Annotated in this window: 110 protein-coding genes and 1 pseudogene (2 of these 111 cut by a window edge); 105 read left to right on the top strand and 6 right to left on the bottom strand. The window is 36.6% G+C overall.

Translation table 11 applies throughout. The annotated features are described in order from the left end of the window. From E6X37_RS03975 to E6X37_RS03710, 54 genes are all read left to right on the top strand, one after another. Positions 1–1,268: the 3' portion of a heavy metal translocating P-type ATPase gene (locus E6X37_RS03975; protein ID WP_024061222.1), read on the top strand. 871 nt of this gene lie to the left of the window's left edge; 1,268 of the gene's 2,139 nt are visible here — the last part of the coding sequence; its start codon lies off the left edge, out of view; its stop codon occupies positions 1,266–1,268. A 116-nt stretch (positions 1,269–1,384) separates the two neighbouring features. After that, complete coding sequence (locus E6X37_RS03970) at positions 1,385–1,789, top strand: hypothetical protein (protein WP_008600576.1); 405 nt, start codon at positions 1,385–1,387, stop codon at positions 1,787–1,789. Further along, positions 1,782–2,624, top strand: coding sequence for a hypothetical protein (locus tag E6X37_RS03965; RefSeq protein ID WP_101928143.1), 843 nt, complete (start codon positions 1,782–1,784; stop codon positions 2,622–2,624). The genes E6X37_RS03970 and E6X37_RS03965 overlap by 8 nt, the downstream gene beginning before the upstream one ends. Positions 2,625–2,673: 49 nt before the next feature. After that, the gene (locus E6X37_RS03960; RefSeq protein WP_101928144.1) at positions 2,674–3,435 is read left to right on the top strand and encodes an ECF transporter S component; all 762 of its coding nucleotides are present in this window, start codon (positions 2,674–2,676) and stop codon (positions 3,433–3,435) included. Positions 3,436–3,535: 100 nt separating this feature from the next. Continuing rightward, the gene (scfA, locus tag E6X37_RS03955) at positions 3,536–3,679 is read left to right on the top strand and encodes a six-cysteine ranthipeptide SCIFF (RefSeq protein ID WP_004693318.1); all 144 of its coding nucleotides are present in this window, start codon (positions 3,536–3,538) and stop codon (positions 3,677–3,679) included. A gap of 166 nt (positions 3,680–3,845) precedes the next feature. Further along, positions 3,846–5,255, top strand: coding sequence for a thioether cross-link-forming SCIFF peptide maturase (gene scfB, locus E6X37_RS03950; RefSeq protein ID WP_004693319.1), 1,410 nt, complete (start codon positions 3,846–3,848; stop codon positions 5,253–5,255). Between the two features lie 35 nt (positions 5,256–5,290). Continuing rightward, entirely contained in the window at positions 5,291–7,570 is a 2,280-nt protein-coding gene (gene hypF, locus E6X37_RS03945; RefSeq protein ID WP_156697452.1) for a carbamoyltransferase HypF, read from the top strand. A 233-nt stretch (positions 7,571–7,803) separates the two neighbouring features. After that, positions 7,804–8,055, top strand: a complete 252-nt coding sequence (locus tag E6X37_RS03940) for a HypC/HybG/HupF family hydrogenase formation chaperone (RefSeq protein ID WP_156697453.1) — start codon at positions 7,804–7,806, stop codon at positions 8,053–8,055. Further along, positions 8,015–9,133 carry a hydrogenase formation protein HypD gene (gene hypD, locus E6X37_RS03935; RefSeq protein ID WP_156697454.1) on the top strand — a complete coding sequence of 373 codons (1,119 nt, stop codon included), beginning with the start codon at positions 8,015–8,017 and terminating at the stop codon, positions 9,131–9,133. Before E6X37_RS03940 ends, hypD begins: the two co-directional genes overlap by 41 nt. Before the next feature lies 1 nt (position 9,134). Continuing rightward, positions 9,135–10,142, top strand: coding sequence for a hydrogenase expression/formation protein HypE (gene hypE / locus E6X37_RS03930; RefSeq protein ID WP_156697455.1), 1,008 nt, complete (start codon positions 9,135–9,137; stop codon positions 10,140–10,142). Between the two features lie 261 nt (positions 10,143–10,403). Further along, positions 10,404–10,850, top strand: a complete 447-nt coding sequence (locus tag E6X37_RS03925) for a hypothetical protein (RefSeq protein ID WP_004697051.1) — start codon at positions 10,404–10,406, stop codon at positions 10,848–10,850. A 108-nt stretch (positions 10,851–10,958) separates the two neighbouring features. After that, positions 10,959–12,071 (top strand): hypothetical protein, encoded by a 1,113-nt coding sequence (locus tag E6X37_RS03920; protein ID WP_038125303.1) that lies wholly within the window; start codon positions 10,959–10,961, stop codon positions 12,069–12,071. Between the two features lie 37 nt (positions 12,072–12,108). Then, a complete protein-coding gene (locus E6X37_RS03915) occupies positions 12,109–13,662 on the top strand; it encodes an LPS-assembly protein LptD (protein WP_156697456.1) in 1,554 nt (517 codons plus the stop codon). Positions 13,663–13,675: 13 nt separating this feature from the next. Then, the gene (galU, locus tag E6X37_RS03910) at positions 13,676–14,539 is read left to right on the top strand and encodes a UTP--glucose-1-phosphate uridylyltransferase GalU (protein ID WP_004693334.1); all 864 of its coding nucleotides are present in this window, start codon (positions 13,676–13,678) and stop codon (positions 14,537–14,539) included. Between the two features lie 173 nt (positions 14,540–14,712). Beyond that, a complete protein-coding gene (locus E6X37_RS03905; protein ID WP_120054616.1) occupies positions 14,713–15,279 on the top strand; it encodes a hypothetical protein in 567 nt (188 codons plus the stop codon). Between the two features lie 8 nt (positions 15,280–15,287). Continuing rightward, complete coding sequence (locus E6X37_RS03900) at positions 15,288–15,800, top strand: biotin transporter BioY (protein WP_004693338.1); 513 nt, start codon at positions 15,288–15,290, stop codon at positions 15,798–15,800. 62 nt (positions 15,801–15,862) lie between these two features. Continuing rightward, positions 15,863–16,969, top strand: coding sequence for an acetyl-CoA C-acyltransferase (locus tag E6X37_RS03895; protein ID WP_120054617.1), 1,107 nt, complete (start codon positions 15,863–15,865; stop codon positions 16,967–16,969). A gap of 1 nt (position 16,970) precedes the next feature. Next, complete coding sequence (locus E6X37_RS03890) at positions 16,971–18,266, top strand: AMP-binding protein (RefSeq protein ID WP_174892331.1); 1,296 nt, start codon at positions 16,971–16,973, stop codon at positions 18,264–18,266. Between the two features lie 27 nt (positions 18,267–18,293). Further along, positions 18,294–19,292, top strand: coding sequence for a nucleoid-associated protein (locus E6X37_RS03885; protein WP_174892330.1), 999 nt, complete (start codon positions 18,294–18,296; stop codon positions 19,290–19,292). 81 nt (positions 19,293–19,373) lie between these two features. Further along, positions 19,374–19,865: a Cys-tRNA(Pro) deacylase gene (gene ybaK / locus E6X37_RS03880; protein ID WP_004693347.1), complete on the top strand. Its 492-nt coding sequence runs from the start codon at positions 19,374–19,376 to the stop codon at positions 19,863–19,865. A gap of 10 nt (positions 19,866–19,875) precedes the next feature. Next, a complete protein-coding gene (locus tag E6X37_RS03875) occupies positions 19,876–20,601 on the top strand; it encodes a ribonuclease H1 domain-containing protein (RefSeq protein ID WP_174892329.1) in 726 nt (241 codons plus the stop codon). Positions 20,602–20,623: 22 nt separating this feature from the next. Further along, positions 20,624–21,547, top strand: a complete 924-nt coding sequence (locus tag E6X37_RS03870; protein WP_004693351.1) for an NAD-dependent epimerase/dehydratase family protein — start codon at positions 20,624–20,626, stop codon at positions 21,545–21,547. A gap of 20 nt (positions 21,548–21,567) precedes the next feature. Continuing rightward, the gene (locus E6X37_RS03865; RefSeq protein WP_008600612.1) at positions 21,568–21,846 is read left to right on the top strand and encodes a DUF1294 domain-containing protein; all 279 of its coding nucleotides are present in this window, start codon (positions 21,568–21,570) and stop codon (positions 21,844–21,846) included. Between the two features lie 83 nt (positions 21,847–21,929). Further along, on the top strand, positions 21,930–23,366 hold the full coding sequence (locus E6X37_RS03860) for a glucose-6-phosphate isomerase (RefSeq protein WP_039964879.1): 1,437 nt from the start codon (positions 21,930–21,932) through the stop codon (positions 23,364–23,366). A 9-nt stretch (positions 23,367–23,375) separates the two neighbouring features. Next, complete coding sequence (gene galE, locus E6X37_RS03855; RefSeq protein WP_156697459.1) at positions 23,376–24,365, top strand: UDP-glucose 4-epimerase GalE; 990 nt, start codon at positions 23,376–23,378, stop codon at positions 24,363–24,365. Between the two features lie 125 nt (positions 24,366–24,490). Then, on the top strand, positions 24,491–25,339 hold the full coding sequence (locus E6X37_RS03850) for a hypothetical protein (RefSeq protein WP_156697460.1): 849 nt from the start codon (positions 24,491–24,493) through the stop codon (positions 25,337–25,339). Beyond that, positions 25,321–26,643: a type II secretion system protein GspD gene (locus E6X37_RS03845; RefSeq protein ID WP_156697461.1), complete on the top strand. Its 1,323-nt coding sequence runs from the start codon at positions 25,321–25,323 to the stop codon at positions 26,641–26,643. The genes E6X37_RS03850 and E6X37_RS03845 overlap by 19 nt, the downstream gene beginning before the upstream one ends. 28 nt (positions 26,644–26,671) lie before the next feature. Then, entirely contained in the window at positions 26,672–28,591 is a 1,920-nt protein-coding gene (gene abc-f / locus E6X37_RS03840; RefSeq protein ID WP_156697462.1) for a ribosomal protection-like ABC-F family protein, read from the top strand. Between the two features lie 121 nt (positions 28,592–28,712). Continuing rightward, on the top strand, positions 28,713–29,861 hold the full coding sequence (locus E6X37_RS03835) for an ABC transporter substrate-binding protein (RefSeq protein ID WP_120054626.1): 1,149 nt from the start codon (positions 28,713–28,715) through the stop codon (positions 29,859–29,861). Positions 29,862–29,875: 14 nt separating this feature from the next. Next, entirely contained in the window at positions 29,876–30,757 is an 882-nt protein-coding gene (locus E6X37_RS03830) for a branched-chain amino acid ABC transporter permease (protein WP_012864168.1), read from the top strand. Further along, positions 30,757–31,770: a branched-chain amino acid ABC transporter permease gene (locus E6X37_RS03825; RefSeq protein ID WP_156697463.1), complete on the top strand. Its 1,014-nt coding sequence runs from the start codon at positions 30,757–30,759 to the stop codon at positions 31,768–31,770. The genes E6X37_RS03830 and E6X37_RS03825 overlap by 1 nt, the downstream gene beginning before the upstream one ends. Before the next feature lie 11 nt (positions 31,771–31,781). Beyond that, positions 31,782–32,543 (top strand): ABC transporter ATP-binding protein, encoded by a 762-nt coding sequence (locus E6X37_RS03820; protein WP_156697464.1) that lies wholly within the window; start codon positions 31,782–31,784, stop codon positions 32,541–32,543. A 1-nt stretch (position 32,544) separates the two neighbouring features. After that, on the top strand, positions 32,545–33,255 hold the full coding sequence (locus E6X37_RS03815) for an ABC transporter ATP-binding protein (RefSeq protein ID WP_008600622.1): 711 nt from the start codon (positions 32,545–32,547) through the stop codon (positions 33,253–33,255). 410 nt (positions 33,256–33,665) lie between these two features. After that, positions 33,666–34,409 carry a polysaccharide biosynthesis/export family protein gene (locus tag E6X37_RS03810; protein WP_156697465.1) on the top strand — a complete coding sequence of 248 codons (744 nt, stop codon included), beginning with the start codon at positions 33,666–33,668 and terminating at the stop codon, positions 34,407–34,409. 37 nt (positions 34,410–34,446) lie between these two features. Next, positions 34,447–36,273 (top strand): polysaccharide biosynthesis protein, encoded by a 1,827-nt coding sequence (locus E6X37_RS03805; RefSeq protein ID WP_156697466.1) that lies wholly within the window; start codon positions 34,447–34,449, stop codon positions 36,271–36,273. Positions 36,274–36,433: 160 nt separating this feature from the next. After that, the gene (locus E6X37_RS03800) at positions 36,434–37,879 is read left to right on the top strand and encodes a GumC family protein (RefSeq protein ID WP_101928162.1); all 1,446 of its coding nucleotides are present in this window, start codon (positions 36,434–36,436) and stop codon (positions 37,877–37,879) included. A 1-nt stretch (position 37,880) separates the two neighbouring features. Further along, the gene (locus E6X37_RS03795) at positions 37,881–38,492 is read left to right on the top strand and encodes a CpsD/CapB family tyrosine-protein kinase (protein ID WP_101928163.1); all 612 of its coding nucleotides are present in this window, start codon (positions 37,881–37,883) and stop codon (positions 38,490–38,492) included. Between the two features lie 77 nt (positions 38,493–38,569). Continuing rightward, entirely contained in the window at positions 38,570–39,769 is a 1,200-nt protein-coding gene (locus E6X37_RS03790; protein ID WP_004697277.1) for a DegT/DnrJ/EryC1/StrS family aminotransferase, read from the top strand. Continuing rightward, positions 39,763–40,449 (top strand): sugar transferase, encoded by a 687-nt coding sequence (locus E6X37_RS03785; protein ID WP_004693385.1) that lies wholly within the window; start codon positions 39,763–39,765, stop codon positions 40,447–40,449. Before E6X37_RS03790 ends, E6X37_RS03785 begins: the two co-directional genes overlap by 7 nt. 11 nt (positions 40,450–40,460) lie before the next feature. Next, complete coding sequence (locus E6X37_RS03780) at positions 40,461–41,327, top strand: LicD family protein (protein WP_101928164.1); 867 nt, start codon at positions 40,461–40,463, stop codon at positions 41,325–41,327. A gap of 9 nt (positions 41,328–41,336) precedes the next feature. Then, positions 41,337–42,059: an IspD/TarI family cytidylyltransferase gene (locus tag E6X37_RS03775; RefSeq protein WP_101928165.1), complete on the top strand. Its 723-nt coding sequence runs from the start codon at positions 41,337–41,339 to the stop codon at positions 42,057–42,059. Continuing rightward, the gene (locus tag E6X37_RS03770; RefSeq protein WP_101928166.1) at positions 42,052–43,101 is read left to right on the top strand and encodes an NAD-dependent epimerase/dehydratase family protein; all 1,050 of its coding nucleotides are present in this window, start codon (positions 42,052–42,054) and stop codon (positions 43,099–43,101) included. Before E6X37_RS03775 ends, E6X37_RS03770 begins: the two co-directional genes overlap by 8 nt. Continuing rightward, a complete protein-coding gene (locus tag E6X37_RS03765; RefSeq protein WP_101928167.1) occupies positions 43,098–44,165 on the top strand; it encodes a glycosyltransferase in 1,068 nt (355 codons plus the stop codon). The genes E6X37_RS03770 and E6X37_RS03765 overlap by 4 nt, the downstream gene beginning before the upstream one ends. 19 nt (positions 44,166–44,184) lie before the next feature. Further along, positions 44,185–45,426 (top strand): O-antigen ligase family protein, encoded by a 1,242-nt coding sequence (locus tag E6X37_RS03760; protein ID WP_101928168.1) that lies wholly within the window; start codon positions 44,185–44,187, stop codon positions 45,424–45,426. Then, complete coding sequence (locus E6X37_RS03755) at positions 45,404–46,336, top strand: ATP-grasp fold amidoligase family protein (protein WP_101928169.1); 933 nt, start codon at positions 45,404–45,406, stop codon at positions 46,334–46,336. The genes E6X37_RS03760 and E6X37_RS03755 overlap by 23 nt, the downstream gene beginning before the upstream one ends. Beyond that, a complete protein-coding gene (locus tag E6X37_RS03750) occupies positions 46,320–47,453 on the top strand; it encodes a CapA family protein (RefSeq protein ID WP_232055016.1) in 1,134 nt (377 codons plus the stop codon). The genes E6X37_RS03755 and E6X37_RS03750 overlap by 17 nt, the downstream gene beginning before the upstream one ends. Further along, on the top strand, positions 47,453–48,907 hold the full coding sequence (locus E6X37_RS03745; RefSeq protein ID WP_101928171.1) for a lipopolysaccharide biosynthesis protein: 1,455 nt from the start codon (positions 47,453–47,455) through the stop codon (positions 48,905–48,907). The genes E6X37_RS03750 and E6X37_RS03745 overlap by 1 nt, the downstream gene beginning before the upstream one ends. A 22-nt stretch (positions 48,908–48,929) precedes the next feature. After that, positions 48,930–50,027: an NAD-dependent epimerase/dehydratase family protein gene (locus E6X37_RS03740; RefSeq protein ID WP_101928172.1), complete on the top strand. Its 1,098-nt coding sequence runs from the start codon at positions 48,930–48,932 to the stop codon at positions 50,025–50,027. Further along, a complete protein-coding gene (locus E6X37_RS03735) occupies positions 50,028–51,194 on the top strand; it encodes a nucleotide sugar dehydrogenase (protein WP_101928173.1) in 1,167 nt (388 codons plus the stop codon). It begins immediately after the preceding gene. 36 nt (positions 51,195–51,230) lie between these two features. Continuing rightward, positions 51,231–51,665 (top strand): VanZ family protein, encoded by a 435-nt coding sequence (locus tag E6X37_RS03730; protein WP_024061190.1) that lies wholly within the window; start codon positions 51,231–51,233, stop codon positions 51,663–51,665. Positions 51,666–51,953: 288 nt separating this feature from the next. Then, complete coding sequence (locus E6X37_RS03725) at positions 51,954–52,757, top strand: tyrosine-protein phosphatase (RefSeq protein ID WP_101928174.1); 804 nt, start codon at positions 51,954–51,956, stop codon at positions 52,755–52,757. A 244-nt stretch (positions 52,758–53,001) separates the two neighbouring features. Then, positions 53,002–55,152 (top strand): anaerobic ribonucleoside-triphosphate reductase, encoded by a 2,151-nt coding sequence (gene nrdD, locus E6X37_RS03720; protein WP_101928175.1) that lies wholly within the window; start codon positions 53,002–53,004, stop codon positions 55,150–55,152. A gap of 255 nt (positions 55,153–55,407) precedes the next feature. Beyond that, on the top strand, positions 55,408–55,905 hold the full coding sequence (nrdG, locus tag E6X37_RS03715; protein WP_004697282.1) for an anaerobic ribonucleoside-triphosphate reductase activating protein: 498 nt from the start codon (positions 55,408–55,410) through the stop codon (positions 55,903–55,905). Between the two features lie 2 nt (positions 55,906–55,907). Beyond that, positions 55,908–57,146, top strand: coding sequence for a chloride channel protein (locus E6X37_RS03710; RefSeq protein WP_058948442.1), 1,239 nt, complete (start codon positions 55,908–55,910; stop codon positions 57,144–57,146). Positions 57,147–57,238: 92 nt separating this feature from the next. Here E6X37_RS03710 and E6X37_RS03705 read toward each other — a convergent pair whose 3' ends face one another. Beyond that, positions 57,239–57,787: a gamma carbonic anhydrase family protein gene (locus tag E6X37_RS03705; RefSeq protein ID WP_004693416.1), complete on the bottom strand. Its 549-nt coding sequence runs from the start codon at positions 57,785–57,787 to the stop codon at positions 57,239–57,241. Between the two features lie 21 nt (positions 57,788–57,808). Continuing rightward, positions 57,809–58,762 carry a nitronate monooxygenase gene (locus E6X37_RS03700; RefSeq protein WP_004697213.1) on the bottom strand — a complete coding sequence of 318 codons (954 nt, stop codon included), beginning with the start codon at positions 58,760–58,762 and terminating at the stop codon, positions 57,809–57,811. Positions 58,763–59,310: 548 nt separating this feature from the next. On the opposite strand from E6X37_RS03700, the gene E6X37_RS03695 reads away from it, so the two are divergent. The 20 genes from E6X37_RS03695 to uvrC all read left to right on the top strand — a co-directional run bounded on the left by E6X37_RS03695 (position 59,311) and on the right by uvrC (position 82,526). After that, positions 59,311–59,445: a rubredoxin gene (locus tag E6X37_RS03695; RefSeq protein WP_004693422.1), complete on the top strand. Its 135-nt coding sequence runs from the start codon at positions 59,311–59,313 to the stop codon at positions 59,443–59,445. A gap of 100 nt (positions 59,446–59,545) precedes the next feature. Then, positions 59,546–60,058, top strand: a complete 513-nt coding sequence (locus E6X37_RS03690; protein WP_004693424.1) for a YceD family protein — start codon at positions 59,546–59,548, stop codon at positions 60,056–60,058. Positions 60,059–60,083: 25 nt separating this feature from the next. Further along, positions 60,084–60,260 carry a 50S ribosomal protein L32 gene (gene rpmF / locus E6X37_RS03685; RefSeq protein WP_004693428.1) on the top strand — a complete coding sequence of 59 codons (177 nt, stop codon included), beginning with the start codon at positions 60,084–60,086 and terminating at the stop codon, positions 60,258–60,260. Positions 60,261–60,565: 305 nt separating this feature from the next. Next, complete coding sequence (gene fapR / locus E6X37_RS03680; RefSeq protein WP_004693429.1) at positions 60,566–61,126, top strand: transcription factor FapR; 561 nt, start codon at positions 60,566–60,568, stop codon at positions 61,124–61,126. A gap of 3 nt (positions 61,127–61,129) precedes the next feature. Then, positions 61,130–62,158, top strand: a complete 1,029-nt coding sequence (gene plsX / locus E6X37_RS03675; protein WP_004693432.1) for a phosphate acyltransferase PlsX — start codon at positions 61,130–61,132, stop codon at positions 62,156–62,158. Further along, positions 62,142–63,137, top strand: a complete 996-nt coding sequence (locus tag E6X37_RS03670; protein WP_008713708.1) for a beta-ketoacyl-ACP synthase III — start codon at positions 62,142–62,144, stop codon at positions 63,135–63,137. Before plsX ends, E6X37_RS03670 begins: the two co-directional genes overlap by 17 nt. Before the next feature lie 15 nt (positions 63,138–63,152). Further along, a complete protein-coding gene (gene fabK / locus E6X37_RS03665) occupies positions 63,153–64,097 on the top strand; it encodes an enoyl-[acyl-carrier-protein] reductase FabK (RefSeq protein WP_008600662.1) in 945 nt (314 codons plus the stop codon). An 11-nt stretch (positions 64,098–64,108) separates the two neighbouring features. Continuing rightward, positions 64,109–65,050: an ACP S-malonyltransferase gene (gene fabD / locus E6X37_RS03660; RefSeq protein WP_316689527.1), complete on the top strand. Its 942-nt coding sequence runs from the start codon at positions 64,109–64,111 to the stop codon at positions 65,048–65,050. Between the two features lies 1 nt (position 65,051). Then, positions 65,052–65,795, top strand: coding sequence for a 3-oxoacyl-[acyl-carrier-protein] reductase (fabG, locus tag E6X37_RS03655; protein WP_004693439.1), 744 nt, complete (start codon positions 65,052–65,054; stop codon positions 65,793–65,795). A 51-nt stretch (positions 65,796–65,846) separates the two neighbouring features. Beyond that, on the top strand, positions 65,847–66,077 hold the full coding sequence (locus E6X37_RS03650; RefSeq protein ID WP_004693441.1) for an acyl carrier protein: 231 nt from the start codon (positions 65,847–65,849) through the stop codon (positions 66,075–66,077). Positions 66,078–66,154: 77 nt separating this feature from the next. Then, complete coding sequence (locus tag E6X37_RS03645) at positions 66,155–67,111, top strand: NAD(P)H-dependent flavin oxidoreductase (protein ID WP_008600668.1); 957 nt, start codon at positions 66,155–66,157, stop codon at positions 67,109–67,111. Between the two features lie 35 nt (positions 67,112–67,146). Further along, positions 67,147–68,391, top strand: coding sequence for a beta-ketoacyl-ACP synthase II (fabF, locus tag E6X37_RS03640; RefSeq protein ID WP_004693446.1), 1,245 nt, complete (start codon positions 67,147–67,149; stop codon positions 68,389–68,391). Beyond that, positions 68,391–69,131: a ribonuclease III gene (gene rnc, locus E6X37_RS03635; RefSeq protein ID WP_004693448.1), complete on the top strand. Its 741-nt coding sequence runs from the start codon at positions 68,391–68,393 to the stop codon at positions 69,129–69,131. Before fabF ends, rnc begins: the two co-directional genes overlap by 1 nt. A gap of 171 nt (positions 69,132–69,302) precedes the next feature. After that, positions 69,303–70,493, top strand: coding sequence for an elongator complex protein 3 (locus E6X37_RS03630; RefSeq protein ID WP_278604611.1), 1,191 nt, complete (start codon positions 69,303–69,305; stop codon positions 70,491–70,493). A gap of 45 nt (positions 70,494–70,538) precedes the next feature. Next, positions 70,539–74,093, top strand: a complete 3,555-nt coding sequence (gene smc / locus E6X37_RS03625; protein ID WP_316689524.1) for a chromosome segregation protein SMC — start codon at positions 70,539–70,541, stop codon at positions 74,091–74,093. Further along, positions 74,093–75,028: a signal recognition particle-docking protein FtsY gene (gene ftsY / locus E6X37_RS03620; RefSeq protein ID WP_004693455.1), complete on the top strand. Its 936-nt coding sequence runs from the start codon at positions 74,093–74,095 to the stop codon at positions 75,026–75,028. The genes smc and ftsY overlap by 1 nt, the downstream gene beginning before the upstream one ends. Next, complete coding sequence (locus tag E6X37_RS03615) at positions 75,018–75,401, top strand: hypothetical protein (RefSeq protein ID WP_004693457.1); 384 nt, start codon at positions 75,018–75,020, stop codon at positions 75,399–75,401. The genes ftsY and E6X37_RS03615 overlap by 11 nt, the downstream gene beginning before the upstream one ends. After that, complete coding sequence (gene uvrB, locus E6X37_RS03610; protein WP_279007684.1) at positions 75,401–77,578, top strand: excinuclease ABC subunit UvrB; 2,178 nt, start codon at positions 75,401–75,403, stop codon at positions 77,576–77,578. The genes E6X37_RS03615 and uvrB overlap by 1 nt, the downstream gene beginning before the upstream one ends. A gap of 134 nt (positions 77,579–77,712) precedes the next feature. Next, the gene (gene uvrA, locus E6X37_RS03605; protein WP_279007686.1) at positions 77,713–80,565 is read left to right on the top strand and encodes an excinuclease ABC subunit UvrA; all 2,853 of its coding nucleotides are present in this window, start codon (positions 77,713–77,715) and stop codon (positions 80,563–80,565) included. Between the two features lie 134 nt (positions 80,566–80,699). Beyond that, complete coding sequence (gene uvrC / locus E6X37_RS03600; protein ID WP_279007687.1) at positions 80,700–82,526, top strand: excinuclease ABC subunit UvrC; 1,827 nt, start codon at positions 80,700–80,702, stop codon at positions 82,524–82,526. A 52-nt stretch (positions 82,527–82,578) separates the two neighbouring features. Here the strand turns inward: uvrC and E6X37_RS03595 are convergent, their stop codons facing one another. Beyond that, entirely contained in the window at positions 82,579–83,937 is a 1,359-nt protein-coding gene (locus tag E6X37_RS03595; protein ID WP_156697473.1) for an MATE family efflux transporter, read from the bottom strand. Between the two features lie 271 nt (positions 83,938–84,208). On the opposite strand from E6X37_RS03595, the gene E6X37_RS03590 reads away from it, so the two are divergent. The 8 genes from E6X37_RS03590 to E6X37_RS03555 all read left to right on the top strand — a co-directional run bounded on the left by E6X37_RS03590 (position 84,209) and on the right by E6X37_RS03555 (position 90,652). Beyond that, positions 84,209–84,868 carry a TerC family protein gene (locus E6X37_RS03590; protein ID WP_039964892.1) on the top strand — a complete coding sequence of 220 codons (660 nt, stop codon included), beginning with the start codon at positions 84,209–84,211 and terminating at the stop codon, positions 84,866–84,868. A 201-nt stretch (positions 84,869–85,069) separates the two neighbouring features. After that, positions 85,070–85,738, top strand: coding sequence for a TerC family protein (locus E6X37_RS03585; protein WP_156697474.1), 669 nt, complete (start codon positions 85,070–85,072; stop codon positions 85,736–85,738). Further along, positions 85,738–87,255, top strand: a complete 1,518-nt coding sequence (gene rlmD, locus E6X37_RS03580) for a 23S rRNA (uracil(1939)-C(5))-methyltransferase RlmD (protein WP_004693470.1) — start codon at positions 85,738–85,740, stop codon at positions 87,253–87,255. Before E6X37_RS03585 ends, rlmD begins: the two co-directional genes overlap by 1 nt. 69 nt (positions 87,256–87,324) lie before the next feature. After that, the gene (locus tag E6X37_RS03575; protein ID WP_004693472.1) at positions 87,325–88,116 is read left to right on the top strand and encodes a hypothetical protein; all 792 of its coding nucleotides are present in this window, start codon (positions 87,325–87,327) and stop codon (positions 88,114–88,116) included. A gap of 82 nt (positions 88,117–88,198) precedes the next feature. Continuing rightward, positions 88,199–88,624 (top strand): hypothetical protein, encoded by a 426-nt coding sequence (locus E6X37_RS03570; RefSeq protein ID WP_004693473.1) that lies wholly within the window; start codon positions 88,199–88,201, stop codon positions 88,622–88,624. A gap of 135 nt (positions 88,625–88,759) precedes the next feature. Then, complete coding sequence (locus tag E6X37_RS03565) at positions 88,760–89,404, top strand: hypothetical protein (protein ID WP_004693475.1); 645 nt, start codon at positions 88,760–88,762, stop codon at positions 89,402–89,404. Between the two features lie 9 nt (positions 89,405–89,413). Next, positions 89,414–89,893, top strand: a complete 480-nt coding sequence (locus tag E6X37_RS03560; protein WP_156697475.1) for a pyridoxamine 5'-phosphate oxidase family protein — start codon at positions 89,414–89,416, stop codon at positions 89,891–89,893. 105 nt (positions 89,894–89,998) lie between these two features. Continuing rightward, positions 89,999–90,652: a DUF4304 domain-containing protein gene (locus E6X37_RS03555; protein ID WP_156697476.1), complete on the top strand. Its 654-nt coding sequence runs from the start codon at positions 89,999–90,001 to the stop codon at positions 90,650–90,652. Positions 90,653–90,758: 106 nt separating this feature from the next. On the opposite strand, the gene E6X37_RS03550 is transcribed toward E6X37_RS03555, so the two are convergent. After that, positions 90,759–93,044: a TonB-dependent receptor gene (locus tag E6X37_RS03550; RefSeq protein WP_316581245.1), complete on the bottom strand. Its 2,286-nt coding sequence runs from the start codon at positions 93,042–93,044 to the stop codon at positions 90,759–90,761. 201 nt (positions 93,045–93,245) lie between these two features. Between E6X37_RS03550 and E6X37_RS03545 the strand changes: the two genes are divergently transcribed. From E6X37_RS03545 to E6X37_RS03455, 19 genes and pseudogenes are all read left to right on the top strand, one after another. Next, positions 93,246–93,662 (top strand): polyketide cyclase, encoded by a 417-nt coding sequence (locus E6X37_RS03545; RefSeq protein ID WP_156697477.1) that lies wholly within the window; start codon positions 93,246–93,248, stop codon positions 93,660–93,662. 44 nt (positions 93,663–93,706) lie between these two features. Further along, entirely contained in the window at positions 93,707–94,342 is a 636-nt protein-coding gene (locus E6X37_RS03540) for a DUF6037 family protein (protein ID WP_232054977.1), read from the top strand. Positions 94,343–94,562: 220 nt separating this feature from the next. Further along, positions 94,563–95,624 (top strand): ankyrin repeat domain-containing protein, encoded by a 1,062-nt coding sequence (locus tag E6X37_RS03535; RefSeq protein ID WP_316689518.1) that lies wholly within the window; start codon positions 94,563–94,565, stop codon positions 95,622–95,624. Between the two features lie 43 nt (positions 95,625–95,667). Next, positions 95,668–96,087, top strand: a complete 420-nt coding sequence (locus E6X37_RS03530; protein ID WP_156697479.1) for a bacteriocin — start codon at positions 95,668–95,670, stop codon at positions 96,085–96,087. Further along, a complete protein-coding gene (locus E6X37_RS03525; RefSeq protein ID WP_316689549.1) occupies positions 96,080–96,439 on the top strand; it encodes a hypothetical protein in 360 nt (119 codons plus the stop codon). The genes E6X37_RS03530 and E6X37_RS03525 overlap by 8 nt, the downstream gene beginning before the upstream one ends. Before the next feature lie 47 nt (positions 96,440–96,486). Then, the gene (locus E6X37_RS03520; RefSeq protein WP_156697480.1) at positions 96,487–96,957 is read left to right on the top strand and encodes a glycosyl transferase family 4; all 471 of its coding nucleotides are present in this window, start codon (positions 96,487–96,489) and stop codon (positions 96,955–96,957) included. A 29-nt stretch (positions 96,958–96,986) separates the two neighbouring features. Beyond that, positions 96,987–98,515: pseudogene (locus E6X37_RS03515) on the top strand (SMI1/KNR4 family protein). A 56-nt stretch (positions 98,516–98,571) separates the two neighbouring features. Then, positions 98,572–99,594: a DMP19 family protein gene (locus E6X37_RS03510; RefSeq protein ID WP_156697481.1), complete on the top strand. Its 1,023-nt coding sequence runs from the start codon at positions 98,572–98,574 to the stop codon at positions 99,592–99,594. Between the two features lie 96 nt (positions 99,595–99,690). Then, positions 99,691–100,848 carry an MBL fold metallo-hydrolase gene (locus tag E6X37_RS03505; protein ID WP_156697482.1) on the top strand — a complete coding sequence of 386 codons (1,158 nt, stop codon included), beginning with the start codon at positions 99,691–99,693 and terminating at the stop codon, positions 100,846–100,848. A gap of 16 nt (positions 100,849–100,864) precedes the next feature. After that, positions 100,865–103,642, top strand: a complete 2,778-nt coding sequence (locus tag E6X37_RS03500; protein WP_156697483.1) for a serine protease — start codon at positions 100,865–100,867, stop codon at positions 103,640–103,642. 1 nt (position 103,643) lies between these two features. Next, the gene (locus E6X37_RS03495) at positions 103,644–104,054 is read left to right on the top strand and encodes a hypothetical protein (protein ID WP_156697484.1); all 411 of its coding nucleotides are present in this window, start codon (positions 103,644–103,646) and stop codon (positions 104,052–104,054) included. Continuing rightward, positions 104,044–104,457 (top strand): hypothetical protein, encoded by a 414-nt coding sequence (locus E6X37_RS03490; RefSeq protein ID WP_156697485.1) that lies wholly within the window; start codon positions 104,044–104,046, stop codon positions 104,455–104,457. Before E6X37_RS03495 ends, E6X37_RS03490 begins: the two co-directional genes overlap by 11 nt. Beyond that, positions 104,457–105,467, top strand: a complete 1,011-nt coding sequence (locus tag E6X37_RS03485; RefSeq protein WP_174892327.1) for a radical SAM/SPASM domain-containing protein — start codon at positions 104,457–104,459, stop codon at positions 105,465–105,467. The genes E6X37_RS03490 and E6X37_RS03485 overlap by 1 nt, the downstream gene beginning before the upstream one ends. A 16-nt stretch (positions 105,468–105,483) precedes the next feature. Further along, the gene (locus tag E6X37_RS03480; protein WP_156697487.1) at positions 105,484–106,392 is read left to right on the top strand and encodes a hypothetical protein; all 909 of its coding nucleotides are present in this window, start codon (positions 105,484–105,486) and stop codon (positions 106,390–106,392) included. A 40-nt stretch (positions 106,393–106,432) separates the two neighbouring features. Then, positions 106,433–106,921: a prolyl-tRNA synthetase associated domain-containing protein gene (locus E6X37_RS03475; protein WP_156697488.1), complete on the top strand. Its 489-nt coding sequence runs from the start codon at positions 106,433–106,435 to the stop codon at positions 106,919–106,921. Between the two features lie 35 nt (positions 106,922–106,956). After that, on the top strand, positions 106,957–107,724 hold the full coding sequence (locus tag E6X37_RS03470; RefSeq protein ID WP_156697489.1) for a putative quinol monooxygenase: 768 nt from the start codon (positions 106,957–106,959) through the stop codon (positions 107,722–107,724). A gap of 109 nt (positions 107,725–107,833) precedes the next feature. Further along, on the top strand, positions 107,834–108,613 hold the full coding sequence (locus E6X37_RS03465) for a protein-ADP-ribose hydrolase (protein ID WP_156697490.1): 780 nt from the start codon (positions 107,834–107,836) through the stop codon (positions 108,611–108,613). Next, positions 108,585–109,436: an SIR2 family NAD-dependent protein deacylase gene (locus E6X37_RS03460; RefSeq protein WP_156697491.1), complete on the top strand. Its 852-nt coding sequence runs from the start codon at positions 108,585–108,587 to the stop codon at positions 109,434–109,436. Before E6X37_RS03465 ends, E6X37_RS03460 begins: the two co-directional genes overlap by 29 nt. A 17-nt stretch (positions 109,437–109,453) precedes the next feature. Continuing rightward, entirely contained in the window at positions 109,454–109,951 is a 498-nt protein-coding gene (locus E6X37_RS03455; RefSeq protein WP_156697492.1) for a methylated-DNA--[protein]-cysteine S-methyltransferase, read from the top strand. A gap of 222 nt (positions 109,952–110,173) precedes the next feature. Here E6X37_RS03455 and E6X37_RS03450 read toward each other — a convergent pair whose 3' ends face one another. Beyond that, positions 110,174–110,836 (bottom strand): fumarylacetoacetate hydrolase family protein, encoded by a 663-nt coding sequence (locus tag E6X37_RS03450; RefSeq protein WP_156697493.1) that lies wholly within the window; start codon positions 110,834–110,836, stop codon positions 110,174–110,176. Between the two features lie 188 nt (positions 110,837–111,024). On the opposite strand from E6X37_RS03450, the gene E6X37_RS03445 reads away from it, so the two are divergent. Then, positions 111,025–112,047, top strand: coding sequence for a branched-chain amino acid aminotransferase (locus tag E6X37_RS03445; RefSeq protein ID WP_156697494.1), 1,023 nt, complete (start codon positions 111,025–111,027; stop codon positions 112,045–112,047). 117 nt (positions 112,048–112,164) lie between these two features. On the opposite strand, the gene E6X37_RS03440 is transcribed toward E6X37_RS03445, so the two are convergent. Then, positions 112,165–112,557: a thioesterase family protein gene (locus E6X37_RS03440; protein ID WP_156697495.1), complete on the bottom strand. Its 393-nt coding sequence runs from the start codon at positions 112,555–112,557 to the stop codon at positions 112,165–112,167. Between the two features lie 276 nt (positions 112,558–112,833). Between E6X37_RS03440 and E6X37_RS03435 the strand changes: the two genes are divergently transcribed. The 3 genes from E6X37_RS03435 to E6X37_RS03425 all read left to right on the top strand — a co-directional run. After that, a complete protein-coding gene (locus E6X37_RS03435; RefSeq protein WP_156697496.1) occupies positions 112,834–113,571 on the top strand; it encodes a TVP38/TMEM64 family protein in 738 nt (245 codons plus the stop codon). 143 nt (positions 113,572–113,714) lie between these two features. Further along, the gene (locus E6X37_RS03430; protein WP_156697497.1) at positions 113,715–114,908 is read left to right on the top strand and encodes an aminotransferase-like domain-containing protein; all 1,194 of its coding nucleotides are present in this window, start codon (positions 113,715–113,717) and stop codon (positions 114,906–114,908) included. 122 nt (positions 114,909–115,030) lie between these two features. After that, on the top strand, positions 115,031–115,343 hold the 5' portion of the coding sequence (locus E6X37_RS03425) for an Mrp/NBP35 family ATP-binding protein (protein WP_009350926.1). It continues 521 nt past the right edge of the window; the window shows 313 of its 834 coding nt (coding positions 1–313); the start codon lies at positions 115,031–115,033; the stop codon falls past the right edge of the window.

Here is a 115,343-nt window from a genome sequence, read left to right as displayed (position 1 = left end):
ACCTCATTGAAGAGTCTGAACAAATGAAATCCGGTATGGAACAACAAGCATACCGCATGGCTGATAAATTAGTTCCAATAAGCTTTATTGGTGCTGGTTTAACATACTTGTTGACTCGTAATGTGATGAAAGCATTGTCTTTCGTAATGGTTGACTTCTCTTGTGCTCTTAAATTATCCATTCCATTAGCAGTACTTTCCGCTATGCAAGAAGCATCTAAACGCGGTATCACTGTTAAAGGTGGTAAGTTCCTAGAACAAATTGCACAAGCAGATATGATTGTGTTCGATAAAACAGGCACTCTTACTAAAGCTGAACCTGAGTTTGAACAAATTATTCCATTTAACGGTCATGATGCAGATGAAATGTTGAAATTAGCTGCATGTATTGAGGAGCATTTCCCTCATTCCATGGCAAAAGCAATTGTACGTGCTGCTAAGGATCATGCATTACCTCATAAGGAAATGCACTCTGACGTAGAATACGTTGTGGCTCATGGTATTGCATCTAAGGTTGGTCGCTATCGTGTACGCATTGGTAGTGCTCATTATATCTTTGATGATGAAAAAACAAAGATTCCTGCTGATGAACAAGAAAAATTCAATAATTTACCAAATACATCTTCACATATTTACCTCGCTATTGGTGGTACATTAGCAGCGGTTATTTGCATTAAAGACCCTGTACGTGAAGAGGCAAAACAAGTTATAGCTGATTTGCATGCATTAGGCATTAAAAAGGTTGTCATGATGACTGGTGACTCTAAGCGTAATGCACAACGCGTAGCTGATGAACTTGGTATTGATGAAGTGCATGCAGAAGTATTGCCAGAAGATAAGGCAAGTTATGTAAAACAAGCCAAAGCTGAAGGCTATACTGTTATGATGGTAGGGGACGGTATCAATGACTCCCCAGCAATTTCTGAGGCTCATGTTGGTATCGCTATGAATGAAGGCGCTCCAATTGCTCAAAAGATTGCGAATGTTACTATTTCTTCCGATAATCTACAAGCTCTTGTAGATTTGCGCCGCATTTCTATTGCATTGATGAAACGTATCAAAGCAAATTACAATGGTATCGTTGGTTTCAATGGTGCTCTTGTTGGTGGCGGTGTACTTGGCTTTATGCCACCAAGTCAAACTGCTTGGTTGCATAATCTATTCACATTGGGGATCGGGCTTGAAAGCATGACACCATTGTTGAAAAAAGAAGAACCAAAGGAAACTGTTCCTACAATTGATGTAACAGCTGATTCTGTAGTAGCTTAATCAAAGGAACCTCCATATAGGTATTGATTTACCTATATGGAGGTTTTTCTTTTTTGATGACATTTATCTATGATTATTGTAAAATACAAGGAGATTACATATCGTAGGAGATTTATATGAACATTTTGATAGATATTTGCAGACGCTCCTTCTATTTGAATCTATTTATTGTGGTAATTCCCATTATTGCATATATGATTCATAATGGATCGAGTGCGACAGTAGCACTAGTATGGTATTTGTTGTTATCCTTGTGTATGCCTTGGGCCTATTTATCATTTAAAAGCAGTACCTTTGGTGAGGGTAAATCTATAAGTCGTATCGCTTATGTAGTGAGCTGGGTTGTCGTTCACGGTATCAGCTATAAAGGAATTTTCTTAGGTATTGATTTATCCATGTTGTGGGGATGGCCAACAGTAGGTCGTGATATAGCCTTTTTATTAGCTATGTATTTTAGTGTCACATTTAGCTTGATTATAGCTTATGGCTTAACTCGATTGGTGGGAGACCGTAATGAATAAAAGTTTTTGGTTATTTACGTTAATTTGTTCACTTTTTGTAAGTGCTATTACGACAGTACTTTCATTAAGTGGGGCACTATCAATACCCATTTTAGTGTTCCCCGTTTTGTCGCTAGTCATACCAATTATGGTGCGACGACTAAAGAATGCCAAGTTTAACGATGATTTACCGCTAAGCATGGGCTATCATGCTTATAGTTGGGCTTGGTGGACGGTATTTTCGTTTCTTCATACACCATTTAGCTTTAATGTAGATAATGGATTAGCAAAAGTACTACTTTTATTTGTAGTATATTTTATCGTTCAAGTTCTTATTGAGCTATGTGGTTTGTTAGCCACAAAGTATTTCAATCGTACTCATCGATGGGGAATGATTGATGAAGCGTTAGATATAATTGCCTATACTATACCGATTCCGTTCTTGTATATTGCTTCAATCTTATATATAGATTTACAAGATCCGATGGTATATTTTATGTATGCATCATCCATGAATGTAAATATATTATTTGCTGAACTTGTATTATTATTAGTTTCTTTATTGGTCTTTGTATTCTATTTGTATCCAAGAGATTTAGCATATAAGGGTGTACGTTTGTTGCGTATCATTATTACTGCAGGCATATGGCTTGCTATGAACGCCCATATCTTGTATGGTGGTTATATTCCAGAATTTATATTATCTTTAGTTCCCACCGTTTTTCCAACGTACCAAGGTAATCCACTAGTGTTTGTAACTCCAACTTTATTAGAAGCTGGTATGACAGGTGGAGCAGTGATTATAGGTGCATTGGTAGAGCGTGGTATTATTTCACGACGCCGTGAACGTATTTAATTTCTAGTTTCGACTTATATCCGTAAGGAATGAGAGCGAAGGAGGATCTATGAACAACATTGAACGTCCATTGGATGATAACTCAACTGTATCAATCCACGACAATGAAAAACTGAAGCAAGTTGAACGTAAAGAGGCCAAGAAAGAGAAAAAAAGTGGCATTACGATTCGAGAATTGACAATTATTGGTCTACTAGCAGGTATCACTATTGCATTAGGGCTTTCTGGTTATGGTATTATTCCATTAGGGCCGCTAAATGTAACAACTTTACATGTACCAACTCTAATTGGTGCTATTGTAGAAGGACCAAAAGTGGGGGCCTTTGTTGGCTTTATCTTTGGTTGCTATAGTTTGTGGCAAAATATTACAGCTCCTAATATTTTATCCCCACTATTTATTAATCCAATCATTTCCGTATTACCGCGTATACTTTTCCCAGTATTAGCATATTTGGTATATCTATTATTGTGGAAAGCACCGCAAGGTCCGCGTATTATTGTTTCTGCTTTTATGGGGACTGTATTTCATACGATCATGGTTATGGGATTAATCTTCTTACTCTATGCAGATATGTTTGCTCTTAAAATGAATCTTAGTCCAGATCAAGTATTAGGCTCTATTGTATTCTTGTCTGTTACACATGGTATTCCAGAAGCAGTTTTTGCTGCTGTAATTGTAACACCGGTGGCAATGGCTTTACGAAAAGTATTGCGTAAGGATGCTCCTAAGAAAACTAAAGGTGAAGCTATGCGAGACACAAAAGTTACAGACCATCAATTAGGAGAAACTGAAGTGGTAGAAACCAAATAAGCTGAAGTTGTAGACGAAAATATAACGAAATAGTATTTTACAGGCTTTTTATAAATATGATAAAATAAATATCATTCGATAAGTATTGAGGAGGATAATCATGGCTAAACGTATTCGTACTATCAACACTGAATCCTTACAAAAAACTGCTAAAACTGGCGGTTGTGGGGAATGTCAAACATCTTGCCAATCCGCTTGTAAAACAAGCTGCACAGTTGGTAACCAAGTTTGCAAACAAAAATAATGAAGAGGCTCGCTTAGCGGGCCTTTTTTATTTATGTTTTAAAGACATACATTGTATAGTATATCTTTATGACTCTTTTTATAACGTTTAGTGTGGAAATGTGGTACAATTATCTAGAAAGTTCTATATACTAGAGCTTTTACCATACAAATCAATTGGAGGTACCATGTTAGAATTAAAACCAATGATCCATAAGTTTCGGATGAAGGATAACTATTACTGCTTAGACGTAAATAGCGGTATTATCCATGTTATCGACGAACTCATCGATAGAGTTCTTGACATATATGATGGCACTAATCGCGATGCTGTACATGCTGCGTTAGATGCTAAAGAAGATGCAGTAGAACTAGATGAGATTATGGACGAGTTAGATGAGCTCATCAAAGCGGAGCAATTATTTGCACCGATGAGTAAAGAGTTTAAACTTGTAGTAGGTGAGAAACCTATTGTTAAGGCATTATGCTTAAATATTGCTCATGATTGTAATTTAGCATGCAAATATTGCTTTGCTAGTCAAGGTGATTACGGCGGTGTTAAACGAGAATTGATGAGCTTTGATGTAGCAAAACGAGCTGTGGACTTTCTTATTAAAATGAGTGGACCTCGCCAACATTGTGAAATTGACTTTTTCGGTGGTGAGCCATTGTTGAACTGGGATGTTGTTAAGCAAACGGTTGAATACATTGAATCCATTCAAGAAAAGCACAATAAGATATTTAAGCTTACATTGACTACGAATGGTATGCTTTTAACACAAGATAAAATCGACTATGTAAACAAACACAAGATGAGTTTAGTATTGTCGTTGGATGGTCGTGAATCCGTACATAATGCAATGCGTCCAGTAGCAGGTAGTGGTGCAGAGTCTTATAAATATATTGCTAAAAACCTTATCAATGCAGTAAAACAACGTCACGGTCTTGAATATTATGTACGTGGTACATATACTCATAAAAACTTAGACTTTACTAAAGACGTTATGGCAATGTCTGATCTTGGCTTTGAGCATTTGTCCATGGAGCCTGTTGTCGGTGAAGAAGGGGATTATGTGCTTCGTGAAGAAGATTGGCCAGCTCTAGAGAAAGAATATGAAAAATTAGCAGATATTTATTTACAACGCCAGTTAGAAGGCTGGGGTGAGAAGTTTAACTTCTTCCACTTCCGCATGGATTTATATCGTGGGCCATGTATGGCGAAACGCCTTCGCGGTTGTGGGGCAGGTCATGAATATATGGCAGTCGTACCTAATGGCGATATTTACCCATGTCACCAATTTGTAGGTAAAGATGGATACGTGCTTGGTAATGTGTATGATGGTTTACAAAATACAGAAATTCCTAAAGATTTCCGCAATACACATGTATTCTCCAAACCAACTTGTGCTGAATGTTGGGCGAAATTCTTCTGTTCTGGTGGTTGTCATGCTAACAACATTACATTGGGTGGCGATCTAGAAACACCTTATGAATTTGGTTGTCGTTTACAGAAGAAACGCATCGAATGTGCTATTATGATTCAAGCCGAATTAGAACAAGCTGGTATTGATGGAAGTATTCCTGTTGCATTAGGTTAATTACACTTGATTCTCCGAGTATAGTAGGAGTTTATATGAAACAAAATAGTAATCAAACTACAGAACGCTGGGGAATTCGCTATACCGGTATAGTTCAAGGGGTCGGATTCCGGCCCCTTGTTTCTATGTTGGCCCATTCCCTAGGATTAACAGGTTTTGTATATAATGATAGTCAAGGTGTGTATGTTGAAATTCAGGGTTTTCTAGGTGAATTGCAGTTATTCTTAGATGCTGTTCAAGAGGAGCAACCTCGTTTATGTCGCATTACTAGTCAAACTGTACAGCATCTTACACTTAATATGCATGAAAGTAATTTTGTTGTACAGCCATCTCCATTAGGTGAATCCGTGAGTACCTTTATTAGTGCCGATACAGCGCCTTGTAATGATTGCCTTAAAGAGTTACAACAAGATAAACGTAGAAAGGAATATCCTTTCATCAACTGTACAAATTGCGGACCAAGGTATACGATAATCAAATCTTTGCCCTATGATCGGGAGCGGACGACGATGAACGAGTTTCCCATGTGTGAAGATTGTAAGGCTGAATATGAAGATATAGAAGGGCGTCGCTATAGAGCAGAGCCAAACGCATGCTCTCGCTGCGGTCCCCAATATACATTGTATAAGCCAGATCGCAAGGCTGTGGATACAGTGAATATATGGAACACTACGCGGGAATTAATTAATGAAGGTAGTATTATCGCAATAAAAGGTGTAGGAGGATATCATCTTGTTTGCGATGCTAGAAATGACGCTGCTGTACAACGCTTACGTAAGCGGAAGAATAGGCCGCATAAACCATTAGCAATAATGGTGGGAACTCTAGATATGGCGATTGAGTTAGTACATATTAATGATGTAGAACTAGATATATTGACGGGGATGGAACGTCCTATTGTGTTATTAGAAAAAAATCATAATAGTTCTGTTCATTTAAGCTCTTATGTGGCTCCTGATAATCGCATGTTAGGGGTTATGTTGCCTTATTCACCAATGCATGAGGTGTTATTACCTTTTGATGCGGCATGGATAATGACCAGTGGTAACAAAAGCGGTGATTCCGTATTATATAACGACGATCAAGCGTTTAATGAACTAGGTGAGGTAGCAGATTATTTCCTCGTTCATAATCGTGAAATCTATGCGCCCCTTGACGATTCAGTGGTGGTGGTCATCAATAATAAACCTCGATTTATTCGTCGCAGTCGTGGTTATGTGCCTGAACCTATTCATTGTGATGGTTTAGAACAAACTTCGATATTAGCTATGGGCAGTGATTTGAAAAATGCGTTTGCTGTGAATAAAGGTAGTGAAGTTCTTGTAGGACCCCATATTGGAGATTTAGAGAATGCATCTACTCATGAAACACTAGAATGGACTATTAAACGATATAAGAGCTTATTTTCTGTGCAACCAGATAAAATTATCATAGATAGTCACCCCCAGTTTTTTTCTTCTCGGTTAGGTGAAAAAATAGGTGAAAGTTTCCATCTTTCTGTTGTACCTGTTCAGCATCATCATGCTCATATAGCGTCTGTTATGGCGGAACACAATTTAAGGGGGCTTGTACTAGGGATTGCTATGGATGGTACTGGCTATGGTCCAGATGGAACTATATGGGGGGGAGAATTTCTCCTTTGTAAAGGCAATCAATATCAGAGATTGGCACATATTCATGCAGCTCCATTACCTGGCGGAGAAAAGGCTGTTTCTGAACCTTGGCGACAAGCCTTATGGTATATTCGTAATTATTATGGCGATGATATCCCTTTTGTATATCAAGAATGGATGAAAGAACTTCCAAAGGGATGGGAAATTTTAGATAAAGCATTACAATCTACGATGCCCATGATTCAAGCTACAAGCTGTGGGCGACTATTTGATACTGTAGGTGCTTTATTAGGTCTTGGTATGGTCCATAGTTATGATGCACAAATTGCCATTGCTTTAGAAACTCTATGTGGTGATGAAAAAGGATCATTACTTACTTACCATTATGATGGACATATTCTTGATTTTACACCTACAGTTCAATCTATTATGGATGGTGTTGTTCGTGGTGAATGTCGAGCTCATTTAGCCGCTTCATTTCATAAAACAATTGCAATAGCACTATGTGAAACGGCGGCAGATTTGATGGAGCGATATAATATTAGTGATGCAGCCATGTCTGGTGGTGTATTTCAAAATCGTAAATTATTAGAATTCATATATAGGACGTGGCATATAGGTAATTTATATATGAATGAAGCAGTTCCTTCTAATGATGGTGGACTTGCTTTAGGACAATTGTGGTTAGGAAATCAATTATAAATTGTCATGCAACTCTTATTCTTAGACAAATTTATTTAGTAATGTTTTGAATATTGTTTAATCCATATGAGTTGTATAGCCAGTATAAGCTCTAGTTGTTTGTGGCCACTATCACTAAATAATGAGTGTAACTGTGATACAATAATATTAATTTTATTCATATATTTTGGAGATATTTTATTAAAGTAAATGTATATAAAACTTGTTATAAATGATATAGATAAGGAGATACTATGTGCTTAGCTGTACCAGCGCAATTGGTTGCTGTGAATGATGCTATTGGTACCGTTGAATTGACAGGTGCTACCCGTGACTGCAGTTTGCTCCTCGTACCAGATGCAAAGGTCGGGGATTGGTTGTTAGTTCATGCAGGTTTTGCTGTACAAATTGTTGATGAAGAAGAGGCTCAAAAAACATTAGAGGCCTTTAAGGAGTTAGAAGAACTTGAAGAAGCTTACTTTACAGGAAAAGCAGCACACAGCTGATGCTTTGTTAAGGCGCATCAATGCGCTTCATAAGCCCGGTGAAACTGTACGGCTTATGGAGGTCTGTGGTACGCATACAGTATCGATTTTCCGAGAAGGTCTTCGTCAATTATTGCCAAGTGGCATAGAACTTGTTAGTGGACCAGGATGTCCAGTATGTGTAACTGATCAAACCTATATGGATAAGGCTTTAGCCTATGCAGAACGTGAGGATGTTATTATTGCTACCTTTGGGGATATGTTGAAGGTCCCTGGGAGTTATAGTAGCCTCAGCGAAGCTCAAACAAAGGGAGCTCACATCCATGTTATCTATACGCCTTTAGAGGTGATAGAACTAAGTAAAAAATACCCAGAAAAAAAAATAGTATTTTTAGCTATTGGCTTTGAGACGACTATAGCCGTAATTTGTGCTACTGTAAAAGCCGTTCATGCTGCGGGATTAAAGAACGTATTCTTTCTTGTATCTCATAAGTTAGTACCACCAGCATTGCGTGCATTACTAGATAAACAAGAAGGCCATATCGATGGATTTATTCTACCTGGTCATGTTAGCGTTATTATTGGGGAAGAACCATACCGATTTTTGCCCAAAGAATACGGTATCCCATCTTGTATCGCTGGCTTTGATGGCTTAGAAATATTGTCTGCCATAGCTAATATTTTAGAGCAACGTAAGTCTAATAATATTGTGGTGGGCAATACGTATCATTCTGTAGTTATGCAGAAGGGAAACCCTGTAGCCCAAGCTATGATCGAGGAAGTGTATGAAGTATGCGATGATGTATGGCGTGGTATTGGTGTTATTCCTAACTCTGGCTTAGCATTAAAGGGTGAATATACAGCTTACGATGTAGAGCTTGTCCTACCTATTAACTTAGATAAACCATCCCTTGATCCTAAAGGCTGTCAATGTGGACGTGTTTTACAAGGCCTTATTAAACCTAGTGAATGTCCGTTATTTGGTAAAAGCTGTACCGCAGATCATCCAGTAGGTGCCTGTATGGTATCTGTAGAGGGTAGCTGTGCTGCATGGTATAAATATGGTTATTCTAGTGGTGGATCGACGTGGGAGGATTAATATGGAACGAGTTCGCTTAGTCCATGGTAATGGTGGACGATTTAGTCATGAGTTGACGGACCGTTTTATTTTGAAATATTTTACAAATGATTTATTGGCGCCCCTACACGATGGTGCCCAGTTTCCTGTTACAGCCGGGCGCATGGCTTTCTCTACGGATTCCTATGTGGTGCAACCTGCGTTCTTTCCTGGTGGTAATATTGGCAAGTTGGCTGTTTGTGGAACTGTGAATGATTTAGCCATGAATGGCGCGATACCTCAATATTTAAGTTGTGGTCTTATTTTAGAAGAAGGTTTGGCCTTTGAAGAGCTAGATGAAATTCTTCGCACTATGTCAGTAATGGCAAAAGCCGCAAATGTTCAAATTGTTACAGGTGATACAAAGGTCGTTAAAAAGGGCGAAGTAGATAAAATCTACATTAATACTGCTGGTATTGGCATGATTCCAGATGGAATAGATATTGGTCCACATCGTGTGAAAGCAGGGATGGATATCATTTTGTCAGGTGCTATTGGAGATCACTCCATTGCCGTTATGGGGCAACGGTTTGGTTTAGATTTATCTGACTCCTTAACAACTGACTGTGCACCACTAAATAAGATGGTTCAAGCAGTATTAGATAAAGTAGGAACTCAAGTTGCTTTGTTGAGAGATCCCACTCGTGGTGGCCTAGGTACCGTTTTAAAAGAGATCGCTGATCAGAGTCAAGTAGGCATTAAGGTTGAAGAAACGGCTATACCAATTCATGAAGAGGTACAGTCAGTATGTAATATATTAGGGTATGACCCTTTATATTTAGCGAATGAAGGGAAAGTGGTTCTTATTGTAGAGCCATCTATTACGAACGAAGTCCTTAAGATTCTTCATAGCTTTGAAGAGGGCAGTGAAGCTGTTTTAATTGGTAAGACTATAGATAAAAATATTGGTAAGGTTGGTCTACAAACGGCTATTGGAGGTGTTCGTCTGATTGATTTATTAGGCGAAGATCAGGTTCCACGAATTTGTTAAATTTATAATTAATAAAAGTAATTAAACTATATCATTTTGTTAATCTTTTTATTTCAATTTTTGAGCTTTCTAGATGTAGCTTGTATTAGATGTTGACACGATTTATCGTTGATGATAGCATTAAATTAAGTTGCGTAAAATTCATTAAGAATTCATCGAAAATCTATATTATGTTAGTATCTTTATGTGTAAGTTCTTATACTTTCACTAGAATCTATGTATAGAATTTGTTAAAATATAAGTATCTATAGGAGGCTTATTATGAAAAAGAAGATTATTACAGCTGTTCTAGGGATTTGTTTAACTACAACTGCATTTGGTGGTATCTTGACAACTCAAGCTGGTGGACTTAGCAGCATTCTTGGTGGTGCAGCTAAAATTGGTGGTATCGGCATTGTTGTTAACAAATTTGGTCCACAAATTGACTCTTTCCTAAATAAATTATTGAAACAAAATAACTTGAGTACTGAATATACAACTAAAGTAGTTCCTATTATCAGTATTGGTACAAAAGGTTATATCGGTGCGGCTCAAGTTACTGGGCCTGCTTCTAGCATTGAAGAAGTTAAAGCTGTTGCTCAAGTAGAAGGTAGCTTTAATGGTATGGTTCGTGTAAAAGGATTAGTTCCTGTTAATAGCACAAACCCAGTTGGTGCATCTCGTGTTCAAGGCGTAGGTGTATCTGCGATTATTGATTTGAAAATTTAATGGCCACTGAGCATATAAATTGATAGACTCAGGGAATAAGCACGGTCTTAGGCCCGTGCTTATTCTGTTGTATAACAGTTATACATTAGATACATTGTGGAGGAATTTATGAAGAAACAAGTACTTACACTTTTAATGGCATCCCTAATTTCAGGCACTGCATTTGCCGCTCCTGGCACAGTAACTGAAAAAACAAATGTTTTAGAAACTACTGTATATGGAGCCGTACAAGATGGTGCTGTTGTGGACCGCATTAATCAACTTGATGAAACCGTGTATGGTACTGGTTTCAATGGTAATTCCGCAACATTGAGTAAACGTGTTGACTCCCTCTACAATTCTGTAGAAGGCAGTGGTACTAATATTTCTTTGCGCGAAGAAATGGATGCATTGGAATATACATATCAAAATAGCATTAACGCAGGATCTCTTGTAGACCGTGTAGAAAAGATGGAACGTAGCGTTAATGGTCGCATTGGTAGCGGTTCCTTACAAAAACGTATTATCTCTTTGAAGACAAAGGTATATGGTAGCAATGTGGCTCTTACTAACCAAGTAGGTACATTGTCTGGTAATCAAGTGTTCAAAGTGACTCTAAATGAAGCGGTTTCTTCTAAAACTAGTCATGAAGGTGACACTATATCCTTTACTGTTGCAGAAAATGTAATGGATGGCAATGTCTTATTAGTACCTGCGGGCACTGTAGGTTCCGGAACAATTACTTCTTTGAAAAAGGCTCGTTCCTTTGGTCGTAATGGTGCGTTAGATATTACATTTGATACAATCCCAGCTATTGATGGTACAGAATTTACTGCTGTACAAGGTAAAGAGGCTAAGGATAAAACCCGTAGTGAAGTTAAAGCAGCAGGTGCATCTGTAGCGGGCGCAGTTCTACTCGGTCCTGTTGGGCTTGTAGGGGGCGCTTTCATCAAAGGTAAAAATATTGAGTACCCAGCTGGTGCTACTGTATATGTACAACCTCAAGATTCCGTAACAATTCAAGGTCTTGTTATTGGTGGTGATGGTTTAGCTCATAGTGATGATGAATTAGCTGATGCTGTAACTGTACCTAATACAACAGGTGAATCTGAAGAATATGTAGAAAATAATGATACTGATGAAAATGCAGCTGTAGCTGAAGATACTACAGCAGTTGAGGAGCCAGAAGAACCTGTAGAAAATGTTTCTCAACCTATCGTTGTTGTAAAGCGTAATCAATAATTAACAAATTCTTAAAGTAATAGGAGTTCTAGTAACCATGAGGAAACGTAAAGTACAATGGCTGGCAGCGGCATGTGTTGTTTGTTTAGCACAACCTGTATGGGCCGCCACTGAGTCAACTATTGTATATCAAGATACATTGGATAGCGTAGGTCAATCCTATGCAGGAGAAATTTCTAAAGCATCTACACCTGAATATAGTAATATCCGTGTTGTACGTCGTGGTGAAAAAGCGAAATCTGCTGCTCCTGCTGAACAGTTGCCTACACGTATCGATGCTAATAAAATGTCTTATACTGGCTCTACAGGTGATGTATATGCTCAAGGCGATGTTGTGGTGTCTCAAGGCAATCAAACTTTGATGGCTCCGCGTATTGAAGGTAATACTAAAACTACAGAATATCGTACTGTTGGGGGCTATCGCTATTTGGAAGATGGCGGTAAAACAAAAGATATTACAGGTCAAAATATGACATATCGCACTAGCGATCGTCACTTTGAGGCAGACCAAGCCATGGGATGGAGCGATCCCTATTATGTAAAGGGCAATAACGCCACTTTTGATGGACAAATAGGCCATATGGAAAAGGGCATGGTCACTACAAAACATGCAATGGCTTTTGTTCATACTCCAGATTATCGTGTGGAGGGTCAAGATATTCAGGTATATCCTGGTGATAAAGTCGTTATTAAAAAACCATCCTTTTATATTAAAAACTTTAAAGTATTATCCTTGCCATCTTATACGACTTCATTGCGTCATGACAAAGAAGGCAAATTTAGTATTTTTTCCTTAATACCAAAACCTACGTATAGTAACGATGATGGTATTGGCTTACATGGTAGTACAGAATATCCTATCGGTAAAAATGGTGAAGCTTATATTGACTATCGTTGGTATTCTAAATCTGGTTTTAAACCACAGGTGGGATATCGTCATTATTTACCTTGGGGGACTGCTTCTGTTGGTTATAGCAAGGAATCTAATGAATATAATGATGAAACAGTATGGGTAGAAAAAATAGGTGAAGCTCGTTTGGATACTCATACATATCATGTAGGAAATTCTCCAATTACTGTACGTGGTGGTGTTAATGTTGGTTATTGGAAAGAGGGTTCTGTAAAAGGTTCTCATAAGGAATATTATGCAGAGGTTTCTCATGATCCGATTAAGCTTGGTAAAAATGCTGATTTACGCTTCTTAGGTGGTTACCAACGTGACTACTATGGTTATGATGGTAGTATCCGTAGCATGCCTTATTGGGGTGCTAGATTCCAATCTAAAGTTGGTAATCGTGCTAATGTATGGGTTAGCTATAATCAACGAAATATAACCTACAATAATTCCCCTTATCGTTTTGACACGACAGAACTTCCAAAAGAGCTTATTTATGGCGGTACGTATAAATTGACTCGCCTAGATGATATTTCTGTAAGTGTTAAGAATAACATGATGAGTGGGGATATTGATTCTGTCTATTATACATGGCATCGTGATTTACACTCCTTCGATATGTACTTAACATATAAAGATGGACATAAAAATAAAAATGATCAATGGAAAATTAAATTTGTAGGTAAAGACTTTTAGTTAGGAGAATACTATGCAACGCATTAGAAAAGCTGTAATTCCAGCAGCTGGTTTTGGTACACGTTTCTTACCAGCTACCAAGGCACAACCAAAAGAAATGCTTCCTATTGTCGATACACCTGCTATCCAATACATTGTAAAAGAAGCTTTAGATTCTGGGATTGAAGAAATTCTAATTATTACAGGTCGTAATAAACGTGCTATTGAGGACCATTTTGATAGTAGTGTTGAATTAGAATTGTTATTACAAAGTCAAGGTAAAAATAAACCATTGGCTATGATCAAGGATTTGGCGGACATTAAAGTTCACTTTATTCGTCAAAAAGCACCTCGTGGACTTGGTGATGCTGTATTGTGTGCAAAAGCATTTATTGGTGATGAGCCATTTGCAGTGTTACTTGGTGATGATATTGTTTACAATCCAGAAAATCCATGCTTAAAACAGTTGATTGATTGCTATAATGAGCATCCTGGTATTATTTTAGGCGCTCAATTTGTACCGGAAGATAAAGTTAGTTCTTATGGTATTGTATCTGGTGAAGCATTGGCTGATAATTTATATCGCGTTGATAACTTGGTGGAAAAACCTAAGAAAGAGGATGCTCCATCTCGACTCGCTGTATTAGGTCGTTATATTTTAACACCAGATATTTTCAATATCTTAGAAGCTACTAAGCCTGGTGTAGGTAATGAAGTCCAATTAACTGATGCATTGGCAGCCTCTAAAACGGATACGTATGCATTAGCATATGAAGGTATTCGCTACGATACAGGGGATAAATTGGGCTATTTAAAAGCCACTGTTGAGTATGCATTGCGCAACGAAGAATTGGGTGAAAGCTTTAAAGCTTACCTAAAGGAATTGGATCTAAAATAGATAATCTATGAAACTTCCACGTGAGGGGCCTATGATATGTATCATAGGCTCTTTTTGTTTATAGTTTCAAACTCATTTGATATTTGTTAACATATGAACAATGCCTTTTGTTGACGAATGAAATAATGTTGATTATAATCAAGATATTGAATAAATAAAAGGACTGTGATTATATGAGAACATTATTTAAAGCATTATGTAATAATGATTTGAACCTACCGGGACATAGCGTTATTAAACATATGCATTATGATTCCTCAGGTAGTGATAGAACCGTATGTGAAATTGTATCGAAAGTAGCAAAAACCACCACAATTGGTATTATGGATACGTCTGGCTTCTTAATGGTCGATTTACGACCAGTGCCAAAACAATTTAATATTCGTTCTACTATAAATCAACAGGGAACAGATGGTGCTATATCTTTTTCTAAGGAAGAGGTTATACGATTTGTAAATGATATTAATGATACGAATTCCATCCATCGTGAGAATCCTTATGTTGTTCCTGGCTGCATGATTTTAGAAACGATGTGGGATTTTTGGAATATTAGTAAATCTGCTCTGCAAATGGCGATTTATTTTCATGCACCAGTTATTGCAGATGACAAGGTAACTTTGGTGGAATATCCTGAAGATGCTCATGTAGAAGGTTACATTGGTGATACATTGGCATTTTCGGCTACGTTTTTCGGTGAAAATGAAGATTCATCATCTTTGAAACAAAGATGTATTAGTTAGAGGTAATTATGGAAACAAGACGTTTAACAAAAATGGCTTTATTAACAGCCTTATTATGTATTTCAGCATATATTTCTTTCCCATTGCCATTTAGTCCCGCTATGGTAACGGCTTTGACTTTGGTAGCCACATTAATCGGCTTATTGTTACAGCCTAAGGATGCACTTATCGTATTTATCATTTATATTTTGCTTGGTGCAGTTGGGTTACCAGTATTTGTTGGCGGTACGGCTGGCCTTGGCAAATTGTTGGGACCAACAGGTGGCTTTATTTTTTCTTGGCCAGTTGCATATACATTACTAAGTATATTTAAAGGTTCTAAAAAAAGCTTTTTCTCTTATGCCTGGCGATCTCTTGTGATTACCATTCCTGTAGTGTACCTTTTTGGTGTAGCAGGTTTTATGATTGTTACAAAAACAGAACTTTGGGCGGCCTTGCCTGTAGTCATGTTTCCATTTATTCCTGGAGATATCGTAAAATGTCTGGTTGCTTCTTGGTTAGCAACTAAAGTTAAAATTTAGAATACAATTAAAGTGGCATTCTGCGGGATGCCTCTTTTTTACTTTTAATAGAAGGAGTATATATGTCAGTATATATTCATGGTGGGCTTAGAAGTCCTATCGGCGTTTTAAATGGACAATATAAACATATGAGACCCGAGATTTTAGGCTCTCAAGTAATTGATGAAATAATTAATCGTTATACTATTTCACATATAGATGGAATCTTCTGTGGTAATGCAGTTGGTACCGGTGGTAACCTTGGCCGTCTCATGGGTCTTATGTGTAATTTACCAAATTCTGTGCCTGCTATTACCGTTGATATGCAATGTGCCTCAGCTTTGATGAGTATTGAGATCGCCTATGCACATATTTTGTCTGGTATTATGGATTCCGCTATTGCAGGCGGTATTGAAAGTTCGTCGTTACAGCCAGAGCGAGTGTATGCATCAGGGGATGATCGAAAAGGAACCTATAAGGTAGCTCAATTTACGCCCCAAGATCAATCGCCTTTAGCCATGCTCGAAGGGGCTGAGCGGACTATCCATAAACACAATGTAACAAAGGAAGATTTATATCCACATATTATTGGCAGTCATCAAAGAGCATCAGCTGCTTTAGATAACCCATATTTACAGTCATATATTATACCTATTACTATAGATGGTAAAAGATGTATAGATGAATGTATTCGACCTACGATGAACGAGAAACTCTTGTCTAGGATGAAACCTTTGTTGGGAGCTGACTCTATTACAAATGCAGGCAATGCGTGTTTAACTCATGATGGAGCGGCCTTTGTATATTTATCTAATAAAAAAGGTCCTTTTAAAATTTATAGCGTTAAACCTTGGGCAGGAAATCCTCAGTTTAGTCCGGAGGGCGCTCTTGAAAGTACAGAAGGCATTTTAAAACGTACAGGTTTAACTATGGATGATATTGATGTGGTGGAATGGAATGAAGCTTTTGCCATCATTGATGTTCTTTTTAACAAGGCGTACCCTAATCACATTAAAAAATATAACATGCTTGGAGGTGCCTTAGCTTATGGACATCCCTATGGATGTTCTGGTGCCATATTAGTGCTTCACTGTATGGCTGCTTTAGAATCTTGTGGTGGTCGCTATGGTTTATGTGCTATTGCTGGTGCAGGGGGCACAGGTACGGCTTTAATTATGGAACGCATGTAATATGACAATTATTGAACGCTTACAACAGCATAAAGATTTAGAGCCCCATAAAATGGCTTTAATCGTAGATGACATACAATATACATATGGTGAACTATATGATGCTATTCTATCGGTCGGTATTAATAATACAAGTCGCATTGTAAATCTTACTCAGTCTAAAAAGACATTAAATACTAAGATTCTTTTAATTCAGGAACTGTCGTTTGTTGAACAACTTACACAGTGGCTTGGGGCATTACATAAAGGTAATATTCCTATGGTATGTCACAATGAGATGGATACGGCTTATGTAGATGAGCTAGCTCGTGTTATAGCCTATGAAGGTGTACCGCCATTAGCTGATTTTGGGGTACTTACATCGGGGACTACGGGACAACCAAAACCTTTGTGGAGACGAGAAATATCTTGGCGCGATTTTTTTGATATTCAAAATGATATTTTTCATACAAACAAAGATACTAAAATCTTTTTACAGGGAAGCTTTAGTTTCACAGGTGTTAGCAATATGGTCATTGCCTCTTTATGGGCTGGAGGGACTGTTGTTACAACGAGTTCCTTGCGTCCTAGTAGATGGATGCAGCTTATAGAGGAATACAATGTAGACCATATATATGCATTACCAACGAAACTACGATTATTGGTTCGACATTGTAAAAGTAAATTATCATCCATTAAATACATCATTGCAGGATCTCAAGTTCTGGATCGACAATTAATGGAACAGTTACAACATATATGCCCTGATATGGAGTTTATCTTGTACTATGGTGCATCAGAGCTTAACTATATAACGTATTGCACTGGTAAAGAATGGTTAGCGCGAGAAGGTACGGTAGGGAGACCATTTCCAACCGTGAAAATCGCAGAGAATGATAATGTCATTTATGTGACAACAAATTATCGTATTGAAGGGATTCCCAATACGTATACTGTAAATGATTGTGGATACATTGATAGTGACGGGTATCTTATGTTTAATGGGAGAGCAGGTGACGTAATCAATAAAGGGGGATATAAAATTTCTATCCCAGAGATGGAATTGTATTTACAATCCTTACAAGGGGTTTCCGAGGTTGCTATTATCGATATTGCTGATGAGATACGAGGGGAAGACTATGTAGTTTATATGGTGCTAGATGGTGAGGTTAGATTGAGTGAAGTTATAGAACTTATTCATAATAAAAGACCTCCTGTAGAGTGGCCAAAAGCTATAATAGAAGTTCCTATGTTACCCCTTACGGAATGCTCAAAAGTTGATAAACGAAAGTTAAAAGAGTGGTATAATAAAGGGTAAACATTTTTTGTACTACAAGGAGGCATCATGCAGATTAATAAGGCGGCGCTAGAGATTTTCGACTTTACGTCCTCGTTAGCTGTATATTCTGAACATGAATTAAAGGTTGGGGATCAAGCTATACAAGATTATATAGCAAATCATGTAGTTAAGGCTTTCAAAGATCCAGGGGCTAGAACCGGAACCTTACATGATGCGAGTCCTGTAGGTAAACAATTAGTAGACTATAAAAATGGAGTGCTTAAGTTTATTGATTTATCTAAGAATGTAGGTGAAAGCTTGTTTACATACATGAAACAAGCTACGGATTCCGTTGTTATTGATACGATTATTTGTGAAGCCGTTACGGATACGTCCTATGTTTGTATTCTTCTGTGCCAAGCTCATGATGCTTTTACCCATCAACTATTCAGTGAAGATGATGGTACATTGGCTACGGAGCTCGTTTCTCATAAGGCAGTATTACCTATGCCGTCACAAAAATTACGGGCCTTTGCATCTATTAATCTCAATGATTTTAGTGTTCGTGTTTTTGAACCTAAAGGTGAATTTGATGGTGAGGTATCTTATATCTTAGCAGATAAGGTCTTGCAATTAGGGACTAATCAATCCTCGCGAGATACGGTGAGAAAGGTAAAAGCTATCGTAGATAAGGTGGCTCAAGCTCATGAGTCTGATGGCGTTGTTGAGTTGACAACCGCTAAATCTATGATTGCTAAAAATGCAGAAGTATCAGATACCGTTGATCCTGTTCGTATTGTAGAAGAGGTATTTAAAGCGAATCCCATTCAACAAGAGGCGGCAAAAAAAGAATTAGCTGATGCGGATATGCTGCGTCCTTTGCCAGTCAATCGTGAGTTTGCCACGAAGGTTGGAGAGCATCATAAGATTAAAACAGATACAGGTATTGAGATTTCATTTCCTGTAGAATATATGAAAAATCGTGAGTTTATTGAGATAAAAACTAATGATGATGGTACTTTGCGTATTGAATTAAAAAATATTAATAAAATCGTAAATAAATAGTAATGAAAAATTATATTTGTCTATAGAAATATATTATGTAATGATTAAATTTATTTGCTATGCTAGTATATGGAGGTTATGATGAGTAAAGAGAAACATAAAAAAACAAACGCATTACGTATTTTAGATACTCATAAGATACCTTATAGTATTAGCGAATATGAGTGGTCTGAAGAGCGTGCTGCTGGCCTTCATGTAGTAGAAGCATTAAAACTCGATGAGAAACAAGTCTTTAAAACATTAGTTGGCAAAGGTGACAAAATTGGATATGTAGTATTCTGTATTCCTGTGGCTGAAGAGTTAGATATGAAACAGGCAGCACGTGTTAGTCATAATAAGTCTGTAGAGCTTGTTCATGTTAAGGATTTGTTAGGTATTACAGGTTATTTGCGCGGTGGATGTTCTCCAGTAGGCATGAAAAAAGCATTCCCTACCTATTTTGATGCTACTATGGAACCCCAAAAGTTTGTATATGTAAGCGCAGGTTTACGCGGTATGCAAATGAAGGTAAATCCAAAGGATTTGGCATCTGTTGTAAATGCTGAATTTGTTGAACTGACAATGGACCATTAAGGGGGGGCGTATGGCAAAAAAGTTTTATGCTGTTCGTCAGGGTCGTGTACCAGGAGTTTATACTACATGGTCTGACTGTGAGAAACAAGTAAAGGGCTATGGTGGTGCTATCTACAAATCATTTTCGACAGAAGTAGAAGCACGTGCTTTTGTAGAGAATTCAGGTTTGTCTTTAAGTGATTTTATGAGCGCTAAAAAGAGTGAACTTAAATTGCCACAAGAAGTGAAGTTTAAATCTAAAAATTCTAGGCCTATAGTTTCTAGTTCTAGTATTCAAAGTAAAGTATCAGCAAATGTTGTGAAACCAGATTTTACTACTCCAAACTATATGGTTGCGTATATCGATGGTAGTTATAATAAAGAGACCAATACTGTTGGGGCAGGTGGGGTTATCTTTTTGAATGGCAAGAGGAAAACTTTTTCTTTTTCCTCTACTGATAAACGATATACATCGTTTTGGAATGTAGCTGGCGAGTTGTTGGCTGCTATGCATGTTATGAAATACGCCGTTGATAATGGGATTTCTGAATGTTCACTTTACTATGATTATATGGGCATAGAAATGTGGGCTACTAAGGGATGGAAACGTAATAATGAGCTAACCCAAGAGTACTCAGCATTTTATGATTCTATAAAAAATCGTGTGCGAGTTTACTTTCACAAGGTGGCTGCTCATACGGGCGATACATATAATGAAATGGCTGATGCACTAGCAAAACAAGGTGCAGGTATTTAAAGATGTTAGAAGGGAGGGCGCTATGAATATATGTGTTACTGGTGGGGCCGGATTTATTGGTTCCCATTTAGTTGATAGATTAATTGAATTAGGTCACGATGTACTCGTTATAGATAATTTATCTACAGGTATGCGCTCCTTTGTACATGAAGATGCTCAATTTATTGAGATGGATGTACGAGATCCAAAATTACTATCTGTATTTGAAGAGTTTAAGCCGTCTATTGTTTTCCATGAAGCGGCGCAAACAATGGTACAATCCTCTATGGAGAACCCAAGTTATGACTGTGATGTAAATCTAATAGGGCTTATTAATGTTCTCGATGCTTGTCGTAAAGTGAATGTTGAACAATTTTTAATGCCTTCATCAGCTGCTGTATATGGCGACTTGGCAGTATTGCCATTGACTGAAGACTTGAGTGGTATGCCTTCGTCTTTTTACGGCTTAACAAAGCTTACTGCAGAAGGCTACTTGCGAATTTATCATGAAGCTTTTGGATTAAATACAGTATGCTTTAGATATGCTAATGTATATGGACCACGTCAAGGTGATGGTGGTGAAGGTGGTGTTATCAGTATTTTCAACCGCTTGATTGTCGAAGGGCAACCATTAACTGTATTTGGTGATGGTGAGCAAACTAGAGATTTCATTTATGTAGATGATGTGGTAGATGCTAACATTAAGGCTATGGGGAATGGTCAATGCACAGGTATTTATAATATATCTACCAATAAGGGAACATCTGTGAATGAGTTGATTACGCGATTCCGGACTATTAGCGGGACAGATTTTATGGTTTATTATGAAGATGAGCGTATAGGAGATATTAAACATTCGCGCTTAAGTAATGTGAAAGCTGAACGTGATTTTGGCTTTACTGCTACTACAACATTAGAGGACGGCTTACAAAAGACATTAGAATACTTTAAAGCTCATCATAAGTAAGAAAAATAAGGTTTGGGGATATGAGTGATACGCAATTTTGGGTGACCGTAGGTATTTGGAATCTTATCGTATTTAGTCTGTATGGATATGATAAATTATGTGCCATTAATGGATATGATCGAATTTCAGAGTTTACATTATTATTTTTAGCGTTTGCCTTTGGGGGTGTTGGTGCTTTATTAGGCATGGTCCTATGGCGTCATAAGACATTAAAAATTAAATTTAAATTAGCCATTCCTTTTGCATTACTTTGGTCTGTATATGCGGTTGGATTCGGTTATGGCTTGTGGGTAAAATGATTGTATAAACTAATATTTTATTCATTCTTTTATGGTATAATAAAAGAATATTGTACATAAAATGTCAGTGAAGGAGATATTTGATGTTGCGATTACAATCAGGTTTTGAGTTAGATTATGCTAATATATATAATGAAAGTTGCATACAAGAACGTGATGTGAATAATTTTGAACGGGCTATACAAAATGTATGGCGTCATACAAATATTTTGCGTTCTACAGGCTTCGAAGAAGGTCATGTTTCTAAAGATGGTTTACCTGAACCTGTGTTGTTTTACCAACTTCCATATATTTCAGAAGATGGTATCAATACACCAGATATGTTAGAGCGGCTTTACGAATTACGTGACTACGCACGCCATAATATTGATACAGTTGTATCCGTAGGTATTGGGGGCTCCTATTTGGGGAGCAAAGTTATTTTTGATGTGCAGTGTGGAGCGTTTTGGAATAACTACAGTGCAGAGGAACGTGACGGCTATCCTAGGATGTACTTTGCAGGCTTTAATGTGGATGGTGATTACTTAGTAGGGCTAATTCGTACGTTAGAGTGTCAAGCTCAGAAAAAAGGTCCTGATTATAAGGTGATGCTCGTTATTAATTCTAAGTCTGGATCTACCATTGAACCAATGGCTAACTTCATGATTTTGGAGAAGGCTTTACAAGATCGTAATATTAACTACGAAGTGATAGCTGTTACAGATGTATCTGATGATGAACATCCTACAATTTTACGATCTATGGCGATAGAAAATAATTGGAAGACCTATAGCATTCCTTATGGTGTAGGTGGTCGTTTCTCTGTATTTACAGAAGTTGGTTTTGTAACAGCCGCTCTTGTAGGATTTGATATTGAAGGATTCTTAGCTGGTGCTGCATCTATGGATGCAGCATGTCAAGAAGAAGACATTTTTAAAAATCCAGGCCTTTTAAGTGCATTATTGAAATATATTGCATCTGAACGATATGGTCGTATTATAGAGGTGTTTATGCCTTATAGTGAAGCACTCCACTCATTATCTGATTGGTATGTGCAGCTCTTATCAGAGTCTCTTGGAAAAATGAGTAATACTTGTCTACCATATGGCCGTACGCCAGTTGCTGCAGTAGGTACTATGGATATGCATGCTCAAGTTCAAGAGCATCAAGAGGGGCGCCTAAATAAGGTAGTTCAATTTATTAAGGTTAAGGATTGGAAACATAATCTCATTGTTCCAGATTCTTATAGTCAATATGAATGCTTACACTCTCTATCTGATGTAGGCATTTGTGATATTTTAAACATTGCTTTAGATGCTAATAGAGAAGCCTTGTCTAGTGACAATCGTTTTAACATGACTATAACTGTACCAACATTAAACGCATTCCATTTAGGAGAAATTATGTTTATGCATTGTTGGGCCGTTTATTTTGAGTCCATTTTTGCGGGCGTTGATGCTTTTGATCAACCAGGGGTAGAGGTTTATAAGCGTCTCATCGGACCCAAATTGGCTCGAGCAAAGGAAGTACATAATTCATGAGGGGGAACTATGAATATTTTAGTAACAGGTGGTGCTGGTTATATTGGGAGTCATACTGTACGTGCTTTACAACAAGCAGGATATACACCAATTATTGTAGATAATTTATCTCGTGGGCATGTAGAATCTATTCCTGAGGGGGTAAAGTTCTACAATATGGATATTGCTGATCCTAAACTAGTAGGTATTATGAAAGAACATAACATCCTAGGTGTAATGCATTTTGCTGCTCACTCACAAGTTGGTGAATCCATGCAAAATCCAGCTATTTATTATGAAAATAATGTAGTTGGTTCTTATCACCTTATTGAGTCTGCTCGTACCGCAGGTATAAAGCATTTTGTATTTTCTAGTACGGCTGCTGTGTATGGTGAGCCTAAGGTAGTTCCTATTTGTGAGGATGCTCAGCTACAACCAACAAATGTATATGGTCGCACTAAATTGATGATAGAAAAAATGTTATCTGATTATAGTTCGATTTATGGTTCTACATATGTTGCGTTGCGTTATTTCAATGCGGCCGGTGCGGATCCGTCTGGTATGATTGGAGAAGACCATCATCCTGAAACTCATTTGATTCCACTTGTGTTAGATGCGGCTCGCGGTAAAAGAGAGCATATAACTGTATTTGGGACTGATTATGATACAGCTGATGGCACATGTGTACGCGACTATATTCATGTCAATGATTTAGCAGCTGCTCACGTATTGGCTATGGACTACTTGCGTAAAGGCGGAGAATCTCAAGTATTTAATCTTGGTAGTGGTAATGGATTCTCTGTAAAGGAAATCATCGAGACTGCAAAAGAGGTTACGGGTATCGATATTCCTGTTCAATATGGTGATCGCCGTGCTGGTGATCCAGGAACATTAATTGCTTCCTCTGAAAAAATCAAAAATTTACTTGGTTGGGATCCTAAATTTAGTAATGTTGCTGATGTTATCAAAGATGCATGGCATTGGCATACCTCTCATCCAGATGGATTTAATAGTAAATAAAGAACAAATTGTTTTGATTTGTCAATATAATGAATGACTCTATTAGTCACCTTGGTGACTGGTAGAGTCATTTTTTTGTAGGATTTTAAAAGAGCCTCCTAGAATATGTCAGCAGGAGGTGGATTATGAACTTACAAGACTATATAGAACGTATGAAAATGTGGATTGATAAGCAGCATTTTATTATGCGCCACTATAAGTTTGCACTTGGTATTTTCTTTATCATTACGGTTGCCCTTTTAGGCATTGGTATTTTTTATCCACATGAGGAGGAAAATGTTCATATTAGTTTAGATCAATCTAATGGTAGAGATGCTAATCAAATTGAACGAGGCTCAGAAAAATTATCAAAAGAAACAACACATGATAATAGAAATGGGAAAGGAAAGAACTATTTTAAAGATGAAAGTGATATAAAAAATGTAAAGGATAGAGAGGTAAAAAGCGATGTTCATGGACGATTATTATATGATATTACCGGTGTTGAGCGAGCAAATCCTTGGCGAGAGGTTTTTAAAGATATTCCTATAGATGAATTACTTGGTCAGAATAAGATAACTAAAGATAGTAATGGCAATTTCGTTGATATAAATAATGATTTACATGAGTCAGATGATTCAATGAAGACTTTTGAGAAAAAGGTAGATGAAAGTCGTAGAAATGAAAAATATCAACAAATAAGAAATAATAAAAAGCATAGTGGTAATTATATTGAATTAAAAGCTAAAGATATTAGTGCTAGACGAGTTGAATCTAGTATACAACCTTCTATAAGTAATCCTATCAAACAACATCCCATAGAGCTTATAGGTATTATTGAGGGACAACAGAATATTGCTATTTTACGAAAAGGTACAGAGGAACAAATGGTTAGTATAGGAAGTGTGTGGAAAGAAATATCAGTATCTAAGATAACTGCAAGTGGTGTAGAAATTATTGAAGGAGGTTCATCACGGTGGCTAAAAATCGATTAAGCTTTATAGGTCTAAAATGTATAGATAAGATTATAGTGACAGTTATATTGCAAATAAGCTTATGGATGGTCGTAATGCTTGTAACTCCCTTCATGGTATTTGCTAATAGTACTGATAGGATAGGTACTAATAGAAATGATAGAATAACTGCTAGTAGTTCTGAAACTATCGTAAATAGTAGTGAAGTAGATAAAAATGAAAAAAAGGTTGGGAACGAACTCATAACGATTTCTGTACGCAATGCATCCTTAAAGGAGACCGTCTTAGGCATTTGTCGTAGTTATGGTATATCCGTAATTGGTGTAGAGTCGTTAAAAGGGAGTATTACGGCCACTGTAAAGGGAGAATCACCAGAAGCAATTATTAGTGAATTAGGTAAGTTATATCATTTTTCCGTATCGAAGGAGCATAATACCCTTCTTATTGATTCTGATGATGAAACACTTGAAAAAAGAGAGCTATATGTTATATCACCTGAACATTTGCCGGCTGAGTCTTTGAAAAATGTGGTAGGCACAGTGGTAAAAAACGATAAAATGGCAGTGCTTTCAGAACAAAACGAAGTAATTATGCATTTGACGAGTGGAGAAAAGCGACGTGTAGAAACCTTAGTACGTGCTATCGACAAGGAACCAAAACAAGTGCAATTAGAAGCTACCATCATTGCTATGGAACAATCCTATGCTAAGGAACAAGGATTTAGATGGTCTTGGCTTAGCTTGACCGGCCATGGAGAAGATAAAACACATTCCTATGGTGCTGTTACCTTTGGCAAAACTCCGACTGGAGAGGCCTATAAGTTTTTTGTAAAACCAGAACTAAGTCTTATGGAAAGCTCAGGTAAAGCCGTTCTAATTGCAAAGCCATCTATCATGGCTCTCAATGGTGAGACTGCACATATCTTGATAGGTGAAAGAATACCAGTTATAGAAGAATCGGAAGTGAATGGAGAACGAAAGCGTTCTACTCGTTATGAAGAGGTGGGCATTAAGTTGAATTATACTCCTATTATTACTGCTGATGGTGGTGTAGATGCTAAAATACATGCAGAAGTGAGTACACCTATTATGGTATCTGAAATGAAAGCCTACAAAATAAGCACACGTCAAGCACATACAAGAGTACGATTACAACCAGGAGAAGTGCTAGTTATTGGTGGACTCATGGATAATCGAGATCAACATCAAATACAAAAAATACCTATTTTGGGAGATATCCCTTTGTTAGGAAAATTATTCCGTCATAGTCGAAAAACAAAAGATTCTATAGAAATGTTAATGTTAGTGAGGGCAACTGTGGTATAATGAAGAGTAAATGATTAGGAGGTTGTGAATGGAACGCATTCGAATGATAGACCTTGGAAAATCATTTGGAGTGCGCCAAGTATTTTCCAATGTGTCTTTTGAGATAAAAGAAGGGGATCGACTCGCATTGGTAGGCCCTAATGGGGCTGGGAAATCTACCTTGTTAAAGTGCATATTAGGCTATGAAGAGCTGGATGAAGGTAATGTAGTCAAGTCGCCTGTTGCTAGTATTGGCTATTTACAACAAGATGTAAATCTTGGAGATGATAGCCTTGCTACGGAAATCGAAAAGGCTTGGGCTGATGTTCATGCATTGGAAAAACAATTAAAAGAGCTCACTAGTCGCTTGGAAACCGAAAAGGCTAGCGAATCGGATTTACAACGCTTAGATTATTTACAGAATCGTCTAGAATGGCTAGGTGGTTATGACTACGAGCAAAAGACAAAGCGCATAGTCTATGGTCTTGGTTTTACTGATGATGACTTAGATAAGCCGGCTAATGCTTTTTCAGGTGGTCAAAAAACGCGTATCAATTTAGCTAAAGCGTTAGTACGTAGTCCTGATTTTTTATTCTTAGACGAACCGACTAACCATTTAGATATGGATATGCTGGAGTGGTTAGAGGGGTACTTATCTGCCTATCAAGGTGGTATTCTTATTGTCAGCCATGATAGATATTTTCTAGATCGTATCGTCACAGGTGTTGTGGAGTTAGATAATCACAAGGCTACAACCTATCGTGGTAACTATAGTCGCTATATTCAACAACGTGATGAACGTTTAAAGGCTGATATGGTGGCCTATGAAAAACAGCAGGAGTATATTAAGAAAACAGAGGCTTATATAGATAAATACCGCGCTGGTATCAAGTCTAAAATGGCTCGTGGCCGTCAGTCTCAACTAAATCGATTAGAGCGGCTAGAGGCACCTGTTACTTCACATCATTTACAATTTTCTTTTCCTCCTGCTGCGATGAGTGCTGATAAGGTTTTAGTCTTAGATCACTTATCTGTCGGATATGGTGAAAGTCGCATTATTGATGATATCTCTCTAGTTGTTCGACGAGGTGAATCAGTAGCGCTTATTGGACCTAATGGCGCGGGTAAGTCTACACTGGTGAAAACCATTGTAGGAGAACTATTCCCTGAAGTTGGTCATGTGGATATTGGCAATCGCGTACAAGTGGGTTACTTCTCACAAGAACACGAAGAATTGCATGATTCTTGGCAGGTAGTGGAAGAGATCATGAATCACTTTAACTACAGCGAGGATAAGGCTCGTAATGTGCTGGGGGCTTTCCTGTTTAAAGGGGACGATGTATTTAAGCTAGTAGGTGAATTATCTGGTGGTGAGCGCGCTCGTTTAGCTTTGCTTAAATTATTTCTTCAAGGAGATAATTTTCTAATTTTAGACGAACCGACAAACCATTTAGATATTCCTACACGAGAAATTGTAGAGGAAGCATTGCAACAATTTGAAGGGACTTGTTTTATTATTTCTCATGATAGATACTTCTTGGATCAAGTTTCTACAAAAACAGTAATTCTAGATGAAGGTAAAATTACAGAGTATCTCGGTAATTATTCATACTATAAGGAAAAGCTGAAAGAGCAAGAAGATTTATTAGCATTGGCTAATGAGAAAAACTCTGATAGCAGTAAGCGTGATAGTAAAGCTACTCCTATTAATGAGTCAATGCTTTCAGTATCAGAAACTACGGAGGAAAATCAGAAGAAGCCGAATGCTTATATGGTAGAAAAACAATTGGCTGAGGTAGAAGCTGAAATTGCTCGTTTAGAGGCGACGATGAAGATGTATGAGGTGCAATTAGCTAATCCTGTAGTACAACAAGATTTAGATGAAATGTCCAAAATTTCCACACAAATCGAAGAGACTCAGACAGAGTTGGAATCCTTGTATAAGAAGTGGGAACGTCTATCTGAATAACTTATTTAATGTATATATTATTAGGGAATTAAAATCATTATCTTTTAATTGACAAACTATTTTATATTCTCATAATATAGGTATAGATTTAAAGTTTTATGTTTTGAAGGAAGGGTGTAACATGAATAAATCCATGTTAAAAAAAGCGGCCATTTTTGGCCTTGCTGGTGTAATGGCAATTGCTGCTGGTTGTGGTAGCGATAAAGATGCAGGTAGTGCAAATAGCAATGAAGCTAAAATTGCATTATTAACAACAACAACTGGTGGTGCGGCAGCATATGGTGAATCCATTAAAGCTGGTGCTGAATTGGCAGTAAGCGAAATCAATGCTGATGCAAATGCTGTAAAAATTAACTTATTAGTAGAAGATACTAAAGGTGATAAAAACGAAGCTATCAATGCGATGAACAAAGTAATTGCAAAAGATAAAGTGGTAGCAGTTATCGGTCCTATGTTATCTGGTGAAATGATGGCTGCGGGGCCTGTAGCAAACAAAAGTAAAGTAGTAGCGCTTGGTACATCTACAACGGCTGAAGGTATTACGGATATCGGCGATTACATTTTCCGTAATGCTGTACCTGAATCCTTGGCAGTAGATACTGCAATTAAAGAAGCACATAAAACTTTAGGCTTCAAAACTGCAGCTATCATGTACTCTAACAACAATGACCAAATGGTATCTGTAAATAATACAGCTCGTAAAGCATTGGAATCTGAAGGTGTACAAATCGTTGATACTGAAACATTTGCAGATAAAGATACTGACTTCTCTGCACAATTGACTAAAATTCAACAAGCAAAACCTGATGTAATTGTAGTTGCTTCTCTTTACCAAGAAGGCGCATTAATCATGAAAAAAATGCGTGAAATGGGTATGAATCAACCTGTAGTTGGCTCCAATGGTTTCAACAGCCCACAATTCATTAAAATTGCTGGCGATGCTGCTAACGGTGTTATTGTTGGTACGCCATGGTTCCCTAACAAAGAAGATCAAAAGGTTAAGGATTTCCGTAAAGCCTATGTGGCTAAATACGGTAAAGAACCTGACCAATTCGCTGCTCAAGCATATGATGCAGTATATCTCTATGAAACAGCTTTGAAAAAAGCAGGGTCCACAACAGATCGCGAAAAATTCCGGGAAGCATTGAAAAATATTGCTGACTTCGTTGGTGTAACTGGCCAATTCAAATTCAACGAAAAACGCGATCCTTCCATGGAAGTTCAAGTATTACAAATTAAAAACGGTCAATTTGACGCATTAACAAAATAAGTTGAGGTAGTATAGTGTTTTTACAACAATTAGTTAACGGGTTAACCCTCGGTAGCTTATATGCTGTACTCGCTATTGGCTTAACACTTGTGTTCGGTGTTTTGAATATTATCAACATGGCTCACGGAGGCATCTTTATGATAGGTGCCTTCGTTGGTCTTTTTATGGTAACAATTTTTAACGTTAACATTTTTGTAGCCCTTATCGTAGCTATGGCTGTAGGTGCTATCCTTGGTTATCTTTTAGAATTTGTGGCGCTTCGTCCACTACGCAAGAAAAAGGTGTCTCACTTGGCACCACTTATTAGTACTATTGGTGTTTCTATTTTCCTTGAAAGTTTGGCATTATTGCTTTGGGGCCCTCAAACTAGATCATTCCCACCAGACTATATTGGTGGCCTAATCGACTTTGGAGCTTTCAAAATTTCTATGGTACAAATTATTGGTTTAGGCGTTTCTGTTGTGCTAATGCTGATTTTAAATGTAGTTATTAAGAAAACTAAGATTGGTAAGGCTATTCGCGCTGTATCCATGAGTACGGAAACAGCAGCTCTCTTGGGTATCAATCCAACAATGATTATATCTATTACTGTTATGATTGCATCTGCTTTAGGTGCAGCGGCAGGTGTATTGGTAGGATTGTCCTTTAATGCTATTGAGCCTACTATGGGTGTTATTATAGGTTTTAAAGGTCTGGCAGTACTTATCTTAGGTGGTCTTGGTAATATTACAGGCGCCATGGTTGGCGGCTTTATTTTAGGTGTAGCAGAAATCTTCTCTGTTGCTTATGGTGCATCTACATTCCGTGATGCTGTGGCCTTTGGTCTCATTATCCTATTATTATTCTGGCGCCCACAAGGCTTGTTTGGATCTAAAGATAAAGGGGGTAGACCGTAATGGAATTATTAAACCCGTATTATCTACAGATCGTGATGTTTTTCATCATTAATGCCATCATGGGTATTTCAATTTATTTCACACTGGCAAGTGGACAGCTTTCTTTAGGGGCTGCTGGCTTTATGAGTGTTGGTGCATACGTAGGCGCTATTCTTTCTTTGAAAGCTGATTTGCCTATCGTTGTAGGCATTATTATTGGTGGCTTAGTTGCTAGTCTTGTGGCTGTTATTATCGGTTTGCCAACAACACGTCTTAAAGGTTTGTATCTTGCCATTGCTACACTTGGATTTGGCGAAGTTGTGCGTGTTATTTTCTTGAATTTGGATATTACAAATGGTGCATTAGGCCTTTCTGGTATTCCATCCATTCCTCAAGAATTGACAAATTATGCCTATGAATTTGATTTCGATGGTTTAATGGGCATTGATGCTGTTGCATGGGGCAATCTAATGGCTATCATTATTTTGTTAGCTATTTTAGTATTGATTATCGCTTTTTGTGTACGGATTAATAATAGCCGTGTGGGTCGTGCCTTTGCAGCGATTAAGGCTGATGATCATGCAGCAGAATTGATGGGTATTAACGTTGTATACTACAAGATGATGGCCTTTATCATTGGTGCTTTCATCGCTGGTATTGGCGGTGGTTTGTATGCGCATATTACAAACTTTATTAATCCTACAGATTTCAGCTACCATAAAGTAGTACAAATTTTGTTATTCCCTGTATTTGGTGGGTCCAATGTAGTATGGGGCTCCGTATTAGGTTCCTTTATTCTTACATTATTACCAGAAGTATTGCGTTTCTTATCCGACTATCGGGACATCATCTATGGTGCATTACTAGTCATTTTGATGGCCGTTCGTCCAGATGGTATTCTGACAGAATCTATGGTAGATAAAATTAGTCGCAAATTAGGCTTTAAAAAGGCTCCATATATTCCAGAGTCACAAGTATTAACAGAACGTTTTGAAGCATATAAACGCAAACAACAAGAAGAAAAACAAGGATAGGAGGGAACTGAATGCTATTAGAATTAAATGACGTAAGTAAAAGCTTTGGTGGCGTTGCAGCCCTCACAGGAGTATCTTTTGGCGTTAAACAAGGTGAAGTATTTGGTGTCATCGGTCCAAATGGTGCTGGTAAGACCACACTATTCAACTTGATTACTGGTGTATTCCCTGCAAGTTCTGGTGAAATTGTATTTGATGGTATGTCTGTTGTAGGCATCAAGCCTCATAGAACTGTTGAAATGGGCATTGCTCGTACATTCCAAAATATTCGTCTCTTTGGCAATATGACTGCTCTTGAAACTGTTTTAACCGGTATGCATTGTCGTACTGGCTCTGGCTTCTTATCTAGTTTTTTGAAAACAAAACGTCAACGCATTGAAGAAGAACGTTGTCGTGGTATTGCTTATGAGTTCTTAAAGCTTGTAGGGCTTGAAGATGATGCGGAAGAGGTTGCCACATCATTACCGTATGGTAAGCAACGTCGTCTTGAAATTGCTCGTGCCTTAGCGACACATCCTCAGTTAATTTTACTTGATGAACCGGCAGCAGGTATGAATGATAGTGAAACTGAAGTTCTGCGTCAATTGATTGGCAAGATTCGTGACCTAGGTATTACCGTTGTGGTTATCGAACATGCCATGGAATTGATGATGAATATCTGTGATCGTTTGGTAGTACTTAACTTTGGCAAGAAAATTGCTGAAGGTACACCTCAAGAAATTCAAAATAATGAAGCTGTAATTGAAGCATACTTAGGTAAAGAGGAGGTGTAATATGTTAAAACTAGAAAATATTGTGGCTGGTTATGGACATATTACAGCCTTAAAAGATATAAGTTTAGAAGTTCCACAAGGTTCCATTGTATCTCTTATTGGTGCTAATGGTGCTGGTAAGACTACGACGATGAAGACTATTATGGGACTTGTAAAACCCACATCTGGTCGAGTGATTTTTGAAGGTCAAGATATTACAGGTCGCCAAACCCATCAAGTTGTACAAAATGGTATCTCCTTAGTTCCTGAAGGACGTCAAATTCTACAAGACATGAGTGTTTATGAGAACCTTGAAATGGGTGCTTATACACGTAAAGATAAAGAAATCGAAACAGATATCAAAAAGGTATTTAAACGATTCCCTATTCTTGATGAACGAAGTTATCAATTGGGTGGTACTTTATCAGGTGGTCAACAGCAAATGCTAGCTATTGGTCGTGCACTTATGGCTCGTCCAAAATTGTTATTATTAGATGAACCATCTATGGGCCTTGCACCTTTAGTAGTAAATGAGATTTTTGAAACCATTAAAGAAATCAGCGCTGATGGAACAACAGTTCTTTTAGTAGAACAAAATGTGCGTCAAGCATTGAAGATTGCTGATTATGCGTATGTTTTGGAGACTGGTAAAATGGTATTATCTGGCTCTGCTGATGAAGTTCGCCATAATCCTCGCGTTATGGAAGCTTATTTAGGCGGTCGTGTTGAATAATTAATTATATAGAGCGATCATTAGTGTCAAAAACTTTGAATAAGGTGTATATACTAGATTTCTAGTATATACACCTTATTTTTTTATCACTAATTCTGATATAAATAGAAGAACTATGTGAGCTGATAATGAAGTGAGTTTAAATATATTTTATTATTCTTACAAATTTCAATAATAAAACTAGTGAATTAGGAATGAAAACAGCAAATAATAATTAATGAACATATATTGAAAATACTGTATTTTTAAGGAATCGTTGTTGAAGGTTTTATGAAGTTCGTTTGGAACATACTAGATTTGTAGAAGTATATTTAAAAAAATGATAAAATAGCATGACTGATTTTTTAGATATAAGATACATCAATAATTAAGTGATGAATTAAATAAGTTGAATAGAAAAAGAGGTAAGTATGAAGAAGAAACAGTATATGATGATGGCTGCATTCTTATGTACTACAACAATGGCTATGGCTGCGCCAGTTAATATAAATACTAATCAGCCTTATAATGCCAAGAATGTACAAATGGAAGGCCATGCCCCATTGGAAACTAGTGCATCCGTAATTAGCTCTGATAAAGAATATCGTCTGCGTCAAGGAGATGAACTGAATATTCAAGTGGTTCAGCAGGCAGAGCTTGGTACGCGTAATGGTAATGATATTGTGTATACCGTTAGACCAGATGGATATGTATCGTTCCCTATGGTTGGTGCCGTAAAAGCAGATGGCTTAACTGTAGATGAATTTACAGCTGAGTTACAGCAAGGTCTGTCTCGTTATATCATTAATCCTGATATCACAGTAAATGTATCGAAATTGGGCGGCGTTCGCGTATATGTATTTGGTGAAATTAATAAGCCTGGCGCCTATACGTTGACTAAATCTAGTACAGTTATTGATGCGATTGGGGCTGCAGGTAGTTTTAACTGGGATACAGCAAAAAAGAAAATTTACTTGATTCATCAAGATAATCCAGAGAAACCGATTCCTATTAATTTGAATCGTATTTTACAAACTGGAGATATGTCTGAAAACTACATCATGCGTGAAGGTGATATTCTTTACTTAACTAAGAATAGTCGCATCAACTTTGCTCGTGATATTGCTCCAATCTTAACAGGGGCTTACATGGTATCACGAATAGGTAAGGATTAAAGATAAGGCGATATCTATCATATAAGGGGGCGTTTTTTTGCGTTCATATTTATTACCATCCATATTGTTTATTACCGATATTGTGACGATTGTAATCGTTGCTTTTATCAGTCTTTTTATTCGATTTGATGGACACATAGAACCTCAATATATTAATCAAATGGTGGAAGCACTTCCGTTATTACTTATTTCGTATATGTTGATGTTCTTGATAATGCATTTATATACACGTATTTGGCGCTATGCAGGGATGCGAGAGGTATTAGCAGTATTTGTAGCGACTACAATTGGTACGGCTTTATTCTATTTCTCTATGTTTGTATTTGGTAAGTCATTACCACGTTCCATCTATTTTATTACATGGTTCCTTACTACAGGCGCTGTTGGTATGGGACGTATGTTGCTTCATTATGTGGCACTTCACTATAGCAGTGGGGACGATGGTGAAAGTGGCCAAGTGAATACATTGATCATAGGAGCCGGTGATGCAGGTGCAACTATAGCTCGTGAAATTGAACGATATCATAAGCGTTCTCGTCGAGTGATTGGTTATGTTGATGATGATATGTTTAAACATAATCGTCTTATGAATGGTTTTAGAATTCTCGGTAATCGTGAAGATATTCCAGCATTAGTTGCTAAGTATAAGGTAGAAGAAATTATTATTGCCATGCCTTCTGTGAAGCGAGATATTATTCAAGAAATCATGGAAATCTGTTCTCCTTTAAAATGTAAAATCAATATTTTACCGGGGATGTACCAACTGCTTGATGATGAAGTTCTTGTATCTCATTTACATCCTGTTTCAATTGAGGATTTATTGGAACGTGATGAGATTCAGCTCGATACGTCCAAGGTTGAAACATATCTTAAAAATAAAGTAGTTTTAGTTACTGGTGCGGGGGGCTCTATTGGTTCTGAAATTTGTCGTCAAGTTTTACGTGTAAAACCTAAAAAGCTATTGCTCCTAGGTCATGGTGAAAATAGTATTTATCTTATTCATCAAGAATTGCGCAATATTGCTCCCCAAGATACCTTGGTTCCAATCATTGCAGATATTCGCGATAAGAATCAATTAGAACAAATTTTCAATAACTATAATCCTGATGTAGTATTTCATGCAGCAGCTCATAAACATGTGCCGCTTATGGAAATACAGCCAATTGCTGCAGTATTAAATAATATTTATGGTACTCGTAATGTTGCGGATGTAGCCGGAGCTCATGGGGTAGATCGATTTGTTATGATTTCCACGGATAAAGCGGTGAATCCAACTAGTGTTATGGGCGCTACAAAACGGGTTGCTGAAAAAGTTGTACTTGGTATGAATCATACATATGATACTAAGTTTATAACAGTTCGTTTTGGTAATGTACTTGGTAGCCGTGGTTCGGTTATTCCTTTATTTCGTAAACAAATTGAAACCGGTGGCCCTGTAACCGTTACAGATCCAGAGATGACACGTTATTTTATGACTATTCCTGAAGCCAGTCAATTAGTACTTCAAGCTGGTGCCATGGGTAATGGGGGCGAAGTGTTCCTTTTGGACATGGGTGAACCGGTTAAAATTGTCGATTTGGCTAAGAATATGATTCGCCTTTCTGGCTTTGAGCCTAATAAGGATATTCGTATTGAATTTACTGGCTTACGTCCAGGTGAAAAGTTATATGAAGAACTATTAACTGCCGGAGAAGGTACGAATACTACTACGCATAAGAAAATTTTTGAAGCAGCTCTAGAAGATGTTAATCAAGAATGGCTAAGTCGTGAAATAGAGCGTTTTGATACATGTAAAACTGATATAGATGTAATTAATGTGTTGCAGGATATCATTCCTACATACGACCCAAATCATAATGTATAGGTCGTTATAGGTCGTGGACGATACATTTATTACCCGATATATGTATAAGACTATTTTAATTTTGATACATTGTGCCTTTATTGAGAGGGTTAGGTACAGTTAATATTCTAAGTGGGAGAGACCCTGTTGTTTGTATACTTTTACAGAAAGGGGTATATGGGTGGAACAAATTATTGATTTAAAAGAGGTGGGCAGAGTCCTCATTAAAAAGCGCCGTAAAATTATTAATATTGCGGTAGCATGTATGGTTTTAGGTGGTGCGTATGCTTTTCTTGCACCATCAACATATCAATCTACATCGATGTTGCGCATTAAACAAGCTCAAGGTTTGAGCAATTCTGTATTATCTAGTGCTAATGCCTATTCTGATTCTATGTCTCGTCAATTGATGAACACAGATGCAGAAATTTTAAAAAGTCGTAATGTAGTAGAGCCAGTAATTACTGCTATAGAAGATCCTGAAGGTACCGGTAATGCGCCAACATATGAAGATTTTGTTAAAACTCGCATTGAAACTAAACCGTATAAAGAAACCGAGTTATTGCAAGTAAGTGTAACAGGTAAGTCTCCTGAGCAAGCACAAGAAGCTAATCAATTACTTATTGATACCTTCTTGAAACGCCTTGCTGAAATCTCTCATGTTGAACAACGAACTACTCGTGAATTCTTACAGAAACGCGTTGTTACTGCGAAATCTGAATTAGAGCAAGCAGAAAAGAAATTACAACAATTTCAAATAGATAATAAGGTGTACTCCACAGCAGATCAAATGAAAGGCTTAACTGATAAGATTACTCTAATTGATCGTGAGAAGGCTCAAAATCAACTCGATTTAGAAACGGCACAAGCTGCACTTGACAGTATCAATGAGCAATTAGGTTCTGCAGGTAAAAGCATCGCTGATAGTGCTACGGTTCAAGCCTACAAGGGTCAGTTAGCAGATTTAGAATCTCGTAAAGCTTCTTATATTGGTAAATATACTGATGAACATCCTGCGATGAAAGAAATTAATCAACAAATTGAAGAAGCTAAAAGTGGTCTAAATGCTGAAATCAACGCTATTGCATCTCAACAAGCACCTTCAAGCAATTCTGCACAACAAGGCTTGCTAGCGGATAAGTTTAAAAATGAAGCTGCGTTAGCTGTAGCTCAAGGTAAACAATCTACATTAGCTGAGCTAGATAAAGCAAACGAAGAAGCTATAAAAGGACTACCTGAAAAAGAACGTGGTTATATTCAAGCAAAACGTGATGTAGATGTGGCACAAGATATCTATCAAATGTTATCTACTCGCTTAGAAGAAGCGAAGGTAGCAGAGGTTATGGTACCGAATGAAGTTCAAATCGTTGATTCTCCTACATTGCCAGAAAAGGCGATTGCACCACGTAAGATTCTTATTATATTAGGCTCTGCCATTTTAGGCCTCATCTTTGGTTGCCTCTATACATTGGGCCAATTCTTCGGTAATCGCAAAGTTCAATCTGTACAAGAAATTAATGATATTCTTGGTATTCAAAACTTGGGCGTAATTCCAAATCATAAAGAAAAAGAATACGAAGAGCCTAGTAATCGTATCGTAGTATTGTTGCGCAAAGTAAGAGGTTAATATGATTAGACTAATTTCTAATGAACGTGGTGATACACCACTTGTGGAAGCATACCGTACATTGCGTAGCAATCTTCAATATGTATGTAACCAACATAAATGTAAACTTATTTGTATTACTGCGGCTACTAGTGGTGAAGGAACTTCTGAAGTGGCAGCTAATACAGCATTAGCTTTATCTAAAAATAATAATAAAGTTCTTCTAGTAGATGGTAATCTACGCAATCCAGCACAACATATAGCCTTTAATGTACAAAATAAAGGTCTTACCAATGCGGTGATGATGGATGAAGATTTGACGATTCATCGTAATGTAGTGCCTCATTTGGATGTGCTTACGGCGGGTGAAGTTGTTGAATATCCATCTGATATTGTAGATTCTAGCAAATTACCTACGATTTTTGAGTATGTACGTGATGAATATGATGTGGTTATCATCGATACACCACCCGTATTGTCTGTTACAGATGCCGTTGTATTGGCCGAAAAATCAGATGGTGTAGTGTTAGTTGTTAAAAATGAAGTAGTTAGTCCAAAAGATTTGATTGAAGCTAAGAAACGGCTTTCACAAGTAGGCATTCCTCTTTTAGGATCCATCGCGATTGACGCGTAATATAACTGTTTTGATTAACATTCTATGTGATAAATCAAGCGTATCAATATGGTACAGAAAGTATTGAGGTGATTTATATGAGAATTAATTTTTCTCCTCCAGATATTACAGAGTTAGAAATCAATGAAGTCGTTGAAGCCTTAAAAAGTGGGTGGATTACGACAGGTCCTCGTACTAAAGAATTAGAAAAAAAGATTGCTCATCAGTTAGGTACACCTAAATCCGTTTGTTTAAACTCTGCTACGGCAGCGCTTGAAATGTCTCTTCGCGTATTGGGGATTGGACCTGGAGACGAAGTCATAACTAGTGCCTATTCCTATACAGCTAGTGCAAGTCCTGTTGTTCATGTGGGCGCCACATTAGTGCTTGTTGATACACAGAAAGATGCTTATGAAATGGATTACGATGCAGTAGCTCGCGCTATTACACCAAAAACAAAAGCAATCATTCCCGTTGATGTTGCAGGTGTACCTTGCGATTATGATCGACTACGCTCCATTGTGGATGAAAAGAAATCTCTCTTTACACCTGCTAATGATATTCAAAAAGCAGTAGGTCATATTCCTATTGTGGCTGATTGTGCTCATTCCTTTGGGGCCTCATATAAAGGGGTACAAACAGGTAATGTTGCAGACTTTAGTAGCTTTTCCTTCCATGCAGTAAAAAATTTTACTACTGCTGAAGGCGGCTGTGCTACATGGCGTCATATAGATGGTATTGATGATGAAACTATTTACAAGCAATTCCAATTGCTATCTTTGCATGGTCAAGATAAGGATGCTCTTGCAAAAACAAAAGCAGGTGCTTGGGAATATGATATTAAAGGTACCTATTATAAATGTAATATGACGGATATCATGGCGGCTATTGGACTAGCTCAATTTGAAAGATACCCAAAACTTTTGGCACGTCGTAAAGAAATTATTGAAGCTTATGATACAGCATTTAAGGATTTACCTGTTACATTGTTGAACCATTATACAAATGAGCATGAAAGTAGTGGTCACTTGTATTTAGTCCGTTTAGACGGCCGTGATGCGCAATACCGCAACAAGGTTATTGAAGCTATGGCTGAGGCTGGCATTGCGACGAATGTCCATTATAAGCCAATTCCAATGCATACGGCTTACAAAAACTTAGGCTTTACAATCGATGATTATCCAAATGCTTATGACCAATTTAAAAATGAAATTACATTGCCACTTCATACGCTCCTTACAGATGAAGAAGTGCAATATATCATTAAACAGTTTAAAAGGATTATTACCGAATGCTAGTAAAGAACTTTCATGATCTACCAAAAGAGCTTCAGTGTGAAGCGGTTCGTCCCTATTTTGAAATATTAAATCAAAGGCGTATAAGCCTTCTTTGCAAAAGCATTTTTGACCGCGTAATGGCAGCGGGAATGCTTATTACATTAAGCCCTATATTCTTGGTACTAGCCATCATGATTAAACGAGATAGTGAGGGAGAGGTTTTTTTTCGTCAAACTCGAGTGACACAGTACGGTCGTACCTTTGGCATCTATAAGTTCCGTACTATGGTAAAGAATGCGGAATCTTTAGGTGCACAAGTGACATCACAAAATGATATGCGTGTTACGAAGGTAGGCAATATGCTTCGCAACTGTCGTCTCGATGAATTGCCTCAGCTTATTAATATCCTTTTAGGAGATATGAGCTTTGTCGGTACAAGACCTGAGGTTCCACGTTATGTGGCTGCTTATACAGATGAAATGAAAGCTACCTTATTATTACCTGCTGGTGTTACCAGTGTTGCCAGTATTACTTATAAAGATGAAGATCAACTTTTACAAAATGCTCAGAATGTTGATGAAGTCTATATAAATGAGGTTTTACCGGGTAAGATGGCTTGGAATTTAAGGAGTATTAAGGAGTTTTCTTTTTTACAAGATATAAAAACGATGATTGATACAGTATTAGCTGTATTACGTTGAAAGAGGTCCCTATGAGTACATCTATGACAAAGGAAATACAAGAAAAAGAGCTGAATATGTTACTGTACTTTAAAGAGTTCTGTGATAAACATAATTTGCGCTTTTATCTTTGCGGCGGTGGTCTCATTGGGGCTATACGTCATAACGGCTTTATCCCTTGGGATGATGATTTAGATCTTTTCATGCCTCGTCCAGATTATGAAAAGTTAGCTAAATTATGGCCAAAATATGCTGATACTGAACGATTTACGTATTGTCGTACTGATCGCAATCATATCTATCATGATGCAGGAGCTTCTATTAGAGACAATAATACGACTTTTATCAATCGTCATAGTATGCATGAAGATGTTTGTCATGGTTTGGCACTTGAAATTATGCCTATCGATGGCTGTGCACCCGGCAAAATTAGTCGTGCATTGCAGTTGATGTGGGCCATGACTTTTGCACTCTTTAATGCACAGCGTTTGCCTGATAATAAGGGACCAACATATCGCGCTTTAGCGGGTTATATTTATAAAATCTTTTCAAGTCAATCTATACGCTATCATATTTGGCGATTTGCAGAAAAGAGAATGACTCAATACGACTTTGATACGAGTGATGAGTGTACGGAGTTAATCGGTAGCTTAAAAGGTATGAAGCTACGTCATCCTAGAGAGGACTTTGCTTCTGTTGTATATAAAGACTTTGAAGGCCATCAAATACCTGTTATGAAAGGGTATGAGAGATATTTGCGCCTTATTTGGGGCGACTATATGCAATTACCACCTGTAGAGCAACGTGTAGCAAAACATGATGCAGTATTTGCTGATTTACATACACCTTACAAGGAGTATAAAGGCATACATTATGCCAAAAAAGAAGCTCAACCATAAGGAGGGCCTATGAAACGAATAGCAGTAATCTTTGCGGGTGGCGTAGGTGCTCGTATGAAAAATAGCAAGACGCCAAAACAATTTTTAGAATGGAACGGTAGACCGATTTTGATTCAAACCTTAGATGTATTTGAACAAACGGAGACTATTGATGGGATTGTTCTTGCCTGTAAAGTAGAATGGATTGATTATACAAAGCAACTCATAGAAAAGGCGGGGCTACAAAAGGTATTATCCATTGTGCCTGGTGGTGAAAGTGCTTTGGAATCCCAATATAATGGGCTAGTAGAGGCTAAGCGTTTATTTCCTGAAGACGCGGTGACTGTATTGATTCATGATGGGGTTCGTCCACTTGTAGATAATTCTACTATAGAGAGAAATATAGAATCTGTTGAATCAAAGGGGTCTGCCATTACTGTTACTCCAGCTATAGAAACGGTTATGGTTACCCAAAATGGTTCTATTAAGCATATTTTAAATCGTAATGAATGTCTCATGGCTAAAGCTCCTCAGAGTTTTAGATTAGATGATATTATATCAGTTCATAATCGTGCAAAAGATGAGGGCATTCATGACTTTATTGATTCCGCATCGATGATGATGCACTATGGATATACTCTATATCCTGTATTAGGGGAAACTGAAAATATAAAGATTACAACTCCATCTGATTATTATATGTTCACAGGGATTATTAAAAATCGTGAGCTAGGAGGATTAAAAGATGAGTAATTCCGTTATTCAACGTGAGTTAACGGCTTTAGTACATGAAAAAAATTACTTTCATTTCCTCCGTCATCAACGCATTCTTATAACAGGTGCAACGGGGCTTATTGGATCGATGTTTATAAAATTACTTATACTTGCCAATGAGACTCATGACCTGGATTTAAAAGTGATTGGTCATGTGCGAAGCCATGAAAAGGCAAAAACCATTCTCGGTGAGTATTTAGACAATAAGTCGTTAACCCTAGTAGATGGCTCATTAGAATCTATTGATGTGCCATGTGATTATATTTTGCATGGAGCCGCACCAACACAATCTAAGTTTTTTGTAGAACATCCAGTAGAAACTATCCGTACCTCTATTTATGGTACGGAGGCCATGCTCGAGTTAGGCCGTCGAAAAAAGGTAAAAAAAGTAGTTTATTTATCTAGTATGGAACAATATGGTGTACCTTATGAGTCTGGTCAAGTTATGACTGAAGACCGATTAGGGTATCTTGATCATCTAAATATTCGTAGTTCATATTCTGAAAGTAAGAGACTATGTGAATGTTATTGTAAGTCCTATGCTGTGGAATATAGCGTTCCTGCTGTAATAGCTAGACTAGCTCAAACCTTTGGTCCAGGTGTTCCAGTAGCTGATAATCGCGTTTTTATGCAGTTTACTAAGAGTGCTATTAAAAAAGAAGCTATTGTACTTCATACAAAGGGTGATTCTATGTCGAATTATTGCTATATTACTGATGCCTTAACTGGGCTTTTAACTCTTTTAAAAGAGGGACTACCTGGTGAAGCATATAATGTTTGTCATGATGAGGAGACGCGTTCTATTGCAAGCATTGCTCATTTAGTGGCAACTCATGTTAGCAATGATAAGAGTGAAGTCATCTTTGATATTCCAAAAGATGTACAAGGGCTTGGCTATGCGCCGACAGTGCATATGTTCTTAAGTTCTAAGAAGTTAAAATCCCTAGGTTGGCAACCTAAGGTATCAATGGCACAAGCTTATATAAGACTAGCTGAATATATCCAAGAGGAAGGCTTATGAAAAAGGAAATAATAATTGTCACCATCTCCCTTGGTAATGATGGGGCTGAACGAATCTTAACAGAGTTGGCTCGTCAGTGGGTACATGATGGTCATCATATTACAGTTATCCAAACAAGCCCTAATCGATATGGTAATGAATATGCGTTAGAGGAAGGTATTGAACAAATCGAAATTCATACTACAAGCTCTAATAAAGTTATTCGCTTTATGCAAGAAATAAAAGAACTAATCAAAATCTTAAAGACTAGGCCAAATGCGACATGCTTATCTTTTTTGTCTGCATCGAGTTTTATCTTATCGATTAGTTCTTGGTTTATAAAAAATCGCATTGTTTTTTCTGAACGCAATAACCCGCGTATGGTACCTATTGGGTGGCATCAACAAGCGTTGCGCAATTTTGCTTTTCGATTTGCAGATGCACTAGTATTTCAAACGGAAGATGCTCGTTCTTATTTCCCAAAATATGTCCAAAATCGCGGTGTTATTATCCCCAATCCTATTAATGGTAAATTGCCGTCACCCATAGAAGGGGAACGAGAAAAGACAATCGTTACAGCTTGTCGTTTGCATCCGCAAAAGAATTTGCCTATGATGATCAATGCCTTTAGTATGTTGGCAGATGAGTTTCCAGAATATAAACTTGTCATTTATGGTCAAGGTGTATTAGAGGATGAACTACGAGCTCAAATTAAGTCTCTTAATTTAGAGAATCGCGTTTTATTGCCTGGATTTGCTAGTAATATTTTAGAAAAGGTAGCCCCTTGTTCCATGTTTGTATCATCTTCTGATTTTGAAGGCATTTCAAATTCTATGTTGGAAGCATTGGGCATGGGTCTGCCGGCAGTAGTTACAGACTGTCCTGTAGGCGGTGCTCGTATGGTAATTAAAAGTGGAGAGAATGGTATCCTTGTGCCTGTAGGTGATACGCAGGCTATGTATGAAGCTATGCGCAGTATATTAAAAGATCCTGCACTAGCGGCTAAACTTTCACAGAATGCCATCAAAGTACGCGATGAATTTCCATTATGGAAAATCGCAAAACGTTGGTTAGAAGTTTTATGAGTTGTAAGGAGGAGAACCATTGAAGTTAAATATTACGGCTCTTGCTGATCGCATGATATGGTTCATAACTCTAATCTTTTTAGTGTTGTCGTTGACCATTTCCTTTGCCCTTGGCGAAGCGAACTATGGTGCGTATGTATTATTTGTATGCTTATTTGGTCTCATCATTTTTTATCTTATACGAGAACAGGGTGTTATAAAACTGCGGTTTAATTGGATGCATGCTTATATGTTACTTTTTATTGGTGCTTGTTATCTAAGTGCGATTAATGCCACAGATGTTTCCGTAGCTATGAGCCGAAGTTTTGATATGGTCAAGATATTCTTTATGCTCATCATTTTATACATGTGTTATCAAGATAAGAAATCGGTGGATACATTATTAAAGATTGGCATGTGGACAGGCTATATAGTTTGTTTCTATACTGTTTATTTCTACGGTTTAGATTATTTTATTACTGTTTTATCATCCTCAGCACGTATTGCTAATGATGCATTGAATGCGAATACGGTAGGGTTATTGGGGGCCAATGCTATTGTTATGACCTTGTATTATATGCTATATGACCGTCCTCGTTGGTGGCATATTATTGCATTACCAACACTTGGTATTTTAGCGGCTACAGGTAGTCGTAAGGCCTTAGTCTTTGTCGGTGTTGGTACAGTATTACTCTTTATTTTTAAAAGTTTTCGTAGTACTAATGCGGTCAATTCTATTGTAAAAGTTATTGGTTCCTTATTAGGTCTTACCATTATAGGTATTGCGGTATTGCAATTGCCGATGTTCTCTGAAGTATTAGACCGAATGTCTAACATGGTAGAAGCCTTTACAGGCACAGGGGGGGACTCATCCACTATTATTCGGTTAGCTTTGGTAGATATTGGATGGGACTTATTTTATCAATCTCCCATAACTGGTGTAGGTATCAATAATCCATCTGTATATACTTTTTTCGTATATGGTAAAGATAATTATTACTTGCATAACAATTATATTGAGTTATTAGCTGGCACGGGTGTCATTGGTTTACTAGCCTATTATTCAATGTATCTCTATGTAGCTTATAATTTAATTCGCTATCGTGATATCCATAGTAATGAATATATAATGGTACTTATTCTATTTCTTTCACAGATTGTTATGGATATGGGGATGGTTTCTTATGAAAGTAAAAGTACTTATTTTTATATGATGTTGTTTTATTTAGAGGTGCAACTGCTTCGGAAAGGACGAAAACATGAAGTTCAGAAAATTGTGTAATGTTGGTATGTCCTTTCTAACAAAACCTTACTATCGTACGAGGGTATTAATTAAATCGGGTTATTATGACTCTTTGTCTGATGAAGACTTTTTGAAGAAGGTATTTCCTAAGTATATGGGATACCCTTTAGATCTAGAAAATCCAAAAACTTTCAGCGAAAAGTTACAATGGCTTAAGGTTAATTTTAGAGACCCAATACAAACAGTGATGGTTGATAAACATGAAGCTAAACATCTTATTGCTCAACGTGTAGGTAATCAGTATATAATACCTACGATTTCCGTATGGAACTCTGTAGATGATATTGACCTTGATAGGTTGCCTAATCAATTCGTTTTGAAATGTACACATGATAGTGGAGGCATCGTTATTTGTAAAGATAAATCAACACTTGATTGGGAAGCAGCAAAAGCTAAATTAAGAACATTCTTAAAACAGGATTATTCACGTATTGCTAGAGAGTGGCCTTATAAGAATGTTCCTCGACGTATTATCGGAGAGGAATATTTGTCGGAGTTAGGTAGCAATGACATATTAGATTATAAGATGTATTGCTTTCATGGTGAACCAAAGTTAACAGTAGTATGTTCTAATCGTTTTTCTAAAACAGGAACGCGTATGAACTTCTATGATATCGATTGGAATCCTATGGGAATTCATTTTGGACATTATCCACCGTTACCTACAGAGTTTCCAAAGCCAGACACATATGGTGAAATGCAACAGGTTGCGATGGAGCTTAGCAAAGGGTGTCCATTTTTGCGTGTTGATTTTTATGAAATTAAAGGGCATCTATTTATTGGAGAATTAACATTTTTTCCTGGTGCTGGATTTGAAAGATTTCGTCCTATGTCAAAGGATTATGAATTAGGAGAGTGGTTACATCTTGAGAATGTACATCGGGGCTGATTTAGTTCCTACGGATATTAATAAAATATTATTTGAAAACGGTAATGGAGAAGCTTTTTTAGGAAAAGAGCTTTATGAAATTTTGAAGCAATCGGATTTAAATGTTTTCAATTTAGAGGTTCCTCTTACTGATATAGAGACACCCATCGTAAAATTTGGTAATAATTTAATTGCGCCTACAAAAACAATTAATGGATATAAGGTGTTAGAGCCGTTATTTTTAACACTGGCTAATAACCACTCCTTAGATCAAGGGGTGGAAGGGTTGACGACAACATTAAATTTGTTGAAGCAGCATAAGATTGCTCATGCTGGAGCTGGAGCTAATTTGAAAGAGGCTAAGAAGCCATTTATCTTTGAAAAAGATGATATACGTATTGGATTCTATCTTTGTACAGAGAACGAGTTTACTATGGCTACTTGTCATACAATGGGGGCTAATCCTTTTGATGTGCTAGAAAGCTTTGACGAAGTGAAAGTTTTAAAGGCACAATGCGACTATGTCATCGTTCTATATCACGGCGGCAAGGAATTCTATCGCTATCCATCTCCTATGCTACAGAGATATTGCCGTAAATTTGTCGATAGTGGAGCGAATCTCGTTATCTGTCAACATAATCATTGTGTAGGGTCTCGTGAAGATTACCAGGGAGGCACTATCATTTATGGACAAGGCAACTTTATCTTTAATTCCGATTTTTTTGTAAACCATCAAGAGTTTATTAAAGATTCAATACTAGTTACTGTAGACGTAACTAAGGATGATTTTGTGGTGTCTGAATTGCCTATTCGTAGAACCGATAATGGTACACGATTAGCCACAGAAGTTGAAGCTACAGAAACATTAGAGGATTATAGAAAACGTAGTGAAGAAATTAAAGACCCTCACTTTGTGACTCAAGCTTATAAGGTCTTTGCTGATACACATGTAAAACGTTATTTGCGTGAGTTTTTAGGTAGATCATTTATTGTACGCGCTATTAATACTTTATTGGGCCGAAAATTGGTAGAACTTATTTTGGGCAAAACGAGTTATTTAGCAATACAAAATTATTTGGAATGTGAAGCTCATCATGAACTATTCTTGAGAGGCATTAAGAATATCAATAAGAAATAATGGATACTAAAATCGTAGCTGCTGCTAAATGGTCTGTTATTACAGAGGTTTTGGCAAAGCTTATCACACCACTGACAAATATAATATTGGCTCATATGTTAGCACCGACTGCATTCGGCATATTGGCGACGATTATGATGGTTATATCTTTTGCGGAAATGCTTGCTGATGCGGGTTTTCAAAAATTTCTTGTTCAGCATGAGTTTGAAAGTGCCCAAGATAAGCAAGAGGCTACAGATGTGGCCTTTATTGCCAACCTAGTGTTTTCTCTAGTTTTATGGAGCGCTATCATAATCGGTCGTGATGAATTGGCTGTATTAGTAGGTAATGATGGCTTAGGTATACCTTTAGCCGTGATGGGCGCTATGATTCCTTTATCTGCTTTTAGTAGTGTCCAAATGGCATTGTATCGAAGAGATTTTAATTTCAAGTTTCTTTTAAATATTAGGCTCATAACAATTCTTACACCTATATTGATATCTATACCAATGGCGCTTATGGGGTACGATTATTGGTCTTTAATTGCTGGTATGCTAGGGTCTCAGCTATTTACGGCGTTGGCATTATTAAAGAGTCGGAAGAATCAAATTCATCTGTTTTTTAGTAGTCGCGTCTTTATGAATATGTTTAACTATAGTGCATGGTCTTTAGCTGAAGCATTTTCTATATGGCTCACTGCTTGGGTGGATACATTCATTATTAGCCGTTTTTTAGATGCTTATTATTTGGGTATATATAAGATGCCAATGGCTATTGTTACGACTGTAATGGCTATGGCTACAGCATCTTTGGCTCCTGTATTATTCGCGGCTTTAAGTCGTGTGCAAAATAATCAACAGGCCTTTTCGAATACATTCTTTACATTCCAACGCTATATGGCTCTATTTTTGGTACCTCTAGGTGTAGGCTTATTTGTATTTCAAGACTTTGTTGTTCAGCTTTTACTAGGACCACAATGGACGTTAGCGGGCATTGTATTAGGTTCCTGGGCATTGAGTTCGGCTATTATGACTGTAACAGCTAATTTGATTTCCGAAATATTTCGTGCAAAAGGGATGCCTAATCTATCATTTTGGACTCAAATATTACATCTAGTAGTTTTAATACCAGTTATTTATATTTGTATTCAATATGATTTCAGTACCTTTGTATATGCTCGATCGTTAGTAAGAATGGAAATGCTAGCAGCTTCTATGTTGCTACTAGCTTTATTTGTCAATATGAGTACATTTCGCATAATATCTAATATCAGTGTATATCTCATTACAGCATCTATAGTTGGGTTAATTGCCTATAGTATTTTACATCTCTATGATGCAGTATGGTGGACCGTCGTCTGTATGCTTTTATGTGTTGTATTATATGTGGCTATTTTATACGTCATTCCATCTGAGCGCATAATTATTGCTTCTGGCTATAAAAAAGTCTTAAGTAAAGTAAAACGACATAATTAACAGAACTATGAAAGGAGTACATATGCTTTCAAAAAATGTAGATTTAAACAACACGGTAATCCTTGTAACAGGTGCCGCTGGATTTGTAGGGGCTAATCTAGTTATGTCCTTACTATCTGAAGCAGAAGGGACTCAAATTATTGGCATAGATTCTGTTAATGATTACTATGATGTAGCATTGAAAGAGTATCGATTGCAACAGATTGATGAACTTAGCAAAAATAATAAGAATATATGGATTTTTAAAAAAGGGAATATTGCAGATAAGTTCTTTGTTGATGAAATTTTTGCTATCTATAAACCACAAGTTGTAGTGAATCTAGCAGCTCAAGCAGGGGTTCGTTACTCTATTACTAACCCCGACGCCTATATCGAGTCTAATATTATTGGATTTTATAATATTCTAGAAGCTTGTCGTCATTCTTATGATGATGGTGAAAGAGGTGTAGAGCATTTAGTGTATGCATCATCTTCTTCTGTATATGGTGCAAATAAACAAATTCCATACTCTACAGAGGATAAAGTAGATAATCCTGTATCTCTTTATGCAGCTACAAAAAAATCAAATGAGTTATTGGCTTATTCGTATGCTAAATTATATAACATCCCTAGCACAGGGCTTCGTTTCTTCACTGTATACGGTCCTGCAGGTCGTCCAGATATGGCATACTTTGGTTTTACAAATACATTACGTAATGGTGGGACAATTAAAATCTTCAACTATGGCAATTGTAAGCGTGATTTTACCTATATCGATGATATTGTAGAAGGCGTTTCTAAGGTTATGTCTACTGCACCAGAGCGTCGCAATGGTGCGGATGGCTTGCCGGTTCCACCGTACGCTATTTATAATATCGGCAATAGCAACCCAGAAAATTTACTTGATTTTGTGCGCATTCTTTCAGAGGAATTGGTTTCTGCTGGTGTTTTACCAAAGGATTATAATTTTGAAGAACATAAAGAATTAGTGCCTATGCAACCAGGGGATGTGCCTGTTACATATGCTGATACAAGTGCGTTAGAAGCAGATTTTGGCTTTAAACCTAATACAAGCTTACGAGAAGGGTTAAAGCGTTTTGCCATATGGTATAAAGATTTCTATATGATGGAGGGCAAATAAATGAAAATTGCAATTGCTGGTACAGGCTATGTAGGCCTTTCCAATGGTGTGTTGTTAGCTCAACATAATGAAGTAGTAGCCCTCGATATCATCCCAGAAAAAGTAGATATGTTAAATCGCAAAGAGACGCCTATTGTAGATGCTGAATTGCAAGAGTATTTAGCTACTAAGGAGTTAAACTTCAAAGCTACACTTGACCCAGTAGAAGCTTTTAACAGTGCAGATTATGTTATCATTTCGACACCTACAAATTATGACCCACAAAAAAACTTCTTTGACACATCTTCTGTTGAACAAGTTATTAAAACTGTGCTAGAGATTAATCCTGATGCAGTAATGATTATTAAATCAACTGTACCAGTAGGCTATACGGTACAAATGCGCAAAGAATTTAATACGGAGAATTTAATTTTCTCGCCAGAATTCTTGCGTGAAGGTAAAGCCTTATACGATAATTTACATCCATCCCGTATTGTTGTGGGCGAGGATTCTGACAGAGCACGTTGTTTTGGCCAATTATTAGCAGAAGGTGCTATTAAAGAAAATATTCCACAATTATATACTGATTCTACGGAAGCGGAAGCAATTAAATTGTTTGCTAATACGTATTTAGCATTACGTGTAGCGTATTTCAATGAGTTAGACTCCTATGCTGAAGTACGTGGCCTTAGCACAAGTCAAATCATCAAGGGGGTTTGTTTAGATCCTCGTATTGGAGATTTTTATAATAATCCTTCCTTTGGTTATGGTGGTTATTGCTTGCCAAAAGATACAAAGCAATTATTAGCTAACTATAATGATGTACCACAAAATTTAATTTCTGCCATTGTTGATGCGAATAGAACACGTAAAGATCATGTGGCAGATACTATTATTGCTAAAAATCCGAAAATTGTTGGTATCTATCGCTTGACCATGAAGATGAACTCTGATAATTTTAGAGCATCAGCCATTCAAGGTGTTATGAAACGTATTAAGGCGAAAGGGATTGCTGTGGTAGTATATGAACCTACACTAGATGCAGAAGATTTCTTTAATTCGCCAGTTATACGTAATTTTGAAGATTTTAAGCGTGTTAGTGATGTCATTGTAGCTAATCGCTGGGATAGTAGCTTAGAAGGTGTAAAAGATAAAGTTTATACAAGAGATATTTTTGATAGAGATTGATGCAGCTGTATGTATTGTGGCGTTTAGGAGAGTAGTATGAAACGTTGGATACTATATATTGTGTTATGTCTAATTGTGTTTTTTATATGGGATAATTCCTTGCAAAATGGAGGGAACTCTGATGGGTTTAGTCTTATTTTTGCAGAGTGGCTTACCCCTGTAGCTCATAAATTAGGCTTTCATGGAAATATATGGGCCTTAAATAGGGTTGTTAGAAAGCTAGCCCATCTCACAGAATTTACAATTCTTGGTGGTATTTTATATGTAATTCTACGCCGCTATATTGAATATGGCACAGTAGTAAAAACTATAGGAGTGGGTATAGTAATAGCTAGTCTAGATGAATTTATACAATTATTTTCTCTAGGACGCAGCTCTCAACTGTCTGATGTACTGATTGATACAGTTGGTATAATCATCGGTATATCGGTAGTGAAATTAACTTATTATATTAGTCATGATAAAAGATAAAAGTACATTTAAAAATTAAATAATTATTAATATAATAATGTGTAAAATATGACTCATAATTGTAGAGATTATGGGTCATATTTTATGAAGAATAAATGAATATATAAAAATTGTATTAAATGAACATATAATAATTTATTTATTTTTATAGAAAAACCACTATACAAGCGACTGGTCCCTTGTTATAATCGTGAATATAAAATGAATTATAAACTTAAATGAGAAGAACATGAACTTTATAAAAGAGGTCGGTTTTGAAAAGAAAATCGAAAGTAGAAGGGAAAGATTATGAGTCGCGTGGTTGATTTACATGGTTGCATTTTGCCAGCTGTGTTAGGTCCACAAGGGCCTCAAACAATGGCAGAATCAGTAAAAATGATTAAGTCCTTGTCTGAACAAGGTATTACAGATATTTTTAGTACGCCTGATGTAACAGTATCTATGGATCTGAACACATGGAATGCTATGAACTCTTTAGTTAATGAAGTAAAAGTTATGGTTAAGGAGCAACAAGTAGATATAACTATTCACAGTGGAGCTCGCGTAATGCTTTGTGATGAAATGGTTGCATATATAGCTTCTCATCGCAATCAATATACGTTGGGAGATAGCCATTTTATATTAGTTGCTCTTCCACAAAATAGCAAAGTGCATCATATTAATGCGTGGTTATTAAGTCTACTAGATATGGGGCTTGTACCTATTATTAGTGAAGTAGAAACTTATGGACAATTATTTACTAAACCTGAACAATTACTAGCATGGGTTGATAGAGGTATTTTGATTCAATGTAATATGGCATCTTTTGATCATGGTAACGCTAACTATGATAGGGCCATTGAATTATATCGAAATGGTTTAATTCATTTCTTTGGTACTGGTTACAGCGATGGCTGTGATATTGAGGCGTACCAAGGTTATGTGGAAGCAATTTCTGAATTAGACAATACGTATAAAAAAGATTTGTTGCCAAATATCCATCTTAATGAACGCGACCTCTTAGCTAATCGCACATTTTATCCTTCTGTCCCATCTAGTTGGGTGGGGAAAAAGGGTAATTTCTTAACTCGTCTATTTGGCTTTGCATTATAATTTATATAGGTTCTTTTATCCATGTCATATTGGCATAGATAGAGGAACCTATTTTTACTTTATATTGTATTTAGGGTTGAAAACAACCACCATATATAGTATACTGAGAGGGCAGTAAAAATAGAGGGGTTTTCTAATAATTCTTTACATTTTTACATATAAATTTATAAAAAGTGTGATTAGACATACTTTTTATACTTCTTAACATATATTTTGGCAGTAACAAGATGGGGAGGTTGCCAATATGTTGCAGGTCATTAAGCGTGATGGCACGAAGGTACCATTCGACAAAAACAAGATTGCTTTGGCTATTGAAAAAGCTGAACATAGTAGTACTGGGTTGTACGAAGAGGGCTTGGCACAGCGTATTGCAAATGAAATTGAGGAATATGCTACTAAGCTTCAAAAAGACATGACAATTTATGCTATTGAAGATCAAGTGTATTATAAGTTGATTGAGTATCATAATCCTGCAACGGCACGTGCCTATGAAGGTTACAAAGCTGTTCAAGCTTTTAAACGCCGTCAAAATACAACTGATGATGATGTAATTGGTTTATTAGATCGTAGTAATATCAGTGTTCTTGATGAAAATTCTAATAAGGATGCTGCTATTGTATCTACCCAACGGGATTTAATTGCTGGTGAAGTATCTAAGGATATTGCTCGTCGTAAATTGATTCCTACCGATATTTTGGAAGCCCATGATAGTGGAGCTATCCACTTCCATGATATGGATTATATTATTCAACCTATGTTTAACTGTTGCTTGATTAATTTGGAAGACATGCTTACAAATGGCACAGTAATCAATGGTAAGAAAATCGATACACCTAAGTCTTTCCAAGTTGCTTGTACTGTAACAACACAAATTATTGCACAAGTAGCATCTGGTCAATATGGTGGCCAAAGTATTAATGGTATTGACCGTATTTTGGCACCATTTGTACGTAAATCTTATGAAAAAATCCTCAATAATGTTATTGAAGAACAAGTTGAGATTTACGGCATGGAGCCTAATATGGAAAAGGCTCGTGAAATTGCGTGGAAACGTACGCGTAAAGAGGTTAAAGATGGTATTCAAACTATTCAATACCAAATTAATACATTGATGACTACAAATGGTCAATCTCCATTTGTGACATTATTTATGTATTTCCAACCAGACTATGAATACGCGAAGGAAGCGGCTCTTATTACAGAAGAAATTTTGCGCCAACGTATTAAAGGTGTAAAAAACGAAGCCGATGTATATATTACACCAGCCTTTCCTAAGTTGATTTATGTTCTTGATGAGCATAATGTAACACCAGATAGTCCATACTATTACTTAACTGAATTGGCAGCACAATGTACGGCTAAGCGCATGTACCCTGACTATATTTCTGCAAAAAAAATGAAGGAAAACTACTCAGGTAATGTTTTTAGTCCTATGGGCTGTCGATCCTTCTTATCTCCTTGGAAGGATGAAAATGGTGAATACAAGTTTGATGGACGTTTTAACATTGGTGTAGTAAGTTTAAACTTACCTCAAATTGGCATTCTAGCCCGAGGTAGTGAAGAACGATATTTTGAAATTTTAGATAAACGACTTGAGTTGGCAGAAAAAGCACTAATGCTTCGTTATGAATTACTTAAGGACGTAGTGAGTGATGTGTCACCAATCCATTGGCAACACGGTGCTATTGCAAGACTTAAAAAAGGCGAGAAAATTGCCAAATTCTTGACTGGCGGTTATGCGACTATTTCCTTGGGATATATTGGTATTTATGAAGCAACTCGCTTAATTACCGGTGAATCGAATACAGGTGAAAAAGGCCGCGTTTTTGCGATGAAGATTATGGACCGCTTAAATGCAGCTGTTGATGAATGGCGAGCTAAACATAACATGGGGTTCGCATTATATGGTACACCTGCTGAAAGTTTAACCCATCGATTCTCTTCTTTGGATCGCGCTCGTTTTGGTATTATTGAGGATATTACGGATAAAGGTTATTATACTAATAGTTATCATGTAAGCGTACGAGAAGAGATTAATGTATTTGATAAGTTCTCTTTTGAATCTGAGTTCCAAAAGAAATCTACAGGTGGCTGTATTTCCTATGCAGAAATTCCTAATATGACTAATAATATTCCAGCTGTTTTGACGATGATTCAATATATTTATGATCATATTTCTTATGCTGAATTTAATACCAAGTCTGACTATTGTCACGAATGTGGCTTTGATGGAGAAATTAAGGTAAATGAACATAACGAGTGGGAATGCCCTCGTTGCCACAATACAAATCGCGATAAATTAACTGTTATCCGTCGTACTTGTGGATACCTTGGTGAAAACTTCTGGAATGAAGGGCGCACAAAGGAAATTAAAGATCGTGTAATGCACATTTAAGATTATTAGAGGTATAGTTTTAATAATTATCCTGTATATTAAGCATATTAAGATAAACTGTTATATAGATTAATATAATTATCATAGACATCTAATGATGTGGATATTTTAATAGATATGATTTTAGTTCTAAATACGATAGTTTTAAATGGTAAAAGCTGTGCCTAAGGCACAGCTTTTACTGTATATATGAGAAATTGAAATATATCTATATAGTGTTGATCAAAGTTGATAGGCACTACTATGGAGGTTATGATGAGATATGGGCAAATAAGACAATACGATATTGCCAATGGAGAAGGGATTCGTACATCTATATTTGTAACAGGTTGTACACATTGTTGTTATAATTGTTTTAACGAAGAATACCAAGATTTTAATGCTGGTAAGGTATGGACGCAAGCTGAGACAGATTTAGTGGTTTCCTATGTGAAGAATCCTACATGTTCAGGTTTAACATTATTAGGTGGGGAGCCATTTCAAAATGTACAAGGCTTATTACCGGTGGTGAGAGCTGTTCGAGCAGCGGCGCCAGAAAAGAAGATTTGGGCTTATTCCGGCTATGAAATAGATGATATCTTAGAAGATGAGTTGCGAAGTGCTTTATTACAAGAAATCGATATTCTCGTAGATGGCCGCTTTGTAGATGAACTTAAGGACCCTGCTTTGCGCTTCAGAGGTTCCTCAAATCAGCGTATCATTGATGTTAAAAAGACATTAGCGGCTGGGGAAATTGTATTAGCGATGGAGTAAATATGATATATGATAAACGATTTATAGGACTCATTATTATAGTTGGCTTTATAGCGGGGCTAGTAGGGGCTTCCTATACGCATTTATTACATGGAATCCAACATTTCGTATATAATTACTCTTCTGCTGATCATCTGAGCTTTGGTGCAGCTGTGGCCCGAGTATCACCGATAGAACGATTAATACCCTTAATCGTCTGTGGCGTGATAGGTGGCGTAGGTTGGGTTTTGATTCACAGATATGGTAAAGGCGTTGTAGATATAAAAACAGCAGTTTCTGGTAAAATGGATATGAATCCAATTACTACTGTTTTACATGCAACACTGCAAATAATTACGGTAGGTATTGGTTCTCCATTAGGTCGAGAAGTTGCACCACGTGAGGCTAGCGCAGGTATTACTACCTTTTTAGTTAAACATTTTGATATAAAACAAGAAGATCGTCAATTATTAATTGCATGTGCTGCAGGCGCTGGTTTAGCTGCAGTTTATAATTCACCATTATCTGCGGCAATTTTTACATTAGAAACTTTGCTTCTTACTTGGAATATACGGGCTATGAGTGCAGCCCTCTTATGTTGTGGTTTGGCTACATTTGTGACGCGACAAGCTGGTGTAGGAGATGTTATACAATATACAATGGCACAACCCAGTTTGGGGAGTCATTATGTAGAGTTTTCTATCGTTTTAGGCGCTATTATTGCAATTGGTGTTGTTTTATTTAATATTACACAAAGTAAGCTACCCGCCATTCATCGTAGTAGTCCTGTAATGATTCCCATTTCTATCGTAGCATTTACACTAATTGGTGTTTTAGCTATGTATTTTCCTGAAATTCTTGGAAATGGTAAAGCAGGCAATGAGTTGACTTTTACGAACGATATCACATGGACATATGCATTGGGTTTATTTGGATCCAAATGGGTAGCTGTTTTACTTGCTTTGGCCGCTGGTGCATATGGTGGTCGTATTACACCATCTATGATGTTAGGTAGTACTTTGGGGATCGTATTTGGTACCGTATGGGCTATTGCTATAGCGCCAGTATCTTTGGGAATGTCTGCTTTTGTAGGGGCCGTAGTATTCTTAGGACTTGCACAAAAAATGCCTATGACATCTTGTGTATTTATGCTTGAATTATCTCGTTTCTCTGTAGAGATGTTGTTTCCTATAGCTTTAACAATGGGGACAGCTCTTATGGTAGAGCAAATCATTCAATCAAAATTAAATAGCGCTAAGTAGCAATAAATAATAGTTAATAAAAGTAAATATAATATATAGAAAAGAAGCGGATAGTTGAATTAATCAACTATCCGCTTTTAATGTATATGTAATTATACGATTTTTGCGTTCTTATCGTATTCCTCGCCACCCGCATCAGGAAGCATGCCATATTCTACAGTCCACAAGTGTTTATATTTTAGTGCTTGATTGTGAATACGTTCGATTTGCGTTTCATCTGTACGAGCTATGCGAGCTGGGATTCCAACAACTAAAGAATTAGGTGGGATTACAGTGTTCTCCTTTATGACTGCACCAGCAGCAATAATAGAGCCAGAGCCAATATGACAACCGCTTAATACAATAGCGCCCATTCCAACTAATACATTATCTTCGATAGTACTAGCGTGTACTATTGCACCATGGCCAATTGTTACATAATCTCCAAGAATGCAAGCCCTGTCGTCATCAACGTGTAATACAGAGTTATCCTGTACATTAGAATAGCGACCTACTACAATTTTATTTACATCACCGCGAAGTGCACAGTTTTGCCAAATGGAAGCATATTCTTTTAGTTCAACATCACCTGCAAGTTCTGCACCAGGCATAACACAACTTTTGGGATCTAATTTGGGGTATTTTCCGTGAAATGGTAACATAAGGAACTCCTAATTTATTAACTATACGATTTCAATAAGACGTTGTGCTTTACGAATAGACATGATAGCTTCATTCATTACTGTTTGTACTATAGTGTGAGCAGGTTCAATAGTAGTAAGTCGGTTTAAACCTTGTCCAACTTGTACAGCACCATTTACAACATCACCATCGATAGCAGCACGTTTGTTAGTGCCTTGGGACATTTTGGTGCGTTCTTCAGGGGTAGTAACACCATCTGTTTCGGCAGCTAAGTAACGTGTAGTGAATTCGTTTTTCAAGCTACGTACTCCACCGTGACCAGAGAGGAGACCCGTTACAACAGAGTCTGTATCTGTGGCTTTGATAATTGCTTCTTTCATATTTATGTGGGCTTGGCATTCTTCAGCTAACAAAAAACGGGAACCCATTTGTACACCCTCAGCACCCATCAACAATGCTGCTGCAATACCACGACCATCTACGATAGCGCCTGCTACAACAACAGGAATGGAAATCTCAGGTAAAATATTTTCCATCAAGGACATGGTTGTTTGGCTACCAATATGTCCACCAGCTTCCATACCCTCAATAATAATTGCATCAGCACCAGCTTCTTCAATGCGTTTAGCAAGTTTTAGAGATGGGACAACAGGGATAACTTTAATGCCTGCATCTTGCAATGGTTTAATATATGGTACAGGATTGCCTGCTCCAAGTGTTACAAATGCAGGCTTTTCTTCAATGATAATATCCACTAATTCGTCTTTATTGGGAGCCATTAACATGAGATTGACTCCGAAAGGCTTATCCGTTAAGTCTTTACAGGCACGAATCTCGTTGCGCGTCCATTCTGCATCACGACCACCAAGAGCAATTACACCTGTAGCACCTGCATTAGCTACGGCAGCAACTAGTTTGTGTTCAGATACCCAAGCCATAGCACCTTGGATGATAGGGTATTCGATTTGTAAAAGTTGTGTTAACGCTGTTCTCATAAAGCCTCCTATGATAACAATTAAATTTACTGAAACTTTATTATACCTTTATGCGAGAATTTTATATAAGAATGATTTTATTTTCTTATAGAAAATTAGAGTATTAATAAAGTCAAGAATATTCATCAGTATATACTTATATACTAAAGAGATTAAGCGTAATATTATTTGGAGATTATATGTAATTACATAATCTCTTCTCTATATAATAGTATAATATAGTAATTATGTACACCTTAGATAAGGTTATTATAGTTATTTTATTTAAACAATATGCTTTCAAAATTAATTTCCAATTATTGGATTAAAATAAAATATTTAGCAGTAGTCTAAAGATAAAAAATTAAATGATAATATATTTCAAATGAGTTAAGTAGTAGAAAACCGCATAGTATCTATGATTATTAAATATTATAAAAAATGAGAAAATAAGAAAATGAGTATTGAAAAGTTTCGATGTCTTTGATATACTACATTACAGATAGAGTATCTGAATTAATTAAAGATAAACATTAAACAATAATTTTCAAGTGAAGGAGGAAATACACATGGAAAAATATGTATGCGTAGTATGTGGTTGGGTTTATGACGAAGCTGTTGAAGGCGTAAAATTCGAAGATCAACCAGCTGATTATGTTTGCCCAATTTGCGGTGTTGGTAAAGACCAATTCGAAAAAATGTAATTGACTTACCAAAAGGCTATCTTGAGTCCACTTGAGATAGTCTTTTTTATTTGACAAAGCACCATGTCATGTTTATAATATTATGAGTCGAGGTAAGATTATGAAACTGCAAGTAGAGCAAGCAAAAGAACATATAGGAAAGAAATTTCCTTATAGCTATACGATATCAGCCTCTGAGCTTGGTGACGTAACTGCTTTTCCTTGGAGCCGTCATGATATAACCATTAGTGGTGAGTTTTGGTTTGATGGTCAAAATTACATCGTTCAAGGTTCGATTCAGTCTAAAGGCGATTATGATTGTTCCCGTTGTTTAAATACAACAGAACATTATCGAAAAGATTTCTTTGAGGAAATCTTTAGTGATTGTCGAGATGCTGCAGATGATGTGAATTCTTTTGATGGAGAAGAAATTGACTTAACTGAACTAATTAGGGATACATTAATCATCAATGAGCCCTCTCAAGTGTTATGTCAGGATGATTGCAAAGGATTGTGCGTTCATTGCGGAGCAAATTTAAATGTTTCACCTTGTTCTTGTGAATCCTTTGTGGTGGATCCTCGATTTGCAGAGTTACGTGCTTTGCTTGATGAGAAAGATGATAGATTATCCTAATGATTGTACTAAGGAGGTGCAGATAATGGCAGTACCTAAACGTAGATTGTCTAAATGCCGTCGCGATCGTCGTCGTGCTAATTGGAAATTAGAAGCTCCTGGTTATGTAGCATGTCCACAATGCCACGAGCCTAAGATGCCTCATCGTGTTTGCCCTACATGTGGTCACTATAAAGGTGAACAAGTAGTAGCTAATGCTTAATATGTGAGCAGAGAGAGACGCCTACTTTGTAGGCGTCTTTTTTATATGCTTTCAAAATATACACTCATATTTTTATATGTTTTGTTATGAATAGCAAGTGTCATTATTTTATAGTAAGATTATTCTATAAGATAGTGACACATTTTTATTTTTTATAAACAAAAATACTAAAATATAAAAAAACAACTATATTTTGTATATGCTATGAAAATTTCTTACTATATGTATGAAAAGTCTTGCCAATAAGGGAATTATTGTATATACTTAGGATGTAATATTAATACTAGGTCATAAAAGGTGGTCCCATGAGTCGGTTAAAGAAGCAAGAGCGCCAGAAGCAGTTACAAGAAAAACTGAATATTACGCCATTTCTTACTGATGAAGAATTGGCAACACACTTTGGTGTAAGTGTGCCAACAATTCGTCTCGATCGACTAGAATTGGGTATTCCTGAATTGCGTGAACGCATTCGTGTTATGGCTACAGGTCAATCACATGAAATGGCAGAACATGTATCATATGAAGTGGTTGGCGAATTGATTGATGTCACCGAGGGGCACCAAGCATTATCTATGTTGCGTACTACGGCTGATATGGAAGATCAATTCGGATATGTAGAACCGCAGTATTTATATGCTCAAGCAAATTCCCTTGCAAAAGTGGTTATGGGGACGACTGTTTGCTCTGCGGAAGTTGGAAATATAAAATATAAGAACCCGGTAGGATCTGGTACTAATTTGGTAGCGAAAGCAGAAATTGTTCGTCGCCGAGGTAATAAGTTCTTTATTTGGGTTATAATAAGAGATAAAATAAAAGAAGTGTTTCGCGCAAAATTTATTATGGAATCCGTAGAGAATAGGGTGTAAATTATGAAAATTGCAATAGACGCCATGGGTGGCGACTTTGCTCCAATGGAGACTGTACTTGGATCCATTGAAGCCGTACGAGCAAATCAACACATTGAAGTGGTGCTCGTCGGCGATGAGCAGCAAATTTTTGATATATTAGAAGCTAATAATGAAGCTAAGAATCCACGTATTTCTGTACATCATGCTAGCCAGGTAATCGGCATGGATGAACATCCAGGTCAAGCATTGCGCAAGAAAAAAGATGCATCTGTTGTGGTCGCTACTTCGTTGGTTCGTGATAATCGTTGTGATGCTGTAATTGCTCCAGGTAGTACGGGAGCTGCTGTTGCAGCGGCTTTGTTTGGGCTCGGTCGCATTAAAGGCATTGATCGCCCTGTCATTGCAACTCCAATGCCAACGGTAAGTGGTATAACAGTTATGTTAGACTCTGGTGCAAATTCTAATAGTAAACCTAAACATCTTGTACAAGGTGCTTTAATGGGGTCTGAATACGCTAAGCTTTTATTAGGAAAAGAAAATCCTACTGTGGGATTGTTAAATATTGGTGAAGAGGCCACAAAGGGGAACGATGTCGTATTGGCGACGTATCCGATTTTGGAGGGTATGAAGACTATCAATTTTAAAGGAAATATTGAAGGTCGCGATATTCCTAAAGGTGCCGTTGATGTTGTCGTATGTGATGGCTTCGTAGGCAATGTGGTACTTAAATTTGCGGAAGGGTTAGTAACAGGTCTTACGCAATTAGTAAAGGATAGCATTATGGCAGGAAGTATTTTTGCCAAGATAGGAGCTATGCTTGTAAAGCCAGCCTTGAAAAAGATGGCAAAACGTTTGGATCACACAGAAAATGGTGGTGCTCCACTTTTAGGAGTTAATGGGGTATTCATGATTGCTCATGGTAGTTCTAAAGCAAAAGAAATAAAAACTGCTATTGAAATTGCTAGTGATTTAGTAGAGCGTAAAATTATTCAACACATAAGAGAAACGATGGATATTGAAGGAGCCTTAAAGTATGACTATGATGAATAAACCTGTAGGAATCATTGGTACTGGGAGCTTCCTTCCTGACAATGTAGTAACAAACTTTGATCTTGAAAAAATGGTTGATACCAATGATCAATGGATTAGAGAGCGTACGGGTATAGAAGAACGACGCATTGCACCGGAAGGTATGAATACATCCTATATGGCGACCGAGGCAGCAAAAAAAGCTATGCAAATGGCTAATGTCTCTGCAGAGGATATCGACATGATTATCTTTGCTACCTTAACACCAGATATGATTATTCCTTCGGCAGCTTGTGTATTGCAAGCAAACTTAGGAGCTAAAAACGCTGCAGCCTATGATTTACAAGCGGCGTGCTCTGGGTTTGTATATGGATTGATTACTGCTGCTAGTTATATTAGCTCTGGTATTTATAAAAAAGTACTCGTTGTGGGGGCAGAAATTCTTTCTCGTCGAGTAAACTGGAATGATCGTGGTACATGTATCCTCTTTGGTGATGGTGCTGGGGCTGCAGTAGTATCTGAAGTACCTGAAGGCTATGGCATTAAAGGTATTGACATGGGCGCCGATGGCACTGGAGGATCAGCGCTTTGCATTCCTGCAGGTGGCACTGCTGTAGTAGCAAATGATCAACGCGTAGAAGAGGGCTTAACATTTATTCATATGGATGGCCCTGAAGTATATAAATTTGCCGTTAAAACGATGGGACGCACGGTTTTAAAATCCTTAGAACGTGCTGATATGGAGTTAAATGAATTAGATTACTTCATTCCTCATCAAGCGAATATTCGTATTATTGATTCGGCAGCCAAACGTTTACATCTGCCGATGGAAAAAGTTTTTGTTAATTTACATAAGTATGGTAATACATCTGCCGCGTCTGTAGCGATTGCACTTGATGAAGCTAATCGCGAGGGACGTTTCAAACGCGGTGATAATGTTGCGTTTGCAGGATTTGGTGCAGGCCTAACATGGGCAAGCCTGGTCTTGAAATGGTATTAAGGAGGACACATCAAGATGATTAAGACTGACATTTGTGATTTATTGCAGATTGAGTATCCAATCTTTCAAGGTGGCATGGCTTGGCTCGGTACTGCAGAATTAGCGGCAGCCGTTTCTGAAGCTGGTGGACTTGGGATTATTGGTGCTGGTCATATGCCTCCTGATATTTTCCGTAATGAAATCCATAAATTAAAAGAGCGCACTAGTAAGCCTTTTGGCTGTAATATCATGCTCATGTCTCCATTTGTAAAAGAGGTTATGGAAGTAGTCGTGGAAGAACGTGTTCCTGTTATCACTACAGGTGCAGGTAATCCTGGTGTTTATGTTCCCGCTTTGAAAGAAATTGGTACAAAAGTTATTCCTGTAGTTGCATCAGTATTACTAGCAAAGCGCTTATTACGTGGTGGTATTGATGCAATTATTGCTGAAGGTACAGAGTCTGGTGGTCACGTAGGTGATATTACAACTATGGCATTAATTCCTCAAGTAGTTGATGCTGTAGATGTACCAGTTATTGCTGCCGGAGGTATTGCAGATGGTCGTGGTATGGCTGCGGCATTTGCATTAGGTGCTAAAGCGGTACAAATGGGGACACGATTCGTATTATCCGAAGAATGTATTGCCCATGAAAATTATAAAAACGCTGTATTGAAAGCAAAAGATCGTGCTACAGTTATGACTGGTTTAACAACAGGTCATCCTGTACGTATTATAGATAATGCGTTAGCTCATAAATATAAATCCCTTGAATTCAGTGGTGGATCTAAAGAGGAATTGGAAGCATTAGGTGCTGGTACACTTCGTTTAGCTGCTATTGAGGGTAATGTAAAAGAAGGTTCTGTAATGATCGGTCAAATTTCTGGTATGTTAACAGATGTTAAACCATGTGAAACTATCATTAAAGATATTATGACTGAAGCTGAAACTGTGATTAAGAATCTTCAAGGTCTTAGTAAATAAGGAGGCCCCTAATGAAAACGGCATTTGTTTTTCCTGGTCAAGGTTCTCAAAAAGTAGGCATGTTACAAGATTTGTATAATGCGTACCCTATTGTGAAACAACGTTTTGAAGAAGCTGACGAGGCACTTGGTTATTCCATCAGTAAATTATGCTTTGAAGGTCCTGATACAGAGCTCGTTAAAACAGCAAATACACAACCAGCTATTTTGACTGCATCCGTAGCTTGTTATGAAATTCTAAAAGAACAAGGCTTTACGCCTGACATCGTAGGCGGGCATAGTCTTGGTGAGTATAGTGCTCTAGTAGCAGCCGGTGTATTGAACTTTAAAGACGCAGTATATGTAGTTCATAAACGCGGTGAATATATGCAAGAAGCTGTGCCATTGGGTAAAGGCGCTATGGCAGCAATTTTGGCATTACCTCGTGAGCAAGTTGTAGAAATTTGTGAAGATGTAAATGCTTCTGTAGGTTCTGTACAAGCAGTTAACTTCAATTGCCCTGGACAAATCGTTATTGCCGGTGAAACTGCAGCGGTGGAAACAGCAGCTGAAAAAATGAAAGAAGCAGGTGCAAAACGCGTAGTAATGCTTCCGGTAAGTGCTCCATTCCACAGCCGTTTGATGGGACCAGCAGCTCTTCGTTTAAAGGAAGAGTTGGATAAGATTCAAGTGAGTGATGCACAAATTCCTGTAGTTGCAAATGTTACTGGCAAGATTTTGACTAATGCCAATGACATTAAAGAGTCCTTAGTTACTCAAGCCGCTAACCCTGTTTTATGGGAAGATTGTGTAGCTGAAATGGTAAACTTTGGTGTTACTCGCTTTGTTGAAGTGGGGCCTGGGAAAGTACTTACAGGTTTTACTAAAAAGATTAACAAAGATATGGAATTAGCCAATGTTGAAGACATTGCATCCTTAGAGAAAACGCTTGAATTTTTGAAGGGGGTTCGATAAAATGCATTTAGAGGGTAAAGTAGCCATTGTAACTGGCGCATCCCGTGGCATTGGTCGCGCTGTAGCTATCAATCTAGCACAATCTGGTGCTGATGTTGTTGTAAACTATAGCGGTAGCGAAGGTGCAGCGCAAGAAACTGTTGAAGCTGTACAAGCGTTAGGCCGCAAAGCCATTAAAATTAAAGCTAATGTAGCCAATGCTGATGAAGTTGCTTCCATGGTGGAAGAAGCTCATAAAGAATTTGGTCACATTGATATTCTCGTGAATAATGCGGGGATTACGCGTGACGGTTTGTTAATGCGAATGAAAGACGAAGATTTTGATGCTGTTATCGATATCAACCTAAAAGGTGTTTACTTGGTAACTAAAGCAGTATCTAAAATCATGATGAAACAACGTTCTGGTCATATTATTAACATGACATCTGTTGTTGGTGTTATAGGTAATGCTGGTCAAACTAACTATGCTGCTTCTAAAGCGGGCGTAATTGGTTTTACTAAATCCTGTGCTAAAGAATTGGCTAGCCGTGGTATTACAGTTAATGCTATTGCACCAGGCTTTATCAATACAGATATGACCGATGTATTACCAGAAAAAGTTAAAGAAGCTATGGTTACTCAAATTCCGTTGGGCCGTATGGCTGATGCCGAAGAAGTAGCAACAGTAGCAACATTCCTTGCTAGCGATTTTGCTAATTATATTACGGGTCAAGTCATCAATGTTGATGGTGGCATGGTAATGTAGTTGTAAAATTAGACTATATATAAATACACTTTGAAAGGAGGTGAACCACTAATGAACACTTTCGATAAAGTTAAAGCAATCGTTGTGGAACAATTAGGCGTTGATGAAGCTGAAGTTACCATTGATTCTACATTCATCGACGACTTAGGCGCTGACTCCTTAGATATCGTTGAATTGATCATGGCATTTGAAGAAGAATTCAATGTTGAAATCCCTGACGACGTTGCAGAAAAAATTAAAACCGTTAAGGATACAGTAGAATATATTGATTCTGCTAAATAAGCTGTAAAGCTAACAATTCAACCGAACGGGAGGCCGAGTGGCCTCCCAACCGGTTTTATTTACAGGAGGATTTGATAGTGAAGCTCCCTGAACTTCGCATTGGGAATCTAGTGGCCAAAGTACCTATTATTCAAGGTGGTATGGCGATTAGATTGTCTACAGCTCGCTTGGCAGCAGCCGTTGCAAATGAAGGTGGTATCGGCCTTATTGCGGCATCTGGCTTGCCTTTCGATGAATTACGATACGAAATACAATTAGCTAGAAAATTATCACCTACGGGTATTATTGGTATAAATGCGATGGTAGCAGCAACTCAATTTGCTGGCTTAGTAAAGACTGCCATCGAAGAAGGCATTGATCTTGTAGTAGCAGGTGCTGGTTTTTCAAGAGATATGTTCGCAATGGGCAAAGAGTCTGGTACTCCTATTGTACCAATTGTTTCGTCCGCAAAATTAGCTCGCATTTCTGAAGGTTTAGGTGCTGCAGCTGTAATCGTAGAAGGCTGTGAAGCTGGTGGACACTTGGGGACGGATCGTTCCGCTCGAGAAATCGTTCCCGAAGTTGTAGCAGCGGTAAAAAACATTCCAGTAATTGCTGCTGGTGGTGTTCTAGATGGCCGTGATATCGTTGAAATGTTAAAAATCGGTGCTAGTGGTGTTCAAATGGGTAGCCGTTTTGCTGCTTCTGATGAATGTAATGCATCTGATGAATTGAAAAAAATGTATGTACGAGCTACAAACCCTGAGGATATTGTATTGATTCAAAGTCCTGTTGGTTTGCCTGGTCAAGCAATAAAAAACAAATTTGCTGAATCTGTTTTAGATGGTACTGTAGCGCCTCCAACGGTGTGTGATAACTGTTTAAAACATTGTTCCCATAAATTCTGCATTATCCGCGCTCTTTCTCGCGCACAACAAGGTGATGTGGAAACGGGGTTGGTGTTCTCTGGCAATAATATGAGAAAAGTCGATAGGATTATGCCAGTTAAAGATATCTTTGCTCAATTAAAACAGCAAGTAGCAGAGATTGATTAATTTAAAGGGCTGTATAGCTATAAGAGGTGGAATAATTGGAAAAACGTGTAGTAATTACTGGCTTAGGGGCAGTGACTCCTGTAGGTATCGGTAAAGAGAACTTCTACAATGCGTTATTGGCAGGTCAATCTGGTATTGGGCCGATTACACGCTTTGACGCATCTGACTATGCAACACGCATTGCGGGTGAAGTAAAAGATTTTGATATTACAAACTATGGGGTAGATAAGAAAGAAGCTCGTCGTATGGACCGTTCTGTAGAATTTGCTATCGGTGCAGCTGTTCTTGCTTGTGAAGATGCTGATCTTGATTTAGATAAAGCAGATTTAGATCGCTGTGGTACTGTAGTTGGTACAGGTATAGGCGGTATTGACTCTATCCATGAGGTGTATGAAACATTATTCGAAAAAGGTCCTGGCCGAGTAAGTCCATTTGCAGTACCTATGATGATTGCAAATATGACATCTGCACGCGTATCTATTCGCCTTGGTCTTAAAGGTCCAGTTATTACAGACGTAACTGCTTGTACTTCTGGTACAAATGCGATTGGCGATGCATTCCGTATCATCCAACGTGGTGATGCTGATGTGATGTTTGCTGGTGGTACTGAAGCTGCGGTATCTCCGGCTGCTGTAGCTGGTTTTGCGGCTATGAAAGCTATGTCTACACGCAATGACGAACCAACAAAAGCGTCCCGTCCATTTGACCGTGACCGCGATGGTTTCGTAATGGGTGAAGGTGCTGGTATCGTAGTTCTTGAAGAATTAGAACACGCAAAAGCACGCGGTGCGCATATCTATGCTGAAGTTGTGGGCTATGGTAGCAATGGTGATGCTTACCATATCACTGCACCAGCTCCAGGTGGTGTTCAAGCTCGTAAATGTATGGAATTAGCAATTAAAGATGCAGGTATTGATCCTAAAGACGTTAACTATATCAATGCTCATGGTACATCTACTGGCCTTAATGACCAAAATGAAACATTAGCTATTAAAGAATTGTTCGGCGATCATGCTAAAAATATCGCTGTTAACTCTACAAAATCCATGACAGGTCACTTGTTAGGTGCTGCTGGTGCTATTGAAACTATCGTAATGGCAATGGCGATTGAAACTGGTAAAGTTCACCCTACAATTAACTGTGACAATCCTGATGAAGGTTTGGATCTGGACTATGTTCGTGAAGGCGCACGTGAACTCCAAGTAAAATGTGCACTTTCTAACTCTTTCGGTTTTGGTGGTCATAACGGTACACTTTGCATTCGCCGTTATGAAGCTTAATGGTTACTATCGAAACGCATAAGAGTAAGATAACACAAGCTCGTGAAGAATCTCTTCATGAGCTTGTTGCTCGTTTAGACATACCTGTGTCAGATATATCCATTATAGATTGTGCTTTTACACATACTTCTTATGCGAATGAACATAAATCAAAGCATATTCATCACAATCAGCGATTAGAGTTTTTAGGCGATGCTGTTTTGGATCTTATTATTGGGGAATACCTATTTAAGACATATCCAGATATGGCTGAAGGTAATTTAACGAAAATTAAGGCCGCTACAGTGTGTGAGGATTCTTTAGCATCTGTGAGTCGTTCTTTGCAACTAGGACAATATTTATTGCTCGGTCATGGAGAACGCGCTTCCGGTGGTAACGATCGAAACTCTATATTAGCGGATACCTTTGAGTCTCTCATCGGTGCCATTTATATTTCTACAGATTATCAAACGGCTATGGCCTTTGTTTTAAAGCATTTAACTACCTATATCATGCAAGCCTTAGAAGGTAAGCGGGGCAAAGATTATAAGACATTATTACAAGAATATGTGCAACGTGATGGGGATAAACATATTGTCTATCATTTGCTCAGTGAAAGTGGTCCCGATCATGCTAAAACCTTCCATATGGAGGTTGAAATTAATGGTGTTACTTACGAGGCCGGCTCTGGTAAAAGTAAAAAAATTGCAGAACAACATGCGGCTCAATTGACTTTAGAAAAGTTGATGGCTGATAAATAGAAAAGCGCCGAATGGCGCTTTTTTTTGTATAATAGTATGTGAGTAATATATAGTATGTGAGTAATAATCTATATAATGGTAGATGAATAATGATCTATATAATGATAGATGAACAATAATCTATATAATAATAGATGAATAATAATTTTTACATAAGAAGAGGAGGTGTCTATGAAACCATTTGGTATGATTCCCTTTTTTATACCTCACGTAGGTTGTCCCTATGTGTGTACATTTTGTAATCAATCTCGTATTACGGGCCAATCTGGTATTAGTCACCTAACTCCAGAATATATACAACAAACAATCAAAGACTATGTAGGAACAAAGCGGAATGAAAAGTTTTGGGAGGTTGCCTTTTATGGTGGATCATTTACGGCTATTACTAAAGATTTACAACATAAATTATTAATGCCTGCCTATGAAATGCTTCAACAGGGCCTCATTGATGGCATACGTTGCTCTACAAGACCTGATGCTGTAGGTGATGAAGCGATTACATTATTACAGTCTTATGGAGTAAAAACTGTAGAACTTGGTGTGCAGTCTATGAATGATGGTATTTTAGTCGATGCTAAGAGGGGGCACACGGCACAAGAGGTAGTAGAGGCTGTTACACGATTAAAACATCGTGATATGACCGTTGGGGTTCAACTTTTACCAGGACTAAAAGGAGAGACATGGCAAACCATAATAGAAACGGCCATTGCAGTAGCCGCATTACGACCTGATTTTGTACGTATCTATCCCGTACTAGTTATAGAAAATACAGAGCTAGCCGACCAGTATAGAGCTGGAGAATATGAACCACTAAGTACTGAGCTAGCTATACAGTATTGTTCATTTTTAAAAGATTGGTTTGAACAGCATGGTATTGAAGTCATTCGCACGGGTTTACAAAGTACAGAAGAATTAGATTCCGGCAATAGCTTAGTGGCAGGTCCATATGAGCCCGCTATGGGAGAGCTGGTTGTGAACGAACAGTATAAGCAGCGAATTGAACGTTGTATTGATGAGCATGTATCTCAGTTTAAGTACTTAATAAGTAATGATTGTTTTAGTTTAATTGAAGATGCTACTTATGGAAGCTTAAAATTAAGTAGAGTTAATGTTGATAATAGTGGATATATAGATAACACTAATAATGATAGAACAAATTATATTAGGAATAATGGTATTGCAGTACAGCATAATATTGTTATTTCTTATCCGAGACGCTTAACATCTAAGGTGCGAGGGCTTAATAATCGAAATTTATTATATTTTGCAGAATTATACCCACAATATAGTATAAGCTGGTGTGAAGAAAGTACGAGAAATACCGTTCGGTGCTGTATTGATGGCCTACAATATGTGTTATAATAAAAGATATGATTATTTAGGGTTGTTGGTAGAAAGGAGGCAGTCATGCAATTACTTCGGTTGGAATTAAAGGGCTTTAAATCGTTTGCGGATAAAACGATTGTAAAATTCTCACCAGGAATGACTGCCGTTATTGGTCCTAACGGAAGTGGTAAAAGTAATATTACGGATGCAATGAAATGGGTTTTAGGGGAATCCAATGTGCGTAATTTGCGCGGACAAAAAGCAGAGGATATTATTTTCTCTGGTACGGAAAAGCGCAAACCTATGAGCGCTGCTGAGGTTACACTTGTGTTTGACAATAGTGACCAACAATTAGATATAGATATGGCTGAGGTAGCCATTACACGCCGTATATACCGCACTGGTGAAAGTGAGTTTCTTATCAATAAGCGATCTTGTCGTTTAAAGGACATACATCTTTTACTAGCAGATACCGGTCTTGGTAGAGATTCTATGGCCATCATTGGTCAAAACCGAATTGACGCTATTTTAAATTCTAAACCTGAAGAACGTCGTCTTATCTTTGAAGATGTAGCTGGTATTTCTCGCTTTAAAATCAATAAAGAAGATGCTTTACGTCGTATTGCTAGTACAGACCGTAATATGGAGCGCGTACGCGACGTAATGGCTACCATTGAAGAGCAATTAGGACCTTTGTCTGAAAAAGCGGAAAAGACTAAAAAGTATATGACCTTAAGCCGCACAAAGCGCGATTATGATGGGGCATTAGGCTTTCACAATTATAAGACCTCTGATCGTCTTTTGACGCGTTTTGAAAATGATAATATTGCCTTTAAAGATGAAGAAATTGAGCTTCAAACTGAATTGTCTAAATTAGAGACTCGTCGTCACGAATTGCAATCGTCTACGTCAAAAGAGCAGGAACAGCTTAAGTTGTGGGAGGCTCAGTATACTGAAAAGCAACGTGAAAAAGAACGCTTAGCTGGCCATTTACGTCTCTTAGAAGAGCAACTAAAAACAGCGCACCGTGAATTAGATGAAACTTCTATGCGCATTAGCGAGCTAGAGGCTACGCAAAAGGGCGAGGAGCAACAATTGCGCATCTTAAATCAATTGATTCAAGATGAAAGTGCTCAATTAGTAGAGAAAGAATCTAATTTAGAAGAATTAGAAGCGACCTACAAAAAGGCTGTTGAAGATGTAAGGGCAGAACAAGCTAAGTTCCAATCCTTGCAATCCGATCGAGAGGCTTTTGAGCAACGTCAATTAGAAGTTGTGAGTGCTATTGAAACGGCTAAGGCTAGTATTCGGAGCTTAGAAGCTCGCAAGGTAGAAAGCAAAAATCAATGTGCTATTCTAGAATCTGAAATAGCACAGGTAGATAGTGAACTACAAGTCGCTCGTTCTGAATTTGAAGAGCTAGGCCAAAAGTTTAATGCCTTATCTGCTCAACGACAAGCCCTCGTTGATGATGCTAAGAATGCGGCTATGAAAGCGCGTGAAGAGCGTAAGGAGTTACAAAAGCTGCGCACTCAAGAACAACGTGCAAAGGGGCGTTTAGAGCTCTTAGCTCAATGGGAAGAGCAGCATGAAGGCTACTTAGAAGGTACTAAGAACATCCTCAACGGTAAAGGGTCCTGGCGCGAACAAATCACAGGCGCTGTTGGCGATCTCTTTACGGTAGAGGACAAATATACTACGGCTATCGAAACGGCATTAGGCGGTAGTGTTAACCACGTTGTAACTACTACAGCTCGCGCTGCTGCGGAGGGTGTCAACTATTTGAAATCTATCCAAGGTGGTCGTGTAACCTTCTTGCCTATGGATTCAGTAAAAGGTAAACCATATGATACACCGGCTTTACATGAAAGCTGTGTATTAGGCACTGCTGTTGATTGTATTTCCTTTGATAATAAGTACGCCCATATTTTCCAATACTTGTTGGGACGCACCTTGGTAGTATCCTCCATGGATGATGCCATTGGATTACAGAAAAAATATAATCAGCAATTGCGCATTGTAACCCTTACAGGGGAACAATTCCAACCTGGTGGTTCTTTAACCGGTGGTGCCACAAAGCGCAAGCGTGCTTCTGTATTGAGCCGCAAAGAAGAGGCTGCTAGCCTTGAACAAGAGCTAGTACAAATTGAAGAACAAATTCAATCTTTAACTGCTAACTTAGAACGATTTGAAAAACGGGTTGAAGAGTCTGAGAAAGAACGAGTTGCCCTTGATGAAAGCTATCAACATACGAACTTACTCTATGTGGCTAGTGAAACAAAGGTACAAAATATACAACATCAGATAGATCGTAAGAAACGGGTTCTTTCAGAAGAAGAGCAACGTTTAGTACAAATTGATATTGATTTGGCTACCACAACGGCTAACTTGAAAGATCAAGAAACAGCATTAGCTTCCTTGCAAGAGAATCATGGTGTGGATGGTAATCAAGGGGCGTTGATGGATCGATTGACTGTGTTGCAAAAGGTCCAACAAGAGGCGTATGAAGCTTTTACAGAAGCTCGCCTTACTTGTGATACCTTGCGACATACGATTCAGGAACGGGAAACACAACGTGAACAGCGTAATCAATCTATTTCTAGTATTATTGAGCGCTTAACACCACTTCGTAATTTGTTAGTGAGTACTACACAACGTTGTGAAGAGGAATTACCTAAGGCTCAAGAAGCTGCAGAACAAGAGTTGTCCTCTGCTACGGCTGAGGTTGAACGATTACGTGCTCTTCGCGATGAAGCCTATGATAAAACATCTACGGGGCGCGAGGAAATGGAATCTATCCTCAGAGAGCAAGACCGATTGAATCAACGCTATAAAGTGGTGCAAGGTCGTCTTGTTGATATGGAAGGTAAAATTACACGTCATCGCATGGATTGTGAGCGCTTTATAGAAGAATTGCAAGAGCTAGGCTTTACATTGGAAGATGCTCAAGCTCTTCGCATTGAAGGCTCCGTTAATGATTGGAAGGATGAGCAAGCTCGGTTGATGGCTGAAATTGCCGAATTGGGTCCAGTCAATCCAAATGCTGTTGAGGAATATGAAGAGACTAAAGAACGCTATGATTTCTTAACCACACAATTAGCTGATTTAGATACGGCAAAGACGCAATTACAGGCGGTTATTGCCGAAATGGATAAGGCTATGAGTACACAGCTATACGATGTATTGGATGTGGTAGGCCGTAGATTCCAAGAGGTATTCAGCCAATTGTTTGGCGGTGGTACTGCGCAAATTGTACTGACTGATCCAGATAATATTTTGACGGGTGGTATCGATTTCCATATTCAACCACCAGGGAAAAAGCGTCAACAATTGACACTTTTATCAGGTGGTGAACGTGCTCTTACGGTTATCGCTTTATTGTTCTCATTCCTCGATTATCGTCCAGCTCCGTTCTGCGTGCTTGATGAAGTTGACGCGGCGCTTGACGAAGCCAATGTTGAACGATTTAGTTCCTACTTAAATCGAGTAAATAAAGAAACACAATTTATCGTTGTATCTCACCGTAAAAAGACGATGGAAGCTGCCGAAGTACTTCAAGGGGTAACCATGGTGGAACGCGGTGTATCGCGATTATTAACAGTAGCATTTGAAGATGTGAAGGAGGATCTAGCATAATGGCATTTGGATTCTTTGATAGAATTAAAGACGGTTTAGAAAAAACTCGTAAGTCTTTTGTAAAAAATGTAGAAAGCATCGTTATTGGTTATGCGCAAATCGATGATGATTTTTTAGATGATTTAGAAGCAGTTATGCTTACTAGTGATCTAGGCCCTAAGACGACAGAATACTTGATGAAAGAAATTCGTCGTGGTGTAACAGAAGGTATCATCAATCATACAGGCGATGTAATGCCGTTCATGGAAGACCGCATCACGGAAATGCTCATCGATCAAGAAGATGAAATTACTTTGCACCATCCTGAGGTTATCCTCGTAGTTGGTGTAAATGGTGTTGGTAAAACAACGACAATCGCTAAATTGGCTAATTATTATACTAAAGAAGGTAAAAAGGTTATCATTGCTGCAGGTGATACATTCCGTGCCGCTGCAGCTGACCAATTATCCATATGGGCTGATCGCGTTGGTGTGCCGATTGTTAAACATAAAGAAGGCGCAGATCCTGCTGCCGTTGTATATGATGCAATGGAAGCTGCGAAAGCTCGTAATGCAGACCTTGTTATCGTAGATACGGCTGGTCGTCTACATACTAAGGTTAACCTTATGGAAGAACTTAAAAAGATGGGGCGCGTAGCGAATAATCACGTAGAAGGTGCACCGCATCAAACATTGCTCGTTTTAGATGGTACTACAGGTCAAAATGCAGTAAGCCAAGCTAAATTATTTGGTCAAGCTGTACCAGTAAATGGTATTGTTGTAACTAAACTAGATGGTACGGCAAAAGGTGGCGTAGTTATCTCTATTAAAGAGGAACTAGGCGTACCCGTACGCTGGATTGGCGTTGGCGAAGGTATGGATGACTTGCGTCCATTTAATGCAAAAGAATTTGCTAATGCATTATTTAATAAAGGAATGATTCAAGGTGACAAATAAATATAACCGGGAATTCTTACTTGAATATGTAGAATCTGAAAATAAAAAAAATGAATGTAATGTTAGCCTAGAAAATATGAATAAGATTGTTAGCTTAATCGAGTACTTTGGTATTGAACTATATCGCCCCATTACGCGATTGCTACTTTCAAACTGGGAAGAAATTACAGATCGTATTAATAACTATACTGAATCAGATTGGATGATGGCTGATGAAATCCAAAAGACCACACCTACATTAGATCGTTTTTCTATTGCTATGCTCATCGAAGTCTTAGAAGGTGAGGATACGTTGAATCAAGCGGAAAATGCAGGTCGGCGTTTGACGGATGAAGAAATGAAAGCCATCCGTAAACATCAGGATGAACAGTAATGAAGCATAGTACATATAATTACGAGGGGGGCCAACCATTTAAAGTGGAGGCGCCCTTTGCGCCTACAGGGGACCAACCTACTGCGATTCAATCTTTAACAGAAGGCATTGAACGCGGTGAATGGGCCCAAGTTTTGCTCGGTGCCACTGGTACTGGTAAGACCTTTACAATGGCCAAGGTTATTGAGGCAGTTCAAAAGCCGACCTTGATCATTGCTCACAATAAAACCTTGGCTGCTCAATTATGTAGCGAGTTTAAAAGTTTCTTCCCTAATAATGCGGTAGAATATTTTGTATCTTACTACGATTTTTATCAACCGGAGGCCTATATTCCTTCTAGTGATACCTATATCGAGAAGGATGCGTCTATTAATGATGAAATTGATAAACTGCGACATAGTGCTACAATGAGTCTTTTTGAGCGTCGCGATGTCATTATTGTTGCCTCTGTTAGCTGTATTTATGGCTTAGGTGACCCTGAGGACTATTCTGATCTCGTATTGTCTTTGCGCTTAGGTCAAACGAAGTCGCGCGATGAAATCTTATCTAAACTCGTAGATATTCAATATACGAGAAATGATATGAACTTTATTCGCGGCACCTTCCGTGTACAAGGGGATACAATTGATATTTTCCCTGCTGCTTATAGTGAAAGAGCCATTCGTGTGGAGCTCTTTGGTGATGAAATCGACCGCCTTGTAGAGGTAGATTCCTTGACGGGTGAAGTTATTGCGGAACGAAAGCACGTTGCTGTCTATCCAGCATCTCACTATGTGACGACAAAAGAGAAGATGAATATTGCTGTAGAGCGTATTGAAGCCGAACTAGATGAGCAGTTAGCAAAATTAAAAGCTGCTGACCGTCTATTGGAGGCTCAGCGCTTAGAACAGCGTACCCGTTATGATATAGAAATGATGCAAGAGATGGGCTATTGCTCGGGCATCGAAAATTATTCACGTCATATGTCTGAACGCAAGGCTGGGGAAGCACCGTTTACATTGATTGATTATTTTCCAGATGATTTCCTTATCATGGTGGACGAGTCTCATGTGACGATGCCTCAAATTCGAGCTATGTACAATGGTGACCGTGCGCGTAAAGAATCTCTTATAGAATACGGGTTCCGTCTTCCATCTGCACTCGATAATAGACCGCTTCAATTCGATGAATTTGTAGAGCGTATCAATCAAATTGTTTACGTATCGGCAACGCCTGGACCATACGAAATGGAAGTAGAAACGAATATTGCAGAGCAAATCATTCGTCCTACGGGCCTATTAGATCCATCTATAGAAATTCGTCCTATTAAGGGGCAAATGGATGATTTGCTTGGAGAAATTCATAAACGAGCTGCTAAGAACGAACGGGTTCTCGTTACGACCTTGACGAAGAAGATGGCTGAGGACTTAACGGAATTCTTGAAGGAAATGGGCGTACGAGTTCGTTATCTTCATTCCGATATTGTTACTATTGAGCGGGCTGAAATCATTCGTGATTTGCGGGCTGGCGTATTCGATGTATTAGTTGGTATTAACTTGCTTCGTGAAGGTCTCGATATGCCAGAGGTTTCTTTGGTTGCTATCTTAGATGCGGATAAAGAAGGTTTCTTGCGTTCCGATACGGCTATGATTCAAACTATAGGTCGTGCGGCTCGTAATGTGAATGGTCATGTTATCATGTACGCAGATCGTGTAACAGGTTCTATGCAACGGGCTATCGATGAAACCGACCGTCGTCGTGCCGTGCAAGAGGCTTATAATATTGAACATAATATTACGCCTAAATCTGTATCTAAAGATGTAAAAGAGCTAATCGAATTAACGAAAATCGAAGAAGATATGGTTACCGATGGAAAGGGACTTTCATCGAAAAAAGGAAAACAAAAAAAATCCTCAGAGGGCATGGACCATGGACACGAATCATATGTTCAAGATACATCAGCACCTAAGGTGGCAGATATAACACCGGAAGAATTGTACAATAAGATTGAAGAACTAGATCGTCAAATGAAGGCCGCCGCAAAGCAGCTTGAATTTGAAACCGCTGCTAAGTTACGTGATCAATTGGGCGTATTACGTCAACAATGGTCCGATATGCATAGTGCAGGAGATAGCAAGTTGAAGAAGCCTGCTTCTACCAAATCTAGAAAGCGGACAGGTCCAAAAAGTAAATCTTAGGAACAATTTTAAAAGATTGTAAGAAAACACATAGATTATATAGACTATATGTGCGATAATATACATATATTATTTCATGTTAGTAATCAGAGAGATGATGCCGTTTGGTATCATCTCTTTAAATAGGAAAGATAATGAAAGACCAATTGATTGTAAAAGGTGCGCGTCAGCATAACCTAAAAAATATTGATATATCCTTGCCACGTGATCAGTTTATTGTCTTAACTGGCCTCAGTGGTTCTGGTAAATCATCTCTAGCATTTGATACGATTTACGCAGAAGGGCAACGTCGTTATGTTGAGTCCCTGTCTGCATATGCCCGTCAATTTTTGGGACAAATGGATAAACCTGATGTGGATTATATTGAAGGCTTATCTCCAGCCATTTCTATCGACCAAAAGACGACGAGTCGCAACCCTCGTTCTACGGTTGGTACTGTAACGGAGATTTACGACTACTTGCGTCTATTATTTGCACGTGTAGGTCATGCCCATTGTCCAGAGTGTGGTAAGCCTATTACACAACAAACAATACAACAAATGACAGATGATGTAATGAGCTTTCCTGAAGGTACTAAGGTTTTAGTGCTAGCCCCTATGATTCAAGGTAAAAAGGGAGAACATAAATCGGTATTTGAACAACTTCGCAAAGAAGGCTTTATTCGTGCTCGCGTAGATGGTGTAGTGCGTACCTTGGACGAAGAAATCGTATTAGAGAAAAATAAAAAACACTCCATCGATATCGTAGTAGACCGCCTCGTTGTAAAAGAAGGCATTGAATCCCGGTTGGCTGACTCTATGGAGACTGCATCAAAATGGGCGGAAGGCATCGTTGTGATTCAAGAGGTAGATGGACCTGAACATATGTATAGCCAACATTTTGCGTGCCCGGATTGTCATGTTTCGCTACCTAAGATTGAACCGCGTATGTTCTCATTTAATAGTCCATTTGGTGCGTGTCCATCCTGTTTAGGGATTGGTTCTACTATGGAGGTTGATGAGGAGCGCGTTATTCCAGATGGATCCATTAGCTTTGCCGATGGTTGTGTGCAAGCATTGAGCTCTAATCCTAATGCTTGGTTTATGCGTCAAGTAGAAGGCCTATTAAAAGCTAATGGATATTCCTTAGACTCCACCTATGATGAATTGCCGAAAGCATTACAGAAAAAGGTGATGTACGGTACGACGGATAAGGTAAGTTTCACCTATGAAAATATGAGAGGTGAAATAAAGGAATTCTTTACTGAGTACGAAGGCATTTTACCGATGGTTAAGCGCCGTCATAGTGAAGCCTCTACAGATTCTATGCGTGAAGAATTTGAAAAGTTTATGTCCATTAAGCCTTGTACTACTTGCCATGGTGCTCGTCTAAAACCTGAAGTATTGGCTATTACCGTAGGGGATAAGAATATCAATGAGGTCACACAATTAACTATAAAGGAAGCATTAGATTTCTTTGGACATCTACAATTAACAGAGCGTGAACAAGTCATTGGCGCTCAAATTTTGAAGGAAATCAATGCTCGTTTAGGTTTCCTCAATAATGTAGGCCTCGATTACCTAACAATGAACCGTAGTGCAGGCACATTATCTGGTGGTGAAGCACAACGTATTCGCTTGGCCACACAAATTGGCTCTGGCCTTGTTGGTGTGTTGTATATTCTAGATGAACCATCCATCGGTTTACATCAACGCGATAATGATCGACTCATCGATACATTAAAAGGGTTACGTGATTTAGGAAATACTTTGCTTGTTGTAGAACATGATGAAGATACCATGCGCGCTGCTGATTATTTAGTAGACATCGGTCCTGGGGCGGGTGAGCATGGTGGACAAATTATTGCAGCAGGTACTGTTGAGGAAGTGATGAAGGTAGAAAACTCCATTACTGGTCAGTACTTAAGTGGTCGTAAGTTTATAGCACTTCCCGAAGAACGCCGCAAACCAGGCAAGAATTGCATTGAAATTCGCGGTGCGAAGGAAAATAATTTACATAATATTAATGTAAAATTTCCGATAGGATTATTTACTGTCGTTACGGGGGTCAGTGGTTCTGGTAAGTCTACCTTAATCAATGAAATCCTTTATAAAGGATTAGCCAATCAGTTGTATCGTTCTTATCATAAGGTGGGAGCTCATAAAGAGATTCGAGGCATTGAACATATTGATAAAATCATCAATATTGATCAAAGCCCTATCGGGCGTACACCTCGTTCCAATCCAGCTACATACACAGGTGTATTTGATGCGATTCGCGAACTATATAGTCAAACGCCAGAAGCTAAGATGCGTGGCTATAAACAAGGTCGTTTTAGCTTTAACGTAAAAGGCGGTCGATGTGAGGCTTGCCGTGGTGATGGTATTATCAAGATTGAAATGCATTTCTTACCAGATGTATATGTGCCTTGTGAAGTTTGCAAAGGGGCGCGATATAATCGTGAAACCTTGGAGGTTAAGTATAAAGGTAAATCCATTGCTGATGTATTAGATATGACCGTAGATGATGCGGTAGAATTCTTTAGTGCCATACCTAAAATTAATCGTAAGATGGTTACCCTCCAAGAGGTTGGTCTTGGCTATATTCGTTTAGGTCAAGCGGCTACTACATTATCTGGTGGTGAAGCACAACGTGTAAAATTAGCTACTGAGTTAGCTCGTCGTAGCACCGGTAAAACGTTGTACATCCTTGATGAGCCTACTACAGGCCTTCATGCTGAAGATATTCGTAAGTTGTTACACGTATTGCAACAACTCGTAGAGGGTGGCGATACAGTTGTTGTTATCGAACATAACTTAGATGTTATTAAAATGGCGGACCACATCATCGATCTTGGTCCTGAAGGTGGTAATCGCGGTGGCACTATCGTGGCTACTGGTACACCTGAGGAAATTGCTAAGGTAAAAGAAAGCTATACCGGCAAATTCTTGGGCCCTGTATTAGAACAGACTAAGAAATTTATGAAAGCAGTGAAGCATAAGAAATAAAATAGTATATATATTTAAGTTTCTATAAAAGAAAAATCATAAAGAGAATAGACTACGTCCTTCAACTTATAAAGGTCATTACTTAAAGAAGTGTGTAATCTATTCTCTTGTAATCTACAAGGAAAGGAGGAAACATGCCGTCTGATGAATTACTAGAAAAGGTTAGTCATCTACCGACGACGCCAGGCGTTTATTTATGGCGTGATCAATATAACCGCATCATCTATGTAGGTAAAGCCATTAATTTGCGCAACCGTGTGCGTTCCTATGTGCGTAACGATGCAAACCGGGCACCAAAGGTTATGGCCATGATGAAACGAGCTGTCGATGTTGAAGTCATTCAAACAAAGACTGAGATGGAAGCGCTCATCTTGGAGAATACACTTATCAAGGAGCATGAACCGAAATATAATATTAGGCTCCGCGATGATAAGACGTATCCTTATGTTAAAATATCAGTGCAAGAGGACTATCCTCGCGTATATATGACGCGTCGTCTTGAACGGGATGGGGCTAAGTATTTTGGCCCTTTTACAGACGTTACATCCGTCCATGTAGTACTGAAATTAATACGTCAGTACTATCCGTTGCGTACTTGTAAGTCTATGAAGGTAGAACGCCCGTGCTTGCAGTATCATATGCATTACTGCGAGGCACCGTGTTTTAACAAAATATCTGTACCGGATTATCGGAAGTATATTGACGAAATTATAGAACTTTTTGAAGGCAAACCTATACCATTGCTAAAGGAAATTAAATCAAAGATGGAAACTGCTGCAGAAGATTTGCGCTTTGAAGATGCGGCACGGTATCGTGATCAATTATCTAGTATTGAAAAGATACAAGAAAAGCAACGCATGGTTACTCAACGTGGCGATTTAGACGTATTAGGGTTAGCTGTAGATACATCGATGGCCTGTGTGCAGTTGCTATTCATCCGCGGTGGTCGTCTGTTAGGCCGTGAAAATTACTTTGTGCAACATGATGGAGATAGTCCAGAAACGATTATGACGGACTTTATCAAGCAATACTATGGAGATACAAACTTTATCCCTAAAGAGTTACTACTACCTATGGAGAGTACAGATAGGGACTTATTAACGGAATGGTTTACACAGCTCAAAGGCCAACATGTAGATGTATCTGTGCCACAACGTGGCTATAAGATGGATATGATTAAGATGGCTCATGAAAATGCGGAAACCTTCCTTGAAGAACGTCGTCGTCAGTGGCAGCACCAAATCGATAAGACTGGCGGAGCGGTTAAGAAGTTAGCCGAGATTCTCGATTTACCACGTTTACCTGAACGTATGGAGTGTTTTGATATATCTCATACACAAGGGGCTGAAACGGTAGCTTCTATGGTTGTTTTTGAAGGTGGCAAGCCTGCGAAGAAGGAATATCGTCGTTTTAAATTGAAGACTACACAAGGTAAGCCAGATGACTTCAAATCCATGGCAGAAATCATGGAACGACGCTATGGTAATGAAACAGACTGGCCTATGCCGGACCTTATTATCATCGATGGTGGTAAAGGACAGCTTAATGCAGCCTTGCCGTTAATACGTGCCGTAGGTGTTACCGATGTGCCTGTTATCTCCTTGGCTAAACGTATTGAAGAGGTCTTTGTAGAAGGGCAATCTGAAAGTATCATCTTGAGTCATCACACGCCGGAACTTCAATTACTTCAACAAATTCGTGATGAAGCGCATCGCTTTGCTATTACTTATCACCGTAAGTTGCGGGGCAAGCGAAATCTTGAATCTATTCTAGATCATATTGAAGGCATCGGTCCTAAACGCCGTAAGGCATTATGGGCTCACTTTAATAGTTTAGAGGCCATGAAAGCGGCATCTATTGATGAACTTTCAAAGGTAGAATCTATGAATTATAAGACGGCAGAAACACTATATAATTTCTTTCGTATGTCCAAAGTAGAGAAACAAGAGGCTCTAAAATAAAAAAATCACCTATTGATTACTTACACTTGAGCGTAATCAATAGGTGATTTTATTATTTTACAATAGTTCTAGGTTTGTAATGTTGTATGTAGTATGTGCGAAGTGTAAATAATATACCCGCAACTACTACGCTAGCCAACAACCCAATCCATACGCCAAATGGTCCATAATTAGGATTTTTGGCAAGGGTATAAGCTGTTGGGAAACATACGCCCCAATACGATACGAGGGAGATGTAAAGCACTATTTTTACATCCTTGTAAGCTCTTAGAATACCTTGTAATGGAGTACCGATGGCATCGATAGCGGCAAAGAATACGCCATATCCAAGGAATTGATAAATAAGTTCATATACTTCATCATCATTTGTAAATAGATCCGCAATATTATCCATATGAGTGAACGTAAAGGCACAAATGAGAACGGCTATGATGATGGCTAATACACGAGAAATATAAGAGTATTGGATAGCTTCTATTTTTCGTCCTGCACCGAGTTCATAGGCAACGGCAATGGTAGCGGACATGGCGATACTTAATGGTAAGCAGTAGAATACATTAGTAAAAGAAATGACAGATTGATGAGCTGCTACTACAGCAGATCCAAAGTGAACCATTAAGAGCCCAGCAATGCTAAAGATACTAGCTTCAAAAAAGATAGAAAAACCAATGGGTATACCAACTTGTAATTGTTCACGGATATAGTGAAAATTCGGGCTATGGAAATCTTTATAGATGCGATAGCCTTTTAACTTAGGATGCAATAGAATGACTAAGCTAAATAGAACTAAGTTTGTCCAACAGGCACCAGCAATACCGTAGCCAGCACCAACACCACCAATTTCAGGAAAACCGTAATGACCAAAGATGAGTGCATAATTTAAGAATACGTTAATCACAAAGCTTGTAAAGACGATGGCCATGGAGTAATGCGTTAATCCGTGAGAATCGACAGTGTTACGCAAGGTATTTACCCAGAGTAATGGGAATAAACCAAGTGCAAAGGCTTTCAGATAACTAATACATACCTCGGTGGCGGCCGGCTCAAGATTTAAATATGTCAATAAAGGCCGTAAGCCGAATATACCGATTAGTAAAATTAAAAATGCTAGTCCTGTACCGATGAAAAGGCCTTGATGAAAGATTATTGGAATATCATCTGTTTTCTTAGCTCCTAATAGTTGAGAAATAATTGGTGTGATACCCATTAATGTACCTTGTGCAAAGATATAGAAGAGGAGCCATAAATTATATCCCGTAGCAACACCAGCTAAATCAGTCGTACTATATTGCCCCGTTAAAAAGATGGCGATAAAGGTCGCCCCAATCAGGGAAAATTGAGTGATGCACATTGGAGTAAATAGTTTTATAAACAACCATAATTTTTGCAGTATAGAATATGTTTGATACATACTAACCTCCCTAGTAACGATATACTATACCATATCATAAAGTAGCTTAATTTAATAGCCAAAACCTAAGGGAAAAAGGAATTAAATTTATAAAAAAAATAGAGCCCATATTGTGATTATGTAAGGGGAGAAATGACCTTATATAAACTATCTTATTTAATAAGAAAGAATTATGATAAAAACGTATATATATGTTGATAATTGAATTTTACACTACTTTACTATATCGATTATAATATATATACTATTGTTTTATTCTAAGGAGGATACATTGGACATCTTAACTGTACAAGGCTTATTAGCGATGCTTCAAATCATCGTTATTGATATTTTATTAGCTGGTGATAATGCCATCGTTATTGGTATGGCGGCTCGCAACCTACCCGCACATTTACAGAAGAAGGCGATTTTCTGGGGCACAGCTGGCGCTATTATTTTACGTCTTGTTATGGCATTCCTATTTGTAGAGGCATTGAACAATATTCCTGCTCTTCGTTTAGTTGGTGGTATCCTTCTTTTATGGATCGGTTACAAGCTTGTTGTTGATGATGATAGCGAGCACAATATCGAGGCTAAAGATAATTTGCGCGCTGCTATCATGACCATTGTTATTGCAGATGGAATTATGGGTATTGATAATGTTATTGGTGTAGTTGGTGCCGCTAGTGGTAATATGACATTAGTTGCTGTCGGTATGCTTATTACAGTACCTATTATCATTTATGGTAGTACTTTATTTGTAAAAGTTATCGAACGCTTTCCAATCATCCTTTACGTTGGTGGCGGTATCCTTGCCTGGGTGGGTGCAGCGATGAGTGTGGAAGATAAATTAATTTCACATACCGTAGAACCGTATGCATTACTCATTAAAATTGGTGCTGTTATTCTCGTAGTAGGGGCATCTTTGTTAGTAAAGAAACTTAAAAAATAATGTAATATATCTCTTCTTCTAGTCGTAGGAGGAGAGATATTTTTTTCGTAAAAGTATAGTCATTATAATGAACCTTATAGGCTAATCTTAAGAATAACAGTGGTAGTCTAAGAGCTTTCTTTTAGATGAGAAAATAGAGAATTTGTGGTATAGTTAAGGGATAGTTATAGAATTAGCAGAGTGAATTGAGGTAAGTATAGAATGGAATTTTTAGAAGTTGCAACGTGGATAACGATTAGCAAAATTATTTTGATCGATATATTATTGGCCGGGGATAATGCCGTTGTTATTGGGATGGCAGCGGGTAAATTGGCACCAGAATTACAAAAGAAAGCTGTTATCTGGGGTACAGTGGGGGCTATTGGAATGCGCCTTGTATTTGCCACTCTTTTAGTAGAAGCACTTACTTTAATTCCTCTTATTCACTTAGGTGGTGGACTTGTACTTGTATGGATTGCCATTCAACTCTTAAAAGGTGGAGATGAAGATGCACATATCGAAGCTAAGAATTCCTTAATGGGAGCCATTTGGACAATCATTGTGGCTGATGCGATGATGAGTATCGATAATGTAATTGGCGTAGTTGGTGCCGCTAAAGGACATTTAGAGCTCGTTATTGTTGGTATGTTAATCACTGTTCCAATCATTGTGTTCTGCTCTACACTATTTGCTCGTATCATTAATAAGTTTCCTGTCATCCTTTGGGCTGGTGGTGCTTTATTAGGTTGGGTTGCTGGTGAAATGATTGTAGAAGATCCACTCCTTGTTCCCTATATTCAAGGGGAAGAGTTATTGGTGAAATTTGGAACGGTATTCTTTGTACTCATTGTAACTGGTATGATTAAAATTTGGAAGAAAAGAGACTCGTAATGAATGGTACAAGTCGTACATCTCGTAAGAATAAATCGAAATTTAAACAACAGAATAAAAATCGATCTAATGGGAAACAGAATTCCAATCATTATAATGGACAACAAAATACCAATACTTCTGTATCTAAAAAACAACAAGCTCTTTTAAATGCCCCTGTTAAACTTGGGGACGAAGTATTAGTTACCATTCACGGTATTGGCAGTAGTGGCGAAGGGGTAGGTCGCGTAGAGGACTTTACAGTGTTTGTTCCCTTTGCCTTACCTGGGGAAACAGTGAAAGTATCTATTACTATGGTGAAAAAAACGTATGCTACAGGTAGACTCTTGGAAATCGTTACTATGGCGCCGAATCGGATCGATGCCAGTTGTGATCTTTACGGATTCTGTGGTGGTTGTCAATTACAACATATTACCTATGAAGGGCAGCTTTCACTAAAAACACAAAAGGTGAAAGATGTTATAGAACGCATTGGACATCAAAACCCAGAACTTGTGAAACCCGCATTAGGTCCAAAAGACCCTTGGGCATATCGTAACAAAATGCAAATGCCTGTAGGTGGTACTAAAGGTGATATTCTCATGGGATTTTATGCCATGGGTTCTCACGATATCGTGCAAGGCACGAATTGTCCCATACAAGATGAAGGCAATAATAGCATTGCTCAAGCCTGCTATCAAATTGCTAAAGAATTTGATATCGAACCTTATAATGAACATACAGGCAAAGGTATACTACGCCATGTAATCGGTCGTATTGGACAATCTGGATGGATGGTTATTCTTGTAACCGCAACAGATAACTTACCGCATCAAGAAAAGTGGGTTAAAAACCTGACTGAACGTGTGCCTCAAGTGGAAACAATCGTTCATAACGTGAATGGTAAGCGTACAAATGTTATTCTTGGACCTAAAAATCGCATCCTTTATGGAGATGGGACTATTACAGACCATATTAAAGACTTGCGGTTTACTTTATCACCTCACTCTTTTTTCCAAGTTAATCCAGAACAAACTACAGTCCTTTACGATCAAGCACTAAAATATGCGAATCTAAAAGGGGAGGAAACTGTTATCGATGCGTACTGTGGAACAGGTACCATTTCATTGTTTTTAGCTCATAAGGCAAAACATGTTATTGGCATAGAAATCGTAGAACCAGCTATTAACAACGCTCGTGAAAACGCCCGACGCAATGGCTATGATAATACAGAGTTTATCGTCGCCGATGCGGCTGTAGAAATGCCAAAACTCTATAAAGCAGGCGTACGACCAGATGTCATCGTATTCGACCCAATCCGAGCGGGCTGTAAAGAAGAAGTACTAACCTCTGCTGCAGGTATGGAACCAAAACGCATTGTCTACGTATCCTGTAACCCAGCAACTATGGCGCGTGACATTGAAATCCTCACACACTATGGCTATGAACTAGAAGAAGTACAACCTGTTGACATGTTCCCTATGACAGCACATGTCGAAGCGGTGGCTTTGCTTACTAGAAACGAAGTGACGCAGTAAGTATTAGTACTGGTTATGTAAGAGCGGGAGAGAAATTCAATTATAGTAAATTTTATAGGAAATATAATAATGGGGTTAGTAAGTTGGTTAATTATAAATGGAGATGATTCTTTGGCTAACCATGCATATAGAGATAAAGAAAGACAAGATTTAATACTAGCAAGTGAGGCTCTTGAAGAAAATAGGGATAAATCTTTTTATTGTCCAAATCCGCTATGTAATAGTAAATTATTTGTATGTGCTGGTGATGGCTCTCGGAAAGCATATTTTAGAGCAACTAAATCTGCGTATAAACATATTGCTAATTGTCCTTATGCAAATAGTTCAGTCGCTTTTGATGACAATAAATTTAATGAATTAAATTTTTCTTTTGAAAATGCGATGCAAAATCTTTTAGTTAAGAAGAATCCGAAAAATTCAAGTGGGAATTCTAAAAAATCTTCATATGGTGAATATTATAATCTCACACTCAGTACAATAAAGCAGATATATTCTATATGCAAACGATTTCCTCCTAATTACTCATATGGAAATGAGAAAATTGGAAGAATGATTTTAGATGATAGAACTGCATACTGGTATCCTAAAGGTGTTTTCGGCTTTAAAATAATTGAGTCTTGTGTAAAAGGTCGCTTTTACGATAGTGATAAAAATGAGATTTATTTAGTAGCCCCTGTAGCAAATCCTAATTATCATTTTATATTATCTATTTCTGATATAAACCTTTATAAAAAGATAAGAAATATGGTATTTGAAAATAAAGATAAATTTATTATAGTTGCTGGAGACTGGAAGGCGTCAAATTTAGGCTATGGTTATTTTGAAACAAGAATATATAGTGATAGACAAATAACTATTTAAATTGATATTTTATAAACTATTATGAGACTATTTCTTCTTGTAGATAAATAATATAAGTCGTATCTTTTAAAGGAGTAAGAAAATGGAGCTTCGATCACTTGCTAGGATATCTTTACCTAAGGACGAGTATGTTTACTTGTTGGGGATGGCTATTTCAGTATTTATCTCTAATAATGGTTTTATTATAGAGAACATTATTAATACAGATAGTGATTATTCTTGGTATGACTTGATTGATAAAGAATCAGGCCAACTTAAATCGCCTATTGCTCAAACAATTACGAAAAATGCTGGTGCAGAAATAGCCGAGTTATTTTCAGATATTGTTTATAAGAGAAATCGCATCATTCATAGTTTCAGATGTACGTCATCTAAAGAAGAGCAAATTTTAGCTACAAAAGATAGAATTACCAATCAACAATTTTATATAGATGAGCATTATTTGATAAATTTTATAGAGTTGAATAATAAACTATCTCACTTATTGCATGAATATCGTGGATATTAAAATAATCAATAATGATATTTTGTTGTCTAGACTAAAAGCCCTTCACTTATCTGAAGGCTTTTACTATACATTCATACTTATAAATGTAATATAATTAGAATAAATAGATGTATTGTATTCGATGAGGTATGTGTTATGGAATCAATCTTAGATATTCATGAGATAATGCACCTATTGAGTATGTGGCGACCAATATTTCATTCTGAAGCAGACTTTCAGTTTAGCTTAGCTTGGCTCATAAAAAAGAAATACCCTGATTGTGAAATTCGATTAGAATTTGTGCCTGAATTTAATCCTAGCTTACATCTTGATATTCTTGTTATATTAAATGGTAAATGGATTCCTATTGAGCTTAAATATACGACAAAAAGATGCATTAAAACTATAAATGATGAAGTGTATGTGTTGAAGGAGCAAGGGGCTAAGGATCAAGGCTGCTATAATTATTTAAAAGATATTATGCGTATAGAGGAGTTCAGGGATAAGACTAGTAAATTTATTGAAGGTTATACTATTAAGATAACTAGTGAGATGTCTTATCTAAAGCCTCCGACAAAGGTAAATTGTACATATGCTGAATTTTCTATTGAGAATGGTTCTATTAAAACTGGATGCATGAATTGGGACGCTAATACAGGAAAAGGAACAATGCGTGGAATGGAAGCACCCATAGTATTAACGGGTATGTATCCCATAAACTGGAAAGAGTATTCTAAAGTTGATAATACTAATAGTGGTACTTTCATGTATCTTGTAAATACAATTAGTAAGAAAAATTAGGAGATATATATGTTTAAACCAGTTCGTAAAAAGATAAATGAAATAGACCATAGTGCTGCAGAAGCTTTATTACAATCTAATCGTCGTGGAATTATTGCTATGAATGGTGATGAGAGCTATCCGTATGCTATTCCTATCAATTATTTTTATGATTCTGATAAGAGGAAAATTTACTTTCATGGAGCTAAAGCGGGTCATAAAGTAGATGCATTGAAAACTTCAGATAAGGTATGTTTTACCGTATATGGTAATGAGCGTATTGATGAATCTGAATTCTGGGCACCGTATGTACAAAGCGTAGTTGTGTTTGGGCGGTGTCGTTTATTAGAGGCTGGACCAGAATCTATAGAGCGATTAAAAGAATTTGCTATGAAGTATTATCCTGATGAAACTTTAGCTGATGAACAAATTGCTCGTAATGGGAGAGCAACACAGATGTTTGAAATCACCATTGAGCATATGAGTGGAAAACAAGTACAAGAAAAATAATAGATTAGCCCTTCACATAGGCGAAGGGCTTTTACTATACACTCATACTAGTAGATGTAATATAATTAATATCAATAAGTTATAAGATATTTGAGGAGTATTAGTATGACATTGAAGCCTAGAGAGGTATGTGAAAAAGCGTGGCAAGATATAGCGAGTCATTTTCCAGATTTTAAGGTGACCGGTAAAGGTCAGAAGTTAAAGAAAATCTCTAAAAATAAAGATCTTACCTTTGAAATCTGTTTTCAGGCTAACAGAAATAATTATGCGTGTAGTGTAGAATTTGTTCCACATATTTTTATTTATTCAAAAGATATGAAGAAGGCTAATTATCATAATGGATTTGTTTATGGCGGAGAGCTTGGAAGCTTATTAAATAGAAAAGCTTGGCACTGGTGGCAATTAGCAGGAGCAAGCTATCAGTATACTGTAGATGAAGTTAGCAAATTACTTGAGGAACATATCATGCCAATATTTGATGATTTTGAAGATACAGAAAGTAATATTGAAAAGTTTATAGATGGAGATATAATTGATCATAATTTACTGTATTATATTTATCACTTTGGTGGAAAAGCTAAGGCTGAGCAGTATTTTAATAAGATAATAGAAAAAGATAAGTTAAGCAGTAAATATATTGGCTTTTATAATCATTTGAAAGACTTGCCGAAGGAAAGTATCTTATTAGATGAAGGAGAGTTTTATGGAGCTGATATGGTTAAGTTTGCTTTTATCAATGGACTCGAAATAGACAAATAATAGAGAAGCCCTTCGCATAGTGATATGTACCCCCTTTACTGGTTGTCCAGTAAAGGGGGTACATATCATATATGAAGGGCTTTTACTATAATTTGACCAATGATTACTAGAATTTAAACTTCATACTTGCGGAGTATGTACGACCGGCTGTTGCTTCATCATTAAAGAATATGCGGTTAAATACATTTTGAATACCAAACTGCAATGTCGCCTCTTTAGAGAACTTATAATTCATAGCTATATTAGAAATAAAGTAACTATCCTCAGAACCATATTGACCAGTAATGTCATCTACAGATTGACGACGACTTACATATTGAGTATCCCAAAGTGCATTCCATTTGCCACTAGTATATTCAAGCCCTGCATGGAATATATGTTTAGGAATATCATAATTTACTTCCGTATATTCGTTAGTATTTGTATTAGGAAGTTCTTTGTGTTTAATACGGCCCATTTGCCAAGTATAATTTCCAAATACAGACCATTTTGATGATAATTTATGTCGAACTTCTAGTTCTACACCACGGCGAGTTTCTAGGTCCACATTATTATACATTTTATAATCTACATCACCATTACGATCATAATAGGTTACATATTTTATTTTGTCTTTTGTTTTTACATAGAATCCAGATACATTTAATGTTGTTTTTGTATTCCATTCTTTTTTTAGACCAATTTCAAATGAGTCAGACCGTTCTGGATCTAAGTTAGGATTGGCTTTTACAATATCACTATATCGATACACTTGGCTCAATGGAGGTGGGTTAAAGGAGTGTCCGTAAGAAGCATACACGTTCAAAGAGTCATTCAAATAATGTTCAATAGCCAATCTAGGACTCAATTCTGTATATGTGCCTTCTCCATGATTTACGGTGTCATATTTTTTATTAACCTTATCATACGTAACGTGTTGTCCATGGTACTTTTTAAATCGGTCTATACGAAGCCCTGTATAAATTGCCCAATCATTATTAGGTCGATAAGTATCTTGTATGAATAATGCTAGATTGTTAGTAGCGCCTTTGTTAATTTCATACAATCCACCTGGATATGTTGTAGAATCAAAAGAGGAATGATTTCTCCAATTTGTTAGTTCTCTTCGTTTTTGATCAAAGTTTTCTTTTTTCCAGTTTAATCCAGCAACAAGAGTATGTTTACCCATACGGTCCCAGATTTTTTGTACATCTAAGTTAATTGTTTTTCCAGGGTAGAAGGAGTCATCGCCAGGTCCATTATAGTTTGGTGTGTTTGGACTATTAGGACTAGAGAATCCGTCTTTCTTGCGATCCAATACATTAAAAATAACTTGTAATTTGCTCTTGTCATTTTTATATTGTAAATTATGAGCGTGATATTCTTTCAATCCATCATAGCCTAAATATCTACTTGTTCTAAGAGCCACATATTTTTGATCATTTATTTTGATGTTTCCTGAGAAAACTGGTTTACCATTTACTGTAATCGTACTCATAGGATTTTCATAGGCATATCTATTTTTTGTGTATAGATATGAATATGTTAAAGCTTCCTTGTCACGTAGATTCATCGTTATATAGGTTGAAAGACTTTTATTATTATATGACTTATTACCTCGACTACCTAATAGATAGGCACCATCTTTGGTTTGTGGTACAGGATTATCAGGTGTCACTGTTTTTGTATTAGGTTTGATTTTTGCTGCTTTGCCAGTAATGAAGAAACCTGGATATCCATCGGTACGTCTTTGTTCAAAAGACATACCAACAGCAACACGATCTGATACACGAGCGTCAAAGCCTAACTCGTCATTCAGTGTTCCATGAGAGCCATATCCAACTTGACCATGCCAATGAATGTCTTTTACGGATTGTTTTGGTTCTGCTTGTTTCGTTTGTATGCTGATAACACCTGCCACACCTCTACCACCATATAAAGAAGAGCTAGGGCCACGTACTAGCTCAATTCGTTCAATTGAATGTACCGGTATAGCTTCCCAATCAACACTATTATTAAATGTATTATTCATTGGTACACCATTAAGTAGTACTAATGTATTGGTAGAGTCAAATCCACGGATTTGTAAGCCGCCATTGGCTTTTTGGCTTTTATAAACACCAGGCAACATTTGTAGAGCATCTGCTACCGTATCAGCTCTTCGCGCTTCAATATCTTCCGTTGTTACAACAGAAACAGAACTAGGTGTTTTTACAATGTCTTCCATTGTTCTTGTAGCTGTCACAGTCACATTATAAGTTGGTAATGGTACAGGTTCATCTGTTACATTCTTGTCAATGGCATTTACAATTTGACCACTCATAGCCGTTAAAATCATGGAAAATAATAGAGCTTTCGAGGTAATGGTTTGATTGCAACCACTTGCTTTTTTCTTACATTTACTTTTTCTCATACACACAACCCTTTAATAAATAAAAATACACTATTTTAAGTATATCATTGAAATATGTTTCTGAATATTATCATGTTATGAATACTACTTATATTAATATGAATATTATTAAGGGGGTTGTAGAGATATGTAAGTAGGTTAAAGAGTTTAATCCATCTTTTATTGATTATGTGTATTTTTAATATATTTGAGGTGATTACTATGGCAGTTTCTAATTTAAGAGCTACATTAATATGTCCAATAGAAATAGTATGGGATACAGTGACAAATCTGAATGATTATTCATGGAGAAGTGATTTAAAAGATGTAAGAATTATAGATGAGCATAACTTTATAGAGATTACAAAGGATGGTATTGAAACTTATTTTAAAATTACAGAATGTATCAAATACCAGTCATGGATATTTGAGATAGAAAATAAAAATATTAAGGGTACTTGGGTTGGAAAATTTTATGCGGAGGGAGATAAAACGATTCTAGATTTTACAGAAAATATTGTTTCTAAAAAATCAATACTTAAGCCATTTATAAGCTTATATTTGAAACGACAACAAAAAATATATTTTAGAGATTTAAAAGCAAAACTGAATTGTGAAGAGTTTGACGCTGTTAGATAATATTTATAAGATTAGTTTTATCAAAATAGAAGGTGGTGCGTTTTGTGGCTGAGGTTAGATTTGAAAATCTTCGAAAGTTATTAAAGAGTATGAAGGAAAATGAATGGATAATCGATACTTTTTGGTTTAAGTATAAGAGTGAAAATTATGTAGTAATTCTTAAAGTGTATAACGAAAACGAGAGAAAACCAAGTGATTATGCAAAAGTAAAATTAGAATTTATTAGAGGCAATAATGTTAAAGATTCTATTCATGCTTATGCAGATTTTTGGGAAATATATTTTAATAGTAGAGATGAGTTCGCTAAATTTTTTAATATCAATAGAAGCGATGCTAATCGTGACTTATTTATTGATTTTTCGAAAATTTTTGCAAAGTTTATACCTGTTAAGAAAATAGAGGAAAAGAGCGATTTGCTTAGGAGATTAGAAGGTTCAAGATGTGAAGGTAATAATCCTGATGCAATATTTTGTTATGATGTTAAACGTAATGGGAGTACAAATGGTCATAAGAATACTAGAACTATAGAAAATAGTAATAAGGCTCGTACTTTAAGATCTTTTTTATATTATAAATATAGAGAAGATCAGAATCTTAGTTTTTATTTTTCTCCTAATCCAAGTGATGAAAAGAGTGATGAAGAGATTATCTGTCAAGTTGCCAAGCGTCATGGTAAATAGACTATCTGTGGAATGCAATTTTTAAATGTGCATGGATTAAAATTTATTAATGTTCTTGTTATTTCGTTATGAAAAGATAAATTGAGATTTTAGAATTGTATTTGATATATGATAGCCTTTCGCTTATACGAGGGGCTTTTACTATACAATCATACTTATAAATGTAATATAATGTAATTAGTGATAATCATTTTAAAAATATAGTTCATGGGAGAGAGACATGATAGAGATAAAAGATTTAGGTACTTTTGAATCTGTGCCTAAAATAGTGACGGATATTATTGAGGGTAATCTACTTGCACTTGTGTCGGCGTTGGCGGCTGGTTGGGATATTCCTGAAGTCATAGAAAATGATGAATATAGTGAGCATACACCCTTAGAATTAGCTTTAGTCATGTGTTGTTTGCCAAGTGTTCAATGGTTAGTAGAACATGGTGCTAATCTTAATGAGGCAGAAAATCCTAGTTTCTTATTAGCTGTTAGATATGGTAATAAAGAGATTATAGATTATGTTGTGGCTCATGGTGCCAATGTTCATGCTTTGAACCGTGTGAAAGTAGATGCTTTTCAAGCTGCCTTATATGGCAAGAAATATAATCACTTACAGATTATTCATGACTTAGGCCATACGGTACAGCAATATGGTGGTCGAGCTTTCAGAAATGCCATTACAGATAGAAATTATGAGGTCCTAGATTTTTTCATCCACAATGGTGTAGATATTAACTACAACAAGCCTGATTCTGTATATCCCTTTAAACCAACCCCATTGTGTGTAGCAGCTCGGTATGTAGACTTAAAGATGTGTAAATACTTGGTAGAACATGGTGCTGATGTAACCATTACGGAAAAGGATGGTATGCGTCCCTATAGCATTGCCATTGAAAAGGGCGATATGGAAATGGCAGAGTATTTTAAATCTTTAGAGCCTGCTGAGTTCCATGATATACAGAATAAGATGGATCAGTTAAAGCCCTTTAAATTACCAAAAGCATTAGTAAATTTTTTAGAGGGCGATCATCTTTACTTTGAATTACCAGACTCCGATTTTATATCTATAGAGTTCTTCCCACTTATTGATACGATTCCATTTAAATTAGGTCGTCGTAATCTATTGCGTTTATCTAAAGAACTAGGCGAGTATAATGAGTGGCAAATTGTGTGGGATCCTAAAAGTAAAAAGATTAGTTGTTATGATATAGAACATCAAGAGTTACGAGAACTTTGTAAATTTGATGAATTTATGGCGGATATGTCAGGTCAATTAGAAACTTTATTTTAAAATAAGGTAATTTTAATATGTAGTTAAGGAGAATAGGATATATATGATAGCTGACTTCGATAAAACATATACTGATTGGTCAATTGATGTAGGTACTTATAAATATGAAGGTATTACACTGAATGAAGTTGAGCAAAATCTATATGCTATTCAAGATCAAGAGCAAGATTTTGTAGTTATATTACCATTAAATGCAATCTTAATAGATAATAAAAAGTATAACTTTGTACAAGTTTGTAGTGATCAAGATACTGATTTATTACATACAGAAATTAGTGTAACTAATAATGGTGAGAAAGGCGCTATTATATATGGTAAAAATGAGCAAGGCCCCCAAGAGGTATTACAGATAATAGCAGATTTTATTGCACATCATAAGGTGCCAGCATTAGATAGTTGGGAAATAGTGTTAGATTTAAGACCGAAGATGGAAAGCTATGTGAAGGGTACAAATGATAACTAATTCTGCAATATATGATGAACAGTTAAGACAATATACCATATCCTACGAAGGAATACAGTTTTGCTGGGATGATAAACCAACAGATGCTAATTTAGATACGGCAAAGTTATTAGCTGTTAATTACCATAAGAATATAGATACAATTGTTACTTTCATCTATAACGAAATAAGCGATTGGTATGGGACGATAACCATTGAAGAAGTGAAAAGCCGTATTGGTACGCCTATTATTGAACCCGAACGTGATGCTGTAACCTATTGCGAGCAAACCTTTGATGATACCCATATCTTTTCCTTTACATTTTGGGATGATGAATTTAAAGATTTGCATTATTTTGCCATAGATGGCTAATATATTCTTAATGTTTTCCCCATTATAACGTATATGTGGAGCTTATTATGCTATATACACCGAATAACCTTTTGTATAAGTATATTCGCTATCGATTTAGACGGATTCAGATTCAATGCAATATGGTATATGATGTAACACCAGAGGAAGAACATGAGATTTGTCGTAATCTGTTAAAAAAGAGAGCGAAGATATTGATTCCTGTTGGCATATTATATTGTTTGATCTTTGCTGTAAGTTTCGTTTGGCTATTAGGAACTAGTGAAGAACTAAACCCCGTAATGCAATGGGAAGTAAGCGTAATAGACTATGTTATACCCATTATAAATACCATTGATTTTAAATGGTATGCATATTCACTTGACCTATTGCGAGTAGCAGTTATTTTAGCCCCTATAGCGATTATAAATGTATTTCCTTATATCATTTTTTCCTATATTGTTGATACCATTTTGTTACGACGCAGGGTAAAAGTTTTAATTAAAGAATATTCCACTGATGAGAAACTATTTGGTTAAAATAATCTATTTAACTAGGAGAGAGTATTATGAGTAATCTAAAAGACTTTGATTGGAACGGATTTTGGAACGATGTTGATTATGCATTTGAATCCTATATAGGTAAACCTGTTACTGATGAGGATATTAAAGCAGCTGAAGCAAATCTAGGGTATACATTGCCGGCAGCTTATATTGAGTTACTTAAAAACCATAATGGTGGTGTAGTAAATAAAAATTGTTTTATCAATGATAATAGGGATTGTGTATATATAACAGGTATATATGGCATCGATAGAGATAAGAAATACTCTCTTTTAGGTGAGATAGGGAATGAATTTTGGATTTCGAAAGTAAAATATCCCCCTATCGGTGTCGTTGTAGCCGATACGATTTCTGGTGGGCATGACATGATTTTCCTCGATTATCGTGAGTGTGGTCCTATAGGCGAACCTAAGGTTGTCCGTGTAGACCAAGAATGTGATTACTCAATTACTCTATTAGCAGATAACTTTGGTGATTTTATTAAGGGCTTATATATCAGTATAGAAGACATTACGAACGAAGAGTTTCAAGAATTAAGTGATGCGGAAAAGGTTAAGTTCCTTAATGGTCAAGAGGATATCGATATCAAGCGTGCGATGGAGCTGTTAATAATATAGGCATCGATAATTTGTCCTCTATATTGCTAAGCACCTTAGGACGTATGTATAACAATAATGGACGGGCAGCAGAGGCTATCGATTTATTTAATCGTATAGATGAGGCACATCGTGATTGGTCTTGGTATTATCGTTGTGGCTATGCTCATGCGATGTTAGGATGTGGTGAATGTTACGAATCTGAACATGTACAGAAGGCATTACAGTTAATAGAGACAGGCATAAAAATGACGAAAGAAGCTCACTTAGATAAACAGCTTGGTTGGTGCTGTGAAGTAGTAAAGTATCAACTATTTAAAATTAAGCCAAAAGAGTACAAGGAGGATTATCCTGTGATATTTGAAACCATTAAGAATCTTTTTGATAAGAAAAATAGTAAAGATACTACAGAAGGTAAAGCTACTACGGAAGGTAAAGTTACTGGAGATATTAATGAATGCGAAGAAGATAACTATCCTACATATGATGTAGTACATTGGGTATTTAATAAGCAAACATATAGCAGAGAAGAGTTTTCCAAAGAATACAATGAAAATGTAAAGAAATATGTAGATGATGAAGCAGATGACGACGATAGATTAGAAGAACCGGAAATTCTAGTAACCTATGAAGCTTGGATTGAAAGTGAAGATCAACTTTTTGATAATGAACGTGTTACCGATGAGGAATTACTTGAAGAAGATAAAGAAGATGGCATGTGGCAGGTAGAAATTATGGCTCATCTTGTGGCGGATAATGGTACATATTTTACTAGAGAAGAATTGCTCTTTAAATTGCATAATTTAATGGCTAATAAAGAACTTGGTGATCACGTATTCTTTGAAGGTATTGAATACGAAGGTCATGAATGTGAAGGTTACGGACTTATAGATAATGAAGATAGTATACCTGTATTCTTTATTGTTTGTGGTAGCTAGTTTCTAAATAATGTTAACTATAAGACTATATTTGTAATACGACAGGATGTGGCATAATGACATTAACGGTTGAACAATTTAAAGCACTTTCTGATATAGAGCAATTACAAACTGTTAAAGATCTTAATGATACTGAACAAGTAGAAACTATTATTGATGTGTTAACTAGTGTGGGCACAGAAAATTTATCTATATCTCTGTTAGGTGAGCTCGGTAGAGCTTATAACAATAATGGCAATGAAAAAGAGGCAATTAAGGTATTAGAGTCTATTGATGAAAAATATCGTGATGCGGTGTGGTATTATCGCTGTGCCTATGCGTATGGAGCCATTGCTTTAGATAATAATGAATCGTATACATCAGATATTATGAAACAGATGCTAAGATTAGTAGATCAGGGCGTACGTTTAGCTCAGGAAAAGAATCTGGATGATATAAAATCGTACTGTTTTGAAGTCATTGATATGTGCTATATGCAGATGGACTTTGAACAGTGTGAAGCAGAGTATCCTGAGTTATGTAAAGCTTATAGCAATTATGTAGCAGAGAAAAAGAAGAAACGAGAAGGTGTACCTCGTCATCGGACCATTACTATTGAAGAAATCCAAGCTACAGATGATATGTGGACTATCAATGAGCCTGCGTATTGGACTATCAATATTTATGGTTCTTATGATGACTATTTAGAATCTGCTAAAGGTTTTACTTTAGAACAGCGATACCTTAATGCTATATCTTGGTACTTCGCAGAGGTTAATAATGGTGGTCATCATCAGTTCTTCTATAACTCTACGGGTATTGTATGGAAGGATGCTCTAGCTGGCTTACGCCTCTTCAAGATGGATCCATTAGCAGATAATTTACAATCTGTAATCGATTATTTTGGTGGGTCCATTCCATTTGATAGGGAAGAACGATGGACCATTTTGAAAGACTGGGAAAATGAAGAGGAGTTGTTCGATTTTCTCGATAAAAAAGATGATGTAGTATATGAATATGATGGAATCTATGAAGAATCATTCGTACATGAACATCCTGAATTATTTGTATTTGATGGTACCTATAAAATTCCCCAATAAGTAGAACTAAATTACTAAAATTATGATTCTATTTGCAAATTATTTGCTATTAAACTTTGTTATATGATGTTATATGATTATAGGAACTGAATTACTATGAATATATGTAATATTATTCATTTGTTGAAAGCGGAATCTGGAGATTGTGTGCTTCTACAATTAGCAAATAAAAGATGTATTTTGATTGATTGTGGATATAAATCAACGTATGAATATGAATTAAAGCCATTATTATTAAGATTATCTAGTGAAGATTATGTAATTTCGCTTCTTATTATTACCCATTATGATGAAGATCATATTGGAGGGGCTATTTCATTTTTAAAGGATAATGGTGATAATTTAAATCCAAATATAATTCAGATTGAAGAAATATGGTTTAATGGGATTTTTAATCTGATAAAACATAGTACTATATTACAAAAACATGTTGTCGAGAAATTATCAAGTAAAAATGAAGAAAAATATGGTAAGGTTTTTGAACAATTTTTAGGTCTCATAGGTTCTGGAGCGGGATTGATTTCTGCAAATTTGGCACAGACATTTGAATTGCTATGTGAAGAAAATCATTATAATCTCAATTCTATCAATGATGGAAGACCAATAGTTGAAGGTGTTAGATTAAAACAAGGAGAGTATTCTATTAGATGTTTAAATCCTAATCAAAAACTATTATTAAACTTAGAATCTTGGATTAATAAAGTTTGTATTGATTCTTTAGGCCCCAATTATGAATTGAAGAAAAAGGATTTTTTAACTTTTTTACAAAATATGCTCTTAAGTATGGGGCGTGAAGCCATATCTGATATTCCAGTCTCACAAATTGGTGTATCACCAATAGATATAGATTCTTGGATTGGAACATCTTCATTAGCCCCAATGAATGATGTTAATCGTGCATCAATTGTTGTTGAGATGTCATATAAAGGTAGAAAATTTCTTTTTATGGCAGATTCTGAAAGTTCTGATTGGATTAAAGTCGCTAGTAATAAATATGATTTTGTTAAAATTTCTCATCATGGAACAACTAAACCCAATATTGCTTTATTAGAGAATATTAAATTTAATAAAGCATTCATTTCTACAAATGGCCGTCGCAATCACCCTGAAGACGAATTTTTAGCAAGACTTATAAAATCGGATGTTTCTGAACTTTATTTTAATTATGATATTAGAAGAAAAGCAATTTTATCTAATTTAGAGCTAACTTATAAATACAAGACTTATTTTGGGAAATCTAAAATATACTTTTAATGATTTGGAGTAAGACATGTATTCAAATATTGTGAAGATAAAACAAGAAGAAGTTGAAAAGTATGGTACCGGTATAGTAATTGATAGTTGTACTGTAATTACGGCTGAACATGTCATTTCACCTGATGAACGTGTTAATGTTGAATATCTAAATGAAACTTTTAAGGGTGATGTTATTTTTCATGGTAATGATATAGCATTAATTAAAATACATGATTTAAAATTTAAAGATTTATTTTATGAGCAATCAGATACTTTATTTTTTACTGATCAAGAAATTTTTTCTGAAGAAGATAGAGTGGAAATAGAAGGTTATAGATCATATTTACTTATAGAACATTCTTTAAGTGGAAAAGGTATATATCCTAGTAATAATACACTCATACATTGTGACTATGAAGTTGGAAGTATTATAAAGGGGAAACTTCAAGATTATAGTGGTCTTTCTGGATCCCCTATAATTCTTAATAGTCGAGCCGTGGGGATAGTTCAAATACAAGTTACGGATCAATCTGGTGTATTGGGAATTGGATTTACATCTATAAATAAGTTTAGACAATATTTGCCTGGTGAAGCGATTACTCAAAGTAAATATATAGATGAACTTTTAGATACTAGTAAAAGTCAAACATTATGTGAAATTGAAAAAAATAAGAAGAGCGCGAAATATATCCCTAGTATCTTTGTGGAAGATGATATTTTTAAAGAGAATATGAGATACTTTAGTGATCCAATTTTATTTTTAAGTAAATCAATTGATGAATTACAATCATTAGATTATTCAAATATAAATAAAGTTTTAAAGGGCGAAGAGATTTCTTTTGCAGAATATTCAGAAAAAATTTCTCCTAATAATTTTTTTAATCAATTGAGCAATGTAGATGCAAAAATAAAACATTATATTAATATAATTGAAATAGCTAAAAAAAAGATTGATTATAACGATTCAGAGAATCTTGAAGATTTTTTTATTCATAGAAGTATGTTTAATAATTCTATTGAATTTAAGCTAAAACAAATAGCTAATTACTTGGAGTTTATTTCTAAACGTATAGTAGTAATTACTAATAATGCTGGCCAAGGTAAAACTAATTTTTTATGTGATTTTACATCTAATTTTCTTGTAAAAAGAAATATTCCAACATTCTATTTCAATGCTTCAAGCTTTATTGAAAATCCGGCAACAGAAATATTAGAGGTAATTACTATAAATAATCAATGGGAAAAAGAGTATGTTAAAAAGTCATTGATGAAACTGTGGGAGATAACAGGAACTTTTATTGTTATTGTAATTGATGGTCTTAATGAAAATACAACACTTAATAATTTTGGAAACTATATAAAATCATCAATTTCAGAATTATTAAAGTATCCTTATATAAAAATAATTTTATCTACAAGGAATGAAAAGTATGATGAGCGTTTCGGTATGCTATCCGATGATAATTTTGGAAGACAATTTTGTAGAATGAATATGAGGCAATTTAGGTCTGATTTATCTAAAAAAAGAATTTTCAAGGGCTATTTAAAGTTTTTTGATGTAGAAATTTTAGAAAGTACATTACCAGAGGCAGTCTATGATCAATTAACTAGAGATACTCTATTGCTTAGATTTTTTTGTGAAGTCAATAAAAAGAAACGTCAAGTACATTTATATGATATATACAAATATTCTTTATTTCAGAAATATTATGATTTAAAAAAATTAGAGTTAATTAATAGTGGGAATCAAATTAATGGAAATCTATTTGATAAACTTATAGAACACATTGCTGAGATTATGATTGATACTAAAGAATTTTCACATATACGATTGGATGAACTAAATTCAGAAGATTTACAAATTGCTTATCAATTATTGGAATCCGATGTAATTTTTAAAACAGAATTTAGATTAAAAAAGGGATTTGTAGAGGATGTTGATGAAATAATAAGCTTTACTTTTGATGAGTTTCGTGATTATTGTTTGACTCGATATATAGTACGTTTAGAAAAGGCAGCTGAGATTTTCCCAAAATTTTGGAGAGATATGCATGATAATAAGTGGAGTATATTAGAAGGAGTACAAAAGTATATCTTTTTCCTATCAAGAACTGAGTCATCAGAAATTGAAAATATCATTAAAAAGTATTCAAATTATAGTTCTATATATTGGAAAAATATATGGAACTTAGAAGACTCATATATCAGGGAGGATGATATTCAATTATGGAAGAAGCATCTTTTTAATGGAGGTCCTTATAGTATACAAATATGTAAATTTTTAATAAATCGTCGAGATCGTGGATATTTTAAAAATAGCTCTATTGATGTGTTGTTTGATTTTTTACTAGAGTTTTCTAAAACTCCTGGAAAATATGATGTGATTATTCGAAAGTTGTTTCCATTTAAAATAAATAATAGATATGAACAAGCTTTTAGTTATAATAATTATGTGATATTGGGTGATGAGTTTATTAAAAGATCAATTGATAATTTTGAGATTTTAGTAGAGCGAAGAAATTATGTTGATGCGTTAAAATTATCGATATTTATTTATCATATAATGCCCAATTTAATTAATGACTTATGGCAAAAAGCTTACTCTATCATTCCATCTGAATCTTTAGAAATACTTGAAGAATACGTTGGTATTAATAATACATATATATTTATAAAAAAGAATGTGAATGATATTCTTTCAGTTTTAAATGAAGCTAACTGTAATAATAGAATTTGTAATTTAAAGTCTCATATAATAGAGGATAATTATAGAAGTATTTTTGATCAGCTAACTAATATATGGGAGAAATAAGATGTGTATAATTATTAGATTAGATGAAACATATTACTTAAAAGTGAAGTCAGATATTACACCAGAATTTATTATTAAACAAATAATTAAAAATTGTGGAATGCGAAAAGACTCTTTTGGTGAATATTATGTTAAGCGCATTTTAAATAATATTTTATCAGGTGGTATAAATTTAACTGAGTTTTATGAAAAATATTACAAAAATGAGTATTCATCTTTTATACAATTCTTATACAATAAAGAATTAATTGACTATGAGGATATTGAAAAATTATCTTTTAAGGATAATGAGATATTATGGAAGCTAAATCCTTATAGCAATAGCTATAATATACAGAATCTTATAGAGTTTAATGATGAAATTCTAATAATTATTAATCGGTTATTGGTAGAGGTTAGTTATGAAGATTAGAAATGGTTTTGTAACAAATAGCTCATCTACATCATTTATTATTTCTACAAAAAATGATCTTAATAAGTCCTCTTTTCTAGAATCTATTGGAGTAGAAAATAAATGTATACTCAATAAGTTTTTTGAAGATTTATTTGACTCTATTGAGGTAAATAAAAGAAATATTATCGATGTTATAAAAGAGGATCCCCATTGTATAGATATAGAGAATTTTTTGAAACAAGAAGGTTTTAATGAAAATACTATTAGCAAAGTAACAGAACTTATAAATATGGGTCAAGATGTTTTTTTTGGTACATTTCGATCTGATGCTGAGACAGTTGCAGAAGTATATTTTTGTTGTGAAAGTTTTATAGTATGTGAGGATGATATTTACTTTAATGGAAATATTAGTGGATGGTAATGCGTTTTATTAGTGATAAATATGGTTATAAAGCTCTATTTGATGAGAATACTGGAAAAACTATTCGTTTAGATGGAGCTGATAATTGTAATAACTGGAAAAAATCAGGTCCAGAATTACTTGATATTTCTATTACAAATTATTGTGAAAGAAACTGTTCATTTTGCTATAGAAATTCTAGTAAAGTTGGCAAACATATGAGTACTTCTTTATATAGAGATATCATTAATGAAGCAAAAGAATTAAAAGTATTTCAAGTAGCATTAGGAGGAGGAAATCCCAACCAACATCCTGATTTTGTTGATTTTTTAAAAATTGCTAGAGAAAATAATATAATACCATCATATACGACAAATGGAGATGGTATGACTTCAGAAATTCTAGATGCTACTAAGGTATATTGCGGTGCTTTGGCCGTTAGTTGGTACGAACCATATAATAATGCAATAACACTTATTGAAGAATGTTTTAATCGTGATATTAAGGTAAATATTCATTTTGTATTAGATGCGGATAATATTTCGAAAGCTAGAGATCTTTTAAATTTAGAAATAATTGATAAGGTAAATGCTATAATATTTTTGAATTATAAACCAGTTGGTCTAGAGAAAAGAACTGTCTTGAAATCAACAAAAGAATTATCAACATTTTTATATGATGTAATTAACTTTTCACGTTGTCAAGTAGGTTTTGATAGCTGCATGATATCACATCTAACTATGATTAAAAATAGTCTAGTTCTAGAGAGTGTAGATTATTGTGAAGCATCAAGGTATTCAGCATTTATATCTGAGCAAGGGATGGTTTATCCCTGTTCGTTTATGTGTGGTCAAGGGTTAAACGGTGAAAGTATTTTAAGTACCTCTTTATTGGAGATTTGGCAAAACTCCTTAGTTTTTAATCAGATAAGAAAGACATTGTTTTTTAAATCGAACAAATGTATGAATTGTGAACACTATCAATTTTGTCATGGTGGTTGTCCGTGTTTTTCGATTAGTTGTATAGAGTAAATATTTAAGGTGTATTATGAGTGATTCTGAAAATGAAAGTTTATGGAGTAAGGTGCGTATACGAAATCTTAAAATCAATATAGTTAAATTTTTGATTGATAAAGAAATAATTGATAATTATATATTTACAAAAACAGAAATTAAAAACTGGTTTGCTTTTAAGGAATATGATTTTAAATACTTCGTTTCTGAGTTTTTTACAGAAGAAAGTAATGTATTTATACTAAATTCGGTTATGAGAAATTTTCTGGAAAAAGTATTTTTATCTAGAACCATTATAAAGGATTCTTTATGCGCTGCAGAAGCTGATTTTATAAGAATATATGGTAGGTATTATGAAGATATAAAACGAAATCGATATAAAAATTTTTACTCTGAAGAATACCGAGATATATTAAAAAAAATTGAGTGTATATTACCGTTATTACACTGGGGAAATATGCCTATATTTAATAAATATTTACTTTTTAATAGAAGGCTTGACCCAGAGGTGGATACAATAAAATTCTATGATAATATAGATTGTCTAAATGCATTATTAACTGAGATAAAAAAAGAAGGGATTATTTTGTCTAATAAAAGTGATTTGAGCTTAAATCGAGAAATGAAATTTATTGTTTACACTCGTCGATATGCTCATGAAGAGATATATATAATTAAGAGAACTTTTGACGGATGGTTAATTAATTCAAATGGAATTTGCGAAAAAAATGGAACGGGCGCATTGTTTGATAGTTTTGAACATGATGGGGTATTTTTTCCTGAAGAGGGAGTTAAATCTGCATTGAATAAATTATGGGATGATGCAGATGAAGGTGTTATTGATTATGAAGTGTTATCAATTAGGCTTCAAGAAGTTGCAGATTGGATAAGTTCTGTTGAAAAGGCTGTTGGAACACAACCTTTATGGGTAAACTATTATTAGAAAAGTCTATAGATTTAGTTGATATTATGTGGAAGTAATAATGAATTTAGATAAACAAGGCGTATATGATTGTTTGCGTGACCATCATATCGATTTTGAAATTACAGATCACGCACCATTATTTAGTATGGACGATAAGCCAAATGTGCAGTTGCCGTATCCTGAGTGGGATGCGAAGAATCTATTTATTCGAGACCATAAGCGGGAGCATTACTATTTAATTACCGTTCGTGGATCAAAGCGTGTAGATTTAAAACAATTTCGTAAAGATCACAAACTTAAAAAAATTTCTTTTGGTTCCGAAGAAGAACTATGGGATATATTGAAGATTAAACCAGGTCATGTATCTCCATTTTGCTTGCTCCATGATGAGGACCGTAAGGTACATTATTATATTGATGCGGACTACGAAAATAATTTAATCGGCATACATCCGAACCAAAATGATGCGACCGTGTGGCTTCAAGGCAAAGAACTAGTTAAACTTATTGAAGAGCATGGTACAATAGTAGAATATATTACATTGTAATTTTGAAGTGTTTTAGGAGCAGTTTAGGAAGATCTATGAATAGAACATTATTAAAACGTATGATAGTTACATCTGTTATTGCCGTATTAGGTGTAAGCACATCTTTTGCAGCTCTTGTTATGGAACGGGATCAATCTGTAGATACAGCACCTAGTGTAGGTATGTATCGTTTCGAAGTACCTGTAGAGCTACAAGGAACTTATAATAGTGCAGGTGTAGCCAATCTGACAGCATCTATGGAAAAAGAGCCTAATACATTGTCCATGAATGTGGCTCATGTAAAGGGGAATCCTTCGGAGTCTTATGTAGTTGAAATCTATAAAGATTTAGCTGCCATTGAAGCACATCGCAAATCTGACCATTATCAAGCATTTGTTAATGAAGTCGGTTCTAAATTAACAAATCGTAAGATGTACGATGTACAGTCTGTACTTTTATTTGAAAAGAAAGATGCATTATCTATCGTCAATGATGGTAAGGCAGTAGTTACCTTAACTGAGTTTACTGTTGATAGCAATGAAATCGATACGGTACAACGACAATATCAACTCGATATGGAACGTGCCGTTCGGGACGATGCGGGTTATAAGGCTGGTTATGTGCTTCGTGAAAGAAACGCAAAGAATCGCTGGTACGTTATTCAGATTTATAGCGATCAGGAAGCTCTTATTAAACACTTGAATAGCCCAGGCTATCGCTTTATGATGAGCCAAATCCAAGGTAGTCTACAAGGGGTTACTACTAAAGTACTAGATGGAGATATCCTCTTTAATCATGGTGGTCAAGCTTTTGTTAGACCTTAGTTTTTGATATAATACTAATCAGTAAAGTTACTGCTAGCATATTATGTGCTAGCAGTTTTTTACTATATAATAGGTTTATAATCCAGTTAATTCTATTTAGGAGTTATATATGACACAGCAGGAACGATTACGCTATCTTTTAGAGGGATTGGTAGCAGAATATAAAGAGAAACATAACGAATATATAGATATTCCCGTAAGTGAAAAAGAACAGTTTACTCTATTTAGAGCACTATGTAATATTCGTCCTGCTGGTGCTATGCCTCTTGAATGGATGAAGATAGAGGATGAATATTTAATTACATTAGCCCGTGAAAAGGGAATCGTAACCATTAATGATATGGAAGAGCGAGAGCCTCAGATTTATCTGTGGCAAGGAGATATTACTCGATTATCTGTAGACGCTATTGTAAATGCAGCCAATAATAAATTGCTCGGATGTTTTGCTCCAAATCATAAGTGTATTGATAACGCTATTCATACCTTTTCTGGTATTGAGCTTCGTATGGAATGTGCAAGAATGACTGAGTATATGGAAATGCCTGAAAAAACGGGTGTAGCTCGTATGACTTATGGGTATAATTTGCCGGCAAAGCATGTACTTCACACGGTGGGACCTATTATTTACGAAGAGGTAACAGATAAAGAGCGAAATGAATTAGCTTCTTGCTATCGGTCTTGTTTACAACTAGCCAATGCTTACAACTTACATTCCATTGCATTCTGTTGTATCTCTACCGGTGAGTTTAGATTTCCTAATGAAGAGGCGGCACAAATTGCAGTCCATACTGTGAGAACCTATTTAAAAGAAAGTAATAGTAAAATCCAAGTGGTATTTAATGTATTTAAGGATATAGATTATGACATCTACAACAAATTATTGGGATAATATACATCGTGTAAAAGAAGCGATTAACAATGCGGATGCCTTATTAGTCGGTGTAGGTGCAGGAATGTCAACTGCAGCAGGATTTACCTATAGTGGTGAACGCTTTCACAAATACTTTGACGACTTTTACAAAAAATATGGTATAACCGACATGTATTCAGGCGGATTTTATAATTATGAAAGTCTGGAAGAATATTGGGCGTTTTTTAGCCGTCTTACGTACTATAATCGATATGACATACAAGTCGGTGAACCTTATCTTCAGTTAATGAAATTATTAGAAGGTAAAAACTATTTTGTCATTACTACAAATGTAGATCATCAAATGCAATTAGCCGGTGTAGATAAAAATAAGTTTTACTACATGCAGGGGGATTATGGGTTGTGGCAGTGCTCAGAGCCATGTCATCAAAAGACCTATGATAATAAAGAACAAGTACAGCGTATGGTAGATGAGCAAAGAGATATGAAAATTCCTACATACTTGATTCCTCATTGTCCTAAATGTGGGAGACCAATGACCATGAATCTTCGTATTGATAGCACTTTTGTTCAAGATGAAGGTTGGTATGCGGCGCAGAAAGGATATACCGCTTTTGTAGAGAAGCATAAAGATAAACCTATTGTATTGTTAGAATTAGGTGTGGGATTTAATACGCCCATGATTATTAAATATCCATTTATGCGGATGGCAGACGATAATATAGATGCATTATATGTGCTAATTAATATGGAAAAGCAAACGATTCCATTTGAAATTCAGCATAATACAATAGCATTTAATGATGATATACTAAAAGTGTTGAATGATTTGTTATCTTAAGAAGGAGTTAATGTACTATGAATTATAAATATACCTATGAAAGTCCATTAGGAACCATGATTATGCTTGGTACATTATCATACTTAACAGATTTGTTTTTTGTTGATGAAAGTCACGCACCTACGTATGATGATGCAGATTATATAGAACAAAAAACAGGTCCTTTTGAAGTGACTATTATGTGGTTAGATCAATATTTCTCTGGTAGAAAACCTTTTGTTACACCACCAATTGAGTTAGAGGGCACAGAGTTCCGCAAGTCTGTATGGTCTATCTTACAGACAATTCCATATGGGGAGACTACGACCTATGGAGATATTGGTAAAAAGATTGCTACAAAGCAAGGTAAAGAAAAGATGTCTGCTCAAGCCGTAGGGGGTGCTGTAGGGCACAATCCAATTTCTATCATTGTTCCTTGTCATCGTGTAATTGGTAGCAATGGCAAGTTAACTGGATATGCAGGAGGTCTTGATCGAAAGCAATATTTATTAGAACTCGAGGCAAAACATAAGTAAATGTTTTCTATACTTCATTGGGCGTATTTAGATACTAGAAAACATAAATCGTACACTATAAAAGGAAATCAAAACAATACATTATAAAAAAAGAGATTATTCCTTTGTGTAGTTGGAGCTACATAAGGGTAATCTCTTTTTATATGTATTTGGATTGTAAATAGATGGTTTAGTTCATATCTATAATAAGCGTAAATACGCTACTATAATAAACCATATATTTTAGACAAATTTATTTTCTAGTGTGCCAATACCACTTATGGAAATGGATACAGTATCACCAGGCTTAAGCCAAGAGTATTTGCTTTCATTCTTGCCAAGTACAACGCCACTAGGTGTACCCGTAAAGATAATGTCACCTTCCTGTAGTGTAATATATTGAGACACAAATTCTATAATCGCATCCGGCTTAAATATCATTTGTTGTAATTTTGCATTTTGTCGTATTTCACCATTTACAGTAGTGGTGATGGTAGCACTTTCAAAATCAAATGTATGAGGTGGAACAATAGTAGGACCAATAGGGGCAAAATTATCTAAAGATTTACCGAGTATCCATTGGGAACCTCTAAACTGTAAAGTACGAGCCGATACATCATTGCCGATGGTATACCCTAAGATATGGTCTACTGCTTTTTCTTTGGAAATATTTTTACCAGCTTTACCAATGATGATAACTAGCTCGCCTTCATAGTCATAATGTAATGATTCATTCTCTATGGTAATCGTATCATGATTTCCAGCTAAAGCGTTTGAGGTTTTCATAAATATTTCTGGAAATTCATGTGTAGCAAGACTGGTTTCAGCAATGTGATCTGCGTAATTTAAACCAATACAGATGATATTGTTTGCATTAGGTATTAAGGTCGTAATATTTTCTTTCATAAAGTAATTCTCCTAAAAGGCATGTAATGTTATTATCATATAATTATTATAATATAATTCCTAATAAATAAAATTATTATACTTGATGTTTTTTATAGAACTATGATGATTTCTATAGAATCTATTGAAATTACACATATATAGTGTTAAGATTATATGTATAATTTATATGTATGGAGGTCATTGTTATGAGCAAGAATATAGATTGGGATAATCTCGGTTTCGGTTATGTGGAAACTGACTACCGTTATGTATCTACATATAAAGATGGTAAATGGGACGAAGGTGGTTTAATTACTGATTCTAATGTGGTATTAAACGAATGTGCTGGTGTATTCCAATACGCTCAAACTATTTTCGAAGGTTTGAAAGCTTATTACACTAAAGATGGTCACATCGTATGTTTCCGTCCAGATCTAAATGCAGCTCGTTTGAACGAGTCTGCGGAACGCCTTGTAATGCCTACATTACCTGAAGGTCGTTTCCTCGAAGCTGTAAAAGAAGTTGTAAAAGCAAATAAAGACTTTGTTCCTCCATATGGCCATGGTGCAAGCCTTTATATTCGCCCTTACATGATGGGTACAAACTCTGTTATCGGTGTAAAACCAGCTGATGAATATCAATTCCGTATTTTCACAACACCAGTAGGTCCTTATTTCAAAGGTGGTGCTAAACCAATTAAAATCCGTATTACTGATTTTGATCGTGCAGCTCCTCATGGTACTGGTCATATTAAAGCGGGCTTAAACTATGCAATGAGTTTGTATGCCATCACTGATGCTCACAACAAAGGTTATGCAGAAAACATGTACCTTGATGCGGCTACTAGAACTCATGTTGAAGAAACAGGTGGTGCAAACTTTATCTTTATCACTAAAGATGGTAAATTAGTAACACCTAAATCCGATAGTATTTTGCCATCTATTACACGTCGTTCCTTGATGTACGTAGCGGAACATTATCTTGGCATGGAAGTAGAACATCGTCCAGTTCATAAAGATGAATTAAAAGACTTTGCTGAAATTGGTCTTTGTGGTACTGCTGCTGTTATATCTCCAGTAGGCCAAATCGATACTCCAGAAGGTACCATTAATGTACCTGCTGGCATGGATGATATGGGGCCTATCACTAAAAAATTATATGACACATTACTTGGCATTCAACATGGTGAAATCGAAGCTCCAGAAGGTTGGATCGTTGAAATTTGCTAATCCTTTATTGGTTTTAGTATTTTAAAAGTAATAAGAAGCGGCATCTATCGTATGATAGATGCCGTTTTATAATATAGTTCTATAAAATGTTGTTAACCCTAAGCGTAGGGAAGAGCGTTAATTAGAATTGGCTCGACTTGCTACCTTAGCCATGAATTTTTCGTTATTAATTACAAACCGTTCATGTGTACCGCGACCGATAACACCAATGCCATCAGAGGCTTCGATATCGAATGTGATTTTACGACCTTCTACAGCGCTTACAGTAGCTTTTGCTGTTACTGTTGCGCCTAAAGGCGTAGGGGCTTCGTGAGTGATGGAGAGGGCGATACCTACCGTGCCTTCACCGTCCTCTAAATATGGCTGTACTGCAGCTTGTGCAGCTTCCTCCATGAGTGCACACATCGCTGGTGTAGCAAAGACATCTAAAGAACCAGACTTCATTGTTTTTGCAATATTAGATTCAGTTACTAGAACTGTTGCTGTAGCTGTTTGACCTGCTGATACCATATTATACCTTCTTTCTTTAAGGAAATTCTCGTTATAGTAGTATTATACATCTATAGATAATTATTATGCTATTAAAATATATATATTTTGAAGATACTACCAATTAAAATAAATATTTTTAATTGGTAGTATCTAAACGAACGATATGTTTTATTCCATTATTGTTATTCAGTAAACATATAGCTAGTTAAATTGGGGGGAAGAAATAGAACTAGTTATAACCTCCCTATAGAATACGTGATATAATTAAGCTAGTCTTTTTAATACGAGGTATATATGAGTAAAAGAAATTTAAAACCTTCTGGTGAAGGTTGGGTACAGTTAATAGCAGGCATTGGTTTCATTGTTTTATTAATTGCCATAAATATAGTAGATCCTACGTTTTATCCGACCATGTGGCACTTGGCAACGAGTGGCTCTATGGAGGAGGTAGCGGAGTATATTCAAAGCTTTGGTCCCATGGCTATGGTTGTGAGTATGGTCCTCGATATTTTCGTTAATGCTGTAGGATTCTTGCCATCCATTTTTATTTCAACTGCAAATGGTTTGGTATTCGGTTTGTGGCCAGGCATCATTATTTCTTGGCTAGCAGAAACAATTGGGGTAGTTATTAGCTTTTATATTATGCGTTACTTTTTGCGTGATACAGCGGACAAGTTGATTGCTAAGAGTACCGTGTTAATGAAAGTAGATGATTTTTCGGGTAAAAACGGTTTTGTGGTCATGTTATTTGCCCGGTCCTTGCCGTATTTTCCATCTGGCGTAATCACAGCGCTAGGGGCTATCAGTAAAATTAAGCCGAGAGATTATATATTGGCTAATTTAATTGGTAAATTCCCATCAACAGCTTTAGAAGTGGCTATTGGTACAGATATTGTAAACTTCCAAGAAAATATGGGGCGATTAGGAATTATTGTACTTGTGGTTGGTGTAGTGTACTTTGTTTTGTGGCAAGTGTACAAACACTATATAAATAAGAGAAATGCTGAGCAAGAGCACGATCCTAATGCGTAATCTAAAAATTAAACTTTTTAATATACAAAATGATTGTTTATATATTGACTTCAGATAAATTAATAATCAGTTCTTGTAATTAATGTTTTTATTTACACTCAATTTGTATGATTTTGGTATAAATATATGAAAGAGGCGATAGTATGAGCTTTTCTCTTCCTGAACGTGTAACCTTAAAAGGGCCTAATTTTATTCGTGAAGTTTTTGAACGTGGTGTAGGAGTAGAAGGCTTTATCAGTTTTGGTATCGGCAATCCTGCGCCAGAAGCAATTCCTGTAGAGGTCATCGAAAAGGCTTTTGATGAGGTGGTTCACTCTAATCCTATGAGTCTTTTACAATATGGACCTATGCAAGGTGATGCGCGTCTTGCTGAACTTACGTTGGAACGTCTTGTAAATACACATAAGATGAATCCTAACGGACAAAGTCTCATTATTTCTAATGGAGCGGGTCAATTACTAGGTCTTGTACCCATTACCGTATTAGAACCAGGCGATGAAGTTTATATGGATGAATTTACTTTCACCAGTGCTATCAACTCTGTACGCAATATGGGCGGTAAAGCATTAGGTGTTAAAACTGACGAGCACGGTATGATTCCAAGTGAGTTAGAAAAAGCGGCTCAATCTGGTAAAGGTAAATATATTTATCTAATTCCTAACTTTCAGAATCCAACAGGCATTACTATGCCTTTAGAACGCCGTAAGGAAATTTACGCTATAGCATCTAAATATGATTTATTTATCTATGAAGATGACCCATATGGTGAAATCCGTTTTGCTGGCGAATATATTCCAACATTTAAATCTTTTGATACAGAAGACCGCGTTCTATATGCAGGTTCTTATTCTAAGACATTATCTGCCGGCTTGCGTGTAGGCTTTTTATTTGGTCCAGCTAAGGTAATTGAGGCTATTCAAGCATTGAAAAATAATACGGCAGGGCAAATGCCGTTGGTTACTCAAAAAGTTGTAGCTAAGGTTCTTGATACTATCGATTATGACGCACATTTGGATAATGTGCGTAAAGTATATAAAACAAAGTGTGATGCATTACTTAACGCTTTTGAAAAGTATGCCAGCTCTAAAGTTAAATTAACGCAACCTACAGGTGGTATGTTTGCATGGATGACGATGCCTGAGGATGTAGATTGTGATGTATTTTTTGAAACTTGTATGGATCGCAATGTAGGAATAATTAAATGTGGTGCCTTTGCAGCAGATGGAGCAGGGGAAGGTCATGCATTTCGCTTGAGTTATACTGTGCCAACTGTAGATGAAATCACGAAGGGCATGGAAATTCTGGGCTCTTTAACTAAAGAATTCTGTGGTGAGTAATATATTGATAATTTTTGATATAACGTGATACAATATATAAGTAGATACATTGTGTTTACCATATAGAAATAAGTTTTTAATATAGATATGAGGTATAACCTCAAAGAAAGTAGGTGTTTACTATGGGTTGCGGTAGCAGCAGTGATTGTGGCGGATGCCCATCTCAATCTTCTGGTTGCGGTGGTGGCGCGCCTCAACAACCTCAAGATCTTACAGCTCAATTACACGAGCTTAGTTCTGTTAAACATGTAATCGGCGTCGTATCTGGTAAAGGCGGCGTAGGTAAATCCTCGGTTACAAGCTTGATGGCCATTACCATGGCGCGTAAAGGTTACAAAGTAGGTATCCTCGATGCTGATATTACAGGTCCTTCCATTCCTAAGATGTTCGGTATCAAGGAAAAAGCGTATGCCGACGAAATCGGTATGTATCCCG

Source organism: Veillonella parvula (genome assembly GCF_032550495.1).
Classification (GTDB): domain Bacteria; phylum Bacillota; class Negativicutes; order Veillonellales; family Veillonellaceae; genus Veillonella; species Veillonella parvula_G.
This window is presented reverse-complemented; position numbering and strand designations above follow the sequence as displayed.

Bases quoted from the DNA above. Each gene is read 5' to 3' on its own strand.
- E6X37_RS03970 (WP_008600576.1), top strand. From the start codon at position 1,385: ATGAACATTTTGATAGATATTTGCAGACGCTCCTTCTATTTGAATCTA.
- E6X37_RS03965 (WP_101928143.1), top strand. From the start codon at position 1,782: ATGAATAAAAGTTTTTGGTTATTTACGTTAATTTGTTCACTTTTTGTA.
- E6X37_RS03960 (WP_101928144.1), top strand. From the start codon at position 2,674: ATGAACAACATTGAACGTCCATTGGATGATAACTCAACTGTATCAATC.
- scfA (WP_004693318.1), top strand. From the start codon at position 3,536: ATGGCTAAACGTATTCGTACTATCAACACTGAATCCTTACAAAAAACT.
- scfB (WP_004693319.1), top strand. From the start codon at position 3,846: ATGTTAGAATTAAAACCAATGATCCATAAGTTTCGGATGAAGGATAAC.
- hypF (WP_156697452.1), top strand. From the start codon at position 5,291: ATGAAACAAAATAGTAATCAAACTACAGAACGCTGGGGAATTCGCTAT.
- E6X37_RS03940 (WP_156697453.1), top strand. From the start codon at position 7,804: ATGTGCTTAGCTGTACCAGCGCAATTGGTTGCTGTGAATGATGCTATT.
- hypE (WP_156697455.1), top strand. From the start codon at position 9,135: ATGGAACGAGTTCGCTTAGTCCATGGTAATGGTGGACGATTTAGTCAT.
- E6X37_RS03925 (WP_004697051.1), top strand. From the start codon at position 10,404: ATGAAAAAGAAGATTATTACAGCTGTTCTAGGGATTTGTTTAACTACA.
- E6X37_RS03920 (WP_038125303.1), top strand. From the start codon at position 10,959: ATGAAGAAACAAGTACTTACACTTTTAATGGCATCCCTAATTTCAGGC.
- E6X37_RS03915 (WP_156697456.1), top strand. From the start codon at position 12,109: ATGAGGAAACGTAAAGTACAATGGCTGGCAGCGGCATGTGTTGTTTGT.
- galU (WP_004693334.1), top strand. From the start codon at position 13,676: ATGCAACGCATTAGAAAAGCTGTAATTCCAGCAGCTGGTTTTGGTACA.
- E6X37_RS03905 (WP_120054616.1), top strand. From the start codon at position 14,713: ATGAGAACATTATTTAAAGCATTATGTAATAATGATTTGAACCTACCG.
- E6X37_RS03900 (WP_004693338.1), top strand. From the start codon at position 15,288: ATGGAAACAAGACGTTTAACAAAAATGGCTTTATTAACAGCCTTATTA.
- E6X37_RS03895 (WP_120054617.1), top strand. From the start codon at position 15,863: ATGTCAGTATATATTCATGGTGGGCTTAGAAGTCCTATCGGCGTTTTA.
- E6X37_RS03890 (WP_174892331.1), top strand. From the start codon at position 16,971: ATGACAATTATTGAACGCTTACAACAGCATAAAGATTTAGAGCCCCAT.
- E6X37_RS03885 (WP_174892330.1), top strand. From the start codon at position 18,294: ATGCAGATTAATAAGGCGGCGCTAGAGATTTTCGACTTTACGTCCTCG.
- ybaK (WP_004693347.1), top strand. From the start codon at position 19,374: ATGAGTAAAGAGAAACATAAAAAAACAAACGCATTACGTATTTTAGAT.
- E6X37_RS03875 (WP_174892329.1), top strand. From the start codon at position 19,876: ATGGCAAAAAAGTTTTATGCTGTTCGTCAGGGTCGTGTACCAGGAGTT.
- E6X37_RS03870 (WP_004693351.1), top strand. From the start codon at position 20,624: ATGAATATATGTGTTACTGGTGGGGCCGGATTTATTGGTTCCCATTTA.
- E6X37_RS03865 (WP_008600612.1), top strand. From the start codon at position 21,568: ATGAGTGATACGCAATTTTGGGTGACCGTAGGTATTTGGAATCTTATC.
- E6X37_RS03860 (WP_039964879.1), top strand. From the start codon at position 21,930: ATGTTGCGATTACAATCAGGTTTTGAGTTAGATTATGCTAATATATAT.
- galE (WP_156697459.1), top strand. From the start codon at position 23,376: ATGAATATTTTAGTAACAGGTGGTGCTGGTTATATTGGGAGTCATACT.
- E6X37_RS03850 (WP_156697460.1), top strand. From the start codon at position 24,491: ATGAACTTACAAGACTATATAGAACGTATGAAAATGTGGATTGATAAG.
- abc-f (WP_156697462.1), top strand. From the start codon at position 26,672: ATGGAACGCATTCGAATGATAGACCTTGGAAAATCATTTGGAGTGCGC.
- E6X37_RS03835 (WP_120054626.1), top strand. From the start codon at position 28,713: ATGAATAAATCCATGTTAAAAAAAGCGGCCATTTTTGGCCTTGCTGGT.
- E6X37_RS03825 (WP_156697463.1), top strand. From the start codon at position 30,757: ATGGAATTATTAAACCCGTATTATCTACAGATCGTGATGTTTTTCATC.
- E6X37_RS03820 (WP_156697464.1), top strand. From the start codon at position 31,782: ATGCTATTAGAATTAAATGACGTAAGTAAAAGCTTTGGTGGCGTTGCA.
- E6X37_RS03815 (WP_008600622.1), top strand. From the start codon at position 32,545: ATGTTAAAACTAGAAAATATTGTGGCTGGTTATGGACATATTACAGCC.
- E6X37_RS03810 (WP_156697465.1), top strand. From the start codon at position 33,666: ATGAAGAAGAAACAGTATATGATGATGGCTGCATTCTTATGTACTACA.
- E6X37_RS03795 (WP_101928163.1), top strand. From the start codon at position 37,881: ATGATTAGACTAATTTCTAATGAACGTGGTGATACACCACTTGTGGAA.
- E6X37_RS03790 (WP_004697277.1), top strand. From the start codon at position 38,570: ATGAGAATTAATTTTTCTCCTCCAGATATTACAGAGTTAGAAATCAAT.
- E6X37_RS03785 (WP_004693385.1), top strand. From the start codon at position 39,763: ATGCTAGTAAAGAACTTTCATGATCTACCAAAAGAGCTTCAGTGTGAA.
- E6X37_RS03780 (WP_101928164.1), top strand. From the start codon at position 40,461: ATGAGTACATCTATGACAAAGGAAATACAAGAAAAAGAGCTGAATATG.
- E6X37_RS03775 (WP_101928165.1), top strand. From the start codon at position 41,337: ATGAAACGAATAGCAGTAATCTTTGCGGGTGGCGTAGGTGCTCGTATG.
- E6X37_RS03770 (WP_101928166.1), top strand. From the start codon at position 42,052: ATGAGTAATTCCGTTATTCAACGTGAGTTAACGGCTTTAGTACATGAA.
- E6X37_RS03765 (WP_101928167.1), top strand. From the start codon at position 43,098: ATGAAAAAGGAAATAATAATTGTCACCATCTCCCTTGGTAATGATGGG.
- E6X37_RS03755 (WP_101928169.1), top strand. From the start codon at position 45,404: ATGAAGTTCAGAAAATTGTGTAATGTTGGTATGTCCTTTCTAACAAAA.
- E6X37_RS03750 (WP_232055016.1), top strand. From the start codon at position 46,320: ATGTACATCGGGGCTGATTTAGTTCCTACGGATATTAATAAAATATTA.
- E6X37_RS03745 (WP_101928171.1), top strand. From the start codon at position 47,453: ATGGATACTAAAATCGTAGCTGCTGCTAAATGGTCTGTTATTACAGAG.
- E6X37_RS03740 (WP_101928172.1), top strand. From the start codon at position 48,930: ATGCTTTCAAAAAATGTAGATTTAAACAACACGGTAATCCTTGTAACA.
- E6X37_RS03735 (WP_101928173.1), top strand. From the start codon at position 50,028: ATGAAAATTGCAATTGCTGGTACAGGCTATGTAGGCCTTTCCAATGGT.
- E6X37_RS03730 (WP_024061190.1), top strand. From the start codon at position 51,231: ATGAAACGTTGGATACTATATATTGTGTTATGTCTAATTGTGTTTTTT.
- E6X37_RS03725 (WP_101928174.1), top strand. From the start codon at position 51,954: ATGAGTCGCGTGGTTGATTTACATGGTTGCATTTTGCCAGCTGTGTTA.
- nrdD (WP_101928175.1), top strand. From the start codon at position 53,002: ATGTTGCAGGTCATTAAGCGTGATGGCACGAAGGTACCATTCGACAAA.
- nrdG (WP_004697282.1), top strand. From the start codon at position 55,408: ATGAGATATGGGCAAATAAGACAATACGATATTGCCAATGGAGAAGGG.
- E6X37_RS03710 (WP_058948442.1), top strand. From the start codon at position 55,908: ATGATATATGATAAACGATTTATAGGACTCATTATTATAGTTGGCTTT.
- E6X37_RS03705 (WP_004693416.1), bottom strand. From the start codon at position 57,787: ATGTTACCATTTCACGGAAAATACCCCAAATTAGATCCCAAAAGTTGT.
- E6X37_RS03700 (WP_004697213.1), bottom strand. From the start codon at position 58,762: ATGAGAACAGCGTTAACACAACTTTTACAAATCGAATACCCTATCATC.
- E6X37_RS03695 (WP_004693422.1), top strand. From the start codon at position 59,311: ATGGAAAAATATGTATGCGTAGTATGTGGTTGGGTTTATGACGAAGCT.
- E6X37_RS03690 (WP_004693424.1), top strand. From the start codon at position 59,546: ATGAAACTGCAAGTAGAGCAAGCAAAAGAACATATAGGAAAGAAATTT.
- rpmF (WP_004693428.1), top strand. From the start codon at position 60,084: ATGGCAGTACCTAAACGTAGATTGTCTAAATGCCGTCGCGATCGTCGT.
- fapR (WP_004693429.1), top strand. From the start codon at position 60,566: ATGAGTCGGTTAAAGAAGCAAGAGCGCCAGAAGCAGTTACAAGAAAAA.
- plsX (WP_004693432.1), top strand. From the start codon at position 61,130: ATGAAAATTGCAATAGACGCCATGGGTGGCGACTTTGCTCCAATGGAG.
- E6X37_RS03670 (WP_008713708.1), top strand. From the start codon at position 62,142: ATGACTATGATGAATAAACCTGTAGGAATCATTGGTACTGGGAGCTTC.
- fabK (WP_008600662.1), top strand. From the start codon at position 63,153: ATGATTAAGACTGACATTTGTGATTTATTGCAGATTGAGTATCCAATC.
- fabD (WP_316689527.1), top strand. From the start codon at position 64,109: ATGAAAACGGCATTTGTTTTTCCTGGTCAAGGTTCTCAAAAAGTAGGC.
- fabG (WP_004693439.1), top strand. From the start codon at position 65,052: ATGCATTTAGAGGGTAAAGTAGCCATTGTAACTGGCGCATCCCGTGGC.
- E6X37_RS03650 (WP_004693441.1), top strand. From the start codon at position 65,847: ATGAACACTTTCGATAAAGTTAAAGCAATCGTTGTGGAACAATTAGGC.
- rnc (WP_004693448.1), top strand. From the start codon at position 68,391: ATGGTTACTATCGAAACGCATAAGAGTAAGATAACACAAGCTCGTGAA.
- E6X37_RS03630 (WP_278604611.1), top strand. From the start codon at position 69,303: ATGAAACCATTTGGTATGATTCCCTTTTTTATACCTCACGTAGGTTGT.
- smc (WP_316689524.1), top strand. From the start codon at position 70,539: ATGCAATTACTTCGGTTGGAATTAAAGGGCTTTAAATCGTTTGCGGAT.
- ftsY (WP_004693455.1), top strand. From the start codon at position 74,093: ATGGCATTTGGATTCTTTGATAGAATTAAAGACGGTTTAGAAAAAACT.
- uvrB (WP_279007684.1), top strand. From the start codon at position 75,401: ATGAAGCATAGTACATATAATTACGAGGGGGGCCAACCATTTAAAGTG.
- uvrA (WP_279007686.1), top strand. From the start codon at position 77,713: ATGAAAGACCAATTGATTGTAAAAGGTGCGCGTCAGCATAACCTAAAA.
- uvrC (WP_279007687.1), top strand. From the start codon at position 80,700: ATGCCGTCTGATGAATTACTAGAAAAGGTTAGTCATCTACCGACGACG.
- E6X37_RS03595 (WP_156697473.1), bottom strand. From the start codon at position 83,937: ATGTATCAAACATATTCTATACTGCAAAAATTATGGTTGTTTATAAAA.
- E6X37_RS03585 (WP_156697474.1), top strand. From the start codon at position 85,070: ATGGAATTTTTAGAAGTTGCAACGTGGATAACGATTAGCAAAATTATT.
- rlmD (WP_004693470.1), top strand. From the start codon at position 85,738: ATGAATGGTACAAGTCGTACATCTCGTAAGAATAAATCGAAATTTAAA.
- E6X37_RS03575 (WP_004693472.1), top strand. From the start codon at position 87,325: ATGGGGTTAGTAAGTTGGTTAATTATAAATGGAGATGATTCTTTGGCT.
- E6X37_RS03570 (WP_004693473.1), top strand. From the start codon at position 88,199: ATGGAGCTTCGATCACTTGCTAGGATATCTTTACCTAAGGACGAGTAT.
- E6X37_RS03565 (WP_004693475.1), top strand. From the start codon at position 88,760: ATGGAATCAATCTTAGATATTCATGAGATAATGCACCTATTGAGTATG.
- E6X37_RS03560 (WP_156697475.1), top strand. From the start codon at position 89,414: ATGTTTAAACCAGTTCGTAAAAAGATAAATGAAATAGACCATAGTGCT.
- E6X37_RS03555 (WP_156697476.1), top strand. From the start codon at position 89,999: ATGACATTGAAGCCTAGAGAGGTATGTGAAAAAGCGTGGCAAGATATA.
- E6X37_RS03550 (WP_316581245.1), bottom strand. From the start codon at position 93,044: ATGAGAAAAAGTAAATGTAAGAAAAAAGCAAGTGGTTGCAATCAAACC.
- E6X37_RS03545 (WP_156697477.1), top strand. From the start codon at position 93,246: ATGGCAGTTTCTAATTTAAGAGCTACATTAATATGTCCAATAGAAATA.
- E6X37_RS03535 (WP_316689518.1), top strand. From the start codon at position 94,563: ATGATAGAGATAAAAGATTTAGGTACTTTTGAATCTGTGCCTAAAATA.
- E6X37_RS03530 (WP_156697479.1), top strand. From the start codon at position 95,668: ATGATAGCTGACTTCGATAAAACATATACTGATTGGTCAATTGATGTA.
- E6X37_RS03520 (WP_156697480.1), top strand. From the start codon at position 96,487: ATGCTATATACACCGAATAACCTTTTGTATAAGTATATTCGCTATCGA.
- E6X37_RS03510 (WP_156697481.1), top strand. From the start codon at position 98,572: ATGACATTAACGGTTGAACAATTTAAAGCACTTTCTGATATAGAGCAA.
- E6X37_RS03505 (WP_156697482.1), top strand. From the start codon at position 99,691: ATGAATATATGTAATATTATTCATTTGTTGAAAGCGGAATCTGGAGAT.
- E6X37_RS03500 (WP_156697483.1), top strand. From the start codon at position 100,865: ATGTATTCAAATATTGTGAAGATAAAACAAGAAGAAGTTGAAAAGTAT.
- E6X37_RS03495 (WP_156697484.1), top strand. From the start codon at position 103,644: ATGTGTATAATTATTAGATTAGATGAAACATATTACTTAAAAGTGAAG.
- E6X37_RS03490 (WP_156697485.1), top strand. From the start codon at position 104,044: ATGAAGATTAGAAATGGTTTTGTAACAAATAGCTCATCTACATCATTT.
- E6X37_RS03485 (WP_174892327.1), top strand. From the start codon at position 104,457: ATGCGTTTTATTAGTGATAAATATGGTTATAAAGCTCTATTTGATGAG.
- E6X37_RS03480 (WP_156697487.1), top strand. From the start codon at position 105,484: ATGAGTGATTCTGAAAATGAAAGTTTATGGAGTAAGGTGCGTATACGA.
- E6X37_RS03475 (WP_156697488.1), top strand. From the start codon at position 106,433: ATGAATTTAGATAAACAAGGCGTATATGATTGTTTGCGTGACCATCAT.
- E6X37_RS03470 (WP_156697489.1), top strand. From the start codon at position 106,957: ATGAATAGAACATTATTAAAACGTATGATAGTTACATCTGTTATTGCC.
- E6X37_RS03465 (WP_156697490.1), top strand. From the start codon at position 107,834: ATGACACAGCAGGAACGATTACGCTATCTTTTAGAGGGATTGGTAGCA.
- E6X37_RS03460 (WP_156697491.1), top strand. From the start codon at position 108,585: ATGACATCTACAACAAATTATTGGGATAATATACATCGTGTAAAAGAA.
- E6X37_RS03455 (WP_156697492.1), top strand. From the start codon at position 109,454: ATGAATTATAAATATACCTATGAAAGTCCATTAGGAACCATGATTATG.
- E6X37_RS03450 (WP_156697493.1), bottom strand. From the start codon at position 110,836: ATGAAAGAAAATATTACGACCTTAATACCTAATGCAAACAATATCATC.
- E6X37_RS03445 (WP_156697494.1), top strand. From the start codon at position 111,025: ATGAGCAAGAATATAGATTGGGATAATCTCGGTTTCGGTTATGTGGAA.
- E6X37_RS03440 (WP_156697495.1), bottom strand. From the start codon at position 112,557: ATGGTATCAGCAGGTCAAACAGCTACAGCAACAGTTCTAGTAACTGAA.
- E6X37_RS03435 (WP_156697496.1), top strand. From the start codon at position 112,834: ATGAGTAAAAGAAATTTAAAACCTTCTGGTGAAGGTTGGGTACAGTTA.
- E6X37_RS03430 (WP_156697497.1), top strand. From the start codon at position 113,715: ATGAGCTTTTCTCTTCCTGAACGTGTAACCTTAAAAGGGCCTAATTTT.